The sequence below is a fragment of the Leclercia sp. LSNIH3 genome (assembly GCF_002935105.1).
GTDB lineage: Bacteria > Pseudomonadota > Gammaproteobacteria > Enterobacterales > Enterobacteriaceae > Enterobacter > Enterobacter adecarboxylatus.
Genome location: NZ_CP026387.1, coordinates 344,140 through 455,984, shown reverse-complemented (window position 1 = coordinate 455,984; position 111,845 = coordinate 344,140). Strand labels below are relative to the sequence as shown.

At 56.1% G+C, this 111,845-nt stretch carries 113 protein-coding genes, 2 tRNA genes, 1 other RNA gene, 3 pseudogenes and 1 other annotated feature (2 of these 120 only partly in view); of the genes and pseudogenes, 72 read left to right on the top strand and 47 right to left on the bottom strand.

The window, feature by feature from the left end; all coding sequences use genetic code 11:
- Positions 1 to 1,245, bottom strand: the 5' portion of a protein-coding gene (gene gdhA, locus C3F35_RS02265; RefSeq protein ID WP_103792879.1) for an NADP-specific glutamate dehydrogenase. It extends 99 nt beyond the left edge of the window; the window shows 1,245 of its 1,344 coding nt (coding positions 1–1,245); it begins with the start codon at positions 1,243 to 1,245; its stop codon lies beyond the left edge, outside the window.
- A gap of 236 nt (positions 1,246 to 1,481) precedes the next feature.
- On the opposite strand from gdhA, the gene C3F35_RS02260 reads away from it, so the two are divergent.
- Positions 1,482 to 1,757: a YnjH family protein gene (locus tag C3F35_RS02260; protein ID WP_032617697.1), complete on the top strand. Its 276-nt coding sequence runs from the start codon at positions 1,482 to 1,484 to the stop codon at positions 1,755 to 1,757.
- On the opposite strand, the gene C3F35_RS02255 is transcribed toward C3F35_RS02260, so the two are convergent.
- On the bottom strand, positions 1,723 to 2,133 hold the full coding sequence (locus tag C3F35_RS02255; RefSeq protein ID WP_059308172.1) for a pyrimidine (deoxy)nucleoside triphosphate diphosphatase: 411 nt from the start codon (positions 2,131 to 2,133) through the stop codon (positions 1,723 to 1,725). The two genes, C3F35_RS02260 and C3F35_RS02255, sit on opposite strands and share 35 nt — an antisense overlap.
- Before the next feature lie 141 nt (positions 2,134 to 2,274).
- Here C3F35_RS02255 and C3F35_RS02250 point away from each other — a divergent pair, with 141 nt between their 5' ends.
- Complete coding sequence (locus C3F35_RS02250; protein ID WP_144883238.1) at positions 2,275 to 2,775, top strand: carboxymuconolactone decarboxylase family protein; 501 nt, start codon at positions 2,275 to 2,277, stop codon at positions 2,773 to 2,775.
- A complete protein-coding gene (locus C3F35_RS02245; RefSeq protein WP_103792878.1) occupies positions 2,768 to 3,400 on the top strand; it encodes a CDP-alcohol phosphatidyltransferase family protein in 633 nt (210 codons plus the stop codon). Before C3F35_RS02250 ends, C3F35_RS02245 begins: the two co-directional genes overlap by 8 nt.
- On the opposite strand, the gene C3F35_RS02240 is transcribed toward C3F35_RS02245, so the two are convergent.
- The 6 genes from C3F35_RS02240 to xthA form a co-directional block, all read right to left on the bottom strand.
- A complete protein-coding gene (locus tag C3F35_RS02240; protein ID WP_103792877.1) occupies positions 3,392 to 4,699 on the bottom strand; it encodes a rhodanese-like domain-containing protein in 1,308 nt (435 codons plus the stop codon). The genes C3F35_RS02245 and C3F35_RS02240 overlap by 9 nt on opposite strands.
- Before the next feature lie 87 nt (positions 4,700 to 4,786).
- Positions 4,787 to 5,419 carry an ATP-binding cassette domain-containing protein gene (locus tag C3F35_RS02235; RefSeq protein ID WP_103792876.1) on the bottom strand — a complete coding sequence of 211 codons (633 nt, stop codon included), beginning with the start codon at positions 5,417 to 5,419 and terminating at the stop codon, positions 4,787 to 4,789.
- Positions 5,419 to 6,954 carry an ABC transporter permease subunit gene (locus tag C3F35_RS02230; protein WP_103792875.1) on the bottom strand — a complete coding sequence of 512 codons (1,536 nt, stop codon included), beginning with the start codon at positions 6,952 to 6,954 and terminating at the stop codon, positions 5,419 to 5,421. The genes C3F35_RS02235 and C3F35_RS02230 overlap by 1 nt, the downstream gene beginning before the upstream one ends.
- Positions 6,927 to 8,090, bottom strand: coding sequence for an ABC transporter substrate-binding protein (locus C3F35_RS02225; RefSeq protein ID WP_371320493.1), 1,164 nt, complete (start codon positions 8,088 to 8,090; stop codon positions 6,927 to 6,929). Before C3F35_RS02225 ends, C3F35_RS02230 begins: the two co-directional genes overlap by 28 nt.
- Positions 8,091 to 8,110: 20 nt before the next feature.
- Positions 8,111 to 8,797 carry a TVP38/TMEM64 family protein gene (locus tag C3F35_RS02220; protein ID WP_103792873.1) on the bottom strand — a complete coding sequence of 229 codons (687 nt, stop codon included), beginning with the start codon at positions 8,795 to 8,797 and terminating at the stop codon, positions 8,111 to 8,113.
- On the bottom strand, positions 8,798 to 9,607 hold the full coding sequence (gene xthA, locus C3F35_RS02215; RefSeq protein ID WP_103792872.1) for an exodeoxyribonuclease III: 810 nt from the start codon (positions 9,605 to 9,607) through the stop codon (positions 8,798 to 8,800).
- 444 nt (positions 9,608 to 10,051) lie between these two features.
- Here xthA and astC point away from each other — a divergent pair, with 444 nt between their 5' ends.
- The 7 genes from astC (at position 10,052) to ves (ending at position 17,756) form a co-directional block, all read left to right on the top strand.
- Positions 10,052 to 11,272 (top strand): succinylornithine/acetylornithine transaminase, encoded by a 1,221-nt coding sequence (gene astC / locus C3F35_RS02210; RefSeq protein WP_032617705.1) that lies wholly within the window; start codon positions 10,052 to 10,054, stop codon positions 11,270 to 11,272.
- On the top strand, positions 11,269 to 12,303 hold the full coding sequence (astA, locus tag C3F35_RS02205) for an arginine N-succinyltransferase (RefSeq protein WP_077226397.1): 1,035 nt from the start codon (positions 11,269 to 11,271) through the stop codon (positions 12,301 to 12,303). The genes astC and astA overlap by 4 nt, the downstream gene beginning before the upstream one ends.
- Complete coding sequence (astD, locus tag C3F35_RS02200; protein WP_103792871.1) at positions 12,300 to 13,787, top strand: succinylglutamate-semialdehyde dehydrogenase; 1,488 nt, start codon at positions 12,300 to 12,302, stop codon at positions 13,785 to 13,787. Before astA ends, astD begins: the two co-directional genes overlap by 4 nt.
- Complete coding sequence (gene astB / locus C3F35_RS02195) at positions 13,774 to 15,099, top strand: N-succinylarginine dihydrolase (protein WP_059308164.1); 1,326 nt, start codon at positions 13,774 to 13,776, stop codon at positions 15,097 to 15,099. Before astD ends, astB begins: the two co-directional genes overlap by 14 nt.
- A gap of 10 nt (positions 15,100 to 15,109) precedes the next feature.
- A complete protein-coding gene (astE, locus tag C3F35_RS02190; protein WP_103792870.1) occupies positions 15,110 to 16,075 on the top strand; it encodes a succinylglutamate desuccinylase in 966 nt (321 codons plus the stop codon).
- Positions 16,076 to 16,413: 338 nt separating this feature from the next.
- Positions 16,414 to 16,902, top strand: a complete 489-nt coding sequence (spy, locus tag C3F35_RS02185) for an ATP-independent periplasmic protein-refolding chaperone Spy (RefSeq protein ID WP_032617714.1) — start codon at positions 16,414 to 16,416, stop codon at positions 16,900 to 16,902.
- Positions 16,903 to 17,198: 296 nt separating this feature from the next.
- A complete protein-coding gene (gene ves, locus C3F35_RS02180; RefSeq protein ID WP_059308162.1) occupies positions 17,199 to 17,756 on the top strand; it encodes an environmental stress-induced protein Ves in 558 nt (185 codons plus the stop codon).
- Here ves and cho read toward each other — a convergent pair.
- Both cho and nadE read right to left on the bottom strand, forming a co-directional pair.
- A complete protein-coding gene (gene cho / locus C3F35_RS02175) occupies positions 17,725 to 18,612 on the bottom strand; it encodes an excinuclease Cho (RefSeq protein WP_164529751.1) in 888 nt (295 codons plus the stop codon). The genes ves and cho overlap by 32 nt on opposite strands.
- Before the next feature lie 85 nt (positions 18,613 to 18,697).
- Positions 18,698 to 19,525, bottom strand: coding sequence for an ammonia-dependent NAD(+) synthetase (gene nadE, locus C3F35_RS02170; protein WP_103792868.1), 828 nt, complete (start codon positions 19,523 to 19,525; stop codon positions 18,698 to 18,700).
- A gap of 231 nt (positions 19,526 to 19,756) precedes the next feature.
- On the opposite strand from nadE, the gene osmE reads away from it, so the two are divergent.
- The 7 genes from osmE to chbG all read left to right on the top strand — a co-directional run bounded on the left by osmE (position 19,757) and on the right by chbG (position 25,609).
- Positions 19,757 to 20,098 carry an osmotically-inducible lipoprotein OsmE gene (gene osmE, locus C3F35_RS02165; protein ID WP_032617719.1) on the top strand — a complete coding sequence of 114 codons (342 nt, stop codon included), beginning with the start codon at positions 19,757 to 19,759 and terminating at the stop codon, positions 20,096 to 20,098.
- Between the two features lie 271 nt (positions 20,099 to 20,369).
- Complete coding sequence (gene chbB, locus C3F35_RS02160) at positions 20,370 to 20,687, top strand: PTS N,N'-diacetylchitobiose transporter subunit IIB (RefSeq protein ID WP_032617720.1); 318 nt, start codon at positions 20,370 to 20,372, stop codon at positions 20,685 to 20,687.
- Positions 20,688 to 20,771: 84 nt separating this feature from the next.
- Positions 20,772 to 22,130 carry a PTS N,N'-diacetylchitobiose transporter subunit IIC gene (gene chbC, locus C3F35_RS02155; RefSeq protein ID WP_032617721.1) on the top strand — a complete coding sequence of 453 codons (1,359 nt, stop codon included), beginning with the start codon at positions 20,772 to 20,774 and terminating at the stop codon, positions 22,128 to 22,130.
- A gap of 46 nt (positions 22,131 to 22,176) precedes the next feature.
- The gene (chbA, locus tag C3F35_RS02150) at positions 22,177 to 22,533 is read left to right on the top strand and encodes a PTS N,N'-diacetylchitobiose transporter subunit IIA (protein WP_032617722.1); all 357 of its coding nucleotides are present in this window, start codon (positions 22,177 to 22,179) and stop codon (positions 22,531 to 22,533) included.
- Positions 22,534 to 22,561: 28 nt separating this feature from the next.
- Positions 22,562 to 23,380, top strand: a complete 819-nt coding sequence (gene chbR / locus C3F35_RS02145) for a transcriptional regulator ChbR (RefSeq protein ID WP_032617723.1) — start codon at positions 22,562 to 22,564, stop codon at positions 23,378 to 23,380.
- 103 nt (positions 23,381 to 23,483) lie between these two features.
- Positions 23,484 to 24,839: a 6-phospho-beta-glucosidase gene (locus tag C3F35_RS02140; RefSeq protein ID WP_103792867.1), complete on the top strand. Its 1,356-nt coding sequence runs from the start codon at positions 23,484 to 23,486 to the stop codon at positions 24,837 to 24,839.
- Positions 24,840 to 24,850: 11 nt separating this feature from the next.
- Complete coding sequence (gene chbG / locus C3F35_RS02135; protein ID WP_103792866.1) at positions 24,851 to 25,609, top strand: chitin disaccharide deacetylase; 759 nt, start codon at positions 24,851 to 24,853, stop codon at positions 25,607 to 25,609.
- An 81-nt stretch (positions 25,610 to 25,690) separates the two neighbouring features.
- Here the strand turns inward: chbG and katE are convergent, their stop codons facing one another.
- Positions 25,691 to 27,949, bottom strand: coding sequence for a catalase HPII (gene katE, locus C3F35_RS02130; protein WP_077226390.1), 2,259 nt, complete (start codon positions 27,947 to 27,949; stop codon positions 25,691 to 25,693).
- Positions 27,950 to 28,162: 213 nt separating this feature from the next.
- On the opposite strand from katE, the gene cedA reads away from it, so the two are divergent.
- A complete protein-coding gene (gene cedA / locus C3F35_RS02125; protein WP_032617825.1) occupies positions 28,163 to 28,402 on the top strand; it encodes a cell division activator CedA in 240 nt (79 codons plus the stop codon).
- Positions 28,403 to 28,459: 57 nt separating this feature from the next.
- Here cedA and C3F35_RS02120 read toward each other — a convergent pair whose 3' ends face one another.
- From C3F35_RS02120 to hxpB, 4 genes are all read right to left on the bottom strand, one after another.
- Complete coding sequence (locus C3F35_RS02120) at positions 28,460 to 29,851, bottom strand: L-cystine transporter (protein ID WP_032617728.1); 1,392 nt, start codon at positions 29,849 to 29,851, stop codon at positions 28,460 to 28,462.
- 129 nt (positions 29,852 to 29,980) lie between these two features.
- Positions 29,981 to 30,571 (bottom strand): metal-dependent hydrolase, encoded by a 591-nt coding sequence (locus C3F35_RS02115; RefSeq protein ID WP_032617729.1) that lies wholly within the window; start codon positions 30,569 to 30,571, stop codon positions 29,981 to 29,983.
- A gap of 92 nt (positions 30,572 to 30,663) precedes the next feature.
- Complete coding sequence (kduD, locus tag C3F35_RS02110) at positions 30,664 to 31,425, bottom strand: 2-dehydro-3-deoxy-D-gluconate 5-dehydrogenase KduD (protein WP_077226389.1); 762 nt, start codon at positions 31,423 to 31,425, stop codon at positions 30,664 to 30,666.
- Between the two features lie 147 nt (positions 31,426 to 31,572).
- A complete protein-coding gene (gene hxpB, locus C3F35_RS02105; RefSeq protein WP_103792865.1) occupies positions 31,573 to 32,241 on the bottom strand; it encodes a hexitol phosphatase HxpB in 669 nt (222 codons plus the stop codon).
- A gap of 143 nt (positions 32,242 to 32,384) precedes the next feature.
- Between hxpB and C3F35_RS02100 the strand changes: the two genes are divergently transcribed.
- Positions 32,385 to 32,921 (top strand): YniB family protein, encoded by a 537-nt coding sequence (locus C3F35_RS02100; RefSeq protein WP_103793012.1) that lies wholly within the window; start codon positions 32,385 to 32,387, stop codon positions 32,919 to 32,921.
- Positions 32,922 to 32,960: 39 nt separating this feature from the next.
- Here the strand turns inward: C3F35_RS02100 and C3F35_RS02095 are convergent, their stop codons facing one another.
- The 3 genes from C3F35_RS02095 to pfkB form a co-directional block, all read right to left on the bottom strand.
- Entirely contained in the window at positions 32,961 to 33,821 is an 861-nt protein-coding gene (locus C3F35_RS02095) for a fructosamine kinase family protein (protein WP_059308155.1), read from the bottom strand.
- 105 nt (positions 33,822 to 33,926) lie between these two features.
- The gene (ghoS, locus tag C3F35_RS02090; RefSeq protein WP_032617733.1) at positions 33,927 to 34,217 is read right to left on the bottom strand and encodes a type V toxin-antitoxin system endoribonuclease antitoxin GhoS; all 291 of its coding nucleotides are present in this window, start codon (positions 34,215 to 34,217) and stop codon (positions 33,927 to 33,929) included.
- A gap of 88 nt (positions 34,218 to 34,305) precedes the next feature.
- The gene (pfkB, locus tag C3F35_RS02085) at positions 34,306 to 35,238 is read right to left on the bottom strand and encodes a 6-phosphofructokinase II (protein ID WP_103792864.1); all 933 of its coding nucleotides are present in this window, start codon (positions 35,236 to 35,238) and stop codon (positions 34,306 to 34,308) included.
- 369 nt (positions 35,239 to 35,607) lie between these two features.
- Here pfkB and C3F35_RS02080 point away from each other — a divergent pair, with 369 nt between their 5' ends.
- Entirely contained in the window at positions 35,608 to 37,347 is a 1,740-nt protein-coding gene (locus tag C3F35_RS02080) for a recombinase family protein (RefSeq protein ID WP_103792863.1), read from the top strand.
- Between the two features lie 31 nt (positions 37,348 to 37,378).
- On the opposite strand, the gene C3F35_RS02075 is transcribed toward C3F35_RS02080, so the two are convergent.
- On the bottom strand, positions 37,379 to 37,819 hold the full coding sequence (locus tag C3F35_RS02075) for a hypothetical protein (RefSeq protein WP_233211656.1): 441 nt from the start codon (positions 37,817 to 37,819) through the stop codon (positions 37,379 to 37,381).
- A 140-nt stretch (positions 37,820 to 37,959) separates the two neighbouring features.
- On the opposite strand from C3F35_RS02075, the pseudogene C3F35_RS02070 reads away from it, so the two are divergent.
- From C3F35_RS02070 to C3F35_RS02040, 5 genes and pseudogenes are all read left to right on the top strand, one after another.
- Positions 37,960 to 38,648: pseudogene (locus tag C3F35_RS02070) on the top strand (IS3-like element ISEc52 family transposase); the annotation flags it as partial.
- 672 nt (positions 38,649 to 39,320) lie between these two features.
- Entirely contained in the window at positions 39,321 to 40,829 is a 1,509-nt protein-coding gene (gene ltrA, locus C3F35_RS02060; protein WP_001189111.1) for a group II intron reverse transcriptase/maturase, read from the top strand.
- Positions 40,830 to 40,909: 80 nt separating this feature from the next.
- Positions 40,910 to 41,398 (top strand): annotated as a pseudogene (locus C3F35_RS02055) (IS3 family transposase); the annotation flags it as partial.
- A 380-nt stretch (positions 41,399 to 41,778) separates the two neighbouring features.
- Positions 41,779 to 42,186, top strand: a complete 408-nt coding sequence (locus C3F35_RS02045; RefSeq protein WP_103793156.1) for a hypothetical protein — start codon at positions 41,779 to 41,781, stop codon at positions 42,184 to 42,186.
- 140 nt (positions 42,187 to 42,326) lie between these two features.
- A complete protein-coding gene (locus C3F35_RS02040) occupies positions 42,327 to 42,863 on the top strand; it encodes a recombinase family protein (RefSeq protein ID WP_103793157.1) in 537 nt (178 codons plus the stop codon).
- A 211-nt stretch (positions 42,864 to 43,074) separates the two neighbouring features.
- On the opposite strand, the gene C3F35_RS02035 is transcribed toward C3F35_RS02040, so the two are convergent.
- The gene (locus C3F35_RS02035) at positions 43,075 to 43,266 is read right to left on the bottom strand and encodes a hypothetical protein (protein ID WP_103793158.1); all 192 of its coding nucleotides are present in this window, start codon (positions 43,264 to 43,266) and stop codon (positions 43,075 to 43,077) included.
- Between the two features lie 11 nt (positions 43,267 to 43,277).
- The gene (locus C3F35_RS02030) at positions 43,278 to 43,658 is read right to left on the bottom strand and encodes a hypothetical protein (RefSeq protein ID WP_103793159.1); all 381 of its coding nucleotides are present in this window, start codon (positions 43,656 to 43,658) and stop codon (positions 43,278 to 43,280) included.
- A 245-nt stretch (positions 43,659 to 43,903) separates the two neighbouring features.
- On the opposite strand from C3F35_RS02030, the gene C3F35_RS02025 reads away from it, so the two are divergent.
- Positions 43,904 to 44,662, top strand: a complete 759-nt coding sequence (locus C3F35_RS02025) for a DUF481 domain-containing protein (RefSeq protein ID WP_032617735.1) — start codon at positions 43,904 to 43,906, stop codon at positions 44,660 to 44,662.
- Positions 44,663 to 44,917: 255 nt separating this feature from the next.
- Positions 44,918 to 45,151: a hypothetical protein gene (locus C3F35_RS02020; protein ID WP_032617736.1), complete on the top strand. Its 234-nt coding sequence runs from the start codon at positions 44,918 to 44,920 to the stop codon at positions 45,149 to 45,151.
- Between the two features lie 180 nt (positions 45,152 to 45,331).
- Here the strand turns inward: C3F35_RS02020 and yniD are convergent, their stop codons facing one another.
- Entirely contained in the window at positions 45,332 to 45,439 is a 108-nt protein-coding gene (gene yniD / locus C3F35_RS27000; protein ID WP_233211668.1) for a small membrane protein YniD, read from the bottom strand.
- Positions 45,440 to 45,539: 100 nt separating this feature from the next.
- Positions 45,540 to 45,632 carry a stress response membrane protein YncL gene (gene yncL / locus C3F35_RS02015; RefSeq protein ID WP_072036629.1) on the bottom strand — a complete coding sequence of 31 codons (93 nt, stop codon included), beginning with the start codon at positions 45,630 to 45,632 and terminating at the stop codon, positions 45,540 to 45,542.
- 326 nt (positions 45,633 to 45,958) lie between these two features.
- On the opposite strand from yncL, the gene thrS reads away from it, so the two are divergent.
- The 14 genes from thrS to selO all read left to right on the top strand — a co-directional run bounded on the left by thrS (position 45,959) and on the right by selO (position 58,573).
- Positions 45,959 to 47,887 (top strand): threonine--tRNA ligase, encoded by a 1,929-nt coding sequence (thrS, locus tag C3F35_RS02010; protein ID WP_032617737.1) that lies wholly within the window; start codon positions 45,959 to 45,961, stop codon positions 47,885 to 47,887.
- 3 nt (positions 47,888 to 47,890) lie between these two features.
- Positions 47,891 to 48,433, top strand: coding sequence for a translation initiation factor IF-3 (gene infC, locus C3F35_RS02005; RefSeq protein ID WP_059287945.1), 543 nt, complete (start codon positions 47,891 to 47,893; stop codon positions 48,431 to 48,433).
- A 96-nt stretch (positions 48,434 to 48,529) separates the two neighbouring features.
- Positions 48,530 to 48,727, top strand: a complete 198-nt coding sequence (gene rpmI, locus C3F35_RS02000) for a 50S ribosomal protein L35 (protein WP_001124225.1) — start codon at positions 48,530 to 48,532, stop codon at positions 48,725 to 48,727.
- A 51-nt stretch (positions 48,728 to 48,778) separates the two neighbouring features.
- Positions 48,779 to 49,135, top strand: a complete 357-nt coding sequence (gene rplT / locus C3F35_RS01995) for a 50S ribosomal protein L20 (RefSeq protein WP_032617738.1) — start codon at positions 48,779 to 48,781, stop codon at positions 49,133 to 49,135.
- Positions 49,136 to 49,252: 117 nt separating this feature from the next.
- Positions 49,253 to 49,376: a sequence feature (Phe leader region), on the top strand.
- A complete protein-coding gene (pheM, locus tag C3F35_RS01990) occupies positions 49,258 to 49,302 on the top strand; it encodes a pheST operon leader peptide PheM (protein WP_001386830.1) in 45 nt (14 codons plus the stop codon). (Overlaps the previous feature by 45 nt.)
- 40 nt (positions 49,377 to 49,416) lie before the next feature.
- Complete coding sequence (gene pheS, locus C3F35_RS01985; protein WP_032617740.1) at positions 49,417 to 50,400, top strand: phenylalanine--tRNA ligase subunit alpha; 984 nt, start codon at positions 49,417 to 49,419, stop codon at positions 50,398 to 50,400.
- A gap of 15 nt (positions 50,401 to 50,415) precedes the next feature.
- A complete protein-coding gene (gene pheT, locus C3F35_RS01980) occupies positions 50,416 to 52,803 on the top strand; it encodes a phenylalanine--tRNA ligase subunit beta (RefSeq protein WP_103793160.1) in 2,388 nt (795 codons plus the stop codon).
- Positions 52,804 to 52,807: 4 nt separating this feature from the next.
- Positions 52,808 to 53,107: an integration host factor subunit alpha gene (ihfA, locus tag C3F35_RS01975; RefSeq protein WP_006820203.1), complete on the top strand. Its 300-nt coding sequence runs from the start codon at positions 52,808 to 52,810 to the stop codon at positions 53,105 to 53,107.
- A 101-nt stretch (positions 53,108 to 53,208) separates the two neighbouring features.
- On the top strand, positions 53,209 to 54,189 hold the full coding sequence (gene btuC / locus C3F35_RS01970; protein ID WP_059308153.1) for a vitamin B12 ABC transporter permease BtuC: 981 nt from the start codon (positions 53,209 to 53,211) through the stop codon (positions 54,187 to 54,189).
- A gap of 36 nt (positions 54,190 to 54,225) precedes the next feature.
- Complete coding sequence (locus C3F35_RS01965; protein ID WP_103793161.1) at positions 54,226 to 54,777, top strand: glutathione peroxidase; 552 nt, start codon at positions 54,226 to 54,228, stop codon at positions 54,775 to 54,777.
- Positions 54,777 to 55,532, top strand: a complete 756-nt coding sequence (btuD, locus tag C3F35_RS01960) for a vitamin B12 ABC transporter ATP-binding protein BtuD (RefSeq protein ID WP_103793162.1) — start codon at positions 54,777 to 54,779, stop codon at positions 55,530 to 55,532. The genes C3F35_RS01965 and btuD overlap by 1 nt, the downstream gene beginning before the upstream one ends.
- A 71-nt stretch (positions 55,533 to 55,603) precedes the next feature.
- A complete protein-coding gene (locus C3F35_RS01955; protein ID WP_059308152.1) occupies positions 55,604 to 56,068 on the top strand; it encodes an NlpC/P60 family protein in 465 nt (154 codons plus the stop codon).
- Between the two features lie 287 nt (positions 56,069 to 56,355).
- Complete coding sequence (locus tag C3F35_RS01950) at positions 56,356 to 57,069, top strand: EAL domain-containing protein (RefSeq protein WP_103793163.1); 714 nt, start codon at positions 56,356 to 56,358, stop codon at positions 57,067 to 57,069.
- A gap of 61 nt (positions 57,070 to 57,130) precedes the next feature.
- The gene (selO, locus tag C3F35_RS01945; RefSeq protein ID WP_103793164.1) at positions 57,131 to 58,573 is read left to right on the top strand and encodes a protein adenylyltransferase SelO; all 1,443 of its coding nucleotides are present in this window, start codon (positions 57,131 to 57,133) and stop codon (positions 58,571 to 58,573) included.
- Here the strand turns inward: selO and C3F35_RS01940 are convergent.
- From C3F35_RS01940 to ppsR, 8 genes are all read right to left on the bottom strand, one after another.
- Complete coding sequence (locus C3F35_RS01940; RefSeq protein ID WP_032617751.1) at positions 58,570 to 59,349, bottom strand: heme ABC transporter ATP-binding protein; 780 nt, start codon at positions 59,347 to 59,349, stop codon at positions 58,570 to 58,572. The genes selO and C3F35_RS01940 overlap by 4 nt on opposite strands.
- Complete coding sequence (locus tag C3F35_RS01935; protein ID WP_103793165.1) at positions 59,342 to 60,334, bottom strand: FecCD family ABC transporter permease; 993 nt, start codon at positions 60,332 to 60,334, stop codon at positions 59,342 to 59,344. Before C3F35_RS01935 ends, C3F35_RS01940 begins: the two co-directional genes overlap by 8 nt.
- Positions 60,334 to 61,155, bottom strand: a complete 822-nt coding sequence (locus C3F35_RS01930) for a heme/hemin ABC transporter substrate-binding protein (RefSeq protein WP_103793166.1) — start codon at positions 61,153 to 61,155, stop codon at positions 60,334 to 60,336. Before C3F35_RS01930 ends, C3F35_RS01935 begins: the two co-directional genes overlap by 1 nt.
- On the bottom strand, positions 61,152 to 62,180 hold the full coding sequence (locus C3F35_RS01925; protein WP_103793167.1) for a hemin-degrading factor: 1,029 nt from the start codon (positions 62,178 to 62,180) through the stop codon (positions 61,152 to 61,154). The genes C3F35_RS01930 and C3F35_RS01925 overlap by 4 nt, the downstream gene beginning before the upstream one ends.
- A 48-nt stretch (positions 62,181 to 62,228) precedes the next feature.
- The gene (locus C3F35_RS01920; protein WP_103793168.1) at positions 62,229 to 64,214 is read right to left on the bottom strand and encodes a TonB-dependent hemoglobin/transferrin/lactoferrin family receptor; all 1,986 of its coding nucleotides are present in this window, start codon (positions 64,212 to 64,214) and stop codon (positions 62,229 to 62,231) included.
- Positions 64,215 to 64,281: 67 nt separating this feature from the next.
- Entirely contained in the window at positions 64,282 to 64,518 is a 237-nt protein-coding gene (gene hemP / locus C3F35_RS01915; RefSeq protein WP_032617757.1) for a hemin uptake protein HemP, read from the bottom strand.
- 167 nt (positions 64,519 to 64,685) lie between these two features.
- Positions 64,686 to 65,732, bottom strand: coding sequence for a 3-deoxy-7-phosphoheptulonate synthase AroH (gene aroH / locus C3F35_RS01910; RefSeq protein ID WP_032617827.1), 1,047 nt, complete (start codon positions 65,730 to 65,732; stop codon positions 64,686 to 64,688).
- A 154-nt stretch (positions 65,733 to 65,886) separates the two neighbouring features.
- Positions 65,887 to 66,720 carry a posphoenolpyruvate synthetase regulatory kinase/phosphorylase PpsR gene (gene ppsR, locus C3F35_RS01905; protein ID WP_032617758.1) on the bottom strand — a complete coding sequence of 278 codons (834 nt, stop codon included), beginning with the start codon at positions 66,718 to 66,720 and terminating at the stop codon, positions 65,887 to 65,889.
- Between the two features lie 338 nt (positions 66,721 to 67,058).
- Between ppsR and ppsA the strand changes: the two genes are divergently transcribed.
- Complete coding sequence (ppsA, locus tag C3F35_RS01900) at positions 67,059 to 69,437, top strand: phosphoenolpyruvate synthase (RefSeq protein WP_059308144.1); 2,379 nt, start codon at positions 67,059 to 67,061, stop codon at positions 69,435 to 69,437.
- Between the two features lie 223 nt (positions 69,438 to 69,660).
- Here the strand turns inward: ppsA and rprA are convergent.
- Positions 69,661 to 69,771, bottom strand: an RNA gene (gene rprA / locus C3F35_RS01895) — antisense sRNA RprA.
- Between the two features lie 188 nt (positions 69,772 to 69,959).
- On the bottom strand, positions 69,960 to 71,072 hold the full coding sequence (gene ydiK, locus C3F35_RS01890; protein ID WP_103793169.1) for an AI-2E family transporter YdiK: 1,113 nt from the start codon (positions 71,070 to 71,072) through the stop codon (positions 69,960 to 69,962).
- Between the two features lie 207 nt (positions 71,073 to 71,279).
- Here ydiK and ydiJ point away from each other — a divergent pair, with 207 nt between their 5' ends.
- From ydiJ to ldtE, 9 genes are all read left to right on the top strand, one after another.
- Positions 71,280 to 74,336 carry a D-2-hydroxyglutarate dehydrogenase YdiJ gene (gene ydiJ, locus C3F35_RS01885; RefSeq protein WP_103793170.1) on the top strand — a complete coding sequence of 1,019 codons (3,057 nt, stop codon included), beginning with the start codon at positions 71,280 to 71,282 and terminating at the stop codon, positions 74,334 to 74,336.
- Positions 74,333 to 74,743, top strand: coding sequence for a 1,4-dihydroxy-2-naphthoyl-CoA hydrolase (gene menI / locus C3F35_RS01880; RefSeq protein WP_032617763.1), 411 nt, complete (start codon positions 74,333 to 74,335; stop codon positions 74,741 to 74,743). The genes ydiJ and menI overlap by 4 nt, the downstream gene beginning before the upstream one ends.
- A 724-nt stretch (positions 74,744 to 75,467) precedes the next feature.
- Positions 75,468 to 75,836 (top strand): Fe-S cluster assembly scaffold SufA, encoded by a 369-nt coding sequence (gene sufA / locus C3F35_RS01875; RefSeq protein ID WP_032617764.1) that lies wholly within the window; start codon positions 75,468 to 75,470, stop codon positions 75,834 to 75,836.
- Between the two features lie 8 nt (positions 75,837 to 75,844).
- The gene (gene sufB, locus C3F35_RS01870; protein WP_032617765.1) at positions 75,845 to 77,332 is read left to right on the top strand and encodes a Fe-S cluster assembly protein SufB; all 1,488 of its coding nucleotides are present in this window, start codon (positions 75,845 to 75,847) and stop codon (positions 77,330 to 77,332) included.
- 16 nt (positions 77,333 to 77,348) lie between these two features.
- Complete coding sequence (gene sufC / locus C3F35_RS01865) at positions 77,349 to 78,095, top strand: Fe-S cluster assembly ATPase SufC (protein ID WP_032617766.1); 747 nt, start codon at positions 77,349 to 77,351, stop codon at positions 78,093 to 78,095.
- Positions 78,070 to 79,341, top strand: a complete 1,272-nt coding sequence (gene sufD, locus C3F35_RS01860) for a Fe-S cluster assembly protein SufD (RefSeq protein WP_103793171.1) — start codon at positions 78,070 to 78,072, stop codon at positions 79,339 to 79,341. Before sufC ends, sufD begins: the two co-directional genes overlap by 26 nt.
- Positions 79,338 to 80,558 carry a cysteine desulfurase SufS gene (gene sufS, locus C3F35_RS01855; RefSeq protein WP_059308140.1) on the top strand — a complete coding sequence of 407 codons (1,221 nt, stop codon included), beginning with the start codon at positions 79,338 to 79,340 and terminating at the stop codon, positions 80,556 to 80,558. The genes sufD and sufS overlap by 4 nt, the downstream gene beginning before the upstream one ends.
- A gap of 13 nt (positions 80,559 to 80,571) precedes the next feature.
- Positions 80,572 to 80,988 carry a cysteine desulfuration protein SufE gene (sufE, locus tag C3F35_RS01850; RefSeq protein ID WP_032617769.1) on the top strand — a complete coding sequence of 139 codons (417 nt, stop codon included), beginning with the start codon at positions 80,572 to 80,574 and terminating at the stop codon, positions 80,986 to 80,988.
- Positions 80,989 to 81,085: 97 nt separating this feature from the next.
- Entirely contained in the window at positions 81,086 to 82,099 is a 1,014-nt protein-coding gene (ldtE, locus tag C3F35_RS01845; protein WP_103793172.1) for a L,D-transpeptidase LdtE, read from the top strand.
- A 63-nt stretch (positions 82,100 to 82,162) separates the two neighbouring features.
- Here ldtE and lpp read toward each other — a convergent pair whose 3' ends face one another.
- The 3 genes from lpp to ynhH form a co-directional block, all read right to left on the bottom strand.
- A complete protein-coding gene (gene lpp, locus C3F35_RS01840; RefSeq protein ID WP_001082307.1) occupies positions 82,163 to 82,399 on the bottom strand; it encodes a murein lipoprotein Lpp in 237 nt (78 codons plus the stop codon).
- Positions 82,400 to 82,709: 310 nt separating this feature from the next.
- Entirely contained in the window at positions 82,710 to 84,131 is a 1,422-nt protein-coding gene (gene pykF / locus C3F35_RS01835) for a pyruvate kinase PykF (RefSeq protein ID WP_103793173.1), read from the bottom strand.
- Between the two features lie 7 nt (positions 84,132 to 84,138).
- Positions 84,139 to 84,333, bottom strand: a complete 195-nt coding sequence (gene ynhH / locus C3F35_RS27330; protein WP_419720594.1) for a protein YnhH — start codon at positions 84,331 to 84,333, stop codon at positions 84,139 to 84,141.
- Between ynhH and C3F35_RS01830 the strand changes: the two genes are divergently transcribed.
- From C3F35_RS01830 to fumD, 5 genes are all read left to right on the top strand, one after another.
- A complete protein-coding gene (locus C3F35_RS01830) occupies positions 84,243 to 84,512 on the top strand; it encodes a hypothetical protein (RefSeq protein WP_155166630.1) in 270 nt (89 codons plus the stop codon). The genes ynhH and C3F35_RS01830 overlap by 91 nt on opposite strands.
- A 204-nt stretch (positions 84,513 to 84,716) precedes the next feature.
- On the top strand, positions 84,717 to 85,739 hold the full coding sequence (locus C3F35_RS01825; RefSeq protein ID WP_103793174.1) for a methionine ABC transporter ATP-binding protein: 1,023 nt from the start codon (positions 84,717 to 84,719) through the stop codon (positions 85,737 to 85,739).
- Entirely contained in the window at positions 85,732 to 86,400 is a 669-nt protein-coding gene (locus C3F35_RS01820; RefSeq protein ID WP_103793175.1) for a methionine ABC transporter permease, read from the top strand. Before C3F35_RS01825 ends, C3F35_RS01820 begins: the two co-directional genes overlap by 8 nt.
- A 25-nt stretch (positions 86,401 to 86,425) precedes the next feature.
- On the top strand, positions 86,426 to 87,238 hold the full coding sequence (locus tag C3F35_RS01815; protein ID WP_032617774.1) for a MetQ/NlpA family ABC transporter substrate-binding protein: 813 nt from the start codon (positions 86,426 to 86,428) through the stop codon (positions 87,236 to 87,238).
- A gap of 110 nt (positions 87,239 to 87,348) precedes the next feature.
- Positions 87,349 to 87,558 carry a fumarate hydratase FumD gene (gene fumD, locus C3F35_RS01810; RefSeq protein ID WP_032617775.1) on the top strand — a complete coding sequence of 70 codons (210 nt, stop codon included), beginning with the start codon at positions 87,349 to 87,351 and terminating at the stop codon, positions 87,556 to 87,558.
- 4 nt (positions 87,559 to 87,562) lie between these two features.
- Here fumD and C3F35_RS01805 read toward each other — a convergent pair.
- Positions 87,563 to 87,723, bottom strand: a pseudogene (locus tag C3F35_RS01805) (amino acid ABC transporter permease); the annotation flags it as partial.
- Between the two features lie 197 nt (positions 87,724 to 87,920).
- Between C3F35_RS01805 and C3F35_RS26820 the strand changes: the two are divergent.
- The 5 genes from C3F35_RS26820 (at position 87,921) to C3F35_RS01790 (ending at position 90,752) form a co-directional block, all read left to right on the top strand.
- Entirely contained in the window at positions 87,921 to 88,088 is a 168-nt protein-coding gene (locus C3F35_RS26820; protein WP_164529756.1) for a hypothetical protein, read from the top strand.
- Between the two features lie 160 nt (positions 88,089 to 88,248).
- Positions 88,249 to 88,812, top strand: a complete 564-nt coding sequence (locus C3F35_RS26995) for a hypothetical protein (RefSeq protein WP_233211669.1) — start codon at positions 88,249 to 88,251, stop codon at positions 88,810 to 88,812.
- The gene (locus tag C3F35_RS26990; RefSeq protein ID WP_233211670.1) at positions 88,809 to 89,576 is read left to right on the top strand and encodes a sensor histidine kinase; all 768 of its coding nucleotides are present in this window, start codon (positions 88,809 to 88,811) and stop codon (positions 89,574 to 89,576) included. Before C3F35_RS26995 ends, C3F35_RS26990 begins: the two co-directional genes overlap by 4 nt.
- Positions 89,569 to 90,192, top strand: a complete 624-nt coding sequence (locus tag C3F35_RS01795) for a response regulator transcription factor (protein ID WP_077226372.1) — start codon at positions 89,569 to 89,571, stop codon at positions 90,190 to 90,192. The genes C3F35_RS26990 and C3F35_RS01795 overlap by 8 nt, the downstream gene beginning before the upstream one ends.
- Positions 90,193 to 90,269: 77 nt before the next feature.
- Positions 90,270 to 90,752 carry a GlcG/HbpS family heme-binding protein gene (locus tag C3F35_RS01790; protein WP_103793176.1) on the top strand — a complete coding sequence of 161 codons (483 nt, stop codon included), beginning with the start codon at positions 90,270 to 90,272 and terminating at the stop codon, positions 90,750 to 90,752.
- A 73-nt stretch (positions 90,753 to 90,825) separates the two neighbouring features.
- On the opposite strand, the gene C3F35_RS01785 is transcribed toward C3F35_RS01790, so the two are convergent.
- The gene (locus tag C3F35_RS01785; protein WP_032617828.1) at positions 90,826 to 90,966 is read right to left on the bottom strand and encodes a hypothetical protein; all 141 of its coding nucleotides are present in this window, start codon (positions 90,964 to 90,966) and stop codon (positions 90,826 to 90,828) included.
- Positions 90,967 to 91,093: 127 nt separating this feature from the next.
- Here C3F35_RS01785 and C3F35_RS01780 point away from each other — a divergent pair, with 127 nt between their 5' ends.
- Positions 91,094 to 91,912: an MBL fold metallo-hydrolase gene (locus C3F35_RS01780; RefSeq protein WP_103793177.1), complete on the top strand. Its 819-nt coding sequence runs from the start codon at positions 91,094 to 91,096 to the stop codon at positions 91,910 to 91,912.
- A gap of 43 nt (positions 91,913 to 91,955) precedes the next feature.
- Complete coding sequence (locus C3F35_RS01775) at positions 91,956 to 92,591, top strand: carbonic anhydrase (protein WP_059308134.1); 636 nt, start codon at positions 91,956 to 91,958, stop codon at positions 92,589 to 92,591.
- Positions 92,592 to 92,631: 40 nt separating this feature from the next.
- On the opposite strand, the gene C3F35_RS01770 is transcribed toward C3F35_RS01775, so the two are convergent.
- From C3F35_RS01770 to C3F35_RS01745, 6 genes are all read right to left on the bottom strand, one after another.
- On the bottom strand, positions 92,632 to 93,798 hold the full coding sequence (locus C3F35_RS01770; RefSeq protein ID WP_103793178.1) for a cupin: 1,167 nt from the start codon (positions 93,796 to 93,798) through the stop codon (positions 92,632 to 92,634).
- A gap of 11 nt (positions 93,799 to 93,809) precedes the next feature.
- On the bottom strand, positions 93,810 to 94,598 hold the full coding sequence (locus C3F35_RS01765) for an HpcH/HpaI aldolase family protein (protein WP_032617783.1): 789 nt from the start codon (positions 94,596 to 94,598) through the stop codon (positions 93,810 to 93,812).
- Positions 94,585 to 95,313 (bottom strand): alpha/beta fold hydrolase, encoded by a 729-nt coding sequence (locus C3F35_RS01760; RefSeq protein ID WP_103793179.1) that lies wholly within the window; start codon positions 95,311 to 95,313, stop codon positions 94,585 to 94,587. Before C3F35_RS01760 ends, C3F35_RS01765 begins: the two co-directional genes overlap by 14 nt.
- 8 nt (positions 95,314 to 95,321) lie before the next feature.
- Complete coding sequence (locus C3F35_RS01755; RefSeq protein ID WP_103793180.1) at positions 95,322 to 96,086, bottom strand: SDR family NAD(P)-dependent oxidoreductase; 765 nt, start codon at positions 96,084 to 96,086, stop codon at positions 95,322 to 95,324.
- Positions 96,087 to 96,266: 180 nt separating this feature from the next.
- A complete protein-coding gene (gene hisD, locus C3F35_RS01750; RefSeq protein ID WP_233211671.1) occupies positions 96,267 to 97,412 on the bottom strand; it encodes a histidinol dehydrogenase in 1,146 nt (381 codons plus the stop codon).
- A gap of 73 nt (positions 97,413 to 97,485) precedes the next feature.
- Positions 97,486 to 98,724 (bottom strand): MFS transporter, encoded by a 1,239-nt coding sequence (locus tag C3F35_RS01745; protein ID WP_103793181.1) that lies wholly within the window; start codon positions 98,722 to 98,724, stop codon positions 97,486 to 97,488.
- A gap of 351 nt (positions 98,725 to 99,075) precedes the next feature.
- Here C3F35_RS01745 and C3F35_RS01740 point away from each other — a divergent pair, with 351 nt between their 5' ends.
- From C3F35_RS01740 to C3F35_RS01720, 5 genes are all read left to right on the top strand, one after another.
- Complete coding sequence (locus tag C3F35_RS01740; protein ID WP_103793182.1) at positions 99,076 to 100,146, top strand: LacI family DNA-binding transcriptional regulator; 1,071 nt, start codon at positions 99,076 to 99,078, stop codon at positions 100,144 to 100,146.
- Entirely contained in the window at positions 100,143 to 101,114 is a 972-nt protein-coding gene (locus C3F35_RS01735) for a nuclear transport factor 2 family protein (RefSeq protein ID WP_103793183.1), read from the top strand. The genes C3F35_RS01740 and C3F35_RS01735 overlap by 4 nt, the downstream gene beginning before the upstream one ends.
- Before the next feature lie 131 nt (positions 101,115 to 101,245).
- A complete protein-coding gene (locus C3F35_RS01730) occupies positions 101,246 to 102,385 on the top strand; it encodes a nuclear transport factor 2 family protein (RefSeq protein WP_103793184.1) in 1,140 nt (379 codons plus the stop codon).
- Positions 102,385 to 103,695 carry a histidinol dehydrogenase gene (hisD, locus tag C3F35_RS01725; protein ID WP_164529760.1) on the top strand — a complete coding sequence of 437 codons (1,311 nt, stop codon included), beginning with the start codon at positions 102,385 to 102,387 and terminating at the stop codon, positions 103,693 to 103,695. Before C3F35_RS01730 ends, hisD (C3F35_RS01725) begins: the two co-directional genes overlap by 1 nt.
- A 66-nt stretch (positions 103,696 to 103,761) precedes the next feature.
- Positions 103,762 to 105,075, top strand: coding sequence for an amidase (locus C3F35_RS01720; protein ID WP_103793185.1), 1,314 nt, complete (start codon positions 103,762 to 103,764; stop codon positions 105,073 to 105,075).
- Here C3F35_RS01720 and C3F35_RS01715 read toward each other — a convergent pair.
- Complete coding sequence (locus tag C3F35_RS01715; RefSeq protein ID WP_103793186.1) at positions 105,062 to 106,672, bottom strand: FAD-NAD(P)-binding protein; 1,611 nt, start codon at positions 106,670 to 106,672, stop codon at positions 105,062 to 105,064. The genes C3F35_RS01720 and C3F35_RS01715 overlap by 14 nt on opposite strands.
- A gap of 297 nt (positions 106,673 to 106,969) precedes the next feature.
- Here C3F35_RS01715 and C3F35_RS01710 point away from each other — a divergent pair, with 297 nt between their 5' ends.
- The 4 genes from C3F35_RS01710 to C3F35_RS01695 are packed head-to-tail and all read left to right on the top strand — an operon-like array spanning position 106,970 to position 111,686.
- Positions 106,970 to 109,369, top strand: a complete 2,400-nt coding sequence (locus tag C3F35_RS01710) for a DMSO/selenate family reductase complex A subunit (protein WP_103793187.1) — start codon at positions 106,970 to 106,972, stop codon at positions 109,367 to 109,369.
- Positions 109,353 to 109,985: a DMSO/selenate family reductase complex B subunit gene (locus C3F35_RS01705; RefSeq protein ID WP_059308121.1), complete on the top strand. Its 633-nt coding sequence runs from the start codon at positions 109,353 to 109,355 to the stop codon at positions 109,983 to 109,985. Before C3F35_RS01710 ends, C3F35_RS01705 begins: the two co-directional genes overlap by 17 nt.
- Positions 109,978 to 110,811, top strand: coding sequence for a dimethyl sulfoxide reductase anchor subunit family protein (locus tag C3F35_RS01700; RefSeq protein ID WP_103793188.1), 834 nt, complete (start codon positions 109,978 to 109,980; stop codon positions 110,809 to 110,811). Before C3F35_RS01705 ends, C3F35_RS01700 begins: the two co-directional genes overlap by 8 nt.
- On the top strand, positions 110,811 to 111,686 hold the full coding sequence (locus C3F35_RS01695; protein ID WP_103793189.1) for a 4Fe-4S binding protein: 876 nt from the start codon (positions 110,811 to 110,813) through the stop codon (positions 111,684 to 111,686). Before C3F35_RS01700 ends, C3F35_RS01695 begins: the two co-directional genes overlap by 1 nt.
- Before the next feature lie 62 nt (positions 111,687 to 111,748).
- Here the strand turns inward: C3F35_RS01695 and C3F35_RS01690 are convergent.
- Together C3F35_RS01690 and C3F35_RS01685 are read right to left on the bottom strand one after the other, a co-directional pair.
- Positions 111,749 to 111,825 (bottom strand) — tRNA-Val (locus tag C3F35_RS01690).
- A gap of 11 nt (positions 111,826 to 111,836) precedes the next feature.
- Positions 111,837 to 111,845: transfer RNA gene (locus C3F35_RS01685), tRNA-Val, on the bottom strand (it continues 68 nt past the right edge of the window).

The following is a 111,845-nucleotide window of genomic DNA, read 5'->3' as shown; positions in this document are numbered from 1 at the left end:
CTCAACGCAGGCGTGGTGAATATCCAGCATGATGTGATGCAGGCGCGCATCCACTTTCTCTGCTTTCCAGCCCATACGCGCGGCATTCTGCGCCATCTCCAGGCCTGAGGTTGCCACACCGCCAGCGTTAGCTGCTTTACCCGGTGCGAACAACACGCCAGCCTGCAGGAACAGGTCGGTGGCTTCGATAGTGGTTGGCATGTTAGCCCCTTCGGCGACTGCTCTGACACCGTTGGCGATCAGCTGGCGTGCCGCATCCACATCCAGTTCGTTCTGGGTCGCGCATGGCAGGGCGATATCGACCGGTACAGCCCACGGCTGTTTGCCTTCAAGATAGGTCAGACCGAACTCGCGGGCATAATCGGCCACACGACCGTCGCGGCTGGCTTTGATTTCGCACAGGCGCGCCAGTTTTTCAGAGGTGAAGCCCGCTTCGTCAACCACGGTGCCGCTGGAGTCAGAGGCGGTGATCACCCGAGCACCCAGTTCCATTGCTTTCTCGATAGCGTACTGGGCTACGTTGCCGGAACCCGACACCGCCACGCGCATGCCGTCGAAGCTCATTCCGTGACGCTTCAGCATCGCTTCAGTGAAGTAGACCAGACCGTAACCGGTCGCTTCCGGGCGGATCAGGCTGCCGCCGAAGGAGAGGCCTTTCCCGGTGAAGACGCAGGCGCTGTTGTTGGAGAGTTTTTTCATCATCCCGGCCATAAAGCCCACTTCACGCCCGCCCACGCCGATATCCCCGGCCGGTACGTCGGTATCCGCGCCCAGGTGACGATACAGTTCGGTCATCAGCGCCTGGCAGAAGCGCATCACTTCGCCTTCGCTTTTGCCTTTCGGATCAAAATCGCTGCCGCCTTTGCCGCCGCCCATAGGCAGGGTGGTGAGGGCATTTTTAAAGGTTTGTTCAAAGCCGAGGAACTTCAGGATCGACAGATTAACCGATGGGTGGAAACGCATCCCGCCCTTGAATGGACCAATCGCAGAGCTGAACTGGACACGCCAGGCGCGGTTGACCTGCACCTGATTGCGGTCGTCAACCCACACTACGCGGAACTGGATCACGCGCTCGGGTTCAACCAGGCGTTCAAGCAGAGACATCTGACGGTAGCGCGGGTTTTGTTCCAGGAATGGCCAGAGGGTGGTCATCACTTCACGTACGGCCTGAGCAAATTCGCTCTGATGTGGGTCACGCTGTTGAACGCGGTTCAGAAAGGATTCAAGAGAGCACGCCTGGTCCATATCGATAAGTTCCTCTAATATTTTGGGATTATTTTATTTGTAACAAAAAGATGCATGTTGTTGTGTTTTTCGACTATACCACCCGATGCGCTTTGTGACGCAAGCTAAATTTTGTCCTCAAGTTAAATTCATTACACGTGCCGGGTCATAACAAAAAACGATGATCGGCGGGATTAAAGCTTCCCGGGTTTTTTACCGTTATAGTGAATATCAGGACACAACAGGAAGAAGCGTCGATGAAGCGTATTGTGATGGCTGTTTTGCTTGGGGTTTTCGCGGCCGGCAGTCAGGCCGACCAGCGGTTTGGTACCGGGGTGGATGTGAATATCCCGCCGGAGATCTTCAGCTCCAGCGGTCAGCGCCCGCCGCCATGCAACCAGTGCTGTATCTATCAGGATCAGAACTATTCCGAAGGGGCGGTGGTGAAAGCTGACGGGGTGTTATTGCAGTGCCAGCGCGATCAGAATGCCATCAGCACTAATCCGCTGGTCTGGCGTCGCGTAAGAGAATAAACGCCTCCAGCAGGGGGATATCCGCCGGGGCAAGATCGTAGCTCAGCGCCTCGCGCGGAGAGCACCACGCCAGTTGGCTGTGATAATGCGTTTCGGGCGTGCCGGTAAACGCCGGCACGTGCCAGGCGTGCAGAGTGATAAGCCGCTGCGACACTTCACGCTGGTGGCTGGCGATATAGCGCGCGGGCCGGGCCTCGATGCCCAGCTCTTCGCGCAGCTCACGTACCAGGGCGTCGGGCTGCGTCTCTCCCGCCTCCACTTTGCCCCCGGCAAACTCCCATAAACCGGGTTGATCCGCATGCAGCGGGCGCTGCGCCAGTAAAATTTTGCCATCCTGTTCGAGAATAGCGCAAACAACATCGAGTGTTTTTAGCATGGTCGTCAATAATGAGTGAGAGAGAAAGCGTTAGGATCTGCGTACTTATTAGCGACCAGGGAGCATCCTGTGAAAGAGTCACCGCCAGTCTGGGTTAAACCCATCGAATCCATCCCCGCCAGTTTAACGCCAATCGCCAGGATGCAGAAAAAACATTATGGCGCGGTGCTTAACCCGCTGCGCTGGTGGGGGAGAATGCCCCGGCTATTCTGGCTGGTGGCGCTGTTTGTCGGGTATATCGAGCGTAAAAAATCGCCTCTCGATCCGGTGCTGCGTTCGCTGCTGATGACCCGCGTCTCTCAGGTGTGCCATTGCGCGTTCTGCATCGATGCCAATGCGTTACGTCTGGCGCAACGCAGCGGCGGGATGGCAAAGGTAGAGGCCGTTGCAACATGGCGCGACAGCACGCTCTTCAGCGACAAGGAGCGTGCCGCACTGGCCTATGCCGAGGCGGTTTCCGCTACCCCGCCGTTGGTTGACGATGCACTGAAAGCCGCATTGCGCCGCCACTTCAGCGAGCAGGCGATTACGGAGATGACCTCGTTACTCGCTTTTCAGAATCTGTCTGCGCGTTTCAATGCCGCGCTGGATATCCCCTCGCAAGGGTTATGCGTCATGCCTGGAGAAAAACACGATGCTTGACCGTCACCTCCACCCGCGCCTGAAACCGCTGCTCAATCGGCTGGTGATGAGACTGGATAGACCGGGGATCAGCCCGGACGGCATAACGTTGATCGGCTTTGCCATCGGCGTGCTGGCCTTGCCGTTTCTGGCGCTGGGCTGGTATCTGGCGGCGCTGGTGGCCATTGTACTGAACCGCCTGCTGGACGGACTGGATGGCGCACTGGCGCGACGCAGAGGATTAACCGATGCCGGTGGCTTTCTTGATATCGCCCTCGATTTTCTGTTTTATGCCCTCGTGCCCTTTGGCTTTGCCCTCGCGGATCCCGCGCTTAATGCGTTGCCAGCCGCCTGGCTACTGTTTGCCTTTATTGGCACCGGCAGCAGCTTTCTGGCGTTTGCCACGCTGGCCGCGAAGCATGACATCGACAATCCGGGCTATGCCCACAAGTCGTTTTACTATGTGGGTGGGCTAACAGAAGGAACCGAAACCATCCTGCTGTTTGTGCTTTTCTGCCTGTTCCCGGCGCACTTTGCATGGCTGGCGTGGGTTTTCGGCGCGTTGTGCTGGCTCACCACCGCAACGCGCATCTGGAGTGGTTATCTGACGCTGAAAGAGGCTCAGCGTCAGGCAGGATCAGAGTGACGCGTCTGGCCCGCGTTCACCGGTAGCAACCGGATTCTGCGGGTTGCTGCTCCATTCGTACCAGCCGCCGTCATAGACGCCGACATTTTTCCAGCCCATCGCCCGGGCATACATAAAGGTTTCCGATGCCCGCCAGCCGGTGCCGCAGTAAAACGCCACCTGCTGATCAGGCAGAATATGCCACTGCTTCCACATCGCGGCGATATCCTCTGCGCTACGCATGGTTCCATCCGGGTTATGGAAATCTTCCATATGGGTAGAGTCACTTCCGGCATGACCCCAGCGTGCGCCTGCGATCTCGCCTTTTGGCTTAATGTAGCTGTAGCCGCTGGTCACGCCGGTAAATTCCGGCCAGGAGCGGATGCTCACTAGAGAAGCATCCTTGCGGTGCAGCAGGCCACGCGCCTGTTCGGTATTCAGCATCAGCTGTGGCTGACCCGGGATCGGCGCGCCAAAATCGGCCGCTGGCGTCACGTTATTCGGTGTGCCGCGTTCAACCGGCAGTTTTGCACTGTCCCAGGCTTTCCAGCCGCCATCCAGCAGGCGAACATCTTTCACCCCGGCATAGAGCATGATCTGCGCCACGCGCGCGGCGGCATATACATCGCGGCCATAGAGGATCACCGTGGTGTCATGGCGAATGCCATGTTTTGCCAGCATCGCTTTGAGATCCGCATCAGAAACTTTGTTCCACAGCGGCTCGCTTTCCACTTCATTGGTGTCGATATAGTCTGCGCCGGGGATGTGGCTTAGCAGATAAAATTTCGGTGCGCCCCAGGCCGCTTCAATCACTTTCCACTCGCCGGCAGGCGCAGCCGTGACCTGCTTACCCTGCTGGAGCTGGTGCAGCCACTGCGGGTAGACCAGTTGTTCGAAGTGGGCGAGACGCTGGAGACGCGCCGGGGTTTGCAGGGCATCACTCAACAACGTGACCTGGCTGAAACCCGCCTGATTCAGCCGCGCCTTAACGGCCTGGTTATCGCTGTCGCTACCGTACAGGGCAACCGGCGTGGTCGGCGTGAGCTGATGCTGCGAAGCCCAGGCTTTCAGCTGGGTCTCGTTCATCGCCCCAAGCCAGCTGGCGGAAAGGTTCAGCGCGGCAGGCTCGTGGCCGGACGGGCCGTTCAGGGTCTGCGGCCAGCCGTTGTAGAAGGCGCTGGCGCGGGTGTCAATCAGGGCGCCTTGTTGTTGCTGAAGCGCTGTCAGCGTGAGGGAAGGTGCCATTTCAGCGGCAAAAGAAGAGAAAGCGGCGAGACCTAAAGCGGCGGTCAGCGCGGTCAGTTGAGAAACACGTTTCATCGAAAAGCCCGATCGTAAAGAAATGAGCCGTGATTGTGGCAACCTGCCAGCCAAAAAACGTTGCGTTTGCGCAGGATGTCATGGAATTCATTGCCAGCCCGCGATCGGCAGCACGCGCCCGTTCGGGGGAATATCTTCGTCATCGTGCGTGACCTGTACCACCGGGATCTGCCGGGTGCGCACTTCCGCGAACACCCAACGGCGAAACTGGTCGCGCAGGTTTTTATCCAGGCGGCTAAAAGGCTCATCGAGCAGCAGCGCCTGCGGCTGGGCCAGCAGGGCGCGGAGCAGACTCACCCGGGCGCGCTGGCCGCCGGAGAGCGTAGCGGGGTCGCGATGAAAAAAGCCGTTTAGTTCGGCGGCGTCCAGCGCCGCAATCACCGCCTGCTGTCGGCGCTCGCCTTTTATCGCCGCCGGAAGCGCCAGCAGCAGATTCTGCCCGACGCTAAAGTGATCGAAGAGCAAGGCATCCTGAAACAGCAGGCCCAGTCCGCGCTGCTCGGTGGGCAGGGCGTCACAGCGCCGGGCGTTGATCCACAGCTCCCCTGCGGCGCGAAAATCGCCGGGCAGGGCACCTGCCATCCAGGCAAACAGCGACGATTTACCGCTGCCGGATGGGCCCATCAGGGTGAGAATTTCGCCAGGCTGCACGCTGAAGTTAACGTTGTGCAGCAGCGTCGTGTGGCGCAGCGCGAGCGAAACATCCTTAACCATCAGCATTAACGTAACCCCTGTCGAAAACGGCCAACCAGCCGGGAAATCAGGATGCAGGCGGCGAAGACCAGCATCGGCAACAGCAATTGCCACAACGCCTGGGCCGCCAGCACGGCGCTACTGCCCCCGCTGCTGAGCGCCACGGCGTCGGTGGTCAGGGTGGCGAACCGTCCGCTGCCCAGCCACAGGGTGGGCAGATACTGCGCCATGCTGACGGAAAACCCGACGGCAAAGGCGGTGAGCGCCGGGCGGATCATCTGCGGACATTTGACCAGCCAGAATATTTTAAGCGATCCCCATCCCAGAGTGCGGGCAATCAGGATCAGGCGCGGATCGAGTCGGCGCCAGGCGGGCTGCATTACCAGCAGCATCCACGGCAACACCCACAGTAAATGCCCCCACAACACAGCGCTCCATTGCCCGTCGAGCTGCAGCAGCAAGGCCAATTGATACTGCCCGGCCACCAGCGGCAGGGCGGGGAGGGCCAGCGGTAGCCAGACCCAGAAGCCGCCGCGCTGCGGGCCCCACTCCAGCCAGAGCAGGATCATCCCCAGGGCAAGCACCGCCGAAGAGAGGCCCAGCGTCAGGCTCTCGCCCGCCGTCTCGCGGGAGACGCTGGCATTGCCTGCCGTGAGCACCAGTATTGCCACGCTGACGATCCCCACCAACGGCAGCAGCACGCCGCAGGCGCGTCCCACCCTTAGCGGGCGCGGTGTCGGGCGCTTCCCGGAGATATCCGGGATAGTGCGGCGCCAGCGTTGCCAGCCGATAAACAACGCGACAGCGATCAGTTCCAGCAGCACCAACAGGATCACGCACACCAGCATCCCCTTCGCCTGCTGTTGCGCATCCCCCTGCGAAAGCCACTGCCAGGCCAGCACGGCGAGGGTGGGGGGATTACCGGGCCCGAGGATCAGAGCCACGTCCACCGCCGACAGCGTCCAGGCGATCACCGCCAGCATCACTGCCCCCAGCGCGGGCGCAATGGCAGGCAGGATCAGCCAGCGTAGCGCCTGCCAGCGGCTGTAGCCCAGGGTTCGCAGGAGCGTGACTTTTTGCGCCAACGCTTTTTCCGGCAGCGAGGCGTAAATAGCCCAGACAACGAATGCGCTCTCCTTGACGGCGAGGGTCAGGCCCAGCCCAATCCCGTAGCGATCCATAACCGGCGAGCAAAACGAACAGACGCGGTAAAGTTCACCGCCTTCGGCAAACATCAGCAGCACGCTGACGGCAAAGGCCACATGAGGAATCGCCAGCAGCCAAGGCAGGTGATTACACAGCCGCCGCCAGCGGCTGCCGGGCCACAGCGCAGCCACTACCGCCAGCGCCAGGAGCAGCGCGCCGGCGGCGGCAATCAGGGTGGAAAGCAGGGTGGCGATCAGCGCCTGCGGCAGTTGCGGATCCGTCGCCAGCGCACGCCAGTTGTCCAGAGAGAAAACCGGCGGTAACAGCAGGGCAAAGGCGGGCAGCAGCGGCAGATAAACTGCCGCCATCAGTGCCCATGCGAGCCAGCTTAGTGGGTGCCGTAGCGACGCAGCCATGCCTGCTCCAGCGCATTAACCCAGGCGGCGTGGGGTTCGCCGAGCGTTGCAGGTAAATCGGTTGGAATAAACTGGCGCAGCTGTGTGGCCTCAGCGGCGGGCACTTTTTGCGGATCCAGCACGCTCGGATCGCCCCAGTTGGCCGGATCGGCCTTGCGGATCTGCGCCTGCGGGGAAAGTAAAAAGTTGGCGACCACTTTTGCGCCTGCGCTGGCAGAGGCATTGGCCGGGATGGTGACGAAGTGTACGTTGCCAATCATCCCCTGTTGAAAGCCGAAGCTGTAGCTGTCTGCGGGCAACGCTTTGCTGTTCACTTGTTGCCGGGCATGGGCCGGGTTAAAGGTGATCGACAGGTTTAAGTTGCCACTGGCCAGCAAGGCATCCATCCGCGCCGGAGACGGTGGAAAATCCTTGCCCTCGCGCCACAGATGAGGATGCAGTTTATCCAGATAAGCCCATAGCGGGGCGGTGACGGCGGCAAAGGTGGCGCTGTCCGGCGGCTGTTTTAGCGCGTCGGGTTGGGTGGTCTGGGTCAGAAGGATCTGTTCCAGAAACGCGGTGCCGGTAAAGTCAGGCGGGCGCGGGTAGGTAACAGTGCCAGGATGTTGCGTGGCATACTCCAGCAGCGCCTCGGGATCCTTAAGGGGGTGCGGCAGGGTCTGACGGCTGGCGATAAACGTGAGTTGTGCGCTGCCCCACGGGGATTCAGCCCCCTCCGTCGGGATAGCGAAATCCTCTGTCACCGGTTTATGAGTGTCGACGTAACGCCAGTTGGGAAGGCTTTGCGCCCACCCGGTCTGCAACAGCCCGGCGGTTTTCAGGGTGCGGAAATTCTCGCCGTTGACCCACAGCAGATCAACCGAGCCGTTGGTTTTGCGCCCGGCGCTGGCCTCGGTCTGGATACGCTTCACCGCATCGGCCGCATCCGCCAGACGGACAATCTTCAGGTTAATGGCGTAGTGGCTTTTCACCTCGCCGCTCACCCAGTCCAGGTAGCGATTCACCGCCTCGTCGCCGCCCCAGGCATTGAACCAGACGGTCTGGCCCCGGGCATCCTCTTTGGTTTTCTGCCAGCCGTCATCAGCCAGCGCCGGCCCTGCGATCAACAGGCCGGTCAATAACATGCAAAAACGCACACGGCGCATAATGCCCCCTGTTATAAAGACGTTCGGGAAAAGCGGGCGAACAGCCAGCGGGTGATAAGCGGCAGCAGCCCCAGTAGCGTAAAGGCAAAAACCACGCCCGGCGAGAGGATATCATGCAGCGACGTTATCTGCCCCAACTGGTGGCCCGCATTGAGATAGACAATAGCCCCCGGTAACATCCCGAGCTGACTAACCCACCAGTAGCGCCATACCCCAAGGCGCGTTACCCCGGCGAGCAGGTTAACCACAAAGAACGGGAACAATGGCATCAGACGCAGGGCAAACAGATAAAATGCCCCGTCCCGCGCCACCCCGTCATTAACGGTGCGCATCTGCCCGGCAAAGCGGTGCTGCACCCAGTCGCGCAGCAGATAACGGCTGACCAGCATCGCCAGCGTGGCGCCCAGCGTCGAGGCGAAAGAGACCAGCAGGATCCCCGGCCAGAGACCGAACAGCGCCCCGCCGAGCAGGGTCAGCAACGCCGCCCCCGGCAAAGACAGGGTGGTCACCAGCACATAGAGAATAAAATAGAGGGCAGCGCTCTGGCGCGGAGCCTGCTGGCAGTAAAGCAGCAGCGCCTGATGCCGCGCCTGAAGATTTTCCAGCGTTACGCTGCCGGGCGGCAATTGCGTATAAATAACAAAAAATGCGCCCAGAAGGGCGCATATCAGGATGATTTTACGAGCGTTTGTCGCCATTCATTTGACGTCGAACGTCACCCATACCGGGGCGTGGTCGGACGGTTTTTCCATGCTGCGGATTTCGTAGTCGATCCCGGTTTCGACACAGCGCTCTGCCAACACGGAGCTTGCCAGCAGCAGGTCGATACGCAGGCCGCGGTTATCATCAAACCCTTTGGAGCGGTAATCGAACCATGAGAAGCGATCCTGAGTCTCCGGGTTGGCGTGGCGGAACGTATCCACCAGACCCCAGTCCATCAGACGCGCCATCCACTCGCGCTCTTCCGGCAGGAAGGAGCATTTCCCGGCGCGCAGCCAGCGCTTGCGGCTGTCTTCGCCGATGCCGATATCCAGGTCAGTGTGGCTGATGTTCATGTCGCCCATGATCAACACCGGGTTCTCTTTTTTCAGCTCGGTTTCGAGGTACGACTGCAGATCCTGGTAGAACTTCTCTTTGGCCGGGAACTTCAGCGGGTGGTCGCGGCTCTCGCCCTGCGGGAAGTAACCGTTGATCACAGTGATGTTACCAAGCGGTGAAGGAATTTCCGCCATGATGATACGGCGCTGGGACTCTTCGTTGTCGCCCGGGAAGCCGCGACGCACGGAGACAGGGGTCTCTTTAGTGAGCAGCGCCACACCGTAATGGCCCTTCTGGCCATGATAAAAGACGTTGTAGCCCAGTTTCGCCACCTCTTCGAGAGGGAACATGTCGTCGTGGACTTTTGTCTCCTGCAGGCCGATAACGTCAGGCTGATGTTGATCAACGATGGCTTGCAGTTGATGAGGACGGGCGCGCAGGCCGTTGATATTAAAAGAGACAAATTTCATAGTCGCTGCCAGTGCAAGGTGAATAGTGCAAGGATGGTAGCAGAATTTCGTTGGGCTGACTGCCGCCGCTGCGTATGTTCCACCAATTACTGTGACAGATCGTGCCGACAGTGCAATTTTTGCACCGAACTGGCGCGTGATGCCCTGTAATGGCGCGAAAAGGGACCACAAATTTCGCGAGCGATCACAATTCCAGAATTATATTTGGCTTCTGCATAAAACAGCTATTTTTCATTCGGCAAAGCCCCGCTTGTTGTAAAAATATTCACTTTTTATGCAAAAACAGTGAATAACGCCATGTTGTAACTCATTGATATTACGTTACCCCATCCCGTTTATGCATTTTTAGTGCTGGCTGGCACGATCGCTGCAATCTACATTTACAGCGCAAACACTAAAATATTTAACATTTAATCAACCTTTTATTTACCGGATGAGGTCGCTATGTCTCTGTCAATTACGCGTGAAAACTTTGATGAATGGATGATGCCGGTTTACGCTCCGGCGGCTTTTATTCCGGTACGGGGAGAAGGCTCACGCCTGTGGGATCAACAGGGTAAAGAGTACATCGACTTTGCCGGGGGGATTGCGGTTAACGCCCTGGGTCACGCGCATCCAGCGCTGCGTCAGGCGCTGAACGACCAGGCGGCGAAGTTCTGGCATACCGGCAACGGCTACACCAACGAACCCGCGCTGCGCCTGGCGAAAAAACTGATCGACGCCACTTTCGCCGAAAAAGTGTTCTTCTGTAACTCCGGGGCCGAAGCGAACGAAGCGGCGCTGAAGCTGGCGCGTAAATATGCCCACGACAACTTTGGCAACCAGAAAAGCGGCATCGTCGCCTTCAAAAATGCCTTCCATGGCCGCACGCTGTTTACCGTCAGCGCGGGCGGGCAACCTTCCTATTCACAGGACTTTGCGCCGCTGCCGCCGGATATCCGCCACGCGGTCTATAACGATCTCCAGTCTGCCAGCGAGTTGATCGACGATACCACCTGCGCGGTGATCGTCGAACCCATGCAGGGCGAGGGCGGCGTGCTGCCTGCGGATAAAGCTTTCCTGCAAGGGCTGCGCGAACTGTGCGATCGTCACAACGCGGTGCTGATTTTCGATGAGGTCCAGACCGGGGTTGGCCGCACCGGCGAGCTGTATGCCTATATGCATTATGGCGTTACGCCGGACGTGCTCTCCACCGCCAAGGCCCTCGGTGGCGGTTTCCCAATCGGTGCCATGCTGACCACCGACAAATTCGCCCGGGTGATGACCGTTGGCACCCACGGGACCACCTACGGCGGCAACCCGCTGGCATCGGCGGTGGCCGGTCAGGTACTGGATATCATCAACACCCCGGACGTGCTGACCGGCGTTAAGCAGCGTCACGACTGGTTTGTCGAACGCCTGCAAGCCATTAACAGCAAAACGGGGCTGTTTAAAGAAATACGGGGCCTGGGGCTGCTGATTGGCTGCGTACTCACGGAGGAATTTGCCGGAAAAGCTAAACTTATTTCACAGGAAGCGGCAAAAGCGGGCGTGATGGTACTGATCGCCGGGGCTAACGTGGTGCGCTTTGCGCCTGCGCTGATCGTCAGCGAGGAAGAGGTGCAGACCGGGTTAGATCGCTTTGCGCTGGCCTGTGATCGTGTGAAGTCTGGGGTGTCATCATGATGGTCATCCGTCCCATTGAGCGCGGGGATTTATCCGCCCTCATGCAGCTTGCCGGTAAAACAGGAGGCGGGCTGACCTCGCTTCCCGTTGATGAAAAAACGCTCTCGGCGCGCATCGAACGCTCGCTGCAGACCTGGCAAGGGACGCTGCCGAAAGGCGAACAGGGTTACGTGTTTGTTCTGGAAGAAGCTGCCACCGGCACCGTGGCCGGGATCTGCGCCATCGAGGTGGCGGTGGGATTAAACGACCCCTGGTATAACTACCGCGTCGGCACCCTGGTGCACGCGTCGAAAGAGCTGAACGTCTACAACGCGCTGCCCACGCTGTTTCTCAGTAACGATCACACCGGCAGCAGTGAACTCTGTAGCCTGTTTCTCGATCCCGACTGGCGCAAGGAGGGCAACGGCTATCTGCTCTCCAAATCGCGCTTTCTCTTTATGGCCGCCTTCCGCGATCGCTTTAACGAAAAAGTGGTGGCCGAGATGCGCGGCGTGATCGACGAAACCGGCTTCTCGCCGTTCTGGCAAAGCCTGGGCGAACGCTTCTTCTCGATGGAGTTCAGCAAAGCCGACTACCTGTGCGGCACCGGACAGAAAGCCTTTATTGCCGAGCTGATGCCGAAACACCCTATCTATACCCATTTCCTCAGCCCCGAGGCGCAGGCCGTGATCGGCCAGGTGCATCCGCAAACCGCCCCGGCGCGCGCGGTGCTGGAAAAAGAGGGCTTCCGCTACCGCAACTATGTCGACATCTTTGACGGCGGCCCGACGCTGGAGTGCGATATCGACCGGGTAAGGGCGATCCGCAAAAGCCGTCTGGTGGAAGTGGCCGAAGGCCAGCCTGCGCCGGGTGAGTGGCCCGCCTGCCTGGTTGCTAATGAACAGTATGACCAGTTCCGCGCCACGCTGGTGCGCGTGGATCCTGAATGTGAACGTCTGGTGCTGACCGCAGCACAACTGGATGCCCTGAAATGCCGCGCTGGCGATCGTATTCGCATGGTGCGCCTGTGCCCCGAGGAGAAAACAGCATGAACTTATGGATCAATGGCGACTGGGTGACCGGCGAAGGTGAATCCCGCACCAAATACAATCCGGTGGGCCAGGAGAGGTTATGGCAAGGGGCCGATGCCAGTGCCGCGCAGGTCGAACAGGCGTGCCGGGCGGCGCGTGCGGCCTTCCCGGGCTGGGCAAAGCTGCCCTTCAGTGCGCGTCAGGCCATCGTTGAGAAATTTGCCTCTCTGCTGGAAGCCAATAAGCAGGAGCTGACCCGGATCATTGCCAGCGAAACCGGCAAGCCGCGCTGGGAAGCGGCAACGGAAATCACCGCGATGATCAACAAAGTCGCCATTTCGGTAAAGGCCTACCACACCCGTACCGGCGAGCAGCACACCGAGATGGCCGACGGGGCAGCCACGCTGCGCCATCGTCCGCACGGCGTGCTGGCGGTGTTTGGCCCCTATAACTTCCCCGGCCATCTGCCGAACGGTCACATCGTGCCCGCGCTGCTGGCGGGTAACACCGTGATCTTCAAGCCGAGCGAGCTGACGCCGTGGAGCGGTGAGGCGGTGGTAAAACTGTGGGAGCAGGCCGGGCTGCCGCCGGGCGTGCTCAATCTCGTCCAGGGTGGACGGGAAACCGGGCAGGCATTGAGTGCCCTGAGCGATATTGACGGCCTGCTGTTTACCGGCAGCGCCGGGACCGGCTATCAGCTGCACCGCCAGCTGGCCGGTCAGCCAGAGAAAATTCTGGCCCTTGAGATGGGCGGCAACAATGCCCTGATCGTTGACGACCCGGCGGATATCGACGCTGCGGTTCACCTGACGATCCAGTCGGCCTTTATCACTGCCGGACAACGCTGCACCTGCGCCCGTCGCCTGCTGGTTAAAAGCGGTGCTGAAGGCGATGCCTTCCTCGCCCGGCTGGTGGAGGTGAGCGCGAAACTGCTGCCAGGGACGTGGGATGCCAACGACCAGCCGTTTATGGGCGGGCTGATTTCCGAGCAGGCGGCGAAAAACGTTTATCACGTCTGGCGGGAACACGTTGCCCGCGGCGGGCGGTCGCTGCTCGATCCCCGCCTGGTGCGGGCGGGCACCTCTTTACTGACCCCGGGGATCGTCGACATGACGGGCGTGCGTGATGTACCGGATGAAGAGGTCTTCGGGCCGTTGCTCTGCATCTGGCGTTATGACGATTTCGACCAGGCTATCGCGATGGCTAACGCTACGCGTTACGGCCTGTCGTGCGGCCTGATCTCGCCGGAACGCGAAAAATTTGACCAGTTGCTGCTGGAGGCACGTGCCGGGATCGTCAACTGGAACAAACCGCTTACCGGTGCGGCCAGCACCGCGCCATTCGGCGGCGTGGGTGCCTCCGGCAATCATCGCGCCAGCGCCTGGTATGCGGCGGATTACTGCGCCTGGCCCATGGCGAGCCTCGAAACCCCGGCCATCGTCCTGCCGGAGCAGCTGAGTCCGGGCCTCGATTTTACGCGGGAGAAGCGTCATGAAAGCGCGTGAGGTTAACTTCGACGGGCTGGTGGGCTTGACCCACCACTATGCCGGGCTGTCGTTCGGCAATGAAGCCTCGACTAAGCACCGCTTTCAGATCTCCAACCCGCAGCTGGCGGCAAAGCAGGGGCTGTTAAAGATGAAGGCGCTGGCGGATGCAGGCTTTCCCCAGGCGGTGATCCCGCCTCAGGAGCGGCCTAACGTCGGCGTGCTGCGCCAGCTCGGCTTTACCGGCACCGATGAGCAGGTGGTGGAGAAGGCCGGCACGCAGATGCCGCAGCTGCTCTCTGCCGCCAGTTCCGCCTCCTCCATGTGGGTGGCGAATGCCGCGACGGTAGCCCCGTCGGCAGACACGCTCGACGGAAAAGTTCATTTCACCGTTGCCAACCTCAACAACAAATTCCACCGGGCCAGTGAAGCCGGTACCACCGAAAAGGTGCTGCGCGCCATTTTCCGCGATGAATCCCGCTTTAGCGTCCATACGGCGCTGCCGCAGGTCGCGATGTTCGGTGACGAAGGCGCGGCAAACCACAACCGCCTCGGCGGCGACTACGGCGAGCCGGGCCTGCAACTGTTCGTCTATGGTCGTGAAGAGGGGGGTAATGAGGCACCGGCCCGCTACCCGGCGCGTCAGACTCTGGCCGCGAGCCAGGCGGTTGCCCGGCTGAACCAGGTCAACCCCGGGCAGATCCTCTTCGCCCAGCAAAACCCGAGAGTGATTGACCAGGGGGTGTTCCACAACGACGTGATCGCCGTGTCGAACCGCCAGGTGCTGTTCTGCCACGAGCAGGCGTTTGTCGATCAGCCTGCGCTGCTTCAGACCTTGCGCGAGCGGGTGCCCGGCTTCATGCCGATCGAAGTGCCGACCGGGGCAGTGTCGGTCCAGGATGCGGTGTCCACTTACCTGTTCAACAGCCAGCTGCTGAGTCGCGACGACGGCAGCATGATACTGGTCCTGCCGCAAGAATCGCAGGATCACCCGGGCGTCTGGCGCTATCTGAACGGTCTGGTGGCAGAAGATAACCCTGTCAGCGAGTTGCGGGTGTTCGATCTGCGCGAGAGTATGGCCAATGGCGGTGGCCCGGCCTGTCTGCGCCTGCGCGTGGTGCTGACCCCTGAGGAGCAGCGGGCAGTTAACCCGGCGGTGATGATGAACGAGACCCTGTTCAACACCCTCAATGACTGGGTGGACCGCTACTATCGCGACCGTCTGACTCAGGCCGACCTGGTGGATCCGCAGCTGTTGCGCGAAGGGCGCGAGGCGCTGGATGCCTTGACCCGTATTCTGCAACTCGGGTCTGTCTACCCGTTCCAGCAATAAAGGAGGCGTGATGGAAAACTTTCTGGCGCTGACGATGGCCGATGAAACACCTGCCCACCTTCAGGGCAAAGGGGCCTCCTTTGACTGGCGCTGGCTGGCGCGCGGGGTACTGGAGTTCACGCCAGAGGTCGCAAGCGAGCGTGCCCTGGTGCTCTCTGCCGGGATCCACGGTAACGAAACCGCGCCGGTGGAAATCGTCGATCTGCTGGTGCGGGCGCTATTTCGTGGCGAATTGACGCTACGCTGCCGCCTGCTTGTTATCTATGGCAACCCTCCGGCGCTGAGGGCCGATAAGCGCTACCTGACCTGCGATATCAACCGCCTGTTCAGCGGGCGCGGGGCGCAGTTTCCGGCCTGTGATGAGACCGCGCGGGCGGCGCTGCTGGAAGAGCTGGTGGGTGCGTTTTATCAGCAGGCGGGGGCCGACCGCTGGCATCTCGATCTGCATACCGCCATCCGCGCCTCGTATCATGAGCGTTTTGGCGTACTGCCCCAGCGCAATCAACCGTGGGATGAGACATTTATTCAGTGGCTGGAAGATGCCGGGCTGGAGGCGCTGGTCTTTCATCAGGCGCCGGGCGGGACATTCACCCATTTTAGCTGCGAACGCTTTGGTGCCCTGGCCTGTACCCTGGAGTTGGGCAAGGCGCTGCCGTTCGGCCATAACGATCTGTCGCGTTTTGCCACTACCCATCGGGCGCTGTTTGCTTTACTGAGCGGCGAGGCGCCAGCGCAGCATGCTGAGCCTGTTGAGCGCTATCGGGTGGTGCAGCAGATCACCCGCCGCAGCGAGGCCTTCGTGCTACACATGGCGGCGCATACCCTTAACTTTACGCCATTTCGCCAGGGGGTATTACTGGCGCAGGATGGCGATGAACGCTACGAAGTGCAAAAGCCGACTGAGTATGTTCTGTTCCCAAACCCTGCCGTGGCCTTTGGTTTGCGTGCCGGACTGATGCTGGAAAAAATCACCTGACACTCCTCTGACCCCATCAGCGTAATGCGGTGGGGTTGTTTATTTTCTCAGCCATTTCATTGATCTCCTGTTTTATTACAGATTATTCCTGGCTGTTTGCTTTATTATTAATCTTCTTCCCGGTATACTCCTTCACAATCTCTTTAAAATCAGCCAGATGTATATTTCTGTTTCAACTCTCCACGCTTTATCCTTATTTTCTCCATATTTGACGATAATTTGTTTTTTACACTTTCATTGTTTTACCCTTGCTCTGATTAATTGACGATAAACCCCGTAAAGTGAATCTCGTCAACGCGGCATAGCGCCGAAGAATAACTGAAAGGAAGGACAAAATTATGCGTAAATTAACTGCACTGTTTGTTGCCTCTACCCTGGCTCTGGGCGCTACCAGCGCGGCGTTCGCCGCAGATACCGCTACCACGACCGCGGCGCCTGCCGAAAGCAAAATGATGCATCACAAAGGCAAGCCGGGTATGCATCACGACATGATGTTTAAAGATCTGAATCTGACGGATGCGCAGAAAACGCAAATCCGCGACATCATGAAAAGCCAGCGTGACCAGATGAAGCGTCCATCGGTTGAAGAGCGCCGCGCTATGCATGACATCATCGCCAGCGACAGCTTCGATAAAGCGAAAGCCCAGGCGCAGGTCGACAAGATGGCCGAGCAGAACAAAGCCCGCATGCTGGCGCACATGGAAACCCAGAACAAGATTTACAACATCCTGACCCCGGAACAGAAAAAACAGTTTGATGCGAATTTTGAGAAGCGTCTGACAGAACGTGCCGGGCCGGAAGGTAAAATGACCCCACCAGCCGAATAATCGGTTCAGCCATTCAAGACCGCCGGAGTCCTGTTCACCCAAGCATATTTGCTGTGGACAGGTCCGGCGGTTTTTTCTTTTCTGCCCTCTTGCCAGCCGCCGCCATCCCGGTATTCTCCTGTTATCGATTTGCAGAATGTGTTTGAAATTTCTGGCGTTACGGATTTTTTCGTCGTCAGGCTAAGGCCGTTGGACACGTCTGCCGATACTACACAGTGATGATCTAACGATAACAATCAAAAAGCGACCGCCCTGCGCGGGTTGCTCTGGCGCCTGTTGCGCCATTCGGAGTGGTGATGGAATTCTTTGATATCCGTAAAATGCCGATCAGCCTCTGGCGTAACGGGGCCGGTGAAACACGCGAAATATGTTGTTTTCCCCCCGCAACCCGGGAATTTAACTGGCGCGCCAGTATTGCCTCCCTCGCCAGCAATGGCGACTTTTCCGTCTCGCCTGGCATTGATCGGGTGATCACGCTACTGGAAGGAGGGGAAGTCCATCTTGATGGCGGCAATGCGTTTACGCATACGTTACAGCGTCATCAGCCCTTCAGCTTTGCCGGCGATCTGCCAGTCAAAGCAAAGCTGTTAGAGGGACAAATGTCGATGGATTTCAATATTATGACCCGCCGGGATCGCTGTCGGGCAAAGGTGCGGGTGGCGGATCGCACCTTTACCACGTTTGCGTCACGTGGCGGGGTGGTGTTTGTCCTGAGCGGCGCCTGGCAGCTGGGTGAGAAGCTGCTCACCGCCGATCAGGGCGCATGGTGGCACGAAGGCAACCATACGCTGCGGCTGCTGAAGGCGGAGGGAACGCTGTTGTTCAGCGAGATTTTTTGGCTTCCGGGGCACTAAGAGGAATGATCTCGTAGTTGCCGGTCAGCAGCGGCTTACAGAGAATTTTATACCCATCCTGATCAAAACCGGCGGGCGTGCGCAGCAGGTCCGCCGCCTCGTCCAGGCTGTCGACCGCGCCCAGCCAGAGCCAGTTATGGATAATATGGTAGTGGGTCATATCCGGGCGCGACTCTTTCAGCGCCACGGCGCTGTCCCACGGCCAGCAGGTGACACCAATCGCCTGCAACCCTTCGACTAAGCGCTGGTGATGATCCTCAACGCTCTCTTTGCCACAGCATGCTCCGGCACAGCGCTTTAGCGCGGAACGGAAACAGGCCCGCCCACGACTTAACGACTCCAGCCCCAGCAGGCCATAGCAGAGCTGACGCTCGTCGGCCAGGGTCTGCAGGGTTTGCAGTGCTGCCCGACGGTTGGCAAAGAGACCAAAAAGATTGGGGGTGTGCGAAAAATCGACCTCGCGGGCATAGACTATCTGCGGTTTGCCCTCGGTGATCTGCAGTGAGCAGAGCTGGCGATTGCGGCGCAGCCGTTTATTGAACAGCGGCTGCTGCTCCTTGATTAAACGGGCTTCCAGCAGCAGCGCGCCCAGTTCACCTGCAGTCTGGATCCAGGTAATACGCCGGGACTGGCGTAGCATGGCGGCTTCGTCCGGCGTGCGCAGATGCGACAGCACCCGGCTGCGAATATTGATGCTTTTACCGATATAAAGGGGCATGGCATCGCTGTCGCCATGAAAGAAATAGACGCCTGGCTGCTTCGGCAGTGCCTCCAGCCATGGGCGCAGATGTTCGGGATATTCATAGATAGCTGCTGCTTCGAATTCAAGCCGCGGTGCCGATTGACGCCTGCTCACAACATACTCCTGATACTGTTCAGGCATACAGTGTAGCAGCTGTGGTGTGGTTAAAAAAGAGGCGGCAGAAGCCGCCCCGTCAGAATTATTGTTTCCAGAAGTCGTCGAATACCGTGATCGGCGGGCGACGTTTGTGTTCGGTCTTCAGATACCAGCCCTCGATAATCCGGGCGGTGGCTTCATCCAGCGTTTTGCCTTCCAGATAATCGTCAATGTTTTCATAGGTTACACCCAGCGCGGCCTCGTCGGGCAGAGAAGGGCGGTCGTCTTCAAGGTCAGCGGTAGGGGCTTTCTTATATAAATGCTCCGGGCAGCCCAGCGCGGCCAGCAATTGCTTGCCCTGACGCTTGTTGAGACGGAACAGCGGGTTAATATCTGTGCCGCCATCGCCATATTTGGTGAAGAAACCGGTCAGCGCCTCTGCCGCATGGTCAGTGCCCACCACCACGCCGCTGGTCATCCCGGCGATGCTGTACTGGGCTTTCATCCGCTCACGGGCCTTTTCGTTGCCGCGCACGAAGTCGCTCAGTTCAATGCCCGCGTCGCGCAACGCTTTTTCGCTGGCCAGCACCGCTTCTTTAATATTTACGGTCAGCACGCGATCCGGCTGGATGAAGGCGATGGCATCCTGACAATCCTGCTCATCGAACTGTACGCCGTAAGGCAGACGCACCGCGATAAACTGCAGGGATTCATTGCCTGTTTCTGCACGTAATTCGCTGATGGCCATCTGGGCGAGCTTCCCGGCGAGGGTGGAGTCCTGACCGCCGCTAATGCCCAGCACCAGCGACTTCAGAAACGGGAAGCGGGTTAAATAGGATTTCAAAAAATCGACGCTACGGCGGATCTCTTCTTCCGCATTAATGGTGGGTTTGGCACCCAGCGCCTGGATAATTTCTTGTTGCAGAGCCATTTAGCCCCTCCGTTACACAAATTTGCCTGATGGATGTTCTGTTAAAGCTAACTCGTCATGGGGAAAACGACAAGGATCACACATTTGAATTGGGTGAATCAGAGCGATTTAGTAGCTTATGCTTGAATTACAGGAATTTTCCGAAAAAACTTTGCCGTCACGCTTGAGGTTGAAAAATGTCGTTTTCTATTCCAGGCTTACTTAACACGCTGATAAACAAGAGGACGGAATATGAACAAGAATTTAGCAGGAATGTTAGGCGCAGCGGCAGTAATGACTTTACTGGCAGGGTGTACCGCGTATGACCGTACCGCTGACCAGTTTAAAGAACCCGTCGTAAAAGACGTTAAGAAAGGGATGAGCCGTGCACAGGTACAGCAGCTGGCCGGTAAGCCGTCATCAGAAGTGACGATGATCCACGCTCGTGGCACCTGCCAGACCTACATCCTGGGTCAACGCGATGGTAAAACTGAAACTTACTTTGTGGCCCTCGACGATACTGGCCACGTGATCAACTCCGGCTACCAGACCTGCGCGGAATATGACACCGATCCGCAGGCACCTAAAGCCTGATATCGCTTTTCCTGAGCAAAGAGACAAACCGGCCACCTGGCCGGTTTTTTTACGTCGCTACCCATCTTAATTCTCACCGCGAATTATTTACCTAAAATGTGAAGGGTGTCATAACACCAGGTCAAGGAGAGACAATTGTAGTCTCTTATGAATTATCTCCCGGATAGCAGTTGCCGTATACTCCATTCATCAGATACGCCAGCGAAGGGTTCCGGTCGGTCAAGGCGGGAACATCGTGGCGAAGCGGTGAGCACATTAGAGGGAAATTGCTGTGGAAAAGAAACATATCTATCTGTTTTGCTCAGCGGGCATGTCAACGTCACTGCTGGTGTCAAAGATGCGCGCGCAGGCAGAGAAGTACGAAGTACCTGTCGTGATTGAAGCGTTCCCGGAAACCCTGGCGGGTGAGAAAGGGAACAATGCGGATGTGGTGCTGTTAGGGCCACAAATCGCCTATATGTTGCCAGAAATTCAACGTCTGTTACCGAATAAACCGGTTGAAGTGATTGACTCTGCGCTGTACGGCAAAGTGGATGGTTTGGGTGTTCTTAAAGCTGCTGTAGCGGCGATTAAAAAAGCTGCTAATTAATTTAATTTATTATTTTTCCCGTCAAAGAGCAATTTCACACACACTTACGCCGCAATATTATCGCGGCATTTAAGGGCATTTTCTATGAGTAGATTTATTGCTGCGCTTGAAAAGGTACTCCTTCCTTTTGCAGTTAAAATAGGAAAGCAACCGCATGTCAACGCCATTAAAAACGGCTTTATTAAAGTTATGCCGTTAACCCTGGCGGGGGCCATGTTCGTTTTAATTAATAACGTTTTTCTTAGCTTCGGTGATGGTTCATTCTTCTATTCATTAGGTGTGCGTTTAGATCCCTCAACTATTGAAACGTTAAATGGTTTCAAAGCCATCGGCGGCAATGTGTACAACGGTACACTGGGTATTATGTCGCTGATGGCACCTTTCTTTATTGGGATGGCGCTGGCAGAAGAGCGTAAAGTTGACGCGCTGGCCGCTGGTTTATTATCTGTCGCTGCCTTTATGACCGTGACTCCTTACAGCGTCGGTGAAGCTTACGCGGTGGGGGCCAACTGGCTGGGCGGGGCAAACATCATTTCCGGTATCGTGATCGGCCTGGTCGTGGCGGAAATGTTTACCTTTATTATTCGTCGCAACTGGGTGATTCGTTTACCCGACAGCGTACCGGCATCGGTGTCGCGCTCATTCTCAGCGCTGATCCCTGGCTTCATTATTCTCTCCATCATGGGCACCATCGCCTGGGCGCTCTCTCACTGGGGCACTAACTTCCACCAGATCATCATGGACACCATCTCCACACCGCTGGCCTCTATGGGTGGCGTCGTGGGCTGGGCTTACGTGATTTTCACCTCCCTGCTCTGGTTCTTTGGTGTACATGGCTCCCTGGCGCTGGCCGCGCTGGACAGCGGCATCATGACGCCGTGGGCGCTGGAAAACGTGGCACTCTACCAGCAGTACGGTTCCGTTGACGCGGCGCTGGCGGCCGGTAAAACCTTCCACGTATGGGCCAAACCGATGCTCGACTCCTATATCTTCCTGGGCGGTACCGGGGCGACACTGGGTCTGATTATCGCGGTGTTTATCACCTCCCGTCGTGCAGATCACCGTCAGGTGGCGAAGCTGGCGCTGCCGTCAGGCATCTTCCAGATTAACGAGCCTATCCTCTTCGGTCTGCCGATTATCATGAACCCGGTGATGTTTATTCCGTTTGTTCTGGTGCAACCGCTGCTGGCCGCGATAACCCTGACCGCCTACTACCTGGGCATTATCCCGCCGGTGACCAACATTGCGCCGTGGACCATGCCAGCGGGCCTGGGGGCTTTCTTCAACACCAACGGCAGCGTAGCGGCCTTCCTGGTGGCGATGTTTAACCTCGGTGTGGCGACCCTGCTCTATATGCCGTTCGTTGCCATCGCTAACAAGGCCCAGACCACCATTGATGAAGAAGAGAGCGAAGAAGAGATCGCTCTGGCACTGAAATTCTGATGTCGTCTGACGCGGGGCAACCCGCGTCAGTACAGGAGAAACGGAAATGTTTGATTTAGACCATGTTGTTGCAGAAGAAGTGGAAAACGTAGCAGAGAACGACCTTGAAGAAGTGGTGATGGGGCTTATCATCAACTCCGGTCAGGCGCGTAGTCTGGCGTACGGCGCCCTGAAAAAAGCCAAGCAAGGTGATTTCGATACGGCGAAAGAGATGATGGCCCAGTCGCGCACCGCGCTGAATGAAGCGCACCTGGTGCAAACAAAACTGATCGAAAGCGATCAGGGTGAAGGTAAGATGAAGGTCAGCCTGGTGCTGGTCCATGCCCAGGATCACCTGATGACCTCCATGCTGGCGCGTGAGCTGGTGGCGGAACTCATCGAACTTCACGAGAAAATGCAGTAAGTCAGACTGATAGCAGGAGGTCAGCGCAATGGAAATCACTACCGCCCGGGAACAACAGCTGTTCAATGGTAAAAATTTTCATGTGTTTATCTACAACAAGGTGGAGAGCATTAGCGGTCTGCATCAGCATGATTACTATGAATTCACCATTGTGTTGACCGGCCGCTATTTTCAGGAGATCAACGGCAAGCGGGTGCTGCTGGAGCGCGGGGATTTCGTTTTTATCCCCATGGGTTCCCATCATCAGAGCTTTTACGACTTTGGCGCCACGCGCATTCTCAACGTTGGCGTCAGTAAACGCTTCTTCGAAACCCACTACGCGCCGCTGCTGCCATTCTGCTTTGTGGCCTCGCAGGTTTATCACGTCAAAAGTGAGTTCCTGAACTGGATCGACACCGTTATTGCCTCGCTTAACTTTCGTGATAGTGAATTTGATGAATTTATTGAAACGGTGACCTTCTATGTCGTCAACCGCTTACGCCACCATCGCGAAGAGCAGCAGGTGACGGACGATATCCCGCAATGGCTGCGTACCACCGTTGAAATGATGCACGACAAACTGCGTTTTGGGGAAAATGCGCTGGAGAATATGGTGGCTCTGTCGGGTAAATCGCAAGAGTACCTGACCCGGGCGACCCAGCGTTATTATCAGAAAACGCCGGTGCAAATAATTAATGAAATACGGATCAATTTCGCCAGAAAACAGCTGGAGATCACCAACTATTCGGTGACGGATATTGCTTACGAATCCGGTTATAGCAGTCCGAGCCTGTTTATTAAGACCTTCAAGAAATTGACCTCTTTTACACCTAACAGCTACCGGAAAAATATCACGGTTATTAATTAACGTCCGGCGGGATCACCGCCGGGAATAGCGATTTAAATGCTTGCCCTAAATATATGGGACGGGACCGCTATACTCTAATGGCGGATCTCCCAGGGAGAATATTATGCAAAAGAAACTGAAAGTCGTAACCATCGGCGGCGGAAGCAGCTATACCCCGGAATTACTGGAAGGGTTCCTCAAGCGTTATCATGAACTGCCGGTCAGCGAACTGTGGCTGGTGGACGTGGCCGAAGGCCAGGAGAAGCTCGATATTATTTTTGACCTCTGCCAGCGCATGGTTAAAAAAGCGGGCGTGCCGATGACCGTGCATAAAACCCTCGATCGTCGCCAGGCGCTGAAAGATGCCGATTTCGTCACCACCCAGCTACGTGTTGGCCAGCTTAAGGCGCGCGAGCTGGATGAGCGTATCCCGCTGAGCTACGGCTATCTGGGTCAGGAGACCAACGGTGCCGGTGGCCTGTTTAAAGGGCTGCGTACCATTCCGGTGGTTTTCGACATCATCAAAGACGTGCAGGAGATCTGCCCTCAGGCGTGGGTGATCAACTTTACTAACCCGGCCGGCATGGTGACCGAAGCGGTCTATCGCCACACCGATTTCAAACGCTTTATCGGGGTATGTAATATCCCTATCGGCATGAAGATGTTTATCCGCGACGTGCTGGCCCTGACCGATAACGATGAGCTTTCCATCGACCTGTTCGGCCTGAACCACATGGTCTTTATCAAAGACGTGCTGGTTAACGGCGAGTCACGCTTCGCTGAACTGCTGGACGGCGTGGCGTCGGGCACCCTGAAAGCCAGTTCGGTGAAAAATATTTTCGACCTGCCGTTCAGCGAAGGGCTGATCCGCTCCCTGAATCTGTTGCCGTGCTCTTATCTGCTTTATTACTTCAAGCTGAAAGAGATGCTGGCGATTGAGATGGGCGAGTACTACAAAGGCGGCGCCCGGGCGCAGGTGGTGCAGAAGGTGGAAAAACAGCTGTTCGATCTCTATAAAAACCCGGATCTGAACGTGAAGCCGAAAGAGCTGGAGCAGCGCGGCGGGGCATATTACTCCGATGCGGCTTGCGAAGTGATCAACGCTATCTACAACGACAAGCAGGCAGAGCATTACGTCAACGTGCCGCACCACGGTCACATTGATAATATCCCGGCCGACTGGGCGGTGGAGATGACCTGCATCCTCGGTCGCGAGGGGGCGAAGCCGCATCCCCGCCTGACCCATTTCGATGACAAAGTGATGGGGCTGATCCACACCATCAAGGGCTTTGAAGTGGCGGCAAGTCAGGCGGCGCTCAGCGGCGAGCTGAACGACGTGCTGCTGGCCCTGAACCTCAGCCCGCTGGTGCAGTCCGATCGTGATGCCGAGAAATTGGCACGCGACCTGATTCTGGCCCATGAAAAATGGTTGCCAAACTTTGCCGCCACTGTCGATAAGCTAAAAAGTGAGCAGCACTAAGAGGGATGACTATGCAATATCTGCTGATCGTCAACGCCGATGACTTTGGCCTGTCAAAAGGCCAGAACTACGGCATTGTGGAAGCCTGTCGGCACGGCGTGGTGACCTCAACCACCGCCATGGTTAACGGCGATGCGATTGAGCACGCCGCTGAACTCAGCCGGGCGCTACCGGAACTGGGAGTCGGCATGCACTTTGTTCTGACGCTCGGTATGCCGCTGACGCCAATGCCAGGGCTGACACGGGAGGGGCAATTGGGCAAATGGATCTGGCAGATGGCAGAGCAGGGGACGTTGCCGCTCGATGAGATCGCCCGCGAGCTGGACTGTCAGTTCAATCGCTTTGTCGATCTTTTCGGACGTGAGCCGACTCATATCGACAGTCATCATCATGTGCATATGATCCCGGCCATCTTCCCCATTGTGGCCGAGTTTGCCCGCCGTAAAGGGGTGGCACTGCGGGTGGATCGTCACTCTGAAGGCTTCAGCGAACTGAACGCCGAACTCCCGCCGACCACCGACGGTTTCAGTAGCGCATTTTATGGCGAGGAAATCAGTGAAGCGCTGTTCTTGCGCGTGCTGGATCACTCTGTACAGCAGGGCGAACCCTCGCTGGAAGTGATGGCGCATCCGGCCTTTATTGATAACACCGTTCGTAAAAGCGCCTATTGCTGGCCGCGCCTGACGGAACTTGATGTGCTGACATCGACCTCGCTGAAATATGCGATTGCCGAGCGCGGATATCGTCTGGGGACGTTCAGGGATTTGTGAGGAACAGCCCGGTAGCGCAAAGCTAACCGGGCAGAAAAAATACACCAGGCCGGGTGAGGCGAAGCCGCCACCCGGCTTTTTTTACGCCGGTATGCTGGCGATTTTACTGCGACGCGACCAGACACGGTGCGCCGCCATTTGCAGGACCAGCTCGTCCATAAACGCGCCTGCCGCGGTATCGCCCTCAATAATCCCTTCTTCGCCCTGATCCGCTACCTTCAACAGGGGTTTGAACTGCCGCGCATCGCCTGCCAGCGCAATCGGCTTGAGGTGCTTGTAGGCTTCCAGCAGATAGTAGACGGCATCCCCGCTTTTCAGCAGACTCTGGATATCACCGCAGGGCACCACCACCGCATCGACGGTCAATGACGGCGATCCCTCAAAGGTGGCCGCCACCGGCAACACCGAGCCATCATCGGCGATCACGTCCCCCATTCGGGAGTAGAGCAGCTTGGCGTGTACACCTTTCGCCTTCAGCGCCTGCAGCACCGCCAGCACGTCACTGGCCCGCGGGGCGTCATTGAGTAATACCGCCACGACCCGGCCTTTGATATCGCCACCGGGAACGGCATACAGACTGAGAGCAGGGTCTTTTTTCACGCCGCTGACATCCTGCGGCGGGGCCATATTGCGTTGCGCCTCGCTGAGGGTCAGCCCCAGGTTGTCCGCTACGCCCTGGGCGAGGGTAATATCAATACGCGCCAGCTGATCGACCACCCGCTCACGGATATAGGCTCGCACCACTTTACTCAGCTCAAAGCTGAAGGCTCCGATAATGTGCTCCTGCTCGACAGGCGTCTGGCTTTGCCAGAACAGGCGAGGGTGAGCGTAATACTCGGCGAAAGAGGGGCTGCGTTCACGGATTTTGGACCCTTCCACGCGCTCCTGATACGACTCAAAACCGCCACGTTTTGGCCCCGGAGGGGTCTCGCGCGGCCAGTTGTCGTTGATGGAGTTTGGTTCGTAGTTGGCCGGATTGGTGTCGATCTCCATCCGATGCATCCCGTCACGCTGGAAATTATGGTACGGGCAGGTTGGCTTGTTGATCGGGATCTCGTGGAAGTTCGGCCCGCCCAGACGGCTGATCTGGGTGTCGGTGTAGGAGAACAGACGCCCCTGCAATAACGGGTCGTTGGTAAAGTCCAGCCCGGGGACGATATGCCCAGGGTGGAAGGCCGCCTGCTCGTTCTCGGCAAAGAAGTTATCCGGGTTACGGTTGAGCACCATTTTACCCACCAGTTGAACCGGTACCAGCTCCTCGGGGATCAGCTTGGTCGGATCGAGAAGGTCAAAATCAAATTTGAACTCGTCCTCTTCCGGGATCAGCTGGAAGCCAAGCTCATATTCCGGGTAATCGCCCGCTTCGATGGCTTCCCAGAGATCGCGGCGATGGAAGTCCGGGTCGCGCCCGGTGAGCTTCTGCGCCTCATCCCACACCAGCGAGGCTTTACCCGCCACCGGCTTCCAGTGGAAACGCACAAAGGTGGCTTTACCTTCGGCATTAATCAGCCGGAAGGTATGGATGCCAAACCCTTCCATGGTGCGATAGCTGCGCGGAATACCGCGGTCGGACATTGCCCACATCACGTTATGCAGGGTTTCGGGCTGCAGCGACACGTAATCCCAGAAGGTGTCGTGCGCGCTCTGCCCCTGCGGGATCGCCCAGTGTGGCTCTGGTTTTACCGCATGAACAAAATCGGGGAACTTGTGTGCGTCCTGAATGAAAAAGATCGGCGTGTTGTTACCCACCAGATCAAAAATACCCTCTTCGGTATAAAACTTGGTCGCAAAGCCACGAATATCGCGCACCGTATCGGCAGACCCAGCGCCGCCCTGCACCGTGGAGAAGCGTACAAACACCGGAGTGATTTTCTCCGGGTCAGAGAGGAACGCGGCTTTGGTGATATCGCTCAGATTTTTGTAAGGCTGGAAATAGCCATGCGCAGCCGAACCGCGGGCGTGAACGATACGCTCCGGAATACGCTCATGGTCAAAATGGGTGATCTTCTCACGCAGGATGAAATCTTCGAGCAGGGTCGGACCGCGGGTCCCGGCGCGCAGCGAGTTCTGATCGTCAGCGATGCGCACCCCCTGATTGGTGGTGAGCGGACAGTTTTCGCCGCCTTTGCGTACGGCCTCCAGCGCGTTCAGCTTTTCATTGCCGGTATGCGGTGCCTTCAGGCTGCCGGGTGCCGTTGGCTCCTTGCCCGGCGGGGTAGGAACAGGGCTGGCGAGGTGGGAACCATCGTCGGGAGCCAGTGAATCCATCCCGGGTTTCGCTTCGTTTTCGTCATGTACCGGGGATTGCTGCGGGTGGTGAGTCTTATCATTTTGCGACATTGCACTCGTCTCCTGTTTTCATTACTGAAACACGGTCATATTTGCGTTAAAACTCAATAACTATAGAACATTACGGGTAGAACACCGGGTGATAACCCGATCTCTGGCTGCCGCTTACGCTTGAGATGACACATGGGGCGCGACGCAGGAGGGGCAATCGGCTATCATAGGAATTTACTGATTTTTGAGTTTGCTTTAGTGAACCCGCTGCTTATGAAACCTCTTCGCCAACAAAATCGTCCTGTTATCAGTTACCAGCCCCGCGTTGAACCCGCGCCGCCAGAACATGCCAGCAAAATGGATGGCTTTCGTGACGTGTGGTTGTTACGCGGCAAATACGTGGCCTTTGTGCTAATTGGCGAGCGTTTTCGCCGTTCACCGGCGTTTAGCGTGCCGGAGTCGGCTCAACGTTGGGCGATGCAGGTCCGCCAGGAAGAAGAAGTTGAGGATTAACAGATAATAAAAAACCGCCTTCATCACTGAAGGCGGTTTTTTTAGCAGGGGAGGCGCTTAGCGATGCGCCAGCTCCGCATGTTCATCACTTTCCAGCACCGCTTTATCGGTCTGCTTCAGCCACTGGCTGGTGAGCGTACCGGCCGTCATTGAGCCGCTGACGTTCAGCGCAGTACGGCCCATGTCGATCAACGGTTCAACGGAGATCAGCAGTGCCACCAGCGTAACTGGCAGACCCAGCGCAGGCAGGACAATCAGCGCGGCGAAGGTCGCGCCGCCGCCCACACCGGCTACACCGGCAGAACTCACGGTCACAATCCCGACAAGGGTCGCAATCCAGACCGGATCCAGCGGGTTAATACCTACCGTTGGTGCAACCATCACTGCCAGCATCGCCGGGTAGAGACCAGCACAACCGTTCTGACCAATAGTCGCGCCGAAGGAGGCAGAGAAACTGGCGATCGATTCCGGCACGCCCAGACGACGGGTCTGCGCTTCCACGTTCAGTGGAATGGAGGCAGCGCTGGAGCGGCTGGTAAAGGCGAAGGTCAGCACCGGCCATACTTTACGGAAATATTTCAGCGGGCTGACGCCATTCACGCCGAGCAGGATGCCGTGAACCACAAACATAATGCCCAGGCCGAGGTAGGAGGCCACCACGAAGCTGCCCAGCTTGATGATGTCCTGCAGGTTAGAGCCTGCCACCACTTTGGTCATCAGCGCCAGAACGCCGTATGGGGTCAGCTGCATCACCAGACGCACCAGCTTCATCACCCAGCTTTGCAGGGTATCGATGGCGGTCAGGACGCGCTCGCCTTTCGGAGCGTCATCTTTCAGCAGTTTCAGCGCAGCCACACCGAGGAAGGCAGCGAAAATCACCACGCTGATGATTGACGTTGGGTTAGCCCCGGTCAGATCGGCAAACGGGTTTTTCGGGATAAAGGAGAGCAGCATCTGCGGTACGGTAAGATCCGCGACTTTACCCGCATAGTTGGTCTCGATGGCGGTCAGACGCGCGGTTTCCGCGGTGCCCTGCACCAGGCCTTCGGCGGTGAGGCCAAACAGGTTAGTAACCAGCACACCCACCAGAGCGGAGATCAGCGTAGTAAACAGCAGCGTGCCGATGGTCAAAACGCTGATTTTACCCAGCTGAGACGCATTATGCAGACGGGCAACAGCGCTCAGAATAGAGGCAAATACCAGCGGCATGACAATCATCTGCAGCAGCTGGACGTAGCCGTTACCGACTACGTTAAACCACTGGATAGAGTCTTTCAGTACCGGGTTGCTGGCACCGTAAATGGCCTGCAGCGCCAGCCCGAAGACCACGCCCATTACCAGACCGACCAGTACTTTTTTAGCGAGGCTCCACTGTTTGTGACGCGACTGCGCCAGCAACAACAGTAAGCCAACGAACACCACAATGTTCGCGATTAATGGAAAATTCATCCCCGTTCTCCTGATTGAATAGCAGATCGTATTAGGTCCGACCTTATTGCCGCAAGATTATCAGAAGTGTGATCGCGTCGCTTATATCCAAATGGAATGGGTTATGCCAAAACGCCTGAATTTGTCCAGTTACTGCTCACTTTGATGGTGAATAAAGCGATTGAACTGAAACTGCAGGGAATTGATCATGTGCGAAGACCAGCGCACGGCACCGTTTTCCGGCAGCGTCTGCGGCATCCACACCGCCCATGCGAACAGGGCCATGCACAATGCGCGCTCTAACTGGTTGCCTTTTTGTGGGCGCAGGATCGGCAGACGAAAACGCCAGCGGCAGGGCCACAGCAGGGGAACACCCGCCGGAGTGAGCATGTCGGCCAGAATATGGCTTAGATAGCCCAGCACCATTCCCTGGATAGCATCCGCCGGGATCAGCCAGCTGTCGGGCACTTTTAAATAGAAGAGCGTGAGGGCGGCAAAGACCGCCAGCAGACTATGGGTAAAACCGCGATGGCCGCAGGCGCGGGCAATGGGTTTGGAGATCCACTTCAGCCGCTGCCCGAGCAGCGACTTGGGGTGATCGATATCAGGTAACAGGCAGGTCAAAACTGCCGATGGCACGATATGCCACCAGTCGCCCTGCGCCAGCACAGGTGTAAGCTCAGCGTTTTTGGCAAACACTGCGCAGGCGAGAGAAAAGAGCAGATGACCTTCCGCCGTCATGATAAAACCCACTAAACTGTCAATGCATCCAGTATAGGGATTTTATACAGTATACGGAAGTAGTGACGGTGTAACTCTTTGTCACAAAGCGGTTAACGTGCGAGCCAGCCTCCATCGACGGCGAGGGTATAGCCGTTGACGTAATCCGAGGCTGACGAGGCCAGAAATACTGCCGGACCCTGCAGGTCCTCCGGCTTGCCCCAGCGACCCGCCGGAATGCGGTCGAGGATCTCTTTGCTGCGCTGCTCGTCATCGCGTAACTGCTGGGTATTGTTAGTCGCCATATAACCCGGCGCAATGGCGTTCACGTTGATGCCATGTTGTGCCCACTCGTTAGCCAGCAGGCGGGTGATACCCAGCACGCCACTTTTCGATGCGGTATACGAAGGAACGCGGATCCCCCCCTGGAATGACAGCATCGAGGCGATATTAATGATCTTGCCCCCTTGCCCCTGGGCGATGAACTGACGGGCCACGGCCTGCGACAGGAAAAAGACCGATTTCAAGTTGAGATTCATCACCTCATCCCAGTCCTTTTCGCTGAAGGTCAGGGCATCTTCCCGGCGGATGGTACCGGCGTTATTGACCAGAATATCCACGCGGCCCATCCCGGCGACAACCTGCTCGACGATATCATTGATGCCGTCCTGCTTGCTGAGATCGGCCTGGATTGCCATAAAACGGCGGCCCAGTGCTTTCACGCCTGCGGCAGTCTCTTCGGGGATCCGACGATTGACGCTCACGATGTCGCAGCCTGCCTGTGCCAGACCCAGCGCCATGCCCTGGCCAAGACCGGTATCACAGCCGGTCACGATGGCAACTTTTCCTGAAAGATTAAAGGCATCCAGTATCATACAAACCTCAGAAAGTAGGGGGGTATAGTTGTTCTGAGATAAGCATAGAAGCAGCAGATGGGAATATCAAATTAAAATGAAATGATGTTTTAAAAATTTTATGTGGATCATGTTTGCGGGCAACCCGGCGCTGCCCGCTGACATTAATTACCCGTGCAGATGCGCCACGGTAAGGTCCTGCAGTGAGTCGAGTTTAACGTCTGCCAGCGCGTAGCGGACGTCATGCCGGTTCTCCTCGGCGGGGACAACAATAGCGCGCATCCGCGCTGCTTTGCTGGCAATCATGCCGTTGACTGAGTCTTCCAGCGCCACGCAGGTGGTCGGGTCGACACCCAACTTCGCGGCGCAGTCCATATATACCTGGGGGTGCGGTTTGCTGTAAGGCAGTTTTTCTGCCGAAGCCAGCGCATCAAAGCTGTCGTGCAGATCAAACATAATCAGCACTTTCTCCAGCATATGCAGCGGCGAGGCGGAAGCCAGGCCAACCTTCAGCCCCTGTGCCTTGCACAGGGCCACGGCTTCATGCGCCCCTTTCAGCAGCGGGCGGTTCTCTTCCACCAACGTAATCGCCCGGTTGATGATGCGGTCGGTCACCTCGTCACGGCCAGGGCCTGACCAGGGCTGGTGGGCATACCAGAGTTCCACCACCATATCGATACGCAGGCCCAGGGTATCCGGCAGTTCGTGACGGCGGCTGATATCCACGCCCAGGCTGGCCATCACATCCAGTTCGGCCCGATCCCAGAGCGGCTCGGAATCAATCAGTAATCCATCCATATCAAAAATGGCTGCAAGAATTTGACGCGGAGTCGACATGCAACTTCTCCTTTCTTGGGGTGAGCAGTGATAAAGACTACCTAACCCCAGCAATTTACCATATCGCCTGCAAAGAACGGGCGAAAATGAGATCCAGCAGGTAGACTTAGCCTCAAAGGATGTATTTTAAAAATGAGGAACCGATGACATATCAACAAGCTGGACGGGTAGCAATACTGAAGATCATCGCCGGATGGATTATTTTTATCCCGGCAGTCATCTCAACCATTATTTCCGTCCTGAAATTTATCTATGACCACAGCGAAAAGCAGGCCGGGATCAATGCCGTGATGCTGGATTTTGCCCATGTCATGATCGAAATGATGCGCTTTAACACGCCGTTTCTGAATTTCTTCTGGTACAACTCTCCGACGCCCGACTTCAGGCAGGGCATGAATATTGCCTTCTGGATTATCTTTGCCCTGATCTTTATCGCCCTGGCGTTGCAGGCTTCAGGTGCGCGGATGCGCCGACAGACACGTCTTATTCGTGAAGGGCTGGAGGCCCAGTTGATTCTTGAGAAGGCGAAAGGGGATGAAGGGTTAACGCGCGAACAGATCGAATCGCGCATTGTGGTACCGAACCACACCATTTTCTTGCAGATTTTCACCCTCTATGTACTGCCGGTGCTGATGATCATCGCCGGGTACTTCCTGTTTTCCCTTCTCGGCCTGTTATAAATGTACGCCGCCGGGCAATGTAGCCCGGCAGTCTGTACCTTATGCCGCCAGCACGCGATCCAGCGCTTTTTGCGCATTTACCATATGCTCACCGCCAAACAGGATGGCGCGGTTCATCAGGGTATAAAGCTGATACACGGGTTGCCTTTGCAGAAAGTCGGCCGGTAAGGGTGAAATGGACTGATAGCCGTCGTAAATCTGCGGCGGCTGTTCTGGATGTAGCGGCAGCATGGCCAGGTCGCACTCTCTGTCCCCCCAGTAGCAGGCCGGATCAAAGATATAAGGACCGTTTGGACCCAGCGCGCAGTTGTCCGACCATAAATCGCCGTGCAGCAGGGAAGGTTGCGGCTGATGCGAGGCCAGGCGCTGCTGGATATGATCGACAATGGCATCGATGTTACCGAACTCCAGCCCTTTTTCTGCTGCCAGCTCCAGCTGCCAGCCTATCCGCTGTTCGGCAAAGAAGGTCGACCAGCGTCGTTGCCAGGCGTTGGGTTGGGGAGTAGTGGAAAGGTCGTTGTCAAAATCGAGACCGAACTGCGGCTGATCGCTCCATTGATGCAGACGGGCAATCTGTTGCCCCAGAATAAAGGCATTGTGCGCATCAAGTGGGCGGGCAGGGAGGTAATCCATCACCAGAAAGCTGTAGTCGCGATCGCTGCCGACGGCCCGGACCTGGGGTACGGAGACGGTTTTGCTGCGGGAGAGCAGTTCCAGCTGGTCAGCCTCAGCGGTAAAGATGGGTAAAAGTTCACGTTCATCACATTTAACGAAGAGGTCGCGTCCCGCATAGCGCAGATGCCATGCGGCGTGGATCTCGCCTCCTGGCAGCTCGTTACGCAGTTCAATTTCACCTTCGCCCAGTTGTTCACTTAAAAGATGACTGATAGCCTGCCACATGATCGCTCTCCCATGTTGTCTGCCAGATCATAAAGTTAGCGTGAAACTATGGTCAAAAAACACGAACTAACGCACATCTGCGCCGTTTGGTTGGCCCTGTGGCATTTATTGCTGCTGTTTCTGCCAGTTTTCCCAGCTCGTCACTTCAACCTGCGGCTCTTTTCCGGTGGCGTTCTCTACCAGACCCGTGGCCAGCGCCTTTACCTCATCTTCACTCAATGGGCTAACCAGCCCGTAGGTATGGGTGCCCAGTTCATGCAGGTTGCCGTCCTCGTCAGTCATGGTCAGTAAAAAACCGCCGCGGGTAAGATTATTATTGATTTCATTGAGTTCCGTCAGTGAGTCTTCATGAATTTTGACGGTTACCACATAGCGAGCGATCTCTCCACTGCTCATAATTCACCTCATTGTTATCACGAAATTTTTTTAGCATAGACGATTCATGTCATTTGTCGCCCTCGCCGGGTAGCCGGGAGGGCAACGATTATGCATTTGTCAGGTATGTAAATATTTTCTGGGTGTCATCCAGCGAGCACAGCCGGGTGCCATGATTGATGGTTGCCGCACTGCCTGCGGCTACGCCGTATTGGGTCATTTCCCGTAAGGACGCGCCTTGCGCCAGCTTCAGTGTCATCGCGCCCACCATGCTGTCACCCGCGCCGACGGTGCTCTGGCTTTTCATGGGGGGTGGCACCACCTGCACCGAGCCGGTTTCATCCACGGCCAGTGCGCCTTGCGGGCCGAGGGACACGACAACCCGCCGGGCTTTGCCGCTCTTCACCAACTCTTCCGCGGCGCTGCGCACGTCATCCGGCTGGCTAAGATCGCGATTGACCAGTGCGCTAAGCTCTTTCTGGTTAGGTTTCACCAGCTCGATGTTGCCAAGGGTCAGCGCGGCGCTGAGGGCCTGCCCGGAGCTGTCAACGATACAGCGGATACCGTTCTGTTGCGCAGCGCGAATTAGCTGCGTCAGCCGTTCGGTTTTGACACCCGGTGGCAGGCTGCCGCTGATAACCAGCAGCGCGCCACTCTCGATGGCCAGCACTTTCTCTTCCAGCTGGCGAAACTCATCTTCGCTCAGGGTCGCGCCGGGCATGACAAAGCGGTACTGCTCGTGGGTGGATTCAACATGTACGTGCAGGTTTTGCCGGGTCCAGTCATGGGATTCAACCGTATCCACGGCGACCTGCTCATCAGCCAGCAGCGAGACGAGGTGTTCGCCCGTCGCGCCGCCAGCGGGAAAGATGGCGGTTGCTTTACCGCCAAGGTGAACGATGGCACGCGCCACGTTAATCCCGCCGCCACCGGGTTCGAATACCGGCGCGCTGCAGCGAAGCTTACCTTCAGGATAGAGTTGAGCCGTCAGGGTTGCGCTGTCCAGAGAAGGGGAGGGCGTCAACGTAAAGATACGATCCATGCTGATCTCCTGTGAATGAGTATAACCTTAAGCCTGGCACCGAACCTGCGGAAGGGAAAGTAAATAACAATATGATTTTCAATATGAATATCGTTACCTACCGTGACTTTTATTTATAAATAACAGGCTGCTTTGAGATCGTTCTTATTCCAAAAATGAAACAAGAAATCATTGCTATGTTATTTGAGCCTTTTTATAATTTGTTACCTTTCGCGGGATCCCATGGCATTGATCCGCAAGAAAGTTTCCGGGACCGTAATGGTCTCTTTTTTTGTTGTACGGACTCTTTATAAATGAAAACTATAAATTCTATCGTACAAGTCTGATAGACTGATTCCTCATCTCTACACTGTTCAGGCACATGCAGCAATGATTCACCTTGCCATACCTTACCGACGCTTCAGCAGCGACAAGCAAACAGGCAATTCATCCCTAACCAGACAGCAAGACCTCGTCACAAAATGGCTGTCTAAGAATCCTGAATACAAGACTCTTCCACAGTTTGACTATGTGGATGAAGCTGTGTCTGGCTATCACGGTGACAATATCAAATTTGGTCAGTTAGGTGAATTTATCTCGGAAGTGGAGAAGGGCACCTTCAACCATTACAAGGCTCCGACTCTCCTTATAGAAAACTTTGACCGTTTCGGCAGGCTTAAGCCCCGTAAAGCTCTTGGCTACATCACCGATATCTTAGAGGCTGGTGTATCCATTTGCCTGCTAGACCGTAGTGAAGTCATTACCCCTGATAAGGTGGATGACGATTTCTTCCTGATGCAACTTGTAATGACCGCTTCCCGCGCCCATGGTGAGAGCAAGCGTAAGTCTGACAATGTGACTAAGGCATGGCAGATTAAAGCAGAAGGCATTGCAGACGGTGCAACCCTGACTCGTAACGTACCATTCTGGATTAACCCGGATGACCGTCAACTTGTGATTCCTGAAAGAGCGAAGCTGGTGGAACGTATCTTCAAAATGCGTCTTGAGTCTATGTCCTGTTACGCTATCGGTAAAATTCTCAATCAGGAGGGTATTCCGGTATACACACACCGTACCGTGACCCCCGGTAAGGAATATAAAAAACGCAGAGTCGCCCCTTGCTGGCATTCAGCTAACGTATCCGGGCTACTTTCTAACAAAGCTGTATTGGGTATCCTACCCGCGCAACAGGTCAATAAGCATAACAAGCACCGTCAGGATACCTTACGTACTGATACGCCCGGCTACTATCCTGCTGTTATTTCAGCGACGCTCTTTGCAGCGGTTCAATCTCTGAAGGATGAAAAGCACGGTAAGAAGCGTGTTCTCTCCAATATCAACAGCATCCAAATCTTCAAGAAAATGCTTCGTTGTGTCTGCGGTGCTTATATGGATGTAACTGGCTGTCGTTCAACGTATGCAGGTGTGTTTAAATGCGCCTCAGCGCGTGCAGGTTCAACGCTATGCACTAAGCCATCTATCAACCGTCAGAAGGTAGAGGAAGCCCTCCTGACTCGTCTGTTGCCTTCTCTGACCCGTCTGGATGTTAACCACGAACTATCTAACCAGATTGAAACACTCAAAGCTGAGATAGAAGGCTTAGACACCCTGATACGCAAAGGTTGGGAAGACTACGAGAACAGTGACCACCCTTTCTACCTCTCTGACGGGCAAGCTTCACGAATTTCTCAGAACGAAAAGAAACGTGAAGAGAAAAGGTCAGAGCTTGCTGCGCTAAGCGTTACCGAACAGTCATCCGTGTACGAGAATATCAGCCATCTCGACCTTTCCGACTACACACAACGCTGTGAGGCAAGGGTCATCATCAAGCGCATGATTTCATCCATCACCATAGACACGGACAAAGGTTTACTTGATGTGCACCTTGTAAACGGCAACTCCATCACAGGCTTCTGTATTGACTCCACCAGCAATAAAAAGGCTGTATTTACAGAGGCTACAGACGAAGAGAAGCAAGCAGAACTAACAGCAATCATTGGTGAGCGTCTACCGCTGGTCATCCCTGCTGGTGACCCTGTTGGAGTGGCTTATGAGCCTATGTGTCTTGCCCCATATTGGGTGCAGGAAGAGATGGAGAAGGAAGGGCAGAGACCACCAGCAGAAGATTGAATAAAAGGGGCGCAATGCCCCTCTGACAAGGCTAATAATTATCCCTGACCACTTCATCGTATCGCTCAATAAACGTTAATCTCTTATTGCTGTCGCTATAAGTCTCGACCCATTTTTTTACGGCTTCTTCGAACAGATACAGGAAGTCGGTATAGTTCACATAAACGATACCGTCATGTTCTTGAGTAGGATAACCCCGCTTACAGATAGCAATGCTCAAACGACGCTCTTTACCTTGCATAACCTTACGGGCGTTAAGGTTAGTCATATGCAGAAGAGAATTTCTTAATTCATATAGTTCGTCAGAGCTAACACCAAGAGTTTGAATTTCTGAATAGGTATCAAGCCACTGCTGGAATAGTCTGTTAGTATCGCCAAACTCGATATAGGCGATAGTGTCAACGAAAGACATCAACAGTTTGAAGCTTGCAAGGTAGTGCTTATTGTTGAAGAGAAGTCTTATCGGTTCCATGTGGTCATCATTGAGCAACCTCGCTATATGGAAGCCTTCTTCATCCTTGTAGCTATCGAGGTAATCAGTGAAGTGGTTTACTGAATTTGGCCACCTGAACAGAGGTGATATGCTCACCTCAGAACAACACAGGTGCCATAATGAAAAAAAGAAATTTCAGCGCAGAGTTTAAACGCGAATCCGCTCAACTGGTCGTTGACCAGAATTACACCGTGGCAGATGCAGCCAGCGCTATGGATGTCGGCCTTTCCACAATGACGCGATGGGTGAAACAATTACGTGATGAGCGGCAGGGAAAAACACCAAAAGCCTCCCCCATTACCCCGGAACAAATTGAAATCCGTGAGCTCAGGAAAAAGCTACAACGTACTGAAATGGAAAATGAAATATTAAAAAAGGCTACCGCGCTCTTGATGTCAGACTCCCTGAACAGTTCTCGATAATCGGGAAACTCAGGGCGCGTTATCCTGTGGCCACTCTCTGCCATGTGTTCGGGGTCCATCGCAGCAGCTACAAATACTGGAAAAACCGTCCTGAAAAGCCAGACGGCAGACGGGCTGTATTACGCAGCCAGGTACTTGAACTGCATGGCATCAGCCACGGCTCTGCCGGAGCAAGAAGCATCGCCACAATGGCAACCCAGAGAGGCTACCAGATGGGGCGCTGGCTTGCTGGCAGACTCATGAAAGAGCTGGGGCTGGTCAGTTGCCAGCAGCCGACTCACCGGTATAAGCGTGGCGGTCATGAGCACGTTGCTATCCCGAATCATCTTGAGCGACAGTTCGCCGTAACGGAACCAAATCAGGTGTGGTGCGGTGATGTGACCTATAGTGTGCCCGGAGTTCAGGGCGGGCATGGATGCTTAAATGAACCGCGAGTCTGTCTGGAATATTGAACCGGTAACTCACGATGAGAAACCCAACAATCCCACCGGGTGTGACGGTGGAGAACCTGAGCGGCAGTGACCTGCGGCATGCCCGCAGGGTGATGTAACCCGCTGACAACGGGGATTGAGGCGAGATCACTAAGCCGAGATGATCCTCAAGGTTAAGTACTGAAAGGCTGAAGAACATGAACCCGTTAATCCGCCTCTGTGGGTTGAAAACGTCACCACGGCCTACGTGATCTGACAGGCCGTGCAGGAGGAACTGGCAGTGATACGTAAGCACTGCCGGTCGAAGGTGTTTTGACATGTATGCGAAACACCGGGGCAGCAGCGTCTATCACGCTTGCGTTGCTGACTTCTGCCAACTTGCGGCAAGCAAGGATAAAGAGTGCGACGGGCAGCCTCCTCAGTATGCCTGAGTCCAGGCAGGTAAACCGGGGAAGGTCAGCGACGGATGTTAAGGGGGCATGGCTCCGATGACGCGCTGGCTGGCGGAGCTTCCGTAGTAGTCCGCGATGGGGAAAGCCCATTACATGGCGAAGGGAAGCAGTTTGAATGTGTTTGCGACGTGAATTAACTGACCTAACGAGGTGAAGACCTTTGATAATCAGCGAAATGCAACGCAAGCTTGCCACATGGGCAGCCACCGATCCGTCCCTACGGATTCAACGGCTGCTGCGTCTGATAACACAACCAGAATGGCTGGCTGAAGCGGCGCGGATCACGCTTTCATCAAAGGGGGCCCATACCCCCGGCGTTGATGGCGTGAACAAAACAATGCTACAGGCCAGACTGGCTGTTGAGCTGCAAATCCTCAGGGATGAATTACTCTCAGGCCACTACCAGCCCTTGCCCGCCAGACGGGTTTACATCCCTAAAAGCAACGGCAAACTGCGACCACTGGGTATCCCCGCGTTGCGGGATCGTATTGTTCAGCGGGCCATGCTGATGGCGATGGAGCCGATATGGGAGAGTGATTTTCATACGCTCTCATATGGCTTCCGGCCTGAGCGCAGTGTCCACCACGCGATCCGCACGGTGAAATTACAGCTCACAGACTGTGGTGAAACCCGGGGACGCTGGGTGATTGAAGGCGACCTGTCCAGTTACTTCGACACCGTACATCATCGACTGCTGATGAAGGCTGTACGCCGCAGGATCAGTGACGCACGTTTCATGACTCTGCTGTGGAAAACCATCAAGGCGGGACATATCGATGTCGGTCTCTTTCGGGCGGCCAGTGAAGGTGTACCACAGGGCGGTGTTATATCGCCGCTATTATCGAACATCATGCTGAATGAGTTCGATCAATACCTGCATGAGCGCTACCTGAGCGGGAAAGCCAGAAAAGATCGGTGGTACTGGAATAACAGTATCCAACGGGGCCGAAGTACGGCGGTCAGAGAAAACTGGCAGTGGAAACCCGCGGTGGCGTACTGCCGCTATGCCGATGATTTTGTCCTCATCGTCAAAGGCACCAAAGCACAGGCGGAAGCCATCAGGGAGGAGTGTCGGGGTGTGCTCGAAGGCAGTCTGAAACTCAGGCTGAACATGGATAAGACTAAAATCACCCATGTTAATGACGGCTTTATCTTTCTGGGGCACAGGATCATTCGCAAACGCAGTCGTTATGGCGAGATGCGAGTGGTCTCAACGATCCCGCAGGAGAAAGCCAGAAACTTCGCCGCATCGCTGACAGCACTGTTATCAGGCAACTACAGTGAAAGCAAAGTCGATATGGCTGAACAACTCAACCGAAAACTGAAAGGCTGGGCCATGTTCTATCAGTTCGTTGATTTTAAGGCCAAAGTCTTCAGTTATATCGACCGTGTCGTGTTCTGGAAGCTGGCTCACTGGCTGGCCCGCAAATACCGTACAGGTATCGCTTCCCTGATGAGGTGGTGGTGTAAATCACCGAAACCGGGTCAGAGCAAAACGTGGGTTTTATTTGGTAAAACCAATCACGGCAAGCTCAGCGGCGAAATACTGTACCGGTTGGTGGGGCAAGGCAAGAAGCTGTTCCGCTGGCGGCTACCCGAAGGTAATCCCTATCTGAGGACGGAGACCAGAAACACGTATACATCGCGCTTTACAGAAGTGGCAATGGCGTTCGCCAGCATTTAAATGGAGAGCCGGATGCGCTGAAAGGTGCACGTCCGGTTCGGGGAGGAGAGGCAGGGAAATAGTCCGACTACGCCCTGCCTCTTACTCTACTCTGGACGGGTAAGCGCTGGGCGTACCTCGCCGTTGTTCTCGACCTGTTCGCAAGAAAACCAGTGGGCTGGGCCATGTCGTTCTCGCCGGACAGCAGGCTTACCATGAAAGCACTGGAAATGGCATGGGAAACCCGTGGTAAGCCCGTCGGGGTGATGTTCCACAGCGATCAAGGCAGTCATTATACGAGCAGGCAGTTCCGGCAGTTACTGTGGCGATACCGGATCAGGCAGAGTATGAGTCGGCGTGGAAACTGCTGGGATAACAGCCCAATGGAGCGCTTCTTCAGGAGTCTGAAGAACGAATGGGTGCCAGCGACGGGCTATGTAAGCTTCAGCGATGCAGCTCACGCAATAACGGACTATATCGTTGGATATTACAGCGCACTAAGACCGCACGAATATAATGGTGGGTTACCACCAAACGAATCAGAAAACCGATACTGGAAAAACTCTAACGCGGTGGCCAGTTTTAGTTGACCACAACAAGGAGTATATCGGATGACCAACAGAGACAATATTTAATGAACATCACAGACGAGCATATCCAACTCCTTCATATCGCTGATAGTAAACGCAACAGTAATCCATCAGAGCTATACAAAGCAGTCCTCATCCTTAAAGCTGAGGGTCAGACTCACAAACAGATTGCTGCTGCCCTACAGATTTCACCTGCTTATGTAAACAAGATTATCACTGTGACCCGTAAAGCGGCTAATACAGCAGGTCTGTAATAACTTAACTAATTGATTTGTAATAACATTATTAGTGTCTGTTTAGGTGCTGATGATGCTTTCCTTCTCGATATCATTTCCCACATATCCAATATCAAAAAATACACACAACATACAGGGGTCTGAATGACTACTAACACAACATCTGGTGATGCATCTGTTCAGGACATCGAACAACCGTCACTTGCTCAGGAATGGTTCACCGCTATCCTTACCGGGGATTCCAAGAAGCTCCTGACATATGGCCTGACGAAAGAACAGGTAAACGAACTCGATACAACTTCAGCACGTTCAGATGCTGCAAAGCTTCTTCTACAATCAGAGAACACTAGAGCAAGGTCTACTTCTAAACGTGTTCAGGCTGCTCAGATACTGGGTGACAAGGAACTACCATCAGAAACACCACCAGCTAAACATGTGACATCTACAGCGACATTTCACACCAACGTTGCAGCAGCAGTCTCTGAGTTACGGGCTTCAGAGCAAAAGAAGAAATCATCTAAGGCTGCACTGGCTGGTAAGCAAGCTGTCTGACCATTATTCAAAAGCCATGCGTAATGAATGAATAAACTTGACCCTAAAAAATATGTTCAAAAGCCTTGAAATAGACCTAATGAATAAGGTATATTCATTTGCATCAACCAATAGCCTTTTGAACAAGTTTCGGTGAGTCTATGAGCAATATCGGTTACAAACGAGTCTCCACACTCGCACAGACAACAGAGCGTCAATTGCATGGTGTAGAACTCGACAAGGTGTTTGAAGATAAGACATCAGGTAAGAACACCGACCGCCCACAATTGAAAGCAATGCTGAACTACATTCGTGAAGGTGACGTCTTACACGTCCACAGCTTAGACCGCCTTTGCAGAAGCACTATTGATACACTGCAACTTGTTCAGGAACTGAATGCAAAAGGTATCACTGTACATTTCCACAAAGAGGGCTTGATAGCAGGTACGGATGATTCTGCAATGTCACGCATGATGTTAACTATCTTTGCAGCAGTAGCACAGGCAGAGCGTGAAACAATGCTTGAACGTCAGCGTGAAGCAGCAGCCATTAACCCTATGAAACGTGGCTATGGTAAAGCTATCGACCGTGAAGGAATCACAGAAGCTCTCAAGGCCGGGGGGTCAATTGCTAAAGTCGCAGCACAATTTAATGTTGGTAAATCAACAGTACAGCGCATCAAAGCTATGTGTGATTAGTATCCTTATGGGCTACCTTAACAGGTGGCCTTTTTTCGTTTCTGTAACATGAGATATTTTAAAATTTTGCCAGCAAAGGTACTTAACCTCATCTGACCTACTAAGCGCCTATACAGCGTCTCAGATACTTTGGAGCAGATACGAAAAAGGCCATCCGAAGATAGCCTTGAAATTTATTAGAAAAAAAAACAACAACAATCTGAGCAAGCTCTTATAGTAGGTCTTTGTCTGCTACGTTGAACTTACAGTGACCATTAAAACCAACGTTGATTGTGACCCGTTTGAAATGTGACTCATACACACATATCAAATCATTGTTTTCATCCCGGTACTGTTCCTTGAGCGTTGCAGCCTGAGCAGACCAGCCCACCAGCAACAGAGCAAGTAAGAGAATCGTTTTCATGTGACCCCTGCCTACTTAGCCTTACGACTTTTGCAGCCTGCACCCATCAAAGACCAAATGGCGTTACCATTCTCATCTTCCATAGACACAAATAATGCGGCTGTATGCGGTGCAAAACCATCTGAGCCAGTGACAGTGAGAGTCATATTATTTTTATCAATAGTTCTGATTATGTAGCCACCAAACTGTTGTGTTACTGGTGGTAGGTCGGTTTGGTGACCATCAACTACCAAAGCGGATTTCTCACCATCGCTCGATAAGTTGGCTTGCTTAATGACTTGTGTACTGCCGTCCTCTTTCGTTGCAATGGCATTCTCGCAAGAGATAGTTAAGGTGCCAGCGGATGCATAGCCAGAAAGAGCGAGTAACAATACAGGTAGTAATTTCTTCATTTGTTCATCCTTTATACGCTTCAGCTTTTTCAGCAGAGATATCCTTGATGCTTTTTAGCTTCTGCTGTGGTCGATTCAGTTAAATCCTCTACGAGGTTTCGTTTAGAAAATCATACAACTCATTACACCTCTCGAAAAAATGTGACATACTCCACAACGCCTTTCGGTGGTAGCCATACAGTACACCTAATGAGCGACGGCTAATGTAAATCTCCTTAAATTTAAAGTGTGTAATAGAAATTAAAATGAAGCTCTTAAAGACAGTACCCGCTGCAATGATGGTAGCGGGAGGCCTGTTTGCGTCACTGCATGCAACAGCCGATGATTCCGTTTTTACTGTCATGGACGATCCCTCCACTGCACAGAAACCTTTCGAAGGTAACCTGAACGCAGGTTATCTGGCGCAATCGGGCAATACCAAAAGCTCTTCCCTGACTGCCGATACCACCATGACCTGGTACGGCAACACCACCGCCTGGTCGCTGTGGGGTAACGCCAGCAACACCTCGTCTAACGATGAACGCTCTTCCGAGAAATATGCGGTGGGTGGGCGTAGCCGTTACAACATGACCGACTTTGACTATCTGTTCGGCCAGGCAAGCTGGTTGACTGACCGCTATAACGGTTATCGTCAGCGTGACGTGGCAACAGCGGGTTATGGTCGCCAGTTCCTGAACGGGCCGGTACACAGCTTCCGTTTTGAATTTGGTCCGGGTGTACGTTACGACGAATACACCGACGGCGATACTGAAACCCAGCCGCTGGGCTATGCGTCCGGGACTTATGCCTGGCAGATGACCGATAACGCCAAATTTAGCCAGGGCGTTTCTGTCTTCGGTGCTGACGACACGACCGTCAACTCCGAGACGGCGCTAAACGTCGCCATCAACGCCCATTTCGGGTTGAAAGTGGCTTACAACGTGACCTGGAACTCCGAACCGCCAGCATCTGCACCGGAACATACCGATCGCAGAACCACGGTCTCTCTGGGCTACAAAATGTAATCGCAGCGGGTCAATAATATATTGACCCGTTTTTAATTTTTGTGCTGATAAATAATAAACAGTGTTTTAAAATATAGCCGTAGCCGATATCTCCATATTCTCTCCATAATTCCCCGGTTTGTTAACATTCAGTTTATTTGACACGAATTGATAAATATTTTGACTATGCAAAAGTGTGATCCAGATCTAAACTATCAGGACAAGCTAGATATTGCCTAAAGTTGGTCTGTATTAATTCAGTAAGAGAAAAACATTATGAATAAAATCACAACTGCATCTGCAGCAATCGTGCTTTCGGCACTGTCATTCGGCGCATTTGCCGCTGATTCTGTATATCACTCTGCCAGTGACACTTCTACACAAATTGGCATTACCAAGGCCTCTGATGTAGAAGCCGGATCGAACATCGCTCCTGGCTCGCAATCCACCGGGCAATCTATGGACGACGCGTTCGACGTGCATAAACTGGTCGCCGGTGAATGGTCTTGATTGATTTATCAAACACGATACATTCATTTATCGGCAGTTATAGCTGCTAAAAAACCGGGTTTTGATGTACCGGTTTTTTTTATTTTTAAAGTTTATGTAAAGATAATTAAAACGGAAGTTTAAATCCGTTGGGTTCCGCAAAAAAGTAATACCTTTACCGGGCTGAAATGGGTGATAAGATTAACCCCAAAGTATTGCGGCCCAGCGTAATATCAGCAGGGCAGCACAAAGGGTGATTAACACAATCACCATCTTCCAGTATTTTTTAGAAAAGCGTTTTGTCGCCATCTTATCATCCTTGTTCTTTGGTTGCGGTCGTTTACCAAAGAGCAAACATAATTTTGTTTCGCCGGAAGGTTAAAGCGTCAGGCGCTTCCAACATCGAGCGTCAGAACCAGTGAAACTTATCTGCCAGAATCACGAGTAATGCGGTGGCAGAAAGAATGTTAAGGATAACGACTGTTCTGCTGGATACGTTCATAATATGCCCCATAGTGTATTGAAGGACCTGTTCAAGAATAGCTCAGCCACCCGGTATTGCGAGAAGCTGTTTGAAATTCCACGTTAAACTCATGCAAAAGTACTAACGCGTTCAATCTGCCCAGAAGGGTGTTTTCACCCAGGCGTTAGTGTTACCATCAACAGGCTGATCGTAAATTGCCATTTTTCTGATTTCGATCCTGTGCATGATTGCGGGCCAATTTGACGATTGTTGGTCAGATGGCTTTGCAATTCACTGTAAATCAAAGATTATTTTCTTTGCATATGCTCTTATGTGTGGGGCATCACTGCAAATAAGGATATAAAATGCCTGTAATTACTCTTCCTGATGGCAGCCAACGCCATTTCGACCGCGCCGTCAGCCCAATGGATGTTGCGCTGGATATCGGCCCGGGTCTGGCGAAAGCCACTATTGCTGGGCGCGTTGACGGTGCGCTGGTTGATGCTTCCGATTTAATTGAAAACGATGCGAAGCTGTCGATCATCACCGCGAAAGACGAAGAAGGTCTGGAGATCATTCGTCACTCGTGCGCTCACCTGCTCGGTCATGCGATCAAGCAGCTGTGGCCTAACACCAAAATGGCTATCGGCCCGGTTATCGACAACGGCTTTTACTATGACGTTGACCTTGACCACACGCTGACCCAGGAAGATATCGAAGCCCTCGAAAAGCGTATGCACGAGTTGGCTGAGAGCAACTACGACGTCATTAAGAAGACGGTGAGCTGGCACGAAGCGCGTGAAACCTTCGTGAAACGTGGTGAAAACTACAAAGTCACTATTCTTGACGAGAACATTGCTCATGATGACAAGCCTGGCTTGTATCATCATCAAGAATACATCGACATGTGCCGTGGACCGCACGTGCCGAACATGCGCTTCTGCCATCACTTCAAGCTGATGAAAACCGCAGGCGCTTACTGGCGTGGCGACAGCAACAATAAAATGTTGCAGCGCATCTACGGTACCGCCTGGGCTGACAAAAAAGCCCTGAATGCGTACCTGCAGCGTCTGGAAGAAGCGGCGAAGCGTGACCACCGTAAAATCGGGAAACAACTCGACCTGTATCATATGCAGGAAGAAGCGCCGGGTATGGTCTTCTGGCACAACGACGGCTGGACTATCTTCCGTGAACTGGAAACTTTCGTGCGTTCCAAGCTGAAAGCGTACCAGTATCAGGAAGTGAAAGGCCCGTTCATGATGGACCGTGTGCTGTGGGAAAAAACCGGCCACTGGGACAACTACAAAGATGCGATGTTCACCACCTCTTCAGAGAACCGTGAATACTGCATCAAGCCAATGAACTGCCCGGGTCACGTTCAGATCTTTAACCAGGGTCTGAAATCCTATCGCGATCTGCCGCTGCGTATGGCAGAGTTCGGTAGCTGTCACCGTAACGAGCCATCAGGCGCGCTGCACGGTCTGATGCGTGTTCGTGGCTTTACGCAGGATGATGCGCATATCTTCTGTACTGAAGATCAGGTGCGTGATGAAGTTAACGCCTGTATTCGTATGGTCTACGATATGTACAGCACCTTTGGCTTCGAGAAGATCGTAGTCAAACTCTCAACGCGCCCGGAAAAACGTATCGGGAGCGATGAGACCTGGGATCGTGCTGAGGCGGATCTCGCTGTAGCGCTGGAAGAAAACGGCATTCCGTTTGAATACCAGTTGGGCGAGGGCGCATTCTACGGTCCGAAAATTGAATTTACCCTGTATGACTGTCTCGATCGTGCATGGCAGTGCGGTACTGTACAGCTGGACTTCTCCCTGCCGCAGCGTTTAAGCGCCTCTTATGTGGGCGAAGATAACGAGCGTCAGGTACCGGTAATGATTCACCGTGCTATCCTCGGTTCACTGGAGCGCTTCATCGGCATCCTGACCGAAGAGTTTGCTGGCTTCTTCCCAACCTGGCTTGCGCCAGTGCAGGTTGTAGTGATGAACATTACCGATTCTCAGGCTGATTACGTTAAAGAATTGACGCAGAAACTACAAAATGCGGGCATTCGCGTAAAAGCAGACTTGAGAAATGAGAAGATTGGCTTTAAAATCCGCGAGCACACTTTACGTCGTGTCCCGTATATGTTGGTCTGTGGTGATAAAGAGGTGGAAGCAGGCAAAGTTGCCGTTCGCACCCGCCGTGGTAAAGACCTGGGCAGCCTGGACGTAAATGAAGTGATTGAGAAGCTGCAACAAGAGATTCGCAGCCGCAGTCTTCAACAACTGGAGGAATAAGGTATTAAAGGCGGAAAACGAGTTCAAACGGCACGTCCGAATCGTATCAATGGCGAGATTCGCGCCCAGGAAGTTCGCTTAACAGGTCTGGAAGGCGAACAGCTGGGGATTGTGAGTCTGAGAGAAGCAATCGAAAAGGCTGAAGAAGCTGGAGTAGATTTAGTTGAAATCAGCCCTAACGCCGAACCGCCAGTTTGTCGTATCATGGACTACGGCAAGTTCCTTTATGAAAAGAGTAAGTCTTCTAAGGAACAGAAGAAGAAACAAAAAGTTATCCAGGTTAAGGAAATTAAATTCCGTCCTGGTACCGACGATGGCGATTATCAGGTAAAACTCCGCAGCCTGATACGCTTTCTGGAAGATGGCGATAAGGCCAAGATCACGCTGCGTTTCCGCGGTCGTGAGATGGCCCACCAACAGATCGGCATGGAAGTGCTTAACCGCGTCCGTGAAGATCTGAGTGAACTGGCAGTAGTCGAATCCTTCCCTACGAAGATCGAAGGCCGCCAGATGATCATGGTGCTCGCTCCTAAGAAGAAACAGTAGGCCTTCAAGTAGCAATTCCTGTGGAGCCGACAGGCTTCGCAGGTTTTGTTCGCCTGGGTTTCGTTTATTTAACAATGCGAAGTGGAAGTTATTAAGATGCCAAAAATTAAGACCGTACGCGGTGCTGCTAAGCGCTTCAAAAAAACCGGTAAAGGTGGTTTTAAGCACAAGCACGCAAACCTGCGTCACATTCTGACTAAGAAAGCTACCAAGCGTAAACGTCACCTGCGTCCGAAAGCCATGGTTTCTAAAGGCGATCTGGGTCTGGTTATCGCGTGCCTGCCGTACGCATAAGTCGTAAACGTTTTTTAACTTTTTAATTAGAATAGATACAGGAGAGCACATATGGCTCGCGTAAAACGTGGTGTAGTTGCCCGCGCACGTCACAAGAAAATTTTGAAACAAGCCAAAGGCTACTACGGTGCGCGTTCACGCGTATACCGCGTTGCCTTCCAGGCAGTTATCAAAGCTGGTCAGTACGCTTACCGTGACCGTCGTCAACGTAAGCGTCAGTTCCGTCAACTGTGGATTGCGCGTATCAACGCAGCAGCACGTCAGAACGGTATTTCTTACAGCAAATTCATCAACGGCCTGAAAAAAGCCTCTGTTGAAATCGACCGTAAGATCCTGGCTGACATCGCAGTATTCGACAAAGTAGCGTTCACCGCTCTGGTCGAAAAAGCGAAAGCAGCTCTGGCATAAGCCAGTTGAAAGAGGGAGCTAGTCTCCCTCTTTTCGTTTCAACAGCATCAAAACATTGACAATTTTCCGGCGACCCTTTTCAATAAGGCGTTAGGTCCCTTACCACACAAGGTAATGCAAGCATGAATGCTGCTATTTTCCGCTTCTTCTTTTACTTTAGCACCTGATTTCAGGAGGCTAGCGCGTGAAAGACGAAACGGAAAACAGCGCCAGAAAGCCTCCTGATGGAGGCTTTTTTCGTATCTGCCGCTTGTAAATATCGCTACATAACGAGGAAAACCATGTCACATCTCGCAGAGCTGGTTGCCAGTGCAACGGCCGCCATTAACCAGGCCTCAGATGTTGCCGCGTTAGACAATGTCCGCGTCGAATATCTGGGCAAGAAAGGGCACCTGACCCTTCAAATGACTACCCTGCGTGAGTTGCCGCCAGAAGAGCGCCCGGCTGCAGGTGCGGTGATTAACGAAGCCAAAGAGCAGGTGCAGCAAGTGCTGAACGAGCGTAAAAACGCGCTGGAAAGCGCCGCGCTGAACGCCCGTCTGGCTGCTGAAACCATCGATGTCTCCCTGCCGGGACGCCGTATCGAGAATGGTGGGCTGCACCCGGTCACCCGCACTATCGACCGTATTGAAAGTTTCTTCGGTGAGCTCGGCTTTACCGTGGCGACCGGCCCGGAAATCGAAGACGATTACCATAACTTCGATGCCCTGAATATCCCAGGCCACCACCCGGCACGTGCTGACCACGACACTTTCTGGTTTGATGCGACCCGCCTGCTGCGTACCCAGACCTCTGGCGTGCAAATTCGTACTATGAAGGAGCAAGCGCCGCCGATCCGCATCATCGCGCCTGGTCGCGTCTATCGTAACGACTACGACCAGACCCACACCCCAATGTTCCATCAGATGGAAGGGCTGATCGTTGATAAAAACATCAGCTTCACCAACCTGAAGGGCACGTTGCACGATTTCCTGAACAACTTCTTTGAGGAAGATCTGCAGGTTCGTTTCCGTCCGTCCTACTTCCCGTTCACCGAACCGTCTGCAGAAGTTGACGTGATGGGTAAAAACGGCAAATGGCTGGAAGTGCTGGGCTGCGGCATGGTGCACCCGAACGTGCTGCGTAACGTCGGTATTGATCCGGAAGTCTACTCCGGCTTTGCGTTTGGCATGGGGATGGAACGTCTGACCATGCTGCGCTATGGCGTGACCGACTTACGCGCATTCTTCGAAAACGATCTGCGTTTCCTCAAACAGTTTAAATAAGGGCAGGACAGAACAATGAAATTCAGTGAACTGTGGTTACGCGAATGGGTAAACACCGAGCTGGACAGCGAGGCGCTCTCTAACCAGATCACCATGGCTGGCCTGGAAGTAGACGGCGTAGAGCCAGTTGCAGGCACCTTTAACGGCGTGGTTATCGGTGAGGTTGTGGAGTGCGGTCAGCACCCGAACGCAGACAAACTGCGTGTCACAAAAGTTAACGTGGGCGGCGAACGCCTGCTCGATATCGTCTGCGGCGCAGCAAACTGCCGTCAGGGCCTGAAAGTGGCTGTGGCAACTGTGGGTGCGGTGCTGCCGGGTGATTTCAAAATTAAAGCGGCGAAACTGCGCGGCGAGCCGTCTGAAGGCATGCTGTGCTCCTTCTCCGAGTTGGGTATTTCCGACGATCACTCCGGCATCATTGAGCTGCCAGCGGACGCCCCGATTGGCACCGACCTGCGCGACTACCTGAACCTTGATGACAACACCATCGAAATCAGCGTCACCCCGAACCGTGCCGACTGCCTGGGCATCATCGGTGTTGCCCGCGACGTGGCGGTCCTGAACCAGACCGAACTGAACGCGCCTGAAATCGCGCCAGTGGCGGCCACCATTACTGACACGCTGCCGATTCAGGTTGAAGCCGTTGACGCCTGTCCGCGCTACCTGGGCCGCGTAGTGAAGGGTATCAATGTTAAGGCGCCAACGCCGCTGTGGATGAAAGAGAAGCTGCGTCGTTGCGGTATCCGTTCCATCGATGCCGTTGTTGACGTGACTAACTACGTCCTGCTGGAGCTGGGTCAGCCGATGCACGCGTTCGATAAAGATCGTATCGAAGGCGGTATCGTCGTACGTATGGCGAAAGAGGGTGAAACACTGGTCCTGCTGGACGGCAGCGAAGCCAAATTGAATGCCGACACCCTGGTGATTGCCGATCACGGCAAAGCCCTGGCGATGGGCGGGATCTTCGGGGGCGACCACTCCGGCGTGAACGATGAAACCCAGAACGTGCTGCTGGAGTGTGCCTTCTTTAGCCCGCTGTCCATTACCGGTCGCGCGCGTCGTCATGGTCTGCATACCGATGCTTCTCACCGCTATGAGCGCGGCGTGGATCCAGCTCTGCAATACAAAGCGATGGAGCGCGCGACCCGCCTGCTGATTGATATTTGCGGCGGCGAAGCTGGCCCGGTCATTGATGTCACCAGCGAGGCGCATCTGCCGAAGCCTGCGACCATCACCCTGCGTCGTAGCAAGCTGGACCGCCTGATTGGCCATCACATTGCCGATGCACAGGTGAGCGACATTCTGCGCCGTCTGGGCTGTGACGTCACCGAAGGCCAGGACGAGTGGACAGCCGTTGCGCCGAGCTGGCGTTTCGATATGGAGATCGAAGAAGATCTGGTGGAAGAAGTTGCCCGTGTCTACGGCTACAACAACATTCCTGATGAGCCGGTGCAGGCTGGGTTGGTGATGGGTTCCCATCGTGAAGCGGATCTGTCTCTGAAGCGTGTGAAAACCATGCTCAACGACAAAGGTTACCAGGAAGTGATCACCTACAGTTTCGTTGACCCGAAAGTGCAGCAGCTGATCCACCCGGGCCAGGAAGCGTTGATCCTGCCAAGCCCAATCTCCAGCGAAATGTCAGCCATGCGTCTGTCGCTGCTGCCGGGCCTGCTCAGCACCATCGTCTACAACCAGAACCGTCAGCAGAGCCGCGTACGTATTTTCGAAACCGGTCTGCGCTTTGTGCCGGACACCCAGGCTAACCTCGGCATTCGTCAGGATCTGATGCTGGCAGGGGCGATCTGCGGCAACCGCTATGAAGAGCACTGGGACCTGAGCAAAAACAGTGTCGATTTTTACGACCTGAAAGGCGATCTGGAATCCGTACTCGACCTGACCGGTAAATTGTCTGAAATTGAGTTCCGCGCTGAGGCCATTCCGGCCCTGCATCCGGGCCAATGTGCCGCGATTTATCTGAAAGGTGAACGCGTTGGTTTCATTGGTGTTGTGCATCCAGAGCTGGAACGCAAACTGGATCTCAACGGCCGCACACTGGCGTTTGAACTGGAGTGGAACAAGGTCGCAGACCGCGTCATTCCTCAGGCTCAGGACGTTTCTCGCTTCCCGGCAAACCGTCGTGATATCGCCGTTGTGGTGGCCGAAAATGTGCCTGCCGCAGATATTTTGGCCGAATGTAAGAAAGTTGGCGTAAATCAGGTAGTTGGCGTAAACTTATTTGACGTGTACCGCGGCAAGGGCGTAGCAGAGGGCTTTAAGAGCCTGGCTATCAGCCTGATCCTTCAGGATACCAGCCGTACACTCGAAGAAGAGGAGATTGCCGCTACCGTTGCCAAATGTGTAGAGGCATTAAAAGAGCGATTCCAGGCATCATTGAGGGATTGAACCTATGGCGCTTACAAAAGCTGAAATGTCCGAATATCTGTTTGATAAGCTTGGGCTTAGCAAACGGGATGCCAAAGAGCTGGTTGAGCTGTTTTTCGAAGAGATCCGTCGCGCTCTGGAAAATGGTGAGCAGGTAAAACTCTCCGGCTTTGGTAACTTTGATTTGCGCGACAAGAATCAACGTCCGGGTCGTAACCCGAAGACGGGTGAGGATATTCCCATTACAGCCCGCCGCGTGGTGACCTTCAGACCCGGCCAGAAGTTAAAGAGCCGTGTCGAAAACGCTTCACCCAAAGCAGAGTGATATGATCTAACCAAAAAGGCCGCTTATGCGGCCTTTTTTCTTTGCGCTGCTATAAACCCACCGTAAAATCAGAGACATCATTCACCCGCAAAATGACTTCAATGCCCGAATTTGCCCGTCAGCAGTACCGATCCAATCTGCGTAAATTGCTCGCGCTCATACTGGCGCTCGTTATCGCCCTGGGATTGAGCCTTTGCGCGGGCGATCTGTGGATTGGCCCTGAGGCGTGGTTCACTCCCCGGGGGGAGCTGTTTATCTGGCAAATCCGTCTGCCGCGTACTCTGGCTGTGGTGCTGGTGGGCGCAGCGCTGGCGCTCAGCGGGACGATCATGCAGGCGCTGTTCGATAATCCGCTGGCCGAGCCCGGCTTATTAGGCGTATCGAACGGTGCCGGGGTAGGGCTGATTGCCGCCGTGATGCTCGGCGGCGGGGCGATGTCGGGCTGGAGCTTAAGTCTCTGCGCCATCGCCGGCGCGTTGATCATTACCCTTATTTTGCTGCGTTTTGCCCGCCGTCATCTCTCCGTGAGCCGCCTGCTGCTTGCCGGCGTGGCGCTGGGTATCATCTGTAGCGCCCTGATGACCTGGGCGGTCTATTTCTCTACCGCCTTTGATCTGCGCCAGTTGATGTACTGGATGATGGGAGGCTTTGGCGGCGTGGACTGGGGGCAGGGCTGGCTGATGCTGCTACTGTTACCGGCCATCGTCTGGGCCTGCTTTCAGGCACCCCCGTTGAATATTCTGGTGTTGGGAGAGATTTCGGCCCGCCAGCTCGGCCTGCCGCTCACCTTCTGGCGCAACACGCTGGTGGTCGCCATCGGCTGGATGGTGGGTGTGAGCGTGGCCCTGGCCGGTGCGATTGGCTTTATCGGCCTTGTCATTCCCCATATGCTACGTTTGTGTGGTATTACCGACCACCGGCTGTTATTGCCTGCTGCGGCGGTAACAGGCGGCGCAGCGTTGCTTTTCGCTGATATCATCGCGCGCCTCGCGCTCAACGCCGCAGAGCTGCCCATTGGGGTAGTGACCGCCACGCTGGGCGCACCCGTGTTTATCTGGCTACTCTTAAAAGCCGGACGTTAAGTACAGCCCATCTGAACCACAACCTGAGAGAATGCTATGCCGAACGATATTCTGAACACCGAAGTAACGACCATTGATGGCAAAACCACCACCCTGGAAGAGTACAAAGGCAAGGTGCTGCTGGTAGTGAACGTGGCATCGAAATGCGGCCTGACGCCGCAATATGAGCAGCTCGAAAATATCCATAAAGCCTGGGAAAAAGACGGTTTTACCGTACTCGGTTTCCCGTGCAACCAGTTTCTCGGCCAGGAACCAGGTAGCGAAGAGGATATCAAAACCTTCTGTAGCACCACTTATGGCATCACCTTCCCGATGTTCAGCAAAATCGAGGTGAATGGCGACGCACGTCATCCGCTGTATCAAAAATTGATTGCCGCTGCACCTGTCGCGGTCGCCCCTGAAAGCAGCGGTTTTTATGAGCGTCTGGCGAGCAAAGGCCGCGCGCCGCTTTATCCTGATGACATCTTATGGAATTTCGAAAAATTCCTGATTGGCCGCGATGGCGAAGTGGTACAGCGTTTTGCGCCAGATATGACCCCTGAGGATCCGATCCTGATGGAAGCGATCAAGCTGGCCCTCGCGAAGTAATGTCGATGTTGATGCAGCTGGATGGGGTGACGGAACACGGGCGTCTGCAACCGCTTTCTGCCCAGGTGAATGCGGGGGAGATCCTGCACCTGGTCGGCCCGAACGGGGCAGGTAAAAGCACATTGCTGTCACGTATGGCCGGGCTGAGTACCGGGCAGGGCGACATCCTGTTACAGGGCGAGTCGCTTTCCCGGTGGTCCTCCGCGTCGCTGGCCTGCCGCAGGGCGTACCTGGCGCAGCAGCAAACCGCGCCATTCGCTATGCCGGTCTGGCACTATCTGACGCTGCATCAGTACGACAGTCAGCAGAAAACGCTGCTGGAAGAGGTGGCGGCAGCGTTGGGTATTGAGGATAAGCTGCCGCGCCACGTCAGCCAGCTCTCCGGCGGTGAGTGGCAGCGCGTGCGGCTGGCTGCCGTGATCCTGCAAATTCACCCTGGCGGCAACCCGCACGGCCAGCTATTGTTGCTGGACGAGCCGATGAACAGCCTCGACGTCGCTCAGCAGGTGGCGCTCGACAGGCTGTTAAGCGCACTGTCACGCCAGGGTATTGCAGTGGTCATGAGCAGCCACGATCTGAACCATACGCTGCGCCATGCCCATCGCGTCTGGCTGCTGAAAAGGGGCCAGTTGATTGCCAGCGGCACCCGCGATAGCGTGCTAACGCCGCCGAATCTGGCTAAAGCGTATGACATGTCCTTCCGTCGACTGGATATCGAAGGTCACAGAATGATCATTTCGACATCACAGGAATAAGCGCTTATTGCGTAGCGGCATATTCACAGGCTAAATTACGGAAAGCATAAAAATCAGAGGATTCGTCAGGAATGCGATTCTGTTTTCTCCTTATGGCCGCGCTATTTCTTGCAGGATGCAGTAGCCATCGCGCACCGCCGCCCAATCCGCGGCTGTCTGATTCAATCGCCGTGATTGCAGGCCTGAACGATCAGCTCCATAACTGGGGCGGTACGCCTTATCGCTACGGCGGCATGACGCGCCGTGGGATTGATTGTTCTGGATTTGTGCTGCTCACGTTCCGCGACCAGTTTGCGCTACAGTTACCACGCGAAACTCGCCAGCAGGCAACTATCGGCACCGAAATTAATAAGGATGAGCTGCTTCCGGGCGATCTGGTTTTCTTCAAAACCGGCTCCGGCGAAAGCGGGTTGCATGTCGGGATATACGACACCGACGATCAGTTTATTCATGCCTCGACCAGCCGTGGCGTCGTGCGTTCCTCCCTCAATAATGTCTACTGGCGTAAAAATTTCTGGCAAGCCCGACGCATTTAATCCTGTCGCGCCGCCCGGCGCGACACTTTTTTCATCCGTATAGGCTATTCATTAGCGTGGTTTAATAGTTAAAGATTAGTTAGCGGATGAATTAATTTGACGCAATTCTGATGATTCGCGACAACTGGCTATTAAGCCGTATCCAGGATAAGATTATTTCAGGACTAAGGAAATTCCGAATATTAAATGGAACGAATGAAATTAATCTTATTAAAATCCATAACGTTGAATTGCTTCAGCATATGTTTCAGGATGTCATGTATCGTCTTTAAACCGGGTCGGACGCCATGATTGTGATGCTGGATATTGCTTATCAGTCTGAATTGTTATTACTCCCTGCACGACAAGATACAGGGGCGCTTATAGGCATTGAAATAGTCGTTAACTTTGTCGGCGTGGATAACCAGGTGCGCATTCCGACCGAACTCGTGCGCCCCTACCTCACCCCCGAGCAAGAGTTGATGCTGTTTCAGGAGCAGTTAGCGATGCTCGACAGCTGCAAACTCTTTTTTATTCAGCAGCAGCTCACGGCATGGATAAATATCTCTCCGGCCATCGTTGAATACCTGTTAATGGGTGAAAACGGTGTTGCGATATGTGAACAACATCCGTGGCTGGAGTTCTGCATTAATGAGAATTATCCTGATCTCAATAAAGGCAATATGAATACCACCCTGATGGACTTTGCCCTGCGTTTTCCGCTGATACTGGGCAATTTCGGTGCCGGGGATGCCTCCACCAAAGCCATTTTTGATGGCATGTTTAAACGCGTGGCGCTGGATAAAAACTTCATTCAGCAGCATTTAACAGATAATACATTCGAACTCTTATTACGGGCGATAATGACCCAGGTTTCACCCTACTGTCAGTCGCTGATGGTCGCGGGTGTGGACGATGACATTGCCCTGCAACGGCTGTCTACATTTGGCTTTAGTGCCATGCAGGGCGGCTTGTGGCCTGCCGTTCCCCTTGAGCGCATTACCACCCTGGTACAGGGATAACCCTTTTCTTGCCTGGTGTTTAACCTCTGATAAACCCACTACACTAAAAGCAGGAGGACCTATGACCCTGTCTTTTACCGCGCACTGGCATGACGAATTACCCGGTTTTTATACGGCCCTGAAACCCACTCCCCTGAATAATGCCCGCCTGATCTGGCATAACACGGCGCTGGCCGCCGATCTGGCGATCCCCGAAACGCTGTTTACGCCTGAACAGGGCGCTGGCGTCTTTGGCGGCGAAACCCTGCTGCCAGGCATGCAGCCGTTGGCCCAGGTCTACAGCGGACATCAGTTCGGCGTATGGGCCGGACAGCTGGGGGACGGGCGAGGGATCTTGCTCGGCGAGCAGCAGCTTGCTAACGGACAAACGATGGACTGGCACCTGAAAGGGGCCGGGCTGACGCCTTACTCGCGTATGGGTGACGGGCGCGCCGTCCTGCGTTCAACCATTCGCGAAAGCCTGGCCTCAGAAGCGATGCACGCCCTTGGGATCCCCACCACCCGCGCGCTGTCGATAGTCACCAGCGATACGCCCGTGGCGCGTGAAACGATGGAACAGGGCGCGATGCTGATCCGCATTGCGCAAAGCCACGCCCGTTTCGGTCATTTTGAACACTTTTACTATCGCCGCGAGCCGGAGAAAGTTCGCCAGCTGGCGGATTTTGTCATTAACCATTACTGGCCGCAGTGGAAAGACGATGCCGATAAATACATCCTCTGGTTCCTGGATGTTGTGGCGCGTACCGCCTCGCTGATCGCCAGCTGGCAGACGGTGGGTTTTGCCCACGGCGTAATGAACACCGATAACATGTCGATTCTCGGCCTGACCATCGATTACGGCCCGTACGGTTTCCTCGACGACTACCAGCCAGGCTATATCTGTAACCACTCCGATTATCAGGGGCGCTACAGCTTTGATAACCAGCCTGCGGTAGGGCTGTGGAACCTGCAGCGGCTGGCGCAGTCCCTGTCGCCATTTATCGATGTCGATGCCCTCAACGACGCCCTGGATGGTTACCAGGAGGTGCTGCTACAGCAGTACGGCAAACTGATGCGCCGTAAGCTGGGGATGATGACCCAGGAGCAGGGGGATAATGAGATCCTCAATAACCTGTTTGCACTGATGGCACGGGAAGGCAGCGATTACACCCGCACCTTCCGTATGCTGGGGCAAACCGAGCAGCACAGTGCCGCCTCACCGCTGCGCGATGAGTTTATCGACCGTCAGGCCTTTGATGACTGGTTCGCAATCTACCGTACCCGCCTCCAGCGTGAAAACATCGCGGATGATGAGCGTCAGGCGCAGATGAGTGCCGTTAACCCAGCCATGGTGCTACGCAACTGGCTGGCGCAGCGGGCGATCGAGCAGGCTGAAAAAGGCGACTACGCCGAGCTTCACCGCTTACATGAAGCCCTGCGCACGCCGTTTGCCGACCGCAATGATGACTATATCAACCGTCCGCCCGACTGGGGTAAGCGGCTGGAAGTGAGTTGCTCAAGCTAAGGGGCAAGAAACACCTGGGGAGTGGAGTTGAGGGGATGCAGGCCAACGTGCACCTGCGCGCCGTACCAGCGCGTAAGGTCGTCAGCCTGCAGCACCGATGGCGGCGTTCCCTGGGAGACAATCCTGCCTTCATGTAAAAGCACGATCCGGTCGGCCCATAAGGCAGCCAGATTGAGATCGTGCAGCACCACGCAGACGTGTAGCTTCCCGTGAGCAGTCAACGCCTTCAGCAACCGCAGCAGATGCTGCTGGTGGTAGAGATCCAGCGCTGAGGTCGGCTCATCAAGAAACAGCCAGCCGCGCGGCCCGCCCTCGCACCACAGCTGCGCCAGCGAACGCGCCAACTGCACACGTTGTTGCTCTCCGCCCGACAGGGCCGCGTATCGACGACCGGCCAGAAGGTGACACCCGGTGAGCTGCATCACCTCGCTGACAATCCGCGCCTCAGGCTGCGGCGTCCAGGGGGCACGCCCCATCCCGATTACCGCTTCTACAGGCCAGTCAAATCCCAACTGGGTTTGCTGGCGCATCACCGCCCGCTGACGCGATAACGCCTGGGTGCTCCACTTCTCCAGGGCTTTACCGTCCAGCAGACAGCGCCCGGCAGCGGGCGTAAGAAAACCTGTTAACAGGCGCAGCAGAGTAGATTTCCCCGCCCCGTTGGGGCCGATCAGCGCCACCAGTTCCCCCTGCGCGAGCGACAGCGAAACGTCGCGAACCACCTCCCGGCCCGCCACGGAGTAAGACAAGCCTTCAGCGAGCAAGGGTTCAGCCATGCTGACCTCCACGACGGAAAATAAGCCACAGGAACCAGGGGGCACCGAGAATACTGGTCAGCAGTCCCACCGGCATCTCTGCTGGCGCGACTAACGTGCGTGCAGCCGTATCCGCCATCAGCAGCAGAAACGCCCCCGCCAGCACCGAGCCGGGGATCACTGCCCGGTGATCCGACCCCAGCCACATGCGCATCAGGTGCGGCACCACCAGGCCAATAAAGCCAATCACCCCGCTGACCGCCACCGCAGCCGCCACCAGCAGGGCGCTGCACAGAAGCAAAACACGCTGAACGAGGCGCACATCCACGCCCAGATAGTGAGCCTCTTCCTCGCCCAGCTGCAGCAGGTTGAGAGCCGCCGCCAGGCGCCAGATCACCAGCACCGTGGGGATCATTAGCGAGGTGACCGCCAGCAGAGTGGACCACTGCGCCTGGCCGAGGCTCCCCATGCCCCACAGTGAGAGTTGACGCAGCTGCGCGTCGTTACTGACCCAGGAGAGGACACCCACCGCCGCGCCGCACAGCGCGTTGATGGCGATCCCTACCAGCAGCAGGCGCGAGAGGGAGCTTTCCCGCTGCTGGCTGAGCAGGAAAATCACCACCGTGGCTGCCAGCGCACCGAGAAAGGCCGCCAGCATCGGGGCGTAAAGCATCAGCAGAGCGGGGAGGGTAACGGGTAACACCACCCACAGTGCGACGGCGCAGGCGGCACCGCTGCTGATCCCCAGCAAGCCGGGGTCTGCGAGCGGGTTGCGAAACAGCCCCTGCATTACGCAGCCCGCCAGCGCCAGCGAGCCGCCAATCACCAGCGCCAGCAGCACCCGCGGCAGACGAATGGTGAGCCAGATTTGGCGCAGCGCCTCGTCACCGCCGTTCCACAGCACGGTCATCGGCAGGCGCAACGCGCCAAAACCGGTGGCCAGCAACGTCATCAGCGCCAGCGTCATTGCCAGTCCCCACAGGGATAAGCTGACCCGACGAGGCATCAGGGCAGTTGCTCGGCTTTACTGCGCAACTGGCCAATGGCCTGCGGGGTACGCACGCTAAACCCGAGCAGCGCCATATCGTCAATCTGCAATACCTGTTTGTTCCGACCGGCAGGGGTTTGCGCCAGACCTGGCAGCTTCCAGAGATTCGCTTCCCCGCCCATAGCATTTACCTCGTCCTGTGAAATCACGACCAGATCGGGCTGGCTGGCGATCACCCCTTCCTGGGAGAGCGGCTGATAGCGGGAGAACCCCTGCATGGCGTTACGCAGCCCGGCCGCGCGGATCGCCGCATCGGCACCGGTATCCTGCCCGGCGGCCATAGCGGTCATCCCGCCGTGGTTGAGAATAAACAGCACGCGCTTATTGATGGGCGAGGCGGGCAGTGCCGCCAGCTCTTGCTGCAGGCGCTGGCGCAGCGCTTCCCCTTCGGCAACTCGGTGCGTCGCCTGCGCCACCACCCGCACTTTCTCGTCGATCACGCTCAGGGCATTGCTGCCCGGCACTGTTACCACATTCACCTTGCTCTGCCCGACCTGTTTTAGCGCCAGAGAAGGCTGTGCCTGCGCGCTGGCTAACACCAGCGTCGGACGCATCGCCAGGATCCCTTCGGCATTAAGCTGGCGCAAATAACCCACGTCCGGCAGGGCGGTAGCCTGCTTCGGCCACTGGCTGGTGCTGTCGCGTGCCACCAGCGCGTCTTCGGCACCCAGGGCGTAGACAATTTCCGTCACGTCGCCGCCAAGGGCGACGATCTTCTCCTGCGCAGCGCCAGAGGCGGCCAGCGGTAGGGCGAAAAACAGGGCGAGAAGGGTTCTCATGCGGCCAGCCCTTTTACCGTGAGAGCGTCAATCTGCGAACGCCACTGGCTCTGCTCTGGTTCACCTTCAGTGCGTTGGCCGTAAAGCTGCGCGATCTGCGTCCCGTCGGCGGCAAAGAGTTCGAGGCTGGTAACGTGGCCGTCGGTGGTAGGTTTACGCGTTACCCAACTTTCTGCGATGGTCTCCTCCAGCAGATGCAGGGTAAAAGCCGGGTTGAAAATGTTCAGCCAGCCTTTCATTGGCACCACTTTGTCCACGGTGCCGGTGAAGATCTGCACGCAGCCGCGGTTGCCAACGAAGATCATGATCTCGTTGCCCGCCTGGCGGGCGTCGTTCAGCAGCTGCGACAGCGCGCGGTTATCGACCTGGCAAGCGAGATCGTCACTCACCAGCCGGAACGCCTGCTGACGGGTCAGACTGTGGCGTTTCAGCAGGCCGAAGAACTGATGGACGTCGGTCATCGCGCGCCACTCGCTGTCCACCGTCGCGGCGTCGGCAGTTGTCACATTGGTTGTCGGATCGGCAGCTTTCAGCGCCAGCGGGGGATTGTCGGCAAAGATAAAGCGGGACAGCAGATCGCCCCAGGCGGACACGTCGGTGTTATCGGTGGTGTACACCTTCAGCAGCGCATCGCCCTGATAGTCGAAAAACTGAATGCTCTGACGCTCGCCGCGGGCGGTGGTCTCGGTGATATGAAACGCGCTGGCCCACTGACTAAGGAACAGACGCAGATCCAGCGCACGCGGGTTAAGCACCAGCCCGGCATGGCCATTCAGATGCTGGTTAGTAAACGCGCCTACCTGTTCATGAACCGCGTATTCGTTGCGGCAGATGCATTTGGTTTCGCCCACCGCTTCCAGCGCGCCGAGGATCTCGCGGATTTCGCCGTGCAGACGCCACGCATCATGCCCCACCCGCGCCCAGGTCAGTTCCGCTTCGCTGATGTTCATCAGAGCAGCGATGTCACGGGCGTATTTCCCGGGATGTTGTTCTTTTAGCTCAAGCCAGCGTGTGTAGTGATTCATTCTCTCTTCCTTTCGGATAAATGTCCTGGCAGCGCCAGGGCAGGGTCATTACCACTGATAACTCACGAAAATCTTGCCGTTGCGGCCATCCTGCGGGATGCCCTGCGGCGACCAGTATTCTTTGTCGAAGGCGTTGCCCAGCACCAGCGTGGTGGTCACGCCTTTCAGCGCCTGCTGGCCCTGATAGCTGACGTAAAAATCATTCACCGCGTAGCCGGGCTGGTGGCTGTAGCTGCTGCTCACGTGGGTGGAGCGATCGGCAAAGGTGCCGATCCAGCCAAGGCTAAAGCCACTCTGCGCCACCGGGATATCCAGCTTGCTGGAGACGGTGTCCGGGCTGATGCTGGAGATATACTCCCCGGTGTCGGTGTCTTTGCCACGGGTGCGGTTATAAGCGACATCCAGGGTGAACAGGCTGGCAGAGTATTTCGCCATCATGTCCCAGCCCCAGATTTTGGCGTTCGGCACGTTGTTCGACATGGTAGTGGCCGCGGCAAAATCGACGGTGGTGGAGATGTAATCTTTAGCGTTGGTATCAAAGTAGCTGGCTTTGAACTCCAGCGCATCATTAGCCAGCAGCAGATCGTCAAAGCGCAGACCAAACCCGTATTCCTGGGTTTCGTTGGTTTCCGGGCGCAGGTTCGGGTTCGGCACCCAGTAGTTGGTGTAGAAGCGGCCAATGGAGAAGTGTTTAGCGTCGTTATACATTTCGCCCATCGTCGGGGCGCGGAAGGCCTGAGCATAAGAGCCGAACAGCATCAGCCACTCTGTCGGGGAGATGGTGATCCCGGCACGGGATGACCATTTATCCGCATCCACATCCTCGTAGCCATCGCTGCTGCCGCGATAGTTATCGTAGCGGGTGCCGCCCAGCAGAGTGACGGGCAGATCGCGCAGGGTGATCTCATCCTGCAGCCAGCCGGAGCTGAAATCGATACGCGCATCCGTGAAGCCGGTGGTGGCACCGGACGGCTCCTGCTCCTGACGATAATACTCTCCGCCGTAAGTCAGCAGGTGCGAGGCGAAGGAGTCGGCGAACAGGCGGGTGCGGTTCTCGACTTTGCCGCCTTGGGTGGTCTGCTGGCGGAATTCGCCGGTGCCGTTGATATTCTGGGCATTGATACGCGCTTCAGACCAGTAGATGCGGGCATCGGCGTTTAGCCAGTCATTGCCCGCCGGAGCGATGTGATATCCCAGCTGCACGTCCCGCTGAATGGTGGAGCGGTCGGTCATCGGGTTGCTGCTGTCATCGGCCTCGATAGTTTGCGGGTTCTTCGGCTCCTGCGCCGCGTTGTTGTAATAGCGCAACGATCCGCTCAGGGACTGGGCCTGATCCATCTGCCAGCTGCCTTTAGCCAGCATGTTGTTGATCGATTCGTCATTCGGCGCGGTGCCGCCGCCGCCCTGACGGATATCTCCGCGATCCCGGCTCGACCAGGCCACAAGGCCATCGAGAGTATCAGTGCGGCCAAAGGCGCTGGCACCCATCCCCAGGCTGTGATCGCCGGTGGCGGCAGTGCCAAATACACGATAGCCGCTGGTTTGTCCGGCCTGGAGCAGGTCTTTCGCATCGGCAGTGTCATAGGCGATCACCCCGCCCATCGCGCCGCTGCCATACAGCAGGGCCGATGGCCCGCGCACGATCTCAATGCGCTTAATCAACGCCGGGTCGAGGAAGGTACTGTTCAGGTGACCGGTATCGGTGCCCTGACGCACGCCGTCAACCAGCACCAGCACGCCGCGACGATCGTAGCCGCGCAGATTGACGTCCTGGCCATTGGTACGACCGGTCCCGTCGAGCGTCAGACCGGGTACGTGGCGCAGCAGGTCGGTGGCAGAACTGGCGGTTTGATTTTCCGGGGCGCTGGCGTCAATGACGCTGACCATCATCGGGGCTTCGAAGGCGCTGCGGGCATTACCGGTGGCGGTAACGGTCATGTCGTCGGTGGCGGCGATAGCCGCTCCCGGCAGGGCACTGACGATCGCCAGCGCCAGCAGCGACGGGCGTAAAAACACGGTGTTCAGGTATGGCATGAGCCACTCTCCATTTAAAAGTGAAAAGCGCTGGCTGCCTGGGGAACCTGGGTGGCTGGCGGGGGGCTTATTTTGTGAGAATTAATTTTCCGGCATGTGTCTGACGCAGCAGGTAGTGCTGGCCGTCATGCTCGATAATGACGCGGCCCTCTTTGCCCAACAGTTGTTTGCTGTCGATGCGACGGTCGGTCGCGCCTGGTGCAGGCTGTGTTTTGTCTTCAGGACGAGTGAGCGTTGCAGCAGTGTTATCCATACGTGACATAGTGTTTTTCAAAATAGCAATCAATGTAACAATGATAATCATTATCAACAAATCGATTTTGACGGCAAGCGTTTTATGAAAAAACAGTGACGTGAGGGAGGTGCGGGGTGGCGCGGTCTGTAAAAAAGCCCGGTGGCGTTGCGCTTACCGGGCCGGTGAAGGGAGCTTGAGCAGGCCGGGCAAGACGCAACTGCTACCCGGCGCAGGCGTTAAAAACGGGAGTCCACCGCCGCAGCAAGTTTATCCAGCAGGACTTCGGTATCTTCCCAGCTCAGGCAGGGGTCGGTAATCGACTGACCGTAGGTGATAGGCTGACCGACCACCACTTTTTGCGTGCCTTCGCGCAGGAAGCTCTCGGCCATAATCCCGGCAATAGCGGTAGAGCCGTTGCGGATCTGCTGGCAAATCTCATCGCAAACGTCCAGCTGGCGGCGGTGCTGTTTCTGGCAGTTGCCGTGGCTGAAATCCACCACCAGTTGCTCGGGCAAGTCAAATTCACGCAGGGTATCGCAGGCTTCGGCCAGATCCTGGGCGTGATAATTTGGCTGTTTGCCGCCACGCATAATGATATGGCCGTATGGGTTGCCGCTGGTCTGATAGATGGTCATCTGACCGTTCTTATCCGGCGACAGGAACATATGGCTGGCGCGGGCTGCGCGGATGGCATCCACCGCAATGCGGGTATTGCCGTCGGTACCGTTTTTAAAGCCCACCGGGCAGGAGAGCGCCGAAGCCATTTCACGGTGGATCTGGCTTTCAGTGGTGCGGGCACCAATAGCCCCCCAGCTGATCAGATCGGCGATAAACTGTCCGGTCACCATATCGAGGAATTCGGTAGCAGTGGGAACGCCCAGCTCGTTAACCTGCAACAGCAGTTTGCGCGCCAGCTGAATACCGTGATTTACCCGGTAGCTGCCGTTCAGGTCGGGATCGGAGATCAGCCCTTTCCAGCCCACCACGGTACGCGGCTTCTCGAAGTAGGTGCGCATCACGATTTCCAGGCGGGCGTGGTGTTTATCCCGCAGCCCTTTCAGGCGCTGGGCATAGTCCATTGCGGCATCAAGGTCGTGAATAGAACAGGGGCCAACAATCACCAGCAGGCGGCGATCTTCACCGTTAAGGATTTTTTCAATACGTTTACGTGACGTTGTCACGTTTTCTGCCACTGCCGCAGAAACAGGGTACCGCTGGGCCAGTTCAGCTGGCGTGACCAGACTATCGATACGCGCTGTGCGGAGTTCATCGGTTTTATTCATGGTATTTCTCAGAATGTAGTGCTTCATCGGTAACTTACCGGGAAGTGATGGGCATCACCTTAAACCAATCCCCGCTGAATTCAAGTGCAGGGCACAAGCGGTGCCCTGTGATGGAGTGCGAGTATAAAGGATTATGGACTAATGTACTAGCCTGTTAGTACATGCGGCGATTGAGACCCATAATATCGAGGATTTTGGTGGCGATCTCTTCTACCGAATAGTTAGTGCTGTTCAGACACGGGATGTTGTTCTTACGGTACAAGGCTTCCACTTCAGCCACCTCCAGCCGGCACTGGCGCATCGAGGCGTAGCGGCTGTTCTCCCGGCGCTCTTCGCGGATCGCCGCCAGTCGTTCCGGGTTGATGGTCAGCCCAAACAGCTTATGCTGCAGGGGTTTGAGCGCCGCGGGAAGGACAAGGTTATCCATATCGTCGGCGATAAAGGGATAGTTTGCTGCGCGGATCCCGAACTGAAGGGCCAGGTAAAGGCTGGTGGGGGTTTTGCCGCAGCGCGAGACGCCGAGCAGGATGACCTGCGCCTGATCGAGGTTACGCATTGAGATGCCGTCATCGTGGGCGAGGGTATAATCAATGGCGGCGATTCGGGCGTCGTACTTGATAAGATTGGCCGGGTTCAGGCCGTGGGTGCGGTGCGCCACTGGTGTAGGGTCCAGCTTCAGCTCTTCCTGCAGTGGGGCCACCAGCGCCTGGACAATGTCCTGACAGAAGCCTTCGCTTTGCAGAATGATATTGCGAATTTCCGGGATCACAATCGAGTAGAACACCAGCGGACGCTCGCCGGTCTGCTGGAAAATGGCGTCGATTTGATCTTTAACCGCTCTGGCGCGGCTCTCGTTTTCCACGAACGGCAGCGTGATGCTGTTGATAGACACCGGGAATTGCGACATCACCGCATGGCCTAACACTTCGGCGGTGATGGCCGTACCATCGGAAATATAAAAAACGTGGCGATCGACAGCATTATCCATTTGGCACACTCTGTATATCAGATGTAATTGACTGAAAGCTTAAATTAAAAAAGTAAAATACAACAGTCAATGCCGCACCTAAAATAAAAATGAAACACTATTTTTATTTTTAATGAAAGGGGTGTTTCATTTTTCAAAATCACCCTAAAGTCTGATGTTTTTTGTGGGATTCTATAATAATCATCAGGTTAGGATTTAAGCGGGAACAGTCTGAAAAGCTAAAAAATAAAAGTGCTTACACGATTCACCGTTTTTTTAGCGCGGATAAATATGACAGTATAAATACGCAGTAAGGAGTTTCTTAAAACCCGTTCATATATCACAAAAGGATTGTTTCGATGTCCAACAATGGCTCGTCACCGCTGGTGCTTTGGTATAACCAACTCGGCATGAATGATGTAGACAGAGTTGGAGGCAAAAATGCCTCCCTGGGTGAAATGATTACGAATCTGTCCAGTATGGGTGTCTCCGTACCGAATGGATTTGCTACTACCGCCGATGCCTTTAACTATTTTCTGGATCAAAGCGGCGTAAACCAGCGCATTTACGAACTACTGGATAACACGGACATTGATGATGTCTCTGAGCTTGCCAAAGCCGGGACCCAAATCCGCCAGTGGATCATCGATACACCTTTCCAGCCTGAACTGGAAAAAGCCATTCACGACGCCTACAACCAGCTTTCTGCTGATGATGCTCAGGCCTCCTTTGCCGTGCGCTCATCTGCTACCGCAGAAGACATGCCGGACGCCTCGTTCGCCGGGCAGCAGGAGACCTTCCTCAACGTGCAGGGCTACGATGCCGTGCTGGTGGCGGTAAAGCATGTGTTTGCCTCCCTGTTTAACGATCGTGCGATCTCCTATCGCGTGCATCAGGGTTATGACCACCGCGGCGTTGCGCTGTCGGCTGGCGTGCAGCGCATGGTGCGTTCGGATCTGGCCTCGTCAGGCGTGATGTTCTCTATTGATACCGAATCGGGTTTCGATCAGGTGGTCTTTATCACTTCCGCCTGGGGTCTGGGCGAGATGGTGGTGCAGGGTGCTGTCAACCCGGACGAATTCTACGTTCACAAACCAACCCTGGCCGCGGATCGTCCGGCAATCGTGCGTCGCACCATGGGTTCGAAAAAAATCCGCATGATCTATGCGCCGACCCAGGAGCATGGCAAGCAGGTGCGGATTGAAGATGTGCCACAGGAGCAGTGTGACCGCTTCTCGCTGACCGATGCCGAAGTGCAGGAGCTGGCGAAGCAGGCGGTGCAGATTGAGAAGCACTATGGCCGTCCTATGGATATCGAGTGGGCCAAAGATGGCAACACCGGCAAACTGTTTATCGTCCAGGCGCGTCCTGAAACCGTGCGTTCCCGCGGTCAGGTAATGGAGCGTTATACGTTGCATGCGCAGGGCAACATCATCGCTGAAGGCCGTGCTATCGGTCACCGCATCGGCGCAGGTCCGGTGAAGGTGATCCACGACATCAGCGAAATGAACCGTATCCAGCCGGGCGACGTGCTGGTCACCGACATGACCGACCCGGACTGGGAACCGATCATGAAAAAGGCGGCGGCGATTGTCACCAACCGTGGCGGCCGTACCTGTCACGCGGCTATCATCGCTCGTGAGCTGGGCATCCCGGCCGTGGTCGGCTGCGGTGACGCCACCGAACGCATGAAGGACGATCAGAACGTTACCGTCTCCTGTGCCGAAGGCGATACCGGTTACGTCTATGCCGAGATCCTCGACTTTAGCGTGAAGAGCTCCAGCGTTGACACCATGCCGGATCTGCCGCTGAAGATCATGATGAACGTCGGTAACCCGGATCGTGCCTTTGACTTCGCCTGTCTGCCAAACGAAGGTGTGGGCCTGGCGCGTCTGGAGTTCATCATCAACCGTATGATCGGCGTTCACCCGCGTGCGCTGCTGGAATTCAACGACCAGGATCCGAAGCTGCAGAAAGAGATCCGCGAGATGATGAAGGGCTACGACTCGCCGAAAGAGTTCTACGTTGGCCGTCTGACCGAAGGGATCGCCACGCTGGGCGCAGCTTTCTACCCGAAACGCGTCATCGTGCGTCTCTCTGATTTCAAATCTAACGAATACGCTAACCTGGTGGGCGGCGAGCGTTACGAGCCGGAAGAAGAGAACCCGATGCTGGGCTTCCGTGGTGCCGGTCGTTACGTCTCCGACAGCTTCCGCGACTGCTTTGCGCTGGAGTGCGAGGCGGTAAAACGCGTGCGCAACGACATGGGGCTGACCAACGTCGAGATCATGGTGCCGTTCGTGCGTACCGTCGATCAGGCGAAAGCGGTTATTGACGAGCTGGCGCGTCAGGGGCTGAAGCGCGGCGAGAACGGCCTCAAAATCATTATGATGTGTGAGATCCCGTCCAACGCCCTGCTGGCAGAGCAGTTCCTGGAACACTTCGACGGCTTCTCTATCGGCTCCAACGATATGACGCAGCTGGCGCTGGGTCTGGATCGTGACTCCGGCGTGGTCTCTGCGCTGTTTGATGAGCGTAACGAGGCAGTCAAAGCGCTGCTGTCGATGGCCATCCGTGCCGCGAAGAAACAGGGCAAGTACGTCGGCATCTGTGGTCAGGGGCCGTCCGACCATGAAGACTTTGCTGCCTGGCTGATGGAAGAAGGGATTGATAGCCTGTCCCTGAACCCGGACACCGTAGTGCAAACCTGGCTGAGCCTGGCGGAACTGAACAAGTAACGTCACGCTTCTGCAATACAAAAAGGCGAGGACTTAGGTTCTCGCCTTTTTATTTTTCCCCGTTTGCTCAAACTAAAGAGACTGGAATGCGGCTGCTTTGTTTTTTAGATACAAGGTAAGATATTGATTATTAGAAATTAAAATTTTGATAATTTGCGCTTCCGGTGTTTACACACCTATGGCTCACCTCAAAACGTAAAACGCATAACCGCCTGAAAAATTGATAAAAAAAAGCCCATCGTGGGAGATGGGCAAAGACTACACACAGCAATTCGTTGTTTCACTCAGGGGATTTCCATGCTTATAAATCAAGGTGTTGTTGATTCATAACCGTGACCTAATAGTAGGCATGGTGGATTTTTGCGTCGATCAGATTCGTCTCAATAGTTTAAAGAAAATGAAGATTTTATTAGAGGAATGAGGCAATTGCGGATAAAAACGGCTTTAGCTGCGCTTAAGGGAAATCTGAATGATAAGTGACGCTTAACATTCTGGTGGGCGAACCCACCAGAAGCATGAGTATTACTTTTTAAGCTCTCGTTCGTCCTGAAGCGTCTGCAACAGGACATCCGGGTTGGTCGGCGGCAGCGGAACTTCTTGCACCCACGCGGAAAACAGTCGCCAGGAGACCGCCAGCAGCACCGGCCCGATAAACAGCCCGATCATCCCGAAAGCGATCAACCCGCCGATAACGCCGGAGAGGATCAGGATTAACGGCAAGTCGGCACCCATACGAATCAGAATCGGTCGGATCACGTTGTCCATCGTGCCCACCACGCAGCTCCAGACCAGCAGCACCGTGCCCCAGGTGGTATCCCCGCTCCAGTAGAGCCACACAATCGCCGGGACCAGTACCAGCAGAGGGCCAAGCTGCATCAGGCAGGTCAACAGCATCAGCACTGTAAAGAGCGTGGCGTAAGGCACGCCAGCAAGCGCCAGACCAATCCCACCCAGCACCGACTGTACCAGCGCCGTTACGACTACGCCCAACGCCACCGCGCGCACGGCCTGCGCCGCCAGCAGCATCGCCGCATCGCCACGCGCTGACGCCAGACGTGTTGCAAAATGACGAACCCCAAGGGCAACCTGCTCGCCGCGCCAGTACAGCAAGGCGCTGAACAACAGCATCAGGACACAGTGGACAACAAAGCGACCCAGGTGCGCAGCAGTCCCCACAAACCAGGTGGTGGTCGCGCCAATATAGGGCCGAACTTTCGCCATAATGGCGCTGCCACCCATGTCCAGCAGGTTGTGCCAGCCGGCATAGAGCTTATCGCCAATCAGTGGAATATCGTTGAGCCAGTCCAGCGTCGGGAGCGTCATATCCCCGCTGGTAATACTGGAGATGAGCGGGCCGCTGCCGTCCACCAGGCTGTTCACCAGTAACGCCACCGGGATCACAAACAGCAGCACCAGCAGCAGCGTCATAACCAACACGGCCAGCGCACGGCGACCAAAGAGTAAACGTTCCAGCCGAAGAAACAGTGGCCAGGTGGCGATAACCACCGTGCCTGCCCAGGCAAAGCCCAGAATGAAGGGTTGCACAATCCACAGACACGCAATAATCATGATTGCCAGAAACAGCACCGACAGCAAAACTTGCGCAACGTCCCTGGGCTGGTGTCGATTGACCATATATGAAATTCACCTTTGAATTACACCGGAAAGGCCGGTGAGAACAGGAAACCGCATCACTACAATCATTAGTGATTTCAGCGATTTTTAACAGGCAGATTCTGCCTGTAATTCTGTCGGGCGCATAAGAAAAAAATGTGATACAAACAGGGAAGCACAACGCAAACGATTATCTACAACAATTCAGATGGGGCAGGGTCGACAGTAATGATCCCACAAATTTCTCAGGCACCTGGCGTCGTTCAGCTGGTGCTCAATTTTTTGCAGGCTTTGGAGCAACAGGGTTTTACCGGCGATACCGCCACACGTTATGCCGACAGGCTGACCATGGCGACCGACAACAGTATCTACCAGCTACTTCCCGATGCAGTCGTTTTTCCCCGTTCTACCGCTGATGTGGCCCTGCTGGCCCGTCTGGCTTCCCAGGAGCGTTTCGCTTCGCTGATCTTTACCCCACGCGGCGGTGGCACTGGCACCAATGGCCAGGCGCTGAATACGGGGATCGTTGTCGATATGTCCCGCTATATGAACCGTATCATTGAGATCAACCCGGAAGAGGGATGGGTGCGGGTAGAAGCCGGGGTGATTAAAGATCAGCTTAACCAGTACCTGAAGCCCTTCGGCTACTTTTTTGCGCCGGAGCTATCGACCAGTAACCGCGCCACTCTCGGTGGGATGATCAACACCGACGCCTCCGGCCAGGGGTCGCTGGTGTACGGCAAAACCTCCGATCACGTCCTTGGCGTGCGGGCGGTGCTGCTGGGTGGGGATATTCTCGATACCCAGCCCGTACCGGTCGAACTGGCCGAGACGCTCGGCAAAGACAAGACCACCACCGGTCGCATCTACCGCACCGTGCTGGAAAGCTGTCGCGACAATCGCCAACTGATTATCGATAAATTCCCAAAACTGAACCGCTTCCTGACGGGCTACGATCTGCGCCATGTGTTCAATGATGACCTCAGCCAGTTCGATTTGACCCGCATCCTGACCGGCTCCGAAGGCACGCTGGCCTTTATCACCGAGGCGCGCCTTGATATCACCCGTCTGCCGAAAGTGCGACGTCTGGTGAATGTGAAGTACAACTCCTTTGACTCTGCGCTGCGCAATGCACCTTTCATGGTCGATGCCCGCGCCCTGTCGGTAGAAACCGTCGACTCGAAAGTGCTCAACCTGGCGCGGGAAGATATCGTCTGGCATTCGGTCAGCGAGCTGATCACCGACGTACCCGACAAAGAGATGCTGGGTCTGAATATCGTTGAGTTTGCCGGTGATGACGCTGAACTCATTGAAAGCCAGGTCGAAGCTCTGTGCCAGCGTCTGGACGAGCTGATTGCCCGGGGCGAAGGCGGGGTCATTGGCTGGCAGGTGTGCAACGAGCTGGCAGGCATCGAGCGTATCTATGCGATGCGTAAAAAAGCGGTGGGCCTGCTGGGGAACGCTAAAGGCGCGGCCAAGCCGATCCCCTTTGCCGAAGATACCTGCGTCCCGCCGGAAAATCTCGCTGACTATATTGTCGAATTCCGCGCGCTGCTCGACAGCCACGGCCTGAGCTACGGCATGTTCGGCCACGTTGACGCCGGGGTGCTGCACGTTCGCCCGGCGCTGGACATGTGCGATCCGCAGCAGGAGATACTGATGAAACAGATCTCCGACGAGGTGGTGGCACTCACGGCCCGGTACGGCGGCCTGCTGTGGGGCGAACACGGAAAAGGGTTCCGCGCGGAGTACAGCCCGGCCTTCTTTGGCGAAGCGCTGTACGACGAACTGCGCAAAATCAAGGCGGCCTTTGATCCGGACAACCGCCTCAATCCGGGTAAAATCTGTCCGCCAATGGGCGTTGATGCGCCGATGATGCAGGTGGATGCGGTGAAACGCGGCACCTTCGATCGCCAGATCCCGATTGCGGTGCGATCCTCCTGGCGTGGCGCCATGGAGTGTAATGGCAACGGGCTGTGCTTTAACTTTGATGCCAAAAGCCCGATGTGCCCGTCGATGAAGATCACCAGCAACCGAATCCACTCTCCGAAAGGGCGTGCGACGCTGGTGCGCGAGTGGCTGCGTCTGCTGGCCGATCGCGGCGTGGATCCGCTGGCGCTGGAGAAAGAGCTGCCGGAGAAACGCGCCAGCCTGCGCACTCTCGTCGAACGCACCCGCAACAGCTGGCATGCGCGCAAAGGGGAGTACGATTTTTCCCATGAAGTAAAAGAGGCGATGTCGGGCTGCCTGGCCTGTAAAGCCTGTTCCACGCAGTGCCCGATCAAAATCGACGTGCCGGAGTTCCGCTCGCGCTTCCTGCAGCTCTATCACAGCCGTTACCTGCGTCCGGTGCGCGATCACCTGGTGGCAACGGTCGAGAGCTATGCGCCCTTGATGGCCCGCGCACCACGCACTTTCAACTTCTTTATCAACCAGCCGCTGGTACGCAAGCTGTCCGAGAAGCATATCGGCATGATCGATCTGCCTCTGCTCTCCACGCCTTCTCTGCAACGCCAGATGGTGGGCCACCGTTCCGCCAACCTTACCCTTGAGCAGCTTGAAGCGCTGAGTGACGAGCAAAAGGCGAAAACGGTGCTGGTGGTTCAGGATCCGTTTACCAGCTATTACGATGCGCAGGTGGTGGCTGACTTTATCCGTCTGGTGGAGCGGTTGGGCTATCAGCCGGTACTGCTGCCGTTCTCGCCGAACGGCAAAGCCCAGCATATTAAAGGTTTCCTCAATCGTTTCGCGAAAACGGCGCAGAAGACTTCTGACTTCCTTAGCCGGGTGGCACTTCTGGGGATGCCGATGGTGGGCGTCGATCCGGCCCTGGTGCTCTGCTATCGCGATGAGTACAAGCAGACCCTGGGCGACAAGCGCGGAGAATTCCACGTGATGCTGGTGCATGAGTGGCTTCCGACCATTGTCGACGGGCAAGCGCCCCAGGAAATCAGCGGCGAATCCTGGTATCTGTTCGGCCACTGTACCGAAGTGACCGCACTGCCGGGTGCGCCTGCCCAGTGGGCCTCGATCTTTGCCCGCTTTGGCGCGAAGCTCGAGAGCGTCAGCGTCGGCTGCTGCGGCATGGCCGGAACCTATGGCCATGAGGTGGTGAACCATAAAAACTCGCTGGGGATCTATGAGCTCTCCTGGCACCAGGCGATGCAGCGTCTGCCGCGTAATCGCTGCCTGGCGACCGGTTACTCGTGCCGAAGCCAGGTCAAACGTGTCGAGGGGAGCGGCGTGCGCCATCCACTGCAGGCTCTGCTGGAGATTATGGGATGATCTGGAAACGTGCGGTCACCTTGCAGGCGTTAAACGCCATGAGCGACGGGAACATGGTGGGATTACTGGACATTCAGTTTACCCGCATTGGTGAGGATGAACTGGAAGCGACCATGCCGGTGGACAGTCGTACCCATCAGCCGTTTGGCCTGCTGCACGGCGGTGCGTCTGTGGTGCTGGCCGAAACCCTTGGCTCGGTGGCGGGGTATCTCTGCACCGAAGGAGAGCAAAAGGTGGTGGGGCTGGAGGTTAATGCCAACCACTTACGTTCCGTGCGTAGCGGTCGGGTACGGGGCGTTTGTCGCGCCCTGCATACTGGCAGGCGACACCAGGTGTGGCAGATTGATATCTTCGATGAACAGCAGAATTTGTGCTGCTCGTCGCGGCTGACCACCGCGGTCGTGTAAAAACTAAGGCCGCGAAAGCGGCCTTTTTTGTTTTCCATCCCGTTGATATCGCGCTGCTTTCAGAAAGGACGCAATTTTTGTTAATTCGCAGATCAACGTTTATGAGACTATTCCGGTGTTCCTTCAAGAGCTAAGCCATGATGAGTGCCGGAGATAAGCGCCGGATGGAACAAGAAGCCCTTAAGATTACCTGCGGTAGTCTTAAGGGCTTTCTTTTTTGCGCGTCTCAACCGCGGCCTTTTGTCCCTTCAATAATCATCTTTAATGTCCTGCATGGCTGACAGGAACACCAGACCGGTAATGACCACGGCAAGGATGGCGGTTATCAATAGTGCAGTAAGCATATCCCCTCCTTTTGCTGGCCCTATACAGCAAGGATAGCGCACCCCAGGCCTGTTATTAGCCCCCTTCGGGCCGCTTTCGGAATACGCTTACAGGTACGAACAGCGAAGCCACCCCTCCTCCTATCTCAAAAATAGGCATTTTCTATACATATTTTGCATTTATCGCGTACAGCCCCAAATAAAGCGAAAATTACGCTTTCGATCAATGTGTTAAGTAAATGTGATCATCCCTGTTAACCCTCGTAGCAGGGTCTATGCTTAATGAAAGTAGCCAAAAAGGGCGGTTAAGCCGAATGCCCCTGCAACTGAGGGGTTGAAGTGATAATCATTATCACTAACATGGTGTTATGCCCTGGGGGCGCACTACAAGAGGTGGATTTATGCAACAGCATTCAGAAACATTCGATCCAACAGAATTTGCGTGGCGTGGTTTATCGCTCACACCTTCCGCAGCGGCGCATATACGCGACCTGGTGAGCAAAAAGGAGGGCATGCTCGGTGTGCGGTTAGCCGTTAAGACGACCGGTTGTGCCGGTTTTGGTTATGTGCTGGATACCGTCAGCGAACCGGCTAAAGACGACCTGCTATTCGAGCAGGACGGTGCCCGGCTGTATGTTCCCTTGCAGGCAATGCCGTTTATCGACGGTACGGAAGTGGATTACGTGCGCGAAGGCTTAAACCAGTTATTCAAATTCAATAACCCGAAAGCCCAGAACGAATGCGGCTGCGGCGAAAGTTTTGGGGTATAGGCGGTATTATGTCTCGACATACTGAAGCAACTGACGATGTCAACACCTGGTCCGGCGGCCATATCAATTACAAAGAAGGCTTCTTCACCCAATTGCAGACCGATGAGATGGCAAAAGGGATCAACGAAGAGGTCATCCGCGCTATCTCTGCAAGGCGTAACGAGCCAGAGTGGATGCTGGAGTTCCGACTCAATGCGTTCAAAGCCTGGCTGGAGATGGACGAGCCGCACTGGCTGAAGGCGCACTACGATAAGCTGAACTATCAGGATTACAGCTACTACTCTGCGCCGTCGTGCGGCAACTGCGACGATACCTGCGCCTCTGAACCCGGCGCGGTGCAGCAGACCGGCACTAACGCCTTTTTAAGCAAAGAGGTGGAAGAGGCTTTCGAGCAGCTTGGCGTCCCGGTGCGCGAAGGGCGTGAGGTGGCGGTAGATGCCATCTTCGACTCCGTTTCGGTCGCCACCACCTACCGGGAAAAGCTGGGTGAGCAGGGGATCATTTTCTGCTCCTTTGGCGAAGCCATTCACGATCACCCCGAGCTGGTGAAGAAGTATCTCGGTACCGTGGTGCCGGGCAACGACAACTTCTTTGCTGCGCTGAACGCGGCGGTGGCCTCTGACGGCACCTTTATCTATGTACCTAAGGGCGTACGTTGCCCAATGGAGCTATCGACCTATTTCCGCATCAACGCCGAGAAAACCGGTCAGTTTGAACGCACCATTCTGGTGGCCGATGAGGGCAGCTACGTCAGCTATATCGAGGGCTGTTCCGCCCCGGTGCGTGACAGCTATCAGCTGCACGCCGCGGTAGTGGAAGTGATCATCCATAAAGACGCCGAGGTGAAATACTCGACGGTGCAGAACTGGTTCCCGGGGGATAACAACACGGGCGGCATTCTGAACTTCGTCACCAAGCGCGCCCTGTGCGAAGGCGAGAACAGCAAGATGTCGTGGACTCAGTCGGAAACCGGCTCCGCCATCACCTGGAAGTACCCGAGCTGCATTCTGCGCGGGGACAACTCCATCGGCGAGTTCTACTCGGTGGCGCTCACCAGCGGCCATCAGCAGGCCGATACCGGCACCAAGATGATCCACATCGGCAAGAACACCAAATCGACCATTATCTCGAAGGGGATTTCGGCGGGCAAAAGCCAGAACAGCTATCGGGGATTGGTCAAGATTATGCCAACCGCCACCAACGCCCGTAACTTTACCCAGTGTGACTCGATGCTGATTGGCCCTGACTGCGGGGCGCATACCTTCCCGTACGTCGAATGCCGTAACAACAGCGCTCAGCTGGAGCATGAAGCGACCACCTCGCGGATTGGTGAAGATCAGCTCTTCTACTGCCTGCAGCGCGGCATCAGCGAAGAGGATGCCATATCCATGATTGTGAACGGCTTCTGTAAGGATGTGTTCTCGGAACTGCCGCTGGAGTTTGCCGTTGAAGCGCAGAAATTACTGGCGATTAGCCTTGAACACAGCGTCGGTTAAGGATTAAGGAAAGCACATGTTAAGCATTAAAGATTTACAGGTCAGTGTGGAAGATAAAGCGATCCTGCGCGGCCTGAGCCTGGAGGTTCGTCCGGGTGAAGTGCACGCCATTATGGGGCCGAACGGCTCGGGGAAAAGTACGCTCTCGGCAACCCTTGCCGGACGCGAAGATTATGAAGTGGTTGGCGGATCGGTGGAGTTTAAAGGCAAAGATCTGCTGGAGCTGTCGCCGGAAGATCGCGCTGGCGAAGGCATTTTTATGGCCTTCCAGTATCCGGTGGAGATCCCGGGCGTCAGCAACCAGTTCTTCCTGCAGACTGCGCTCAATGCCGTGCGCAAATACCGTAGCGAAGAGGAGCTGGATCGCTTTGATTTTCAGGATCTGATGGAAGAGAAGATCCAGCTGCTGAAGATGCCGGAAGACCTGCTCACCCGCTCGGTCAACGTCGGTTTTTCCGGCGGGGAGAAGAAGCGCAACGACATTCTGCAGATGGCGGTGCTGGAGCCGGAGCTGTGCATCCTCGATGAAACCGACTCCGGGCTGGACATCGACGCCCTGAAAATTGTCGCCGACGGCGTTAACGCCCTGCGCGACGGCAAACGGTCGTTCATTATCGTCACCCACTACCAGCGTATTCTCGATTACATCAAGCCGGATTACGTGCACGTGCTCTATCAGGGGCGTATTGTGAAATCCGGTGATTTCACGCTAGTGAAACAGCTGGAGGAGCAGGGCTATGGCTGGCTTAGCGAACAGCAGTAACGCGCTGCAGCAGTGGCACCGTCTGTTTGAGGCTCAGGGCGGGGCGCGCTCGGCGCAGGCCGAGCAGCACCTGCAGCAGATGCTGCGCCTGGGGTTACCGACGCGTAAGCATGAAAACTGGAAATACACCCCGCTGGAAGGGCTACTCAACGGCAACTTCGTGGCGCGTCCGGCAAGCGTCGCGCCTGCCGATCGGGATGCGCTGGCTCTTACCCTGGATGCCACCCGGCTGGTGTTTGTTGACGGGCGCTTTAACCCGGCGCTGAGCGACAGCACCGACAACAGCGGGTTTGAGGTTGTTATCAACGACGAGCATCAGAACCTGGCGGCACCGGTGCAGCCTGAGGTGTTCCTGCATCTCACCGAGAGCCTGGCGCAAAGCGTGACCCATATCAGCGTGAAGCGCAACACGCGCCCGGCGAAGCCGCTGCTTCTGCTGCATATCACCCAGGGGCTGGAAGGGGACGAGATCAACACCGCCCACTATCGCCATCATCTGGAGTTGGGCGAAGGGGCAGAGGCGACCCTTATCGAACACTACGCCAGCCTGACCCCGGCCAGGCACTTTACCGGCGGCCGTCTGACCATGAACGTGGCGGCTAACGCCCGGTTACACCACATCAAGCTGGCGTTTGAGAATGCGGCGAGCCACCACTTTGCCCATAACGATCTGCGGCTTGCCGCCGATGCGACGGCATTCAGCCACAGCTTCCTGCTGGGCGGAGCGGTACTGCGCCATAACACCAGTACCCAGCTGAACGGCGAAAATACCACGCTGCGCATCAACAGCCTGGCGATGCCAGTGAAAAACGAAGTGTGCGACACCCGCACCTGGCTTGAGCACAATAAGGGCTACTGCAACAGCCGTCAGTTGCATAAAACAATCGTCAGCGATAAGGGGCGAGCGGTCTTTAACGGGCTGATCAATGTGGCGCAGCACGCCATCAAAACCGACGGGCAGATGACCAACAACAATCTGCTGTTGGGCCGGCTGGCAGAGGTGGACACCAAACCGCAGCTGGAAATCTATGCCGATGACGTGAAGTGCAGCCACGGGGCAACGGTAGGCCGTATTGATGATGAGCAGATGTTCTATCTGCGCTCCCGCGGGATCGACAAGCAGGCGGCAGAGAAAATGATCATTTACGCCTTTGCCGCCGAGCTGACCGAAGCGCTCGGGGATGAAACCTTAAGACAGCAGGTGCTGGCGCGTATCGGTCAGCGTCTGCCCGGAGGTGTGGCATGACATTTCCTGTAGAGAGAGTGCGGGCGGATTTCCCTGTCCTGACCCGTGAAGTGAACGGTCTGCCGCTTGCCTATCTCGACAGCGCTGCCAGCGCGCAAAAGCCTGCGCAGGTGATCGAGGCCGAAGCGGAATTTTACCGGCATGGTTATGCGGCGGTGCACCGGGGGATCCATACCCTCAGCGCCGAGGCGACGCAGCGGATGGAGAACGTCCGTACCCGGGCGGCGGCATTTTTAAATGCCCGCTCGCCGGAAGAGCTGGTATTTGTACGCGGCACCACCGAGGGGATTAACCTGGTGGCCAACAGTTGGGGCAGTGCTGAGGTTCATGCGGGGGATAACATCATCATCACCCAGATGGAACACCACGCCAATATTGTGCCCTGGCAGATGCTGTGCGAGCGCGTCGGCGCGGAACTGCGGGTGATCCCTCTCAATCAGGACGGAACGTTACAGCTTGACCGGCTGGATACCTTGCTGGATGAACGTACCCGCCTGGTGACCCTCACCCAGATCTCCAACGTGTTGGGAACCGAAAACCCGGTGGCAGAGATCATCGCCAAAGCCCATCAGGTTGGCGCAAAAGTGCTGGTGGACGGGGCGCAGGCGGTGATGCACCACACCGTTGATGTTCAGGCGCTGGATTGCGATTTCTACGTTTTCTCCGGGCATAAGCTCTACGGACCGACCGGTATCGGCGTGCTGTACGTTAAAGACGACATTCTGCAAAAGATGCCGCCGTGGGAAGGGGGCGGGTCGATGATCGCCACCGTCAGCCTGAGCGAAGGCACCACTTACGCCCGCGCGCCGTGGCGTTTCGAAGCCGGAACGCCCAACACTGGCGGTATTATCGGCCTCGGGGCGGCGATGGAATATGTCTCGGCCATTGGCCTTGATGCCATTGCCGAGTACGAGCAGATGCTGATGCACTATGCACTGGCAGAGCTGGCCAGCGTGCCGGATCTGACCCTCTACGGCCCGGCCGACCGCCAGGGAGTGATCGCCTTTAATCTGGGGAAACACCACGCCTATGACGTCGGCAGTTTTCTTGATAATTACGGGGTAGCGGTACGCACCGGCCACCACTGCGCCATGCCGCTGATGGCGTTCTATCAGGTACCGGCGATGTGCCGCGCATCGCTGGTGATGTACAACACAATGGAAGAGGTCGACAGACTGGTGGCAGGGCTGAAGCGTATCCACCATCTGCTGGGCTAAAAGAGGGCAAAAGATGGCTGCGTTGCCAGACAGAGACAAATTACTGCGCAACTTTACGCGTTGCGCAAATTGGGAAGAGAAATACCTCTACATCATTGAGCTGGGGCAGCGTCTGCCTCCGCTGAGTCCAGAGGCGCACATCCCGGAAAACAGTATTCAGGGCTGCCAGAGCCAGGTGTGGATAATAATGCACCAGAATGACGCCGGGGTAATTGAATTAGCGGGTGATAGTGATGCGGCAATAGTAAAAGGCCTAATTGCTGTCGTGTTTATTTTATATCAGCAGATGTCCCCTCAGGATATTGTCGCTTTCGACGTGCGCCCGTGGTTTGAAAAAATGGCGCTGACCCAGCATTTAACGCCTTCCCGTTCGCAGGGACTTGAGGCGATGATCCGCGCAATCCGCACCAAAGCCGCCAACATTAGCTAGACTTACAGGACAGCTATCATTCTGTTTCACGAGGTGGTTCCCGCCTCGTGGATTTTTCAGCTTTCTGACGTCCAGTCAGTGAATAAGGAATCTCAGTATGAAGCGCGCGTCCCTTGTCACTCTCATTCTTTTTGGTTCGCTCAGCGCGCTTAATAGCGCCCGGGCGATGGATTATCCCTTGCCACCGGCGGGCAGTCGTCTTATTGGGCAAAACCAGACGTATGTCATTCAGGAAGGGGATAATAACCTGCAGGCAATTGCGCGCCGGTTTAATACCGCTGCGCACTTAATTCTCGAAACCAATAATACTATCGCCCCGGTTTATCCTGCGCCGGGAACGGTGATTACGATTCCGTCGCAAATGTTGCTCCCGGACACTCCCCGGGAAGGGATTGTGGTGAACCTGGCCGAACTGCGCCTTTACTACTATCCGCCGGGGGAAAACAGCGTGCAGGTTTATCCGCTGGGGATTGGGCAACTGGGTCTGGATACGCCGGTTACTGTCACCCGCATCAGCCAGAAAATCCCTAATCCGACCTGGACCCCCACAGCGGGCATCAGAGCGCGCTCGCTGGAGAAGGGCATCAAACTGCCCCCGGTAGTACCCGCAGGGCCGAATAACCCGCTGGGGCGCTTTGCACTGCGTCTGGGCGTGGGTAACGGCGAATACCTCATCCATGGCACCAGCGCACCGGATAGCGTCGGGCTGCGCGTCAGTTCCGGCTGTATGCGCATGAATGCCCCGGATATCAAAGCGCTTTTTGCCCAGACGTCCGTCGGGACGCGAGTGCAGATCATCAATGAGCCGGTGAAGTTCTCCGTGGAGCCGGACGGTAAGCGCTACGTTGAGGTGCATCGTCCTCTGGCGTCGGAGGAGGGGGAAAACCCACAAACTCTGGCAATCGCCCAATCCAGCGCGCTTGCGTCGTTTATGTCGCAAAGTGGGAGCGATAAGCTGCTGGTGAATAAAGCGTTGACACGGCGGGCGGGGATCCCGGTAGAAGTATCGACAGGCATCGGGTCTCAGGTTCAGAGCACCGGCTTGTCAGCCCGGAACACGCCGCTGCCGGTATCAGCAAATCAGAGTGGGCATGAACAGGCAATTCAGTAAAGCAAAATAGCGGGCAAAAAAAAATGGCGCACAATGTGCGCCATTTTATTAACACAGGTACTATTACTTACGGTATTTAGTAGCCTGGTTGTCCAGACGCTGGTTAGCGCGTGCTGCGTCATCTTTAGCAGCCTGAACGTCGGAACGCATTGCGTTCACGTCGTTGCTCAGCTGGTCAACTTTAGCGTTCAGAGTCTGAACGTCAGAAGACAGCTGATCGATTTTAGCATTGCTGGAGCAACCTGCCAGCAGAGTAGAACCCAGGATTACCGCGCCCAGTACCAGTTTAGTACGATTCATTATTAATACCCTCTAGATTGAGTTAATCTCCATGTAGCGTTACAAGTATTACACAAAGTTTTTTAGGTTGAGAATATTTTTTTGATGGGAATATGCCTATTTTTGATCGTTCGCTCAAAGAAACACCTGTTTTGACTATTTCGTGAAAAATATTGTGCAAAAACAGACTATTTTCATCGGATTCATCTTAGAAACCGTACCCGTTAAATAGAAAAACCCGATTTGCTTTTTTAATAACTTTGGCTGATAGCGGATATAAAAAAAGCGTCCCGAAGGACGCTTTTTAAACAAATTAATTCGTTTGATATTATTACAGCACGTGAACAGATGCGGTATTAGTGGTGCCACTTGGTACCAGCGCACCAGAAACCATCACCACAACGTCACCTTTCTGCGCCAGGCCACGCTCAACCAGCTGCAGGGCCACTTCTTTACCCAGACGGTAGAAATCATCCGTAGAAGCGATCTCTTTCACCAGGTGTGGCACAACGCCTTTGCTCAGTACCAGCTGACGAGCAGTGATCTCGTTAGTGGTCAGCGCCAGGATAGTCGCGTTCGGGAAGTATTTACGTACGGCTTTCGCAGATTTACCGCCCTGAGTAGCAACCACGATCAGTGGCGCTTCCAGTTTCTCGGCAGTTTCAACTGCACCACGGCACACGGCTTCGGTGATACGCAGTTTACGGCTGTCGTTGTTGTTATCCAGACGGCTAGGCATCACGCGGTCAGTACGCTCGCAGATGGTGGCCATGATGGAAACCGCTTCCAGCGGGTATTTACCCTTCGCGGATTCACCGGACAGCATTACTGCATCGGTACCGTCGAGGATTGCGTTCGCCACGTCGCCAGCTTCTGCGCGGGTTGGACGTGGGTTTTTGATCATTGAGTCCAGCATCTGGGTCGCGGTGATAACCACTTTGCGGGCACGAACACACTTCTCGATCATCATCTTCTGCGCGAAGATCACTTCTTCAACCGGGATTTCAACGCCCAGGTCACCACGCGCAACCATGATGCCGTCAGAGGCTTCAAGGATTTCGTCGAAGTTGTTGAGGCCTTCCTGGTTTTCGATTTTGGAGATGATCTGGATGTGCTCGCCGCCGTGCGCTTTCAGGTGCTCACGGATTTCAACTACGTCGGAACGTTTACGGATAAAGGACGCCGCAACAAAGTCAACGCCTTGTTCGCAACCGAAGATCAGGTCTTGTTTGTCTTTCTCTGCCAGCGCAGGCAGGGCAATGGAAACGCCTGGCAGGTTAACGCCTTTGTTTTCACCGAGGTCGCCGTTGTTCAGCACTTTACAAACAACGTTTTTGCCTTCGATGGCGGTCACTTCCATACCGATCAGGCCGTCGTCCACCAGGACGGTGTTGCCAACGGACAGATCGCTGGTGAAGCCTTCATAGGTCACAGCAACGATTTCACTGTTGCCGACAACGGACTTGTCTGTAGTGAACGTGAAGGTCTGGCCCGCTTTCAGAGAAACGTCGTTGCCGCCTTCCAGTTTAATGGTACGAATTTCTGGACCTTTGGTATCCAGCAGGATTGCTGCTTTTTTACCGGTCTTGCTCATCACGTTGCGCAAGTTCTGGATGCGCTGACCGTGTTCAGCATAGTCACCGTGAGAGAAGTTCAGACGCATAACGTTCATGCCGGCGTCCAGCATTTTGGTCAGCATCTCTTCAGATTCGGTTTTCGGGCCGATGGTGCAAACAATTTTCGTCTTTTTCATGACAGTCTTAGTCTTTAAGTTGAGAAGGATATGGAAATCTCGCTCCGGGGGCGTATTGCCTCAGAGTTAAACCTGTGTTGCGAAATTTTATATGACACGCAGTAAGGATAGGTGACATCAATTGAGCGTGCAGAAGAATGTGTGCCTGTGTTTCAGCCCAGGGAGAGAGGGAAAGTTGTATGCGTTGTTTTTTGTAGTCCAAGCGCTGAAACCATTCATCAGGGATTAGGCGCGCATTATACGCTTAAAGATGCGCAAAAGGGAAAGAAAAACAGCGTTTCAAAAATTTTATCTGGTGATTCACAAAGGATTGTTATCAAGGCGTTAAGGTTCCCTTTCAGGATGTTGCGCCAGCGGAAAACCTTCTGTCAAACGCCGTAAAAAGACTGGGCGAGCCCACATATTCGTTCCAAAACTATGGATTGCTGAATTTATGCATTGCGGCCCATACCAATGCCCACGCGGCATATCGCTGTAAGTTATAAGATATTCCATTTCATTCATTTAAAAGCTAATAACGGCTGTTTACTATCGTTTGGACATCCATACTGCTAAACCGCCACAGGCGAACGGATTACCTTAAGAATGATAGTACTCAGGAATATTTCGAAGATTTTTGACAACGGAAAAGTGGCGCTGACGGCCGTTGACAACGTGAACCTGGCGATAGAGCAGGGACAGATTTACGGCATTATTGGCTACAGCGGCGCGGGTAAAAGTACCTTAATCCGCCTGCTTAACGGTCTGGAAAAACCGACTACGGGCAGCGTGACCATTAACGGGCAGGATATCTCCGCAGCGAAAGGCGAAGCCCTGCGCCAGGCGCGGCTGAAGATCAGTATGGTGTTTCAGCACTTCAACCTGCTGTGGTCCCGTACGGTGAGCGAGAACATCGCTTTCTCAATGCAGATTGCCGGGGTGCCAAAAGCCAAAATTAAAGCCCGGGTGGCGGAACTGGTAGAGCTGGTGGGTCTGAAAGGCCGCGAACAGGCGTATCCCTCCCAGCTCAGCGGTGGGCAAAAGCAGCGTGTCGGCATTGCCCGTGCGCTGGCGAACAGCCCTGACGTTCTGCTCTGCGACGAAGCTACCTCCGCGCTGGATCCACAGACCACCGATCAGATCCTCGATCTGCTCCTCGACATTAACCGTCGTTTCAGGCTGACCATTGTTCTCATCACCCATGAAATGCACGTGGTGCGCAAAATCTGCGACCGCGTGGCGGTGATGGAAAATGGCAAAGTTGTGGAAGAGGGCGAAGTGCTGCAGGTCTTTACCCACCCGCAGCAGCCGATTACGCAACAGTTTGTGCGACAGGTCAGCCAGTACGCTGAAGAAGAGACCTTTAATACGGAGCTGGCGAATGAGCTGGAAGGCACCGTCATCAAGCTGACCTTCACCGGCCACAGCACCCACAAGCCGATTGTCGGGGAGCTGACCCTTCGCTACGGCCTGCCGTTCAACATCCTGCACGGCAAAATGACCCAAACCGCTCACGGCGTGTTCGGCCAGCTCTGGCTTCACGTGGTGGCAACAGAAGAACAACTGAACAATATCCTCGCCGATTTGCAGCACAGTGATATTGAAGGCGAGGTAATTAAACATGGCTGAGAATCTTTTTCCGCACCTGAAATGGGACCAGCTGTGGGCCGCCACGCTGGAAACGCTCTACATGACAGCGCTCTCCGGCGTCGCGACCTTCGTGCTTGGCCTGGTCCTCGGCCTGGCGCTGTTTTTAACCGCCCGGGGTGGCATGTTCCACAACCGCACGGTTTACAGCGTGATTTCGATTGGGGTGAACGTATTCCGCTCGATCCCGTTCATCATCCTGATTGTGCTGCTGATCCCCTTCACCAAAACCGTGGTGGGGACCATCCTCGGGGCAAATGCGGCGCTGCCCGCGCTGATTGTCGGTGCTGCGCCGTTCTACGCCCGTCTGGTGGAGATCGCCCTGCGTGAGGTGGACAAAGGGGTGATCGAGGCGACGCGCTCAATGGGCGCCCGTCTGAGTACCTTAATTTTTCGGGTTTTACTGCCGGAATCATCCCCAGCGCTGGTCTCAGGGATCACGGTAACGCTGATTGCACTGGTCAGTTACAGCGCAATGGCAGGGGTGATTGGTGCCGGTGGTCTGGGAAATCTGGCTTATCTGGAAGGATTCCAGCGTAACCATGGTGACGTCACGCTGGTGGCAACGGTGACCATTTTGATCATCGTTTTCATTATCCAGTTCTGCGGCGACATCATTACTTCACTGTTAGATAAACGCTAATAATACAAACACAGGAACCATCATCATGAAAAAAACACTGACGTTGATTGCCGCAGCAACCCTGAGCGCCCTGAGCTTTGCCGCCTGGGCGGATACCCTGACCGTGGGGGCGTCCAACACCCCGCACGCCGAAATTCTGGAGCAGGCGAAGCCGATTCTGGCGAAGCAGGGTATTGACCTGGAGATCAAACCATTCCAGGATTACATCCTGCCGAACACCGCGCTGGCGGGTCGTGACATCGACGCCAACTACTTCCAGCACATTCCGTATCTCAACAGCGTGCTGAAAGATCACGCCGGTGATAAAGAGTACGATTTCGTCAGCGCCGGTGCGATCCACATCGAGCCGATCGGCATCTACTCCAAAAAATATAAATCGCTGAAAGACCTGCCGGAAGGCGGCAAAATCATCATGCGTGATGCTGTCTCTGAAGAAGGCCGTATCCTCTCTATCTTCGAGAAAGAGGGCGTAATCAAACTGAAGCCGGGCATCGACAAAGTGACCGCGCGCATCAGCGATATCGTAGAGAACCCGAAAAAACTGCAGTTCACCCCGAACGTTGAAGCCTCTCTGCTGCCGCAGATGTACAACAATGACGAAGGGGCTGCGGTGGTGATCAACGCCAACTACGCCATCGACGCCGGTCTGGATCCGGTTCACGACCCGATCGCGGTTGAGAGCGGTGAAAACAACCCGTACGCCAACATCATCACCGTGCACCGTGGCGATGAGAAGAAGAAGGACATCGTGGCGCTGGTCGATGTCCTGCACTCAAAAGAAATTCAGGACTGGATCCGCACCAAATACAAAGGCGCGGTGATACCGGTTAACAACTAATCCCCTGATTCTGCTTTTAAAAAGCCCGGTGAGTCTCTCGCCGGGCTTCTTTTTTGTATAAGATTAATGAATGCTTTAAGCTGGCGTTTTCGGGCAATGGAGTGAAGATCATGGGCAATGTAACCAAAGACGAAGCGCTGTATCAGGAGATGTGTCGCGTGGTAGGCAAAGTCGTTCTTGAGATGCGCGATCTCGGGCAGGAGCCAAAGCATATTGTTATCGCCGGGGTCCTGCGCACCTCGCTGGCGAACCAGCGAGTAAAACGCAGTGAGTTAACCACCCAGGCGATGGAAACCGTGGTGAAAGCGCTGGCCGGTTAAACCGTCAGCGTTTTGCCAGCTGTTCAATCCCACTGCACAGCAGGTAATACACCACGCCTGTAAAGACAAAATAGCCGCCGGGTAAATCTGCACCCGGTTGTTCACCTGACCTGCCACTGTCGTCAGTTCCGGCATGTTGACGATAAAGGCCAGCTGGATACGCTTCCATCATCACCCCTTGCCGCCAAATGCCAAGTTTATCTTTGCTCTATCAAAAAACACGCATGAACAGTCTGTTACGCTTCAATAAACGGATGGCGTGCTTTTGCAATTCATGCAAATCCTCTGCCGGAATCGGCATTTCACTGGGCAGGCGATTGCTGTTTAACTGCATTCAGGTTGAGCACAAGAGGAACACGGCAATGTACAGACTGATGAGTAGGTTACGGCGGTTTTTTGCAGCGCCACCGGAAGGCACAGAGAACAGTGCGCAACGTATTATTGAATCCATTTTGCCGGTTGCCAGCCTCTATGGCGTGGACATCGCCACCATCGACCCGGAGTGGTTCCATGAGCAAACGCAACGCTGAACACCGCCTGGTGCGGGAAACCTACTGGAACGAGGTGTGCGTTCTACCGCGCACATCCCGCCATTCTGGACGCTAACATCCAAAAAACACCGCAAGTTTTGTCCCCGGCCTGGCTTCCTGCTAAGGTCTCTGGCGTCTTCTCCCTGCGCCAGTTAAATGAATGAACAGCCAAAATTTTCTAAAACGTGGGATCCTGATCTGGCTTGTGCTCTGTCTTCTGAGCAGCGTGTTGCTGTACGCCGAACAGATCCGCCGTCAGTTCTGGGATCTGGACCGGGATTTTGCCCTTGCCTTTACTGAGGCTGGCGCGGTTCTCACCCAGAATGAGTCGGTGCTGCCGCTGTTGAATGGCGATGAAGATCTTGCGGCGCTGCGTAAAAAATTCCCGCAAATCCTCGACCTGCAAAAGACCCAGGGTCGCGCCCTCGACGCCGGGCGGGTGGAACCGGTGGGCGACACGCAATACTGGCTCTACAACCCCTGGCGACAAATCCGCGTGCTGATCGACACCCGGTCGGTGATCAATGCCAGGCCGCATTTTACCCGTCTCGCGCTCGATCTGCGTGGTGACGCATCGCCACCCCCGACAGACGCCTTCTGGCACTGGCAGCGTCAGTTTACGCAACATACCCAACCCTTTATCCTGCGGGCCGACGCCCGACCGGCGTGGCTGGACATTGCCCTGCTGCCGTTTTTACTGCTCTGGCTGGGGTGGGGTTGGTGATTGCGGCGGGCGGGGTGATCCTCTGGCAGCGTAAGCAACGACAAAACGCCGACCAGCGCGCCAGGTATTATCAGCATGCCCGGCTCAATACTCTGGGGGAGATCACCGCAGGGATTGTGCATGAGATCAACCAACCCCTGACGGCAGCCCAGACCTGGATCCAGGGGGCGCAGCGCCAGTTGCGGCAGGGTAATCCCGAGGCGGTGTCTCAGGCGCTCGCGTCGGCGTTGGTGCAAACCCGGCGGATAGATGAACTACTGACCCGCTTTCGCGAACACGTTACCCAGGAGACAGTCACCCTGGGCGACGTGGATCTGGTCAGCTGCTGGCAACAGGTCGGGAATTTGCTGGAGCACGAGCGCACCGCCAGACACATTCGCCTTACCCATGACTTTGCCGCGGATGCCCGCACGCTCTGTGCCGACCGGCTGTGGCTGGAGCAGGTACTGCACAACCTTCTCAGCAACGCCATCCAGGCGCAGCAGGAACGTGCGGCGGGCTGGGTGCATATCCGCAGCTTGCGCAACGACGATGTTATCCATATCGACATTACTGACGGCGGGCCGGGCTTTACCCCGGACGCCCTACACAACGCCTTTATGCCCTTTTACAGCGGGCGAGAGGGCGGTACTGGCCTGGGCATGACCTTAACGGAGTCGTTAGTCACCAGAATGAATGGCACGATGGCGCTGGATAATGCCCCGGAAGGCGGCGCCAGGGTCCGGTTGCAGTTTGCTTATTACGGGAGTCAGGTAGATGGATAACGTCATCTGGTTAATTGATGATGATGCGTCGGTCAGGGAGTCGCTGGTTTTTCTGCTGTCGGGGATGAACTGGCGCGTCGAGCCATATGAAAGTATTGCGGCGTTTATGGCTGCCCACGGCGCTGAACAAGCGCTGACCGGCTGCCTGTTGCTGGATATGCGGATGCCGGGCAAAGGCGGACTGGCCTGGCTGGAGGAGGGGGCGTGGCCCTGGCCGCTGCTGCCGGTGATCCTGATGACCGGTCATGGCACGATCGATGCCTGTCGGCGGGCGTTTCATAACGGGGTGTTTGAGTTTTTCACCAAGCCGCTGGATGCCGACAAGCTGATCGAATCCATTACCGTCGCGCTGGCAGAGAGCCAGCAGCGGGTGGTGCGCTGGCAGGAGGCAAAACGGGTCAGGGCGCTCTTTGAACAGCTCACCGCCCGGGAACACGAGGTGCTGCTGGCCCTGATGGAGGGGAGCAGTAACAAGGAGGTCGCCGCCCGCCTGAACCTCTCGCCCCGCACGGTGGAAGCCCACCGGGCAGCGGTATTCGTTAAGTTGGGAGTCTCAAGTCTGGTGCAGGCCATCCGGGAATACGACAAATTGCCATCCGTAGAACTACCAGGATAACTGCGTAATCGACCGAATAACATTTCATCGCGCGCTTCGGTACGCTGCCTCTGTTTCCACTTACCAGAGGATGTGCGATGAAAAAGTTGATGATGGCAGCAGCATGTGTAGCAGGGATGGTCAGCGTATCGGCGCATGCCCAGTCCGTTACGCAAAAGAGTCTCTCCCTGACCCAGGCGAACGCGTTAGCCAGCGCGGCCATTCAGGCCTGTACGGCCAAAAATTATCAGGTCAGCGTCACGGTGGTGGATCGTGCCGGGGTGGTGAAAGCGGTACAGCGCACGGACAATGCCGGTCCACACACCCTGAAAGCCAGCGAGATGAAAGCGTTCACCGCCCTCAGCACCAAAAATGCCTCGGGCAAAGTGATGGAATCTGCCCAGAGCAACGCGGGCGCGCAGAACCTGCGCGATATCCCTGGCCTGCTGCTACTGGCGGGTGGTTTGCCGGTTAAGGAAGGGGATGAAGTGATCGGGGCTATCGGAATTGGCGGTGCGCCGGGTGGGCATCTGGATGAAGCCTGCGCTCAGCAAGCAATCGACGGTATGAATAAGTCGTAATCAGTGCCCGGCAGCGTTGCGCTTGCGTGGGCCTGAAACGTAACGCCCCGGCAATCGTCCGGGGCGTTTTACATCAGATCTTGCAGGCGTCGCCGCAGTCGTCGTCCGCTACAATTGCCTGCGCTTTTTTATCAGCGTCTTCAAGGCGTTCTGCGTTACGTTCTTCTGCTTCATCCAGCCCGTCAAACACCAGATTGTTAAGATCAATTTCCATCATTTACCTGCTTTGTTCGGTTTTTGTTCCAGGTCGTATTATAGAGCAAAATACCGGGCTAAGGCACGCCAGCGCACATAAGGATAATCCTTGCCATACTCATGCAGTATTCGGCTAAGGAGACGTCATGATCACCATCTGCAAAACCTGCGGCACGTCGTACGACGTGGTCCGCGAACCGCAACAGTGCGCCATTTGCGAGGATGAACGCCAGTATGTGCCCGCGACGGGGCAGGAATGGGTGGATTTCACTACCCTGACCACCACCCACACGAATAAGTGGCAACAGCTCGAAGACGGTCTTCTGAGCATCAAAACCGTTCCCGCCTTTGCCATCAGCCAGCGGGCGATCCTGCTGCGAACCCCGCAGGGTAACGTGCTGTGGGACTGCATCGCCAACCTCGATCCTGCCACCCACGCGCTGGTGACGGCGCTGGGCGGGATCGACGCCATTGCCATCTCGCACCCGCACTACTACACCACCATGCAGGACTGGGCCGCAGCCTTTGATGCGCCGGTGTATTTGCATGCCAGCGATCGGCAGTGGGTGATGCGGGACAGTCCCGCGCTGCGCTTCTGGGAGGGGGATTCTCTGGAGATTATGCCTGACGTCACCCTGCTCAGGCTTGGCGGGCATTTTGCCGGAGGCACGGTGCTGCACTGGAACCAGGACGGGGGCGTGCTGCTGGCGGGCGATATCCTGCAGGTGACCCCGGGAAAAGACGCGGTCTCCTTTATGTGGAGCTATCCGAATATGCTGCCGCTGCCGGCAAGCGCGGTGAGCGAGATCGCTGCGCACCTGGACAATGTGCGCTTCGAACGTCTCTACGGCGCCTTTGAAGGGCAGAATATTTCCGCCCACGCGCGGGAGATTGTCATGCGGTCCGTCCAGAAATATATTGCTTGTCTGAACTCGGGCGCGGTGGGTAAACTCAAAAAACCGTGATCTCGATCATGCCTGTACAATCACAAAAAAATGAGACATTGCTATGCAACATATCATTGAAGGTTTTCTCAGCTTTCAAAAAGAAGTTTTTCCGCAACGTAAAGACCTCTTCCGTAGTCTGGCCTCCAGCCAGAATCCCAAAGCGCTTTTCATCTCCTGTTCTGACAGCCGTCTGGTGCCGGAATTAGTGACCCAGCAGGATCCAGGACAGCTCTTTGTCATTCGTAATGCTGGCAACATCGTGCCGCCTTTCGGGCCAGAGCCAGGCGGTGTTTCCGCCACCATCGAATACGCCGTCGTGGCGCTGGGCGTCACTGACATCGTGATCTGCGGCCACTCCAACTGCGGCGCGATGAAGGCGATTGCCGACAACGCTAACCTGGAACCGATGCCTGCCGTGTCGCACTGGCTGCGTTACTCCGATGCCGCCAAAGCGGTGGTAGAAAATAAAAACTGGGAAAATCCGACTGACAAAGTGAATGCCATGGTGCAGGAAAACGTCTTCGCCCAGCTGAGTAACATCAAAACTCACCCATCCGTAGCGGTCGGTCTGCGTAACAACGCCATCCGCCTGCACGGCTGGGTTTATGATATCGAAAGCGGTAGGATCCTCGCCCTGGATAAAGATTCGAAAACCTTCGTCTCCCTGTCCGATAACCCGGGCGTTTACTTCGAGTAAATCTCCACGTTCAGGGCGGGATGACCCGCCCTGAATCCGCTTAAGGCAAGGCCTCCAGTCTGCGACCCGCGCGGCGCGCCGTTTCAGGCAACAGATCCACTGCCGTTACGTAACCGTCTGGATCAAGACAGCGATTGGCGGCTCTGGCCTGTTCAAGCACTTTCTCATCCCAGTAGATGCGCTTACGCTGATCGCCCTGGGTGGTTAGAATGCACTCCATGTCGCCGTCCAGCGCACGATAACGCCGCCAGCTGTTCTCCGGCACCGAAATAACGGAACGCTCAGGGGCGATAATACTCACCTCTTCCCCTTCCACATTCCACGTCACTTCCAGGGTTCCCTTAAAGACCATGATCACCTGCACATCCGGGCACAGGTGACGACCGACCACGTGATCTGCCGTCAGGCGCAGCCACTCCACCGAGAAGCCGTGTGGGTTGACGATGGCGGGGGCCGCGTGTTTGTCCTGGCTGATGCCGAACCCAATCACCGGCGCGATCTCACCGCCGTGGCCCGGCAGGACCGAATCAAGTAACCCCGCCGCAGACCATTGACGATCCTCCCCGGTCACCGCCCGCTGGCGCATCTCTTCGACGGAGTAGTGACGCAGGGCGGCGATCTCGTCTGCCGGCAGCGGCGCGAGCAGCGCCGACGGTTCAGGCAGGGTATCCCCCGCGTTCACGTCGATGAGCATATTCTCTTTGCTCAGGTACAGGCCGTACTCGCTGGCCGCGTCCAGAATCGACGGGTGCCAGATGATCCCCCCGGTGTGGTTACCGCCCAGCACCGTGTAGACCATGCCGCAGGTCTCTTCTTTACTGACGTTGGTAAAGCCGCGGAAGATCCAGGTCGGTATCGAAAGAATGGCCGGGGCGCTGAACTCCGCTTCGTTTTCACCGTTCGCTCCCCAGCGAAAACGCCAGGTGCCCTCATGAATTAAAAACACTTCGGCGGTGAAGTGCAGGTGCAGGTTATTGGTTACCCCTTTCGGCATGGCTGCGGCACCGATGTTAAAACCGTGCGGCTCCGGGATGTTCACCACCTGGGCAGACGACTGGGTTACGCCCGGACCAATAAAGGAGTAGTTCTGCTTCAGGTGCGAGCCGGGAAGTTTGCAATCGATAAACGCCAGATTGCAGGAGACCATATCTTCAGGGGCAACCAGACGGCTTCTGGCCTGTTCCGGGGTAATGTGACGTGCTTTCATGTTCTCTCCTGTTAATAGCCTGATGCGCCGGTAGTGGGGATAGCGTTGCCGCGCGCCTGGGCGACAGCCTCGCGCGAGGCGCGGCCAAGTTGCATGACATCGTTGGCAGGGGTGACAAACTGGAAACCTTCGCTGATACGTCGGGCGGCAGCTTCGCCGGAGGTACAAAAGATCCCGGCGATTTTTTGCCTCTGGCGACACTGGCTGACCACCCGCTCAACGGCGGCCAGCATCTCCGGGTGACGGGATTCGGCGCTGGCGCTGCCGGTCAACGTCAGAGAGAGATCGTTCGGGCCGATAAACACCCCATCCAGCCCCTCGGTGGCCAGGATCGCGTCAAGATTCGCCAGCCCTTCGCGGGTTTCGATCATCGCCAGCGTCAGAATTTCGTCATTGGCGTGCTGCGGGTAATCGGCCCCGCCGTACAGCAAGCCGCGTGCCGGACCAAAAGAGCGGTTGCCCAGCGGCGGGTAGCGGCAGGCGGCGACAAAGCGTCGGGCCTCTTCCGGGGTGGAGATCATCGGGCAGATAATGCCGTAGGCACCGGCATCCAGCATGCGCATGATCTGCGCCGGATCGTTATCAGCAACCCGAACCAGCGGCACCGCCGGAGTGGCGGAGAGCGCCTGCAACATGGACAGGGCGCTGGCGAAATCGATCATGCCGTGCTGGAGATCGACGGTCACGGCGTCATAGCCCTGATGGCCGAGGATCTCGGCGCTGTAGCTGGAGGGGATCGCCAGCCAGCCGTTGATAATGGCGGCGTTGTTATGCTCCGCCCTGAGTTTATTCTTGCGCATCTGAACACTCCTGAATCCACTGGCGTAGCGGGGGCGCAACCTCTTCGGGCGCCTCCAGCAGCGTAAAGTGCCCGGCAGAGGTGAGGGTGACGCATCTCGCCTGCGGGGCGCTTTGGGCAACCAGCTGGTGGTGATGGGGCGTGCAAATAGGGTCATGCACGCCGTTAATAACGATGATGGGGCAAGCGAGTGAGGCCAGCGCCCCGCGATTATCCCGCCGGGTCAGAGCGATCTCCGTTTGCGTGACGAAAGTATCGAGGCCACTTTCCTCTGCCATCCGGCAGATGAGATCGTGTAAGGCCTGATCATCCATACGTGACGGCGCGACGTACTTCGGCCACAGGCTGGCGGAGAGCCAGTGCGTCAGCCCCTGTTGCCGGGCGGCGTTCACCGCCTCACGCCGGGGTGCGGTATTTTCCGGTCGGTCGGCAAGGGGGTTGACCGACAGCAGCGCCAGCCCGGCAATCCGCCCTGGGGCGTCGGCGGCCATCTGCAGCGCCACTATCGCCCCCAGTGAGAAACCGGCCAGCAGGAAACGCGGCGGCAGATTGGCGAGCAACCGCTGCGAAGCCTGCACAGCCGAGGTGTCTGTCGTTAGCTCAGGGCAGATCGCAGCAGACACATTGAGCTGGTCGAGAACCGGCTGCCAGAGCCGGGCGTTACAGAGCGTGCCGCCAATCAGCACCAGCGGCAGGGCGCGATGACTCTTTTCCATCTCATGCCTCACGTTGCGGTCCAGCCGCCGTCAACCATCAGCGCGCTGCCGGTGATCATCCCTGCGGCGTCGGAGGCCAGAAACACCACGGGTCCCATGATGTCTTCCAGTTTGCCCAGACGGCGCAGCGTGATGTTATCCAGCACGTAGCGGCGAAAATCGGGTTCGGCCAGCGACGGCGCAGAGAGTGCGGTCTCAATAAAGGTTGGACAGAGGGTATTGACCCGGATCCCGTCTTCACCCAGCTCCAGCGCCATGGCTTTGGTTAACCCTTCCAGCGCAAATTTCGATGCGCAGTAGACGCTGCGACGCGGGCCGCCGACGTGCCCCATCTGCGAGGAGAGATGAATGATCGACCCGGCAATCCGCTGGTCACGCATCCGCGCTGCTACCCGCTGGCTGATAAAGAATGTGGCCCGCACGTTGACCGCCATTACCGCGTCGAAGCTGGCCTCGCTGGCAATAAGGAACGGCTCGTGGCGCGCCAGCCCGGCGCTGTTCACCAGAATGTCGAAAACGGGCAGTTCAGCGAGCACTGCCCCGACCTGCGCGACATCGGTAATATCCAGCGCCACCGGGTGCAATACCCGCCCGTGTTCTGCGGCGAGTGCGGCGGCGGCCTCCAGCGTCTGGCGATCCCGGGCGGCGATCCACACCTCCGCCCCGGCGTGGGCCAGCGCGATGGCGCAGGCGAACCCCAGTCCTCTGGAGCCGCCCGTCACCAGGGCGCGCTTGCCGTGCAGGCCAAAGGAGGGCATCTCAGGAAAGGTCATGGGTTACACCTTCTCTCTGACCGGGGCAGGGGTGGCGTAGGGCACCTCTGTCTGACCGTAGCGACGCACGCGAACGTTGGCCTGCTCGGCGTGTCCGGCAAAGCCCTCCAGCAGTGATAACCGCGAGCAGTAGCTGCCGATCTCCGCAGTGGCCTCATCGCTAAGGACCTTCTGCCAGGTTCAGGTTTTCATGAATTTGCCGACCCACAGGCCGCCGGTGTAACGCGCGGCTTTTTGCGTTGGCAGGGTGTGGTTGGTGCCAATGACCTTGTCGCCGTAGGCGACGTTGGTGCGCGGGCCGAGGAACAGTGCGCCGAAATTGGTGAGGTTTGCGAGGAACCAGTCGTCGCGGTCGGTCATCACCTGCACGTGTTCAGAGGCGATGCAATCGGCCTCGGCAAGCATTTCGTCATAGCTGTCGCAGACGATGATCTCTCCGTAGTCGTGCCAGGCCTGGCGGGCAATATCGGCGGTGGGGAGTTTTTCCAGCAGGCGGTCGATCTCCCGCAGCGTCTCTTTGGCCAGTGCCATCGAGTTGGTCAGCAGAATGGCGGGAGTGGTAACGCCGTGTTCGGCCTGTCCCAGCAGGTCGGTGGCGCAGATTTCGGCGTCAACGGTGTCATCGGCAATCACCAGGGTTTCGGTTGGACCTGCGAAGAGATCAATGCCAACCCGGCCAAACAGCTGGCGTTTGGCCTCTGCCACAAAGGCGTTACCGGGGCCGACTAACATATCCACCGGCGCCAGTGTATCGGTGCCCAGCGCCATCGCGCCAATCGCCTGAATACCGCCGAGGGCGTAGATCTCCGTCGCCCCGGCCATTTTTTGCGCCGCCACGATCGCCGGAGCCGGCTCGCCACCGAACGGCGGGGCGCAGCTGACGATGCGGGAGCAGCCCGCGACGTTGGCAGTAATAATCGACATGTGCGCCGAGGCCAGCAGCGGATATTTCCCGCCCGGGACATAACAGCCCACGGCATTAATCGGGATGTTTTTATGGCCGAGGATCACCCCGGGGCGGGTTTCAATTTCCAGATCGCGCAGACAGTCTTTTTGCGCCCGGGCGAAATTAAAGACCTGCTCCTGGGCGAATTCAATATCGCGAATATCCTGACGACTTAATTTGCCGATGCAGGCATTGATTTCCGCCTCCGTCAGGCGATAATCTTGCCGGTCATAGCGATCAAATTTTACCGATAATTCGCGAATGGCTTTATTCCCGCGTTTTTCTATATCCGCCAGAATAAGCTCCACCGTCTCCCTTATTTGTCGCTGTGCATCCTGACGTTCCTGAATGGGTTTACTGGTTTTAAGTCTATAAGCCACACTATTTTCCTTCTGTATTTATGATGAGGGATACCCTCCCGGCGGGCCGGGATAATGTCATCGGAAATAAAATTTACTGGTCGCGCGCGGGCGCGAGGGAACTGTTAAGCGATAATTCAGCCGTTGCGGGTGTTTTACGGGAATTAACCCAGCGCACGGAGAGCGGGGTCGCCAGCGCCGCGACGACAGACAGGGCAGCAATAAACAGATAACCAGACGATAGGTTAATGTGTTGCATCATCACCCCCATGATCACCGGCCCGGCAAACATGCCGCAGGAGTAGATGGTCTGGAACAGCCCCATCCGCGTGGACTGTTCATCGGAGGTGGTGTTGACCACGCTCAGGGACATAAAGGCCGCAAACGCCATCCCGAAGGAGAACCCGGCCAGAGCCTGTAACAGATGGATCAGATACAGATTGCTGGTGAAGGGGATGCCAAAGGTCGACACCACCTGCAGCACAATGCCCAGTACCGCCGTTTTCATCAGGCCCAGACGCTGATAGAACACGCTGCTGCACAGGGCAATCGCCAGGGCATAGAAGATCAGATGGATGTTGCTGAGCAGCGTTAAGATCCCGGCCCGCCCGCCCAGTTGCTCGGCGTAGATCGGCGTCAGCGTATCGCGGGTGGCAAAGGGCACCAGGATGACGAGGGTGGCCAGAATACCAATCAACCACACCGAACGATCGGCCAGTTGCACGCGCGCACCGGCGATACAGGCTTTCAGCGTCGGGGCTTTGACCGGGTCATGCACGTCGCGAATGCGGGTGGTCAGGATCAGCGCCACCAGCGCCGAGACGCAGGAGACGAAAAAGGCGATGTTGTTATTAAAATAGTGAATTAACAGACCGCCGATGCAGTTGCCGAGGAACACCCCCAGCGGCCCGGCCAACGCCAGCAGCGCCACGGCGGCAGGCGCTTCTTTCTGGTCGAAGTAGCGAATAAACAGGATGTTGTAGAGTACCCAGGTAGCCGCGGTCACCCCGTCTGCCGCTTTCGCCAGATACAGGGTAAGGGCGTTCGGCTCCAGCCAGGCAAGAGGCCAGGCGATGATCGGCAGAACCAGCGCGAACTGGATGAAGATTTTTCGACTCTTCACCACATCGGAAACAATCCCCAGCGGGAAGCGGATTAGCAGGGTCGCCAGACCGCTGGCCCCCATGATGATCCCCATCACCTGCGGCTCCATCCCCTGATTGATCATCATCGGGGCCAGAAACGCATCAATGCTATGAATACAGATAAAAAACAATACGCTGATGATAAAGAACAGCCGGGCTTCCGGTCGGCGTAACAGTGCTCGAAACATGGTTGTGAACCTCTTAAAAAGTAATGGGTTATAACCAGCCAAGTACAACCTTTACCGGCTCACTCCTTTTGGATACTGCCCAATCTGCCCGGTACCATGACGGTGTGAAAACTGCGCTGCATACGTATTCAAAAATTGAAGTTACGAAAAGGTTTCAATTTTGTAAAGGCTGTTTGTCACCATTGTGAAAAAAATAATTCTGGCTGTTGCATACGCATGCAAAGATGGTGTAAGTATAAAAAGTACCCGCTTCCTGAGGCACCGTTTTGCGGGGAACAGGGCGGCTGTTCGGTTTAACGTCTTGAATCTGTGCCAGAATGGGGAAGCGAAAGGGATAAGGAACACAGAGTAATGAAACGTAAGACTTTTACAGCGGTGACCTCACAACAGGTGGCGCAACTGGCGGGCGTATCACAGTCGGCAGTCTCCCGCACCTTCACGCCCGGGGCGAGCATTTCACCGGCCACCCGTGAGAAAGTGCTGAAGGCGGCGCGGGAGCTGGGTTACCGGCCAAACGCCATAGCGCGTTCGCTCAACACCGCCCGCTCGCGGATCATCGGCGTAGTGATCTCCTACTTTGATAACCAGTTTTACCCGCAGGTGCTGGAGGCGCTGGCGCAAAAGCTGGACACGCTGAATTATCACCTGCTGCTGTTTGTCGGCGATCGGGAAGGAAACGTTGACCGCATTTTCGACCAGATCATGCAGTACCGAGTGGACGGGATTGTGCTGGCCTCGGTGACGCTGTCGCTGGATCTGTCGGAGGAGTGTCTGGCTGCGGGCATCCCGGTGGTACTGTTTAACCGCAGCGAAGAGAGCGGCATGGCCTCGAGCGTTAACAGCAACAACGAGGCGGCCGCCCGGCAAATTGCCGAATTTTTACTGGCGGCAGGTCATCAGCGGTTTGCTTACGTGGGCGGCGTGGCGGATTCGTCCGTCAACCTGGCCCGTCAGCGGGGGTATCTGGCCGCTCTGCAGGAGGAGGGGGTGGAGGACGTCCGGGTGGTTAATGGTAACTACGATGCGCAGCAGACCGCCCGCGCGGCATACGCGCTCTTTTCTGCCTCGCCCGCACCGGATGCGATCTTTGTCGCCAACGATCATATGGCCGTCATCGTGATGGACGTGGCGCGTTACGAGTTTGGCCTGCGCATCCCGGAGGATGTCTCCATCATTGGCTATGACGATATTGGCCCGTCCGGCTGGGCCTCATATGCCTTAACGTCGGCCTCGCAGCCGGTAGAGGCGATGGTTGCCGCCACGGTGGATCTCCTGCTGAAGCAGATCGACAGCGGCACTATTGAACCCGAACAGGTTATCGTCCCGGGCCGGCTGGTGGTTCGCCACTCAGCGCGCCGCCCGCATAGGGGCACTATCGACGCAGAGGGTAATTACGTGTTCCAGACCCAGGAGGACAAATGAGCAGATTGCCAGGGTTCAGCCCCCAGTTCGACTCCATTCAACAGTTTATTCGCACCCTGACGCACGTGGTCTGGGAGCAGAAGGACATTGGTCAACTGGCTGACTTTTACGCCACGCCGGTGGTCTTTATCACCCCGGAGAAACAGCTCACCGATCTGCCGCAGTTTATGCGCCTGACGCTGGAGGCGATGCACAGCTTCCCCCAGCGCACCGTGCTAACGGAAGACATCCTGGCGACGCAAAACCCAGGCGATGAGCATTACGCCGCCCAGCGAACCATCGCCTGTATTCGCCATCAGGGAGAGGGCTTCTTTGGCCCGCCGACCGGGAAAACCGTCTGGGTGCGCACCTGGGCAGATCGTATTTGCGCCGAGGGAGCGGTGCGCCAGGAGTGGCTATTGCAGGACCGGGCGGCAATAGTGGCGCAGCTGGGGCTTAACGTGCAGGAGTTTGCCCGCAGCCTGGGGGTTATGCAGAATCAACTGGGGATTGCCCGCGAAAGTGCCGAAACGCTCGACGCCCGCTGGGCGGGTGGGCCGGAAGGTGATGATGTTGAGGGGCCTGTCGCCGGCGTGGTGGAGCGTTATCTGACCATGTGGGCGGGAGGCAACAGTGGTACCGTGCCGGGCCTGTATCATCCCGCCGCCACGCTGTATGCGCCGGGACACTGCATCGGCACCGGAGAGCAGGAGATCGCCGCGCTGCTGTCAGGCTATCGGGCATCCTTTGCGGACAGCGAAGTGCAGCTGCACCACCTGATCGTGCGCCGGGATCCCAACGAGCCGGTGCGCATTTCGCTGCGCTGGTCGCTCCTGACCTGGCACGACGGCTACGGTAAATTTGGCGTGCCAACCCGTAAACCGGTCTCCATTACCGGTATCAGCCAGCTTGAATTACGCGATGGTTTAATTATTCGCGAATATCTGGGTATCGATGAATTAGCTATCTGGTCACAAATCGTTAATTAAGCGGAGGTAAGTCTCCGCACTCTTACTTATCTGAACGTGTGTTAAATCCGCCGCAATATTTATTGCGGCTCACTTCTCCATCCATTTCGGGTGCGGGATCGTATTGTCTGAAAACAGAAGCAGGAGATCGCATGTCTTCAACCGAAGCAACAAATAAAGCTCCAGCCGTACCTGAGAAAAATAATAAACTTATCCGCGAAGAACCCGTATTACAGGTTGAGCGCCGGGACTTTATCGATTTAGTGCCGGAGAAACGCCAGCGCGTACAATCATTACGGGGGTTCGATGATTGTTATACCGATATTGTCGATTACATCGTGCGTTGCACCCATAAAATATGGGATGAACGCGACGTGGGATTAATTTATACCCACTATACGCACAACTGCGTCTTATATAACGCGCTGGGCACGCTCTATACTCGCGAGCAGGTGGTGCAGGATACGCTTCAGCGCCTGGTGGCGTTCCCGGAACGCCGCGGCATGGCGACGCAGGTTATCTGGAACGGCAACGACGTGGATGGCTTCTATACCTCGCACCTCGTGACCGGCAGCGGCCGCCATACGCAGTTCAGCCATTTAGGTAAACCGACCAACCGCACCTTCGTTACCCGCACCGTGGCCGACTGCATGATCCACGAAAACAAAATCTACCGGGAGTGGGTGGTGAGCGACAACAGGTCGCTGATGAAGCAGCTGGGGCTGAACACTGACGAGATTGCCTTCAACATGGCGAAGGAGCAGTTCGATAAGGGCTTTCGTGTCACCGACATCGGCGAAAATGGCCGCATGCTGGGGCAGTATCCCCCGGAAATGGTCTGCGATGTCTCCATTGCCCATACCGATACCGAAGAGCAGTGCCTGCGCTGGCTGCACGAAATCTACAACCGCCGGATGCTGGGCAAAATCAAAGAGGTCTATGCGCCGAACGTCCAGTGGCACGGCCCGCTGATGAAAGAGCTGTACGGCACGGCTTCCGTGACGCACCAGACGCTGGCGCTGATCGGCATGATCCCCGACGGCGCCTGGCTGCCGCAGCATATCTGCTCCAACCCGTGCGATGAGGGCGGCACCAAAGTGGCGGTTCGCTGGATCATTGAGGGCCACCACCTGGGCTATGGCGAGCTGGGTAAACCGACCGGCGAACGCCTGTTCGTGATGGGCATGTCTCACTACCACATTATCAACGGCAAAATCGTCGATGAGTGGGTAATTTACGATCACCTGGCGCTGCTGGCGCAAATCAAACTGGGTCAAATGGAGGAAGCGTAATGTCTGTACAGTCAATTGTTGACCAGGTGAGCTGGATCAAACGTCCTCAGGGGCAGGATGCCCAGGCCGACCGGTCGTTAACCGACACGGTAAGCGCCATTATTGAACGTGTTAAGGCTGAAGGCGACGAGGCGCTGAAAGGCTTCTCACAACAGTTTGATAAGGTGGTTCCGGCGCAGTTTGAAGTCACCGCCCACGAGATCGAAACGGCGCTTAGCGAGATGGATCCCCAGACCCGCCGGGACAGCGAATTTGCTATCCAGCAAGTGCGCCGCTTTGCCGAGGCCCAGCTCGCCACCATGCAGCCGCTGGAGGTTGAAACCCTGCCAGGCGTCCATCTCGGGCACCGCATTATTCCCGTCCAGACGGTGGGATGTTATGTGCCAGGGGGCCGCTACCCGATCCTCTCCGCGCCGGTAATGACGATTGTGCCTGCCACGGTCGCCGGTTGTGAACAGATTATCGCCTGTTTGCCGCCCGGGGCGCACCCGGCGATGATTGCGGTCTGCCATCTCGCAGGCGCACACCGGATCTTTAAAATTGGCGGCGCGCAGGCAATCGCCGCTATGGCCTGGGGAACCGAGAGCGTGCCGGCGGTGGATAAAATCGTCGGGCCGGGTAACGCCTTTGTCAACGAGGCCAAGCGCCAGGTCTTTGGCAAGGTGGGGATTGATGCCCTGGCCGGGCCGAGCGAGATCTTTACCATCGCCGACGACAGCGCCGATGCGCGCATTATCGCCGCCGATCTGCTGGCTCAGGCCGAGCATGATGTCCACACCCGCGTGGGGCTGGCGACCACCAGCCAGTCGATTGCCGAGGGCGTGCTTGCGGAAATTGAACGCCAGCTGACATCACTGCCTACCGCCGTCACCGCGAGCGAGGCCTGGCGTCGCCAGGGCGAAATTGTGGTCTGCGACAGCGAAGAGCAGCTGATTGCTTTTGCCGATTATATGGCGACCGAGCATCTGCAGGTGCATACCCGGGATCCACACGGCACGGCATCGAAAATCCGCAACTACGGATCGCTGTTTATCGGGCAGAATGCGAGCGTGGTGTTCTCAGACAAATGCTGCGGCACCAACCATACCCTGCCGACCATGGCGGCGGCGCGCTATACCGGTGGGTTGTGGGTGGGGGCTTACGTTAAAATCTGTACCCACCAGTGGATCGACGAGCAGGGTATTGCCGCGATTGCGGAACCGGCGATTCGCCAGAGCCGTACCGAGGGGATGCAGGGGCACCGTCGTGCCGCAGAGATCCGTCTGCGCCCGCACGATCTTGATGCCATCACCTCCGGGCTGCGGGACTAAATGCAACGGGAGGTCGGGCGCGGGCCTGGCCTCCGGCATGGCGGCGTTGAACAGGAAGAGAACCCTATGCAAAAAATGCGGCTGATACCACCTGAGGACTGCGTTGCGGAGATAACCCGGCGGCTGGCCATTATTGACGCGCACCCGCAGCTGAATGCCATTCTCGGGGTGAACCCGGCGGCCCTGGTTGAGGCGGCAGCGAGCCAGAAACTGCGGCGTCGCGGCCAGCTTACCGGGCCTCTGCACGGCGTGCCGGTGATCGTGAAAGATAACATTGCCTGCGCCGGGCTGCCCCTGACGCTGGGTTGCGCCTCTCTGGCTCAACTGCGGGCGACCACCGATGCCCTGGTGGTGCGTCGCCTGCGCGAAGCCGGGGCGATTATTCTGGCCCGGGCGAATATGTCTGAGTTTGCCTTTGACGTTCGCTCCCGCAGCTCGCTGGGGGGCGACGTGTGCCACCCGCGCTTTCCAACCATTACAGCAGGCGGCTCCAGCGGGGGCAGCGCTGCGGCGGTGGCGGCTGGGATGGCGGAAGGGGCGCTGGGCACCGATACGGGCGGATCGATCCGCATTCCCTGTAGCTATACCGGGCTGGTGGGGTTAAGGCCGCGGGTGCGCAGGGCGCAGATGCAGGGCATTGCGCCTCTCTCCCTGAGTAAAGATACGGTGGGGCCGATGGTACACAGCGTGCAGGATGCGGCCCTGCTGCATGCCATCATCCATGGACAGACGCCGGGTGCCGTTACACCGTTGTCGCTGAAAGGCGTGCGCTTGGGTGTGATCCGTGCTCTGGAGGGAGAGGATCCTGAACAACTGGCCGTCTGGTATGACGCCATCGCAACCCTGAGACGGCACGGCGCCACCATCGTCGACGTTGCCCTGCCAATCCTGCCTGAAGTGGCCCGAGCCACTTGCCTGAGCCTGTATGAGTTTCGCGTGGCGTTTGACGCCTGGTTACAGCAGCATCCGGGCGCACCTGCGGATCTGAACGAGATTATCGCCTCGGGACAGTTTTTGCCGGAATTCATGCCGCTTCTGACGCAGATGATCGCCAGCGAAAGGTTAAAAACGCCCCAGTGGCTGGCCGGACGGCAGCTGCGGCGTCGGCTGCGCCAGACCCTGGGCCTGCTGGCGGAGCAGGGGCGACTCGACGGTTTTTTCTATCCGACGGTCGGCCGGGTTCCGGTAAGCCTTGAGAAAATGCCGCCCGGCTGCGCGCCTGAGCTGGCGGCCATCAGCGGATCCGCCGCTATCACGCTCCCCTGCGGCACAACACGAACCGGTTTTCCCGTGGGACTGGAAATTCTTTCCCCCGCCGGGGAGGAATCAGCGCTGCTGGCGCTGGCCGCCGCCTGCGAAACCGCGTTTACTCTGCCGTAAAGGGTAGCCGTCTGCGCACGCGCGAGGCGGGTTGCACCGCGGCTTTAGCCATCGCCTCACCGATTTCGGCGCACACCACCAGTCCCTGCACAAAGGGGCGATCGTGCATCAGGTACGGCAGGGCGCCGAAGGCAATTTTTCCGCGCAGGTAGTCAGGGGCGAGCAGAGTGTAATCGTCGCCCACCTCGGGGATATCTTCTCCGGCAGACTCCAGCTGGTGGCGCAGGACCGGGAACGGCAGGTCTTTCGTTTTGAGCGGTTGCTGCCCGCGCGCATCGATAAACACATCGAAGTACCAGGCTTTACCCTGGGCATGGATCACCGTCCGGTCCTCTTTTAAGGCCAGTTCATAATCGGGACCCAGGGTAAGAATGCTGATAATACCGGCTTCGCGCAGGGCCAGCAGTCGTCGGATCGACTGGGACGGGATTGCCGCATAGTTATCGATGAAAATACGTGCCAGACCCGACTTAAAGCGCTCTCTGTCCTGTTCAGTCAGGTGGGGCACAATTTTCTCAACGGCCTCGTGCAACCGCAGGATCGTATAGCGCCACGGCACCGTGCGTTTATCGCGCTTGTTGCGTTCCACTTCATCAAGATTTGAGACCGCCCAGCGGAACGGGCCGTGTTTTTCTCTGTCGGCAAACCAGGCGTCGCGAATGGTGTCTGCGGTGAGGGAGTGCAATGCCACCGCCTCGCTCCACTGCGGGTCAGCGTTCTGCAATTCGGCCACGATAAGATCAAAGATGCGGTCGAGCAGACCCTCCGAACCCTGTGCGATAGCAGCGTCTATCGCCGTTTCCGTGGCGATGGGTAATGGCTCGTAAGGGATTGGGCAGTAAAAGTCGGCTTCAGGCAGGATACCCGAACGGGACATCAGCACGATCTTCAACGCCTCGCTGCCCTCATCCAACTGGTAATGGATCTGTTCATTATCGGTCTCAATGAATTTGCCATGCTGGACGGCGACAGCCATTGCCGCGTCCAGCCCACTCAGCGAGGTGCCCATAATCCCCACGTTGCAGGCGCGAATGTCGGCCTCCATCAGTCCGGACCAGGGGCTGGGGAAGTAGGAACGCGACGTGGTGTCCTCATCAGGCCAGACGTGCCCGGTGGCGATAACGGCCAGATCGAACAGCTTCGGCGAGGCGTCATCGTCAGTCAAAATATTGACCCCGTCAGGGGTGGCTTCCACATCGGTAACCTGACAGGACTCGCGCACCTCAACGTCAAAGCCCGCTTTTTTCGCCTGCTCCACAAGAAGCAAAAACTGATCGCGAAAATACTCCCCCAGCAGAATGCGCGGCAGGAACTGGCGCACGTGCAGGGTCGATTTCTCCACGCCGTAGCGCGCCAGATGCGCATCGTCCTGGCTGCGCAGCCAGTCAATGTAAGTGGAAAAAATAGGCGGGATTTCAATGCTGGCAATATTGGCCAGCATCAGTCTTGAATTGTCTTCGTCGCTGTAGGGCATGCCGACGCCCGCTTTTTCGGTCTGCTCATAAACGGTGATGCAAAGCGGCGTCCGTTGGTTCAGTAGCGAGAAAAACGTATAAATGCCGGTCGGCCCTGCGCCGATAATTGCGATCCTTTTCATCAGTGCTTACCCTTTTTTGCCTGCCTGCAGCGTTGCCTCAGGCACACATATTATTAATCCATGAAAAATAAGTGTGGATGAAAACGCAAAATGAGCAAACCGGCAGCACAGGGATACCTCTAAATCATTAGTTTTGTGAATATGTATTTAAAGTAATATTCACGTATTCAATTGTTTTAGTTGAATAAAGCAAAAATAACGCATCTGGCGAGCAGCACTTTTTCTCTATTGATTCATATCAATTACCAAATTGGGGTTATAGGGAAGAATGCACCTCTTTTTTTGAGAGGGAACAACATGTCAGAACGCAAAGAAAAAAGGGACGCGCTTTTTCCCGAAATCACGCGCCGAGGACTGCTCAAGGCCAGTTCCGCTCTGGTGACGCTGCCCTTTGTGATGTCCGGCAAGTCTTTTGCCGCCAAATCCGAAGCCGCTACGACGGCAGAGGCCGCTGGCTCCACTGAGCGTGTTGTCCAGACCTGCAGCACCTTTGACTGCGGCGGTAAATGCGATATTCGCGCCCACGTCGCTGACGGTGTGGTCACGCAGATTACGACGCGCCCGGATAGCGCGCTCGATCCCGAGATGCCCGTCATGCGCGCCTGCGTGCGCGGCCGCAGTTACCGCAAATTTGTCTATCACCCGGATCGTCTGAAATATCCGATGAAGCGCGTGGGCAAGCGGGGAGAGGGGAAATTTGAGCGCATCTCCTGGGACGAAGCCACTACGCTTATCGCCAACAATCTGCAACGCATTACCGCCAAATATGGCCCAGAGTGCCGCTTTGTGCACAACAATACCGCGACCAGCGGGGGCACCTTCTCTGGCGATAAAATGATGCGTCGTCTGCTCAATCTCACCGGCGGTTATCTGGAGTATTACCATTCGGTGAGTATGGGCAACACGGCCGCCGCCACGCCTTATACCTATGGCACAGTCGCCAGCGGTAACTCGCTGGATACCCTGGCGGACACGAAGCTGGTGATCCTGTGGGGGCACAACCCGACGGAAACCATTTTCGGGCATACCAATCACTATTTTCAGCAGATGAAACAGAACGGCACGCGCTTTATCGTCGTCGATCCGCGCTACTCCGATACCGTGGCATCGCTCGCCGATGAGTGGATCCCGCTGCTGCCCGCCACCGATAACGCGCTGATGGACGCGATGATGTACGTCATCGTCAGCGAAAATCTGCATGATAAAGCCTTTATCGATCGCTATACCCTGGGCTTTGACGAGACGTCTATGCCGGAAGGCGTGCCTGCCAACGAGTCGCTGGTGGCCTATCTGATGGGCAAAAAAGACGGTCAGGTTAAAACCCCAGAATGGGCTGAAAAGATTACCCGTGTCCCGGCACAAACCATTCGCCAGCTGGCGCGCGATTACGCCAACACCAAACCGGCGGCGTTAATTCAGGGCTGGGGGCCGCAGCGACATAACTGTGGCGAACGTACCGCCCGTGGCTCGACGCTGCTGGCAACTCTCACCGGTAATGTCGGGATCAAAGGTGGCTGGGCGGCGGGCTACGGCGGCTGCGGCAACCGTAAATTCGCGGCAGGCCCGGAGATGCCAGACAACCCGGTCAAAGAGAGCATCTCGATCATGAACTGGGTGCAGGCCGCCGACGATGCCAGCAAAGTGACGCCAGAGGCGGGGCTGAAAGGGGCGGATAAGCTCAAAAGCAATATCCGCATCCTCTTCTCGCTGGCAGGCAACTACCTGGCGAACCAGAACCCGGATCTGCATCAGGCGGTGAAGGTGCTGGAAGATGAGTCGAAAATCGAGTTTATCGTCGTCAGCGATCTCTATATGACGCCAAGCGCCCGCTATGCGGATCTGCTATTGCCTGAAACCAGCTTTATGGAACGCTGGAACATCGGGGAAACCTGGGGGACGGCAAGCTACCTGATCCTGTCAGAAAAACTGATTGAGCCAGAGTTTGAACGCCGCTCTGACTATGACTGGCAGCGTGAAGTTGCCGCTAAACTGGGAATGGAGCCGCAGTTCAGCGAAGGCCGTACCGAGCAGCAGTGGATTGAACATATCTGGGAGCAGACCCGCCTCTCCATGCCGGATGAGCATCTGCCGACGTTCGCTGAGCTGCGGGAAAAACGTCAGCATCTCTTTAAGAGCAAGCCGCATGTGGCCTTTGAAGACAACATCCGCGATCCGCAGAATCATCCCTTCCCGACGCCATCCGGGAAAATTGAGATCTTCTCGAAGCGTCTGTACGACATGAATAACCCGGAAATACCGGCGCTGTCGCATTATGTTCCGGCCCATGAAGGCCCGGAGGATGCACTGGCGAAGCAGTTCCCGCTCCAGCTGATCACCTGGAAAGGGAAAAACCGCGCCAACTCCACGCAGTATGCCAACCCCTGGCTACAGGAAGTGCAGATCCAGAAGCTGTGGATCAATCCGGCGGATGCCCAACAGCGGGGGATCCGTCAGGGGGATACCGTGCGTATTCACAACCAGCGCGGCATCTGCCAGGTCCCGGCGGAAGTCACCATGCGCATTATGCCTGGGGTGGTCGCCATGCAGGCCGGCGCCTGGTGGCAGCCGGATGCCGAAGGCGTCGACCACGGCGGGTGTGCCAACGTGCTGAGCTCTGCACGTATTACTCCGCTTGCGAAAGGCAATTCTCATCAAACCATGCTTGTGGAGGTCGCAAAGTATGAGTCAGCAGTATAAGGAATACCCACCGGTCAGCGATAAGCAGCTTGGCTTTTTCATTGACTCGTCACGCTGCTCCGGGTGTAAAGCCTGCCAGGTGGCCTGCAAAGATAAACATAACCTTGAGCCAGGACGCCGTTTTCGCCGCGTCTATGAGGTGAAAGGCGGGGGCTTTATCCCGACCGGGCAGGGCGGATTTGCCAATAACGTGTACGCCTACACTCTGTCGATCTCCTGCAACCACTGCGCCGATCCGATTTGCACCAAAAACTGCCCGACCACGGCGATGCATAAGCGCCCGGGCGATGGCATTGTTCGCGTTGATACCAACAAATGCGTTGGCTGCGGGTACTGCGCCTGGTCCTGCCCTTACGGTGCGCCGCAGATGAATGAAGAGACCGGACAGATGTCCAAATGCGATTTCTGCGTGGATTTGCAGGCCAAAGGTGAACAGCCCATCTGCGTCGCTACCTGTCCACTGGGGGCGATTAAATTCGGGCCAATTGAGGAGCTGCGCGCGAAGTACGGCAATCTCTGCGACGTGCAGGGCCTGCCGGCGTCATCCATTACGCAGCCTAACCTGGTGATTAAGCCGCATCAGGGCGCAGAAAAAGAGGAAAACCCCCATGCATGAGTTACCGCTCCTGATCTTTACCCTGCTGGTGCAAGGCTCGGTTGGCATGACCGTCTTTCTGACCTTATCCGCCCGCGCGGCGTCGCGCATACCGGAGGTCAAACACCAGCTATTGCCTGGCATGTTGCTAGCCTGCGTGGTCGGGGGGCTGGGGCTGATGGTCTCCACCCTGCACCTTGGCTATCCGCTGAACGCGTTCAACGCCCTGCGCCACGTCGCCAGCTCCTGGCTGAGCCGTGAAATTGTCTTTGCCAGCGTCTATCTGGCAGCGTTGGGGCTATGTACGCTGGTTATGATGGTCAAAAAACAGCTGATTCCGCTGTTGCTCCCCCTGGCTGCCGTGCTGGGGCTGATTGATGTCTGGTGCATGAGTGCAATCTATGCCCATACGTCGGTTATTACCTGGAGCCATTTCAATACCTGGCTGATGTTTTACGGTGCCGTTGGTGTGCTGGGCGCGGTGGCGGTGGCATGGCTGCCGATACTGAAAGCACGCTCCATGGCCCGGGATCGGCAGGCCGTGATGCGCTTCGCCGCGGTAGTGGTGGTGTCGATTGTGGCGATCCGTCTGCTGGCGCAGCCGGACTATATGGCTTATCTGGCGAGCGCCAGCCTGAGCGGCATTGTCACCTTACCGCATCAGCCGTTGGAGAGCTTCACCCAGTTAAGCGGTCTGCGGCTGTTTAGCTGGACCTTATCCGTACTCGGCGCGCTGCTGTTTGCCGTTGGCGCATGGCGTCAGGGCAAGTCCGGGATGGTCTTTGGCAGTCTGCTGCTGGTGCTGTCTGAAGTGTTGTTCCGCTTTATCTTCTTCAGCATTAACTGATGGCGCTATTTCGCCTGTCACAGCCCCCCGCGCCGCCTGGCGTGGGGGGATCCTGTTTACGCAACCGGCTTCCTCGCCACGACTGCCAGGCATGCGTGGCGGCATGTCCGGTGCAAGCCATTACTGCAACGGCCAGCACGCCGTCCATTGACGAGGGGGAGTGCCTGCAATGCGGCCGCTGCCTGTTCGCCTGTCCGACAGATGCGCTGCAAAACATTCGCCCTGAAACCCGCCGCTTTACCGGAACAACCCTGGTTGCGCCATTTTCCACGCTGGGGCCGTCTGTTGATGAGTTACTAATGTGGCATCAGGAGCACGGGATCCGGGCGGTGGAAATGGAGATGGATAAGTTTCCCGGCTGGGTGCGCGCCGTTGCGGCATTGAATATCCAACTCCGGGAGTTAAATGCCCCCGTCTGGCAAATCCTCCCCCCGCAGCAAAAAGCGATCAACGCGGCGCGCCGACACTTTATCAAAGCCAATGAGGTGAACGTAGAGTCTGCCACTGTGCGTACCGGGCGACGGGCACGTCGTCAGGCTTTTTCCACACTTAGCGAGTATCACCTGGCACTGGATAGGGCGTTGTGTACGGCCTGTGGTGCCTGCGCCAGGATCTGTGGGGAGAACGCGCTGAGCCTGAACGAAGGGGCGCTGACGTTTTCATCTTCATCCTGCACCGGCTGCAACAGCTGCGCCGTGGTATGCCCTGTGGACGCTATTCGTATCGCCCGGCAGTTGGGTGAAAACAGGGTGTTACGCTTTGAACGGATACAAAAATCCTGCCGTTGCTGTCAGCGCGAATTTTATACCTTTACCCCGGAAACGGATCGGTGTGCGGTATGTCAGCGGCATAAGTACGGTATGCGGGAAGCATAAAAAAATCGATTAACAAGGACGTTTATAAGGAGGAGAAAGGTATTGCTGAGAACTTACTGAAATGGTGCGTCCGAGTGGACTCGAACCACCGACCCCCACCATGTCAAGGTGGTGCTCTAACCAACTGAGCTACGGACGCACTGTAGAGAATGGTGCGTT

What these genes read in the sequence shown, in the direction of transcription:
- C3F35_RS02035 (WP_103793158.1), bottom strand. Translation starts at nt 43,266, where the DNA reads ATGAAAACGATTCTCTTACTTGCTCTGTTGCTGGTGGGCTGGTCTGCT.
- C3F35_RS02235 (WP_103792876.1), bottom strand. Translation starts at nt 5,419, where the DNA reads ATGCTGATGGTTAAGGATGTTTCGCTCGCGCTGCGCCACACGACGCTG.
- sufS (WP_059308140.1), top strand. Translation starts at nt 79,338, where the DNA reads ATGACATTTCCTGTAGAGAGAGTGCGGGCGGATTTCCCTGTCCTGACC.
- C3F35_RS01815 (WP_032617774.1), top strand. Translation starts at nt 86,426, where the DNA reads ATGAAAAAAACACTGACGTTGATTGCCGCAGCAACCCTGAGCGCCCTG.
- C3F35_RS26995 (WP_233211669.1), top strand. Translation starts at nt 88,249, where the DNA reads ATGAACAGCCAAAATTTTCTAAAACGTGGGATCCTGATCTGGCTTGTG.
- C3F35_RS02230 (WP_103792875.1), bottom strand. Translation starts at nt 6,954, where the DNA reads ATGGCTGCGTCGCTACGGCACCCACTAAGCTGGCTCGCATGGGCACTG.
- btuC (WP_059308153.1), top strand. Translation starts at nt 53,209, where the DNA reads ATGCCCGAATTTGCCCGTCAGCAGTACCGATCCAATCTGCGTAAATTG.
- ihfA (WP_006820203.1), top strand. Translation starts at nt 52,808, where the DNA reads ATGGCGCTTACAAAAGCTGAAATGTCCGAATATCTGTTTGATAAGCTT.
- sufA (WP_032617764.1), top strand. Translation starts at nt 75,468, where the DNA reads ATGCAACAGCATTCAGAAACATTCGATCCAACAGAATTTGCGTGGCGT.
- C3F35_RS01920 (WP_103793168.1), bottom strand. Translation starts at nt 64,214, where the DNA reads ATGCCATACCTGAACACCGTGTTTTTACGCCCGTCGCTGCTGGCGCTG.
- ldtE (WP_103793172.1), top strand. Translation starts at nt 81,086, where the DNA reads ATGAAGCGCGCGTCCCTTGTCACTCTCATTCTTTTTGGTTCGCTCAGC.
- C3F35_RS01940 (WP_032617751.1), bottom strand. Translation starts at nt 59,349, where the DNA reads ATGGCTGAACCCTTGCTCGCTGAAGGCTTGTCTTACTCCGTGGCGGGC.
- C3F35_RS02240 (WP_103792877.1), bottom strand. Translation starts at nt 4,699, where the DNA reads ATGAAACGTGTTTCTCAACTGACCGCGCTGACCGCCGCTTTAGGTCTC.
- ppsR (WP_032617758.1), bottom strand. Translation starts at nt 66,720, where the DNA reads ATGGATAATGCTGTCGATCGCCACGTTTTTTATATTTCCGATGGTACG.
- rplT (WP_032617738.1), top strand. Translation starts at nt 48,779, where the DNA reads ATGGCTCGCGTAAAACGTGGTGTAGTTGCCCGCGCACGTCACAAGAAA.
- selO (WP_103793164.1), top strand. Translation starts at nt 57,131, where the DNA reads ATGACCCTGTCTTTTACCGCGCACTGGCATGACGAATTACCCGGTTTT.
- spy (WP_032617714.1), top strand. Translation starts at nt 16,414, where the DNA reads ATGCGTAAATTAACTGCACTGTTTGTTGCCTCTACCCTGGCTCTGGGC.
- C3F35_RS01695 (WP_103793189.1), top strand. Translation starts at nt 110,811, where the DNA reads ATGGCGCTATTTCGCCTGTCACAGCCCCCCGCGCCGCCTGGCGTGGGG.
- xthA (WP_103792872.1), bottom strand. Translation starts at nt 9,607, where the DNA reads ATGAAATTTGTCTCTTTTAATATCAACGGCCTGCGCGCCCGTCCTCAT.
- C3F35_RS02030 (WP_103793159.1), bottom strand. Translation starts at nt 43,658, where the DNA reads ATGAAGAAATTACTACCTGTATTGTTACTCGCTCTTTCTGGCTATGCA.
- C3F35_RS02025 (WP_032617735.1), top strand. Translation starts at nt 43,904, where the DNA reads ATGAAGCTCTTAAAGACAGTACCCGCTGCAATGATGGTAGCGGGAGGC.
- pykF (WP_103793173.1), bottom strand. Translation starts at nt 84,131, where the DNA reads ATGAAAAAGACGAAAATTGTTTGCACCATCGGCCCGAAAACCGAATCT.
- hxpB (WP_103792865.1), bottom strand. Translation starts at nt 32,241, where the DNA reads ATGTCGACTCCGCGTCAAATTCTTGCAGCCATTTTTGATATGGATGGA.
- cedA (WP_032617825.1), top strand. Translation starts at nt 28,163, where the DNA reads ATGAAACCTCTTCGCCAACAAAATCGTCCTGTTATCAGTTACCAGCCC.
- katE (WP_077226390.1), bottom strand. Translation starts at nt 27,949, where the DNA reads ATGTCGCAAAATGATAAGACTCACCACCCGCAGCAATCCCCGGTACAT.
- C3F35_RS02220 (WP_103792873.1), bottom strand. Translation starts at nt 8,797, where the DNA reads ATGGCGACAAACGCTCGTAAAATCATCCTGATATGCGCCCTTCTGGGC.
- C3F35_RS02250 (WP_144883238.1), top strand. Translation starts at nt 2,275, where the DNA reads ATGCAGAAAAAACATTATGGCGCGGTGCTTAACCCGCTGCGCTGGTGG.
- C3F35_RS02140 (WP_103792867.1), top strand. Translation starts at nt 23,484, where the DNA reads ATGCAAAAGAAACTGAAAGTCGTAACCATCGGCGGCGGAAGCAGCTAT.
- pheS (WP_032617740.1), top strand. Translation starts at nt 49,417, where the DNA reads ATGTCACATCTCGCAGAGCTGGTTGCCAGTGCAACGGCCGCCATTAAC.
- ves (WP_059308162.1), top strand. Translation starts at nt 17,199, where the DNA reads ATGGAATTCTTTGATATCCGTAAAATGCCGATCAGCCTCTGGCGTAAC.
- astC (WP_032617705.1), top strand. Translation starts at nt 10,052, where the DNA reads ATGTCTCTGTCAATTACGCGTGAAAACTTTGATGAATGGATGATGCCG.
- astE (WP_103792870.1), top strand. Translation starts at nt 15,110, where the DNA reads ATGGAAAACTTTCTGGCGCTGACGATGGCCGATGAAACACCTGCCCAC.
- C3F35_RS02095 (WP_059308155.1), bottom strand. Translation starts at nt 33,821, where the DNA reads ATGTGGCAGGCTATCAGTCATCTTTTAAGTGAACAACTGGGCGAAGGT.
- C3F35_RS01705 (WP_059308121.1), top strand. Translation starts at nt 109,353, where the DNA reads ATGAGTCAGCAGTATAAGGAATACCCACCGGTCAGCGATAAGCAGCTT.
- fumD (WP_032617775.1), top strand. Translation starts at nt 87,349, where the DNA reads ATGGGCAATGTAACCAAAGACGAAGCGCTGTATCAGGAGATGTGTCGC.
- C3F35_RS01790 (WP_103793176.1), top strand. Translation starts at nt 90,270, where the DNA reads ATGAAAAAGTTGATGATGGCAGCAGCATGTGTAGCAGGGATGGTCAGC.
- sufD (WP_103793171.1), top strand. Translation starts at nt 78,070, where the DNA reads ATGGCTGGCTTAGCGAACAGCAGTAACGCGCTGCAGCAGTGGCACCGT.
- C3F35_RS01935 (WP_103793165.1), bottom strand. Translation starts at nt 60,334, where the DNA reads ATGCCTCGTCGGGTCAGCTTATCCCTGTGGGGACTGGCAATGACGCTG.
- menI (WP_032617763.1), top strand. Translation starts at nt 74,333, where the DNA reads ATGATCTGGAAACGTGCGGTCACCTTGCAGGCGTTAAACGCCATGAGC.
- chbA (WP_032617722.1), top strand. Translation starts at nt 22,177, where the DNA reads ATGTTTGATTTAGACCATGTTGTTGCAGAAGAAGTGGAAAACGTAGCA.
- C3F35_RS01930 (WP_103793166.1), bottom strand. Translation starts at nt 61,155, where the DNA reads ATGAGAACCCTTCTCGCCCTGTTTTTCGCCCTACCGCTGGCCGCCTCT.
- ydiJ (WP_103793170.1), top strand. Translation starts at nt 71,280, where the DNA reads ATGATCCCACAAATTTCTCAGGCACCTGGCGTCGTTCAGCTGGTGCTC.
- C3F35_RS01755 (WP_103793180.1), bottom strand. Translation starts at nt 96,086, where the DNA reads ATGACCTTTCCTGAGATGCCCTCCTTTGGCCTGCACGGCAAGCGCGCC.
- btuD (WP_103793162.1), top strand. Translation starts at nt 54,777, where the DNA reads ATGTCGATGTTGATGCAGCTGGATGGGGTGACGGAACACGGGCGTCTG.
- astA (WP_077226397.1), top strand. Translation starts at nt 11,269, where the DNA reads ATGATGGTCATCCGTCCCATTGAGCGCGGGGATTTATCCGCCCTCATG.
- C3F35_RS01765 (WP_032617783.1), bottom strand. Translation starts at nt 94,598, where the DNA reads ATGCGCAAGAATAAACTCAGGGCGGAGCATAACAACGCCGCCATTATC.
- ppsA (WP_059308144.1), top strand. Translation starts at nt 67,059, where the DNA reads ATGTCCAACAATGGCTCGTCACCGCTGGTGCTTTGGTATAACCAACTC.
- C3F35_RS02100 (WP_103793012.1), top strand. Translation starts at nt 32,385, where the DNA reads ATGACATATCAACAAGCTGGACGGGTAGCAATACTGAAGATCATCGCC.
- C3F35_RS02075 (WP_233211656.1), bottom strand. Translation starts at nt 37,819, where the DNA reads ATGGAACCGATAAGACTTCTCTTCAACAATAAGCACTACCTTGCAAGC.
- C3F35_RS01715 (WP_103793186.1), bottom strand. Translation starts at nt 106,672, where the DNA reads ATGAAAAGGATCGCAATTATCGGCGCAGGGCCGACCGGCATTTATACG.
- C3F35_RS01770 (WP_103793178.1), bottom strand. Translation starts at nt 93,798, where the DNA reads ATGAAAGCACGTCACATTACCCCGGAACAGGCCAGAAGCCGTCTGGTT.
- astD (WP_103792871.1), top strand. Translation starts at nt 12,300, where the DNA reads ATGAACTTATGGATCAATGGCGACTGGGTGACCGGCGAAGGTGAATCC.
- C3F35_RS02255 (WP_059308172.1), bottom strand. Translation starts at nt 2,133, where the DNA reads ATGCTAAAAACACTCGATGTTGTTTGCGCTATTCTCGAACAGGATGGC.
- C3F35_RS01965 (WP_103793161.1), top strand. Translation starts at nt 54,226, where the DNA reads ATGCCGAACGATATTCTGAACACCGAAGTAACGACCATTGATGGCAAA.
- C3F35_RS01735 (WP_103793183.1), top strand. Translation starts at nt 100,143, where the DNA reads ATGAGCAGATTGCCAGGGTTCAGCCCCCAGTTCGACTCCATTCAACAG.
- osmE (WP_032617719.1), top strand. Translation starts at nt 19,757, where the DNA reads ATGAACAAGAATTTAGCAGGAATGTTAGGCGCAGCGGCAGTAATGACT.
- C3F35_RS01710 (WP_103793187.1), top strand. Translation starts at nt 106,970, where the DNA reads ATGTCAGAACGCAAAGAAAAAAGGGACGCGCTTTTTCCCGAAATCACG.
- chbR (WP_032617723.1), top strand. Translation starts at nt 22,562, where the DNA reads ATGGAAATCACTACCGCCCGGGAACAACAGCTGTTCAATGGTAAAAAT.
- ltrA (WP_001189111.1), top strand. Translation starts at nt 39,321, where the DNA reads ATGCAACGCAAGCTTGCCACATGGGCAGCCACCGATCCGTCCCTACGG.
- yncL (WP_072036629.1), bottom strand. Translation starts at nt 45,632, where the DNA reads ATGAACGTATCCAGCAGAACAGTCGTTATCCTTAACATTCTTTCTGCC.
- hisD (WP_164529760.1), top strand. Translation starts at nt 102,385, where the DNA reads ATGTCTGTACAGTCAATTGTTGACCAGGTGAGCTGGATCAAACGTCCT.
- ydiK (WP_103793169.1), bottom strand. Translation starts at nt 71,072, where the DNA reads ATGGTCAATCGACACCAGCCCAGGGACGTTGCGCAAGTTTTGCTGTCG.
- C3F35_RS02080 (WP_103792863.1), top strand. Translation starts at nt 35,608, where the DNA reads ATGATTCACCTTGCCATACCTTACCGACGCTTCAGCAGCGACAAGCAA.
- C3F35_RS01740 (WP_103793182.1), top strand. Translation starts at nt 99,076, where the DNA reads ATGAAACGTAAGACTTTTACAGCGGTGACCTCACAACAGGTGGCGCAA.
- chbG (WP_103792866.1), top strand. Translation starts at nt 24,851, where the DNA reads ATGCAATATCTGCTGATCGTCAACGCCGATGACTTTGGCCTGTCAAAA.
- rpmI (WP_001124225.1), top strand. Translation starts at nt 48,530, where the DNA reads ATGCCAAAAATTAAGACCGTACGCGGTGCTGCTAAGCGCTTCAAAAAA.
- C3F35_RS01780 (WP_103793177.1), top strand. Translation starts at nt 91,094, where the DNA reads ATGATCACCATCTGCAAAACCTGCGGCACGTCGTACGACGTGGTCCGC.
- lpp (WP_001082307.1), bottom strand. Translation starts at nt 82,399, where the DNA reads ATGAATCGTACTAAACTGGTACTGGGCGCGGTAATCCTGGGTTCTACT.
- sufE (WP_032617769.1), top strand. Translation starts at nt 80,572, where the DNA reads ATGGCTGCGTTGCCAGACAGAGACAAATTACTGCGCAACTTTACGCGT.
- C3F35_RS01925 (WP_103793167.1), bottom strand. Translation starts at nt 62,180, where the DNA reads ATGAATCACTACACACGCTGGCTTGAGCTAAAAGAACAACATCCCGGG.
- yniD (WP_233211668.1), bottom strand. Translation starts at nt 45,439, where the DNA reads ATGGCGACAAAACGCTTTTCTAAAAAATACTGGAAGATGGTGATTGTG.
- sufC (WP_032617766.1), top strand. Translation starts at nt 77,349, where the DNA reads ATGTTAAGCATTAAAGATTTACAGGTCAGTGTGGAAGATAAAGCGATC.
- aroH (WP_032617827.1), bottom strand. Translation starts at nt 65,732, where the DNA reads ATGAATAAAACCGATGAACTCCGCACAGCGCGTATCGATAGTCTGGTC.
- sufB (WP_032617765.1), top strand. Translation starts at nt 75,845, where the DNA reads ATGTCTCGACATACTGAAGCAACTGACGATGTCAACACCTGGTCCGGC.
- C3F35_RS01775 (WP_059308134.1), top strand. Translation starts at nt 91,956, where the DNA reads ATGCAACATATCATTGAAGGTTTTCTCAGCTTTCAAAAAGAAGTTTTT.
- C3F35_RS01745 (WP_103793181.1), bottom strand. Translation starts at nt 98,724, where the DNA reads ATGTTTCGAGCACTGTTACGCCGACCGGAAGCCCGGCTGTTCTTTATC.
- hemP (WP_032617757.1), bottom strand. Translation starts at nt 64,518, where the DNA reads ATGATTATCATTGTTACATTGATTGCTATTTTGAAAAACACTATGTCA.
- C3F35_RS01795 (WP_077226372.1), top strand. Translation starts at nt 89,569, where the DNA reads ATGGATAACGTCATCTGGTTAATTGATGATGATGCGTCGGTCAGGGAG.
- chbC (WP_032617721.1), top strand. Translation starts at nt 20,772, where the DNA reads ATGAGTAGATTTATTGCTGCGCTTGAAAAGGTACTCCTTCCTTTTGCA.
- nadE (WP_103792868.1), bottom strand. Translation starts at nt 19,525, where the DNA reads ATGGCTCTGCAACAAGAAATTATCCAGGCGCTGGGTGCCAAACCCACC.
- C3F35_RS02260 (WP_032617697.1), top strand. Translation starts at nt 1,482, where the DNA reads ATGAAGCGTATTGTGATGGCTGTTTTGCTTGGGGTTTTCGCGGCCGGC.
- C3F35_RS01720 (WP_103793185.1), top strand. Translation starts at nt 103,762, where the DNA reads ATGCAAAAAATGCGGCTGATACCACCTGAGGACTGCGTTGCGGAGATA.
- astB (WP_059308164.1), top strand. Translation starts at nt 13,774, where the DNA reads ATGAAAGCGCGTGAGGTTAACTTCGACGGGCTGGTGGGCTTGACCCAC.
- C3F35_RS01785 (WP_032617828.1), bottom strand. Translation starts at nt 90,966, where the DNA reads ATGGAAATTGATCTTAACAATCTGGTGTTTGACGGGCTGGATGAAGCA.
- C3F35_RS01955 (WP_059308152.1), top strand. Translation starts at nt 55,604, where the DNA reads ATGCGATTCTGTTTTCTCCTTATGGCCGCGCTATTTCTTGCAGGATGC.
- C3F35_RS01825 (WP_103793174.1), top strand. Translation starts at nt 84,717, where the DNA reads ATGATAGTACTCAGGAATATTTCGAAGATTTTTGACAACGGAAAAGTG.
- C3F35_RS02040 (WP_103793157.1), top strand. Translation starts at nt 42,327, where the DNA reads ATGAGCAATATCGGTTACAAACGAGTCTCCACACTCGCACAGACAACA.
- C3F35_RS01730 (WP_103793184.1), top strand. Translation starts at nt 101,246, where the DNA reads ATGTCTTCAACCGAAGCAACAAATAAAGCTCCAGCCGTACCTGAGAAA.
- pfkB (WP_103792864.1), bottom strand. Translation starts at nt 35,238, where the DNA reads ATGGATCGTATCTTTACGTTGACGCCCTCCCCTTCTCTGGACAGCGCA.
- C3F35_RS02115 (WP_032617729.1), bottom strand. Translation starts at nt 30,571, where the DNA reads ATGACGGCGGAAGGTCATCTGCTCTTTTCTCTCGCCTGCGCAGTGTTT.
- C3F35_RS02245 (WP_103792878.1), top strand. Translation starts at nt 2,768, where the DNA reads ATGCTTGACCGTCACCTCCACCCGCGCCTGAAACCGCTGCTCAATCGG.
- C3F35_RS01950 (WP_103793163.1), top strand. Translation starts at nt 56,356, where the DNA reads ATGATTGTGATGCTGGATATTGCTTATCAGTCTGAATTGTTATTACTC.
- C3F35_RS01700 (WP_103793188.1), top strand. Translation starts at nt 109,978, where the DNA reads ATGCATGAGTTACCGCTCCTGATCTTTACCCTGCTGGTGCAAGGCTCG.
- ghoS (WP_032617733.1), bottom strand. Translation starts at nt 34,217, where the DNA reads ATGAGCAGTGGAGAGATCGCTCGCTATGTGGTAACCGTCAAAATTCAT.
- pheT (WP_103793160.1), top strand. Translation starts at nt 50,416, where the DNA reads ATGAAATTCAGTGAACTGTGGTTACGCGAATGGGTAAACACCGAGCTG.
- C3F35_RS01760 (WP_103793179.1), bottom strand. Translation starts at nt 95,313, where the DNA reads ATGGAAAAGAGTCATCGCGCCCTGCCGCTGGTGCTGATTGGCGGCACG.
- C3F35_RS02045 (WP_103793156.1), top strand. Translation starts at nt 41,779, where the DNA reads ATGACTACTAACACAACATCTGGTGATGCATCTGTTCAGGACATCGAA.
- C3F35_RS01820 (WP_103793175.1), top strand. Translation starts at nt 85,732, where the DNA reads ATGGCTGAGAATCTTTTTCCGCACCTGAAATGGGACCAGCTGTGGGCC.
- thrS (WP_032617737.1), top strand. Translation starts at nt 45,959, where the DNA reads ATGCCTGTAATTACTCTTCCTGATGGCAGCCAACGCCATTTCGACCGC.
- C3F35_RS26820 (WP_164529756.1), top strand. Translation starts at nt 87,921, where the DNA reads ATGTACAGACTGATGAGTAGGTTACGGCGGTTTTTTGCAGCGCCACCG.
- kduD (WP_077226389.1), bottom strand. Translation starts at nt 31,425, where the DNA reads ATGATACTGGATGCCTTTAATCTTTCAGGAAAAGTTGCCATCGTGACC.
- C3F35_RS02120 (WP_032617728.1), bottom strand. Translation starts at nt 29,851, where the DNA reads ATGAATTTTCCATTAATCGCGAACATTGTGGTGTTCGTTGGCTTACTG.
- C3F35_RS02020 (WP_032617736.1), top strand. Translation starts at nt 44,918, where the DNA reads ATGAATAAAATCACAACTGCATCTGCAGCAATCGTGCTTTCGGCACTG.